We start from the raw sequence: 115343 nt of genomic DNA, 5'->3' as shown, positions 1-115343 counted from the left end.
ATTTTTTCATAAGAGGGTAACCCCCTCTTTTTTTTATTTGCCTTATTATGTACTTTATTGCTTGAAAAGATCGAGCGCCTCTGTTCTACGATTGGCCCCTAGGTATAGTCACGATGCAGATAAGACACAGACACCGTTTGAATAGAAAAATTTTTTCTGTAAAAACTGCTTAATATCGCCATACTTGCGAAAACTACAAACAAGGTCATTTGACAATTTCAGCATAACCATATAAAATATACTTAATTAAAGATATTTAAATTCATAATAATTAAATTAAAAATAAGAAGGTGTAAACATGAGCGAGAATCTTTCATTAAAAGCATTTGTTGTTCTAATGAAGGCTTCCAAGTCTCTACAAGAGGTGATTAAACACGATATTAGCAATCATGGAATGCGTACCTCTGACTTTGAAATTCTTGAAGCACTTTATCATAAAGGCAGACTTACCGTAAAAGAAGTATCCGATGCCGTTCTCATAAACACAGGTTCCATTACCTATGTCATTGATAAATTAGAGAAAAAAGGATTAATAGAAAGAAGTCATTGTAAAGACGACCGAAGAGTAGTCTATATCCATATAACAGATGAGGGAAAAAAACTAATGGACGAAGTATTTCCACAGCATCAGCAAGTGATAGAAAGCTTATTCGAGGGCATCTCTGATGAAGACAAAGAGACACTTATTAGCGTATTAAAACAAGTGGGACAAAAAGCAGTCCAATGAAAGGCGGATGATGAACGATGAAAAAAACGGCAGGAATTCACCATATCACAGCAATCGTAGGACACCCTCAAGAAAATGTTGATTTTTATGCTAGTGTTCTTGGCTTACGATTAGTTAAAAAGACAATAAACTTTGATGATCCAGGCACTTATCATCTCTATTTCGGAAACGATGGCGGTCGACCAGGATCCATTATTACATTCTTCCCTTGGGCAGATGCATACCAAGGAAAGATAGGTGATGGCCAAGTAGGTGTAACTTCTTACGCTATTCCTACCGGCTCCATGGATTTCTGGGAACAGAGACTGGCTAAATTTAACATCATATACACTAAATCCAACCGCTTTGGAGAAACCTATTTAACATTTGATGATGTTCACGGTTTAAAACTTGAATTAGTAGAGCGTGGAGATGGTGAGATTAATAATTGGACTATTGGTGATATAACTCCTGACGTTGCAATTAAAGGTTTTGCTGGAGCCACATTATTATCATCCCAACCAGAAGATACAGCACGTTTACTTGTTGATGTCATGGGGCTTGAAAAAGTCGGGGAGGAAAATGAGCTTATTCGATTCCAATCTCATGGAACCATCGGAAATATCATTGACCTAAAAAAGACTACGACTGGTAAAGGGCAGATGGGAGTTGGCACGGTTCACCATATCGCCTGGAGAGCAACAGATGATGCAGATCAATTAGATTGGAAAAAGCATGTAGAAAGTAATGGTTACGGGGTAACACCAGTACGAGATCGGAATTACTTTAATGCCATTTATTTCAGAGAACATGGGGAAATTTTATTCGAAATCGCAACAGACCCACCAGGCTTTGCACATGATGAATCGTATGAAACGATGGGGACAGCGTTAAAACTCCCTTCCCAATATGAAATGTATCGGGAAAAACTAAATGATCATTTGATTCCAATTCAAGTTCGAAATTTAGATAACTAATTTTTTGGGGGGATTGTGTTGCTTTCCTTTTATCCAGAAAGCCAATCAGAACGCGAGAATTATAAGTTACTAATTGGATCCATCATTCCAAGACCTATTGCATTTGTCACAACAAAAGCAGTAGATGGGACACTAAATGGAGCGCCATTTAGTTATTTTAATATAGTATCCTCTAATCCACCAATGGTTTCATTAGCTATTCAGCGTAAGAATGGCAATATGAAGGATACAGCTCGAAATATAACGGAAAATGGGGAGTTTGTTATTCACATCGTCGACGAACAAAATGTTGATAACATCAATAAAACCGCCGCCACTCTTCCATCGAATAAGAGTGAAATTACTATAGCCGGCCTTACCCCTATCCCAAGTGAAAGAATCTCTGTACCCGGTGTACAGGAGGCGAAAGTAAGATTCGAATGTAAGCTAGAGCAAATCATCGCATTAGATGCAGCAGATGGCGAAAAGGGTTCCGACCTAATCCTTGGTAAAATCATAACGTATTATATTGACGAGGAAATTTATGAAGATGGGAAAATTAACCCTGTAAAGTTAGCAGCGATTAGTCGATTAGCAGGGTCAAACTATGCTAAAGTCGGGGAGATTTTTTCCATCGAAAGACCAAAATAAAAAGGAGCTTTTCATATGAAGCATATTTTCCAAAAGGGAACAAATTCCGATAAACCAACTTTACTATTACTGCACGGAACTGGCGGGACTGAACAAGATCTTCTGCCACTTGCAGAAATGATTGATAAAGAAGCAAATATCCTGAGTGTTCGTGGTAACGTACTAGAGAATGGTATGCCCCGTTTCTTCAAACGATTAGCAGAAGGTGTCTTTGATGAAGAGGACCTAATTTTTCGTACGAAAGAACTAAATGAATTCTTGGGTGAAGCTGCTGAAAAATATGGCTTTGCTCGTAACAATATAATTGCTATCGGCTATTCTAACGGGGCAAATATTGCTGCAAGTCTCATGTTCCACTTTCAAGATGCACTACGTGGTGCGAGCCTTCACCACCCAATGGTACCAAGAAGAGGAATGACATTACCAGATTTAGCTAGTAAAAAGGTGTTTATTTCTGCAGGTACGAATGATCCTATTTGTCCGGCCCAAGAATCAGAAGATCTTAAATCATTATTAGAAAATGCTGGTGCAGATGTTACATTACATTGGGAAGACAAAGGTCACCAATTGACCGTCAGTGAGGTAAGAGCATCGACAGATTGGTATCATAATTTATAAGAAAAAAATGAGATCTACGCTTTTAGTAGATCTCATTTTCTTATCCACAGGTTATTCACTAATGCATAAGTGAATTGTGTTAGACGCTGGGTCTTTCACCCTATAGTAATCTTCTATAAGAACAACCTCTGCCCCGATGTTCCGCAGACTGTCGATTCTCTTCTGTCTTGTTTCTTCATCTGGTAGCATTAAGGTAAAGTAATGTAGCCCAACACTATTATCGCTAGGTGCTGATGCTCCCACACCATTCCACACATTTAATCCGATATGATGATGGTAACCACCAGTAGAAGCAAATAATGCTCCCGGGTATCTTGTCACGATATCAAATCCAAGCCCGTTCACATAGAAGTTTTCTGTAGCCTCCAAGTCAGCAACATGTAAATGGATGTGCCCCATTACAGAATCCTCCGGTATTCCAGCCCACTCCTTATCACTCTCCGCCAACAGACTCTCCGCATCTAAAGCAACCGTACCCATGTCCACTGTCCCATCATTCCAGTTCCAGGAAACAGAAGGTCTATCACTAGCTACCTCAATACCATTACCATCAGGGTCATCAAAGTATAGCGCCTCACTTACATAGTGATCAGAAGCCCCAAGTCTGATATAGTTCCCCTCTGTTTGTACTAAATGTTTAAGAAAGTTGGCTAAATCCTTCCTTCTTGGTAATAATATGGCAAAGTGATATAGTCCTGTTGTACGAGCTTGCTTTTCCCTTACCTCTTCTGGTTGTTCCAAGATAAGAATAGGACGAACACCATCTGGGGATAAGATTACCTTACTTTCCGTTTTCTGCATGATTTGAAATCCAAAGACACGCTGATAGAAGTCCAAAGACTTTTGCAGGTCACTAACATATATGTTTACTTCCCCAACGAATGTGGTTGGCTTTTGAAAGTATTTTCGTTCCATCATCTCAACCTCCTTATATTACTTTTTAGAATAAGGTTACTTTATGTAAGTATAATATCTATTTCTGCCGGTTGTCAATAAAACCATGTCATCGCTATTATTAGTTCTACTACTGGAACACTTCCATACTATAGAAAAAGTAAAATTAACTTTCTATTTTTGCGGAGTTGTACTATACTAGATAAGTTGCTTGAAAGACGTGGTTCGAAACCATCCCACGTAAAAAAACTAAGGGAGAGATTAATATGAAGGCAAGAACATTAGTTGTAAATGCTCTGATTGCAGCATTGTACATTGCTGTTTCAGCGCTAATCGTTCCATTCGGATTTACAAATGTACAGTTTCGTATTTCCGAGGTGTTCAATCATCTTATTGTTTTCAATAAGAAATATTTCTTCGGGATTGTGATAGGGGTACTTTTATACAACCTATTATTCTCACCTCTAGGTTGGTATGATTTAGTATTTGGTGTTGCCCATTCTGCCATATCACTTGGAATCATCATCCTATTAGGGAAATATGTGAAAAACACCTTAGCGTTATTAATAGCGAATACATTGGTATTTACATTTAATATGTTTATTATTGCATTTGAACTTAATTTGGCATTGGAGTTACCATTCCTATTTACATGGTTAACGACCGCAGTAGGAGAGTTCGCAGTACTAGCTATCGGTATACCAATTATTTATGCACTTAATAAGCGAATTAATTTCAACAAGCTTATATAATATAGAGAAAGACCTTCACAATCCCGGACTGTGAAGGTCTTTCTTATTTAATCTTATCTTGTAATGCTCGCATTTCTTTGTCTAATTGTTGCATTAAAACTTCCATACCTTCTTTTTTGGACATACCTTCTGGAAGCTGAATCGGTTCCCCGTAGATTAATCTCGGTTTAATTCTTTTGAACAAATCTTTAAAATTATTTGGTCCGACATAAGCAGCAGGTACAATTGGTACATCAGAATGAGCAGCGATAGTCACTGCACCACGTTTCAAAGGTACATCCTCACTAGATCGTGTACCGCTCGGGAAAATCCCAACAACTTTCCCTTCCTTTAATAGCTTACGTGGCGTTTTAATGGCACTCGGACCCGGATTCTCACGATCGACTGGGAATGCGTGTAAGTTCTCCATTAACCACTTTGTAAATTTCGTTTGAAAAAGCTCTTTCTTTGCCATATAATGAATTTCTGTTGGCAATGTCGCGATACCAAGCCATAAAATATCGACAAATCCAGTATGTGTACATGCAATAACATAACTACCCGACTTCGGGAGATTTTCTTTTTGATAAACTTTTATTCTTCCAAAAAGGCTCAGAAAACCCTTTAAAACATTAGCAGCGAATTTATACATTTCTTCATCCTCTATTCTAAATCAACTTACTTTTATTATATTTTACCACAAACTCATATTACCTGATACTAATTTTATCAAATTTAAATGGTGAATTTCCAACTTTACAAGTCTTTAATAAATGTAATCAATCGTCCGGCTTCTTTAAAGCCAAGGCTCATATGAAATGGATAACTATCTTGATTATCAACTTCCATATCAGAGCCAACTTGCGTACAACCATGTCTTTTGAACCATTTCTTCCCCTCATTAAAAAGCTTGGTTGATATTCCCTTTCTTCTGTACTCTCCTTTCACATAGACTCCCTCTATATAACCTGTAGAGCTGGTTTCCGAACCTTGAACATAATCAGTACGTATGGACAAATGCATAAACGCAACAGGTTGCTCATCCTCTACATACAATAGAAATCTATGATTAGGATTTTCTAACATTTGCTTTAATTCATTTTCAAGTGCCTCTGAATTATTTCCGTTATATAGCTCTGACGCTAGTTTGGATAGGTCTTTCAGATGTTCCGTTGTAGCCTCTTTAATAATCCCCATGCTTTTTTACCCCCTCTATTAATCATATTATTTAAGCTAAGAGTAACTTTTTATCGTTAGTTAATCAATCCTCTATGTTTTATTTGTAATATCTATCAAAAACTGGATTATTTTATTGCATACTTGGTAAGCATAATTAATGTGAATAAAGTACATATGAAAGAGGCGATAGAATGGATAAATCCAATGAAACACCAAAAACGAATATTGAGCACGATGACACACTGACTACCCGACAAGGACATCCTGTCACCAATAATCAAAACATTCGTACTGTTGGTAATCGTGGACCAGCTACATTAGAAAACTATGACTTTATCGAGAAGATTAGTCACTTTGACCGTGAAAAAGTTCCAGAAAGAATCGTACACGCTCGCGGGGCTGGTGCTCATGGGTATTTTGAAACATATGGAACAGTTGGTGATGAGCCTGTGTCTAAGTACACACGTGCAAAGGTGTTCCAAGGAAAAGGAAAACGCACACCGGTATTTGCTCGTTTTTCCACAGTTGTTGGTGGGAATGACTCTCCTGAAACAGCACGTGACCCAAGAGGATTTGCCATTAAATTCTACACAGAGGATGGGAACTGGGATTTAGTTGGAAATAATCTAAAAATCTTTTTCATCCGTGATGCGATGAAATTCCCTGATATGATTCACGCCTTCCGTGCTGATCCGGTAACAAACATGCAGGATCCACGAAGATTTTTCGACTTTTGCGCTAATTCTCCTGAAACCTTCCATATGGTGACCTTTGTCTATTCACCTTGGGGTATCCCAGCTAATTACCGGATGATGCAAGGGTCTGGCGTTAACACGTATAAATGGGTCAACAGCGAGGGAAAAGCTGTATTGGTTAAATACCACTGGGAACCAAAGCAAGGCATCAAAAATTTAACCGTAAAGGAAGCAGCGGAAATTCAGGCCAAGAGCGTTAACCACGCTACCCAGGATTTGTATGAAGCGATCGAACGTGGCGATTACCCAGAATGGGAACTATTTGTTCAAATCATGGAGGATGGCCCACATCCAGAGCTAGACTTTGATCCATTGGATGACACAAAGCTTTGGCCAGAAGACCAATTCCCTTGGCTACCGGTTGGGAAAATGGTCTTAAATAAGAACCCAGAGAACTATTTTATGGAGGTAGAACAGGCTGCTTTCGGTACCGGGGTACTCGTAGATGGTCTGGACTTCTCTGATGACAAGATGCTTCAAGGTAGAACCTTCTCCTACTCAGATACCCAGCGCTATCGTGTTGGAGCAAATTATTTACAACTACCAATTAACGCAGCTAAAAAACGTGTAGCGACAAACCAAGAGGGTGGCCAGCTTCGTTACCACAATGATAAGGCACCAGGTCAAAACCCACATGTTAACTATGAACCGTCCATCTTAGGTGGGTTAAAGGAAGCCGAGCAGGTTGGAACCGAGCACACCCCACATGTAGAAGGAAATCTTGTAAGAGAATCTATCGAAAGACAAGATAATACTAAACAGGCTGGTGAAACATACCGCCGTTTCGAACAATGGGAAAAAGATGAGTTAATCAATAATCTAGTGAATGATTTAGCTATTTGTGATAACCGAATCCAAGATAAGATGATTGCTTTAGCAGAAGAGGCTGATGAAGAATATGGACGTCGCCTTCGTGAAGGAATCGCTGCTAAAACAAAAGAAATGGGCGATATGAAAATGGAAGCCGGCGAGGAATTCCGTCCTTTAGGTAAAGCAAGCGCTCCAGAAGCAGTAGATGATGCCATGAAGAAATCCCACGATGCTGATCCATATTAATCTTTTGAGGTACTAGTTTAGCTAGTGCCTCTTTTTTGTTTGGGAGGTTAGGGAGGCATCCTTTACTCGGTTTGGGCGCATCCTACTTTCACTCGGGCTTATCTTCCCAAGCTTTGGGACCATCTTCCTTCCATTGGGAGCATCATCCATCACTTCGGGCTTATCTTCCCTCACTTTTGGCACATCTACCTTTCCCTCAGGATCATCCTTTCCCATTTTGGGCGCATCTCCCCACAATCCAAACAGTCCCCCTCTCCCCAAACAAAAAAGACAAGGATCTAATGCCCTTGCCTTAAGAAATATTAATGATGATGTCCTTTTTTAGGATTAGTGATTACTAATTCTTCCTGTGGAACATAGAAATACTGAATCCATACACCATCTAACCACTCATTACCTTTTTCCAAAATGATATCAATATCTTTATCCGTTTTCACTACTTCATCATTTTCTGAAGGTGTGTCTAATCGAATATCGTAATGAGCATGATCACCATGTAGATGGGTTACGAGCACTCGAATCATTTTTCCTTGTGCTTCTTCTGTTTCAAGCATTTTCTTCAAATACTTTGCTGCATTACGATTTATTTTACATTGCATAATATGTGTCCCCTTTTATTTAATGTTTACTACTATATTGTTTCAGTTTTCTCGAAAAAAGACAAATTAAACATCTTGGTGATAAATCAACATATTCATAAAAGTAGTTTTCATGTATACTGGAAATAAACAGTTTTTTTAGAGGAGGGGAATAATTTGCCGGTACCTGCAAATCATTCTAAGCCAGTTCGAACAACAGCAAAGGAAAGCGCGTACAAGCAAATCCTTCATTGGATAATTGATGGAACTTTATATCCTGGGGAAAAGTTAAATGATACAGAGCTAGCAGAAGCACTCGGCGTTAGTAGAACACCGATACGGGAGTCTTTACAATTACTTGAATCACAAGGATTGGTTAAAATGTATCCCGGTAAAGCTACTCAAGTTACCGAGGTAGAGAAAGAGTCCATTAAAGATTTACTACCTCCTTTAGCCGTATTACAAGCTTTATCAACAGAGCTTGCCATCGATCATATATCAGATAAAACGATATCTTCTTTAAAGAATATTAATCAAGAATTTGCCAATGCTCTCTATCAAAAAGACTACCACGCCGCGTTAAACATTGACGAGCACTTTCATCAACTAATTGTTGATACTGCCAATAACACTTACATAAGTGGGATAGTAGAGAATCTACAAGCACATGTGCGAAGATTGTTCTTCCATAACTCCATTATACTTTCCGAAAGCTCCATTGAGGTTCATGACACTATCATTCATCATATAGAGAATGGGGATAAAGAGAAAGCCTCTGCCTTAATGAAACAAAACTGGCTCGATATTTCAAAGGATTTCAATTTATCCAATACAATTAATCAACAATAAAGAAAGTCGGTCTCCTAAGTAAGGAAACCGACTTTCTTTTATAGATTTACAGCTACTTTTCTCATTCTTGTAATGATTCCTGTTATGAGAATGACTATGATAGCAGGGACAAGCCATCCTAGTCCTTCATCATAAAAAGGTAACCATTTTTCATAGAAAGATACAACCGGTTCTAATAGGCTAAAGCCATCTATTCCAAGAGATTCCTGTAGTACTTTCCAACCATCAAAAATACTGATTAAAAATGTTATGGAAATGGTAGACATGTATACGATTCTTGAATGATTAAATAATGGTGATAAAAATACCAAGATCATCAAAACAATGGCAAGTGGATATAACAACATCAACACTGGTACAGAGTACGTAATAATATTCGTTAAACCAAAATTAGCAATGGTAAAAGTTATAACCGTAAAGAACATCACAAGAGTTTTATAACTAACCCTTGGTATCAATCGTTGAAAATATTCTGCACACGCCGTCATTAGACCGATATTGGTAGTTAAACAAGCTAAAATAATCACTACACCAAGTAAAACCGTCCCCACTGTACCAAAATAATATTTTGCAGTACTACTCAGGATCAATCCCCCAGTGTCCAATAGCCCGAATTCCTCTACACCGACAGCGCCCAGATATGCAATACCAACATAGATTAAGCCTAAAAGTATAATCGCCACAAAGCCCGTTTTAAAGGTTGCGGATACAATTTCTTTCCTAGATGATACGCCTAAAGCCTTTATCGCATTTATTACGATAATCCCGAATACTAACGAGGCAAGTGCGTCCATCGTATTATATCCCTCTAGGAAACCTGTGACAAAGGCATTGCTTTGATAGGACTCTAATGGTGCTTGTGCATTCCCCATTGGATTGACAATAACCATTATTAAAAGGATTGCCAGTAGCACTACTATTCCTGGCGCTAATAACTTTCCAACCCGATCTACAATCTTCGCTGGATTTAATGAAAACCAAAGGGATATAGCAAAGAAAAGGACCGTAAATAGGAACAGGGCAAGCGAAGATTTGTTCTCCAAATGAGGTGCTATTGCTATATCAAAGGCCACTGCTCCCGTTCTAGGTGCGGCAAAGAAAGGACCGATTGTTAAATATAATACGGTTGTAAACAATACACCATAAATAGGACTGACCCTACTTGCAAGGTCCTGTAGGTCTTTACTCCCTGAAAATCCCATCGCAATAATTCCCAATAAAGGCAACCCCACACCTGTAAGGAGAAACCCTACGGCAGCTGGCCACATATTCGTTCCTGCTGCTTGTCCAAGTTGAGCAGGAAAGATTAAATTGCCCGCTCCAAAAAATAGAGCAAACAGCATGACTCCTATTATTATATATGAAGAATTCGGTAACTTATCCTTCAATTCTCTCTCTCCTCGTTATAAAATCATAATTATCAGACTATATTTTTTTTACTGTGCTTCATTTTGCACGAGAATTCATCATACTATCTTTCCGGACAATATGCAATATATTGCAATAATTTTTTAGACAATTTTAAAATAATAGTTACTTCCCAAATAAAAAAGCTAAACAAAGAAAGGCTTTTACCTTCCCCTGTTCAGCCTAGTAATCCTTTGGTACTTCTGTCAACCTTCTTAGCCGGTACGCATTCATAGCTGTCTCTCCTAAGTGATCTAAGAGGTTATAATTTGCATACGCCCCAACAATAGCTCCGAAGCCCGGAATTAACTGTAACATTTTTACTAAATCAATATAATCCCGATATTCTTGCTGAAATACTCTCCAATCCATATCCACTAACTTTTCTTTCTGTTCGTCCCAATGATCAATCACAAAAAAGGTTTCCTTCTTTTTATCATCACTTGAAAAAGCTAACTGAAACACATGTAATAGAAAAAGTCTTTCTTCATATTCTTTCGTATCAAAACCATAAATGGATGCTGCTTCAAATAGAAATTTTATCTTGATTGATAACAATAATGGGAAGTCAGCAAGACCTAAGAAAATACCACCTGCTCCAGTCCCAGCACCTTCTACGGTCGCTGTTTTCCGATACTTCGACAACTTCTCTTTTAAAAGTTCATCTCTTTCATATAAAGTCATGCCACTTTTAGGCTTCTTCGTCGTCATATCTGATCCAACTAAGGTGGCCTTCACCATATTTTTAATTGCTTCCGTCATAACTAGATGTGCTTTTTCTGGAATCAATCCATTGATTTTATTTTGGGCTTTCTTCCCCATTCGGTTTACAAAACTCGGTGACTTCAGTAGCTTCATCCGCCATTTTTGTAAATCATGATAAACCTTGCTTTCATATTCTTTCATAATCTATATATAGCACACCCATCTATAGGTTCTCGATTTCATCTTATTACTATCATACCTTACTAACTTACGAAAAACGATACTAATTTATTCAAGAAACTACACGAGTTGGCCTGTTTAGCTTGGATAGTAAACCATGCTTCGGTGAGCCTATAAAGCTACATAAGAATACGATTCCTGTTGCAAATGCCATCGATGCCGAGATAGAAGTATCTATCCAGGCAGCGATATAATAGCCACCGACTGCAGAAACTACGCCAAATAGTGCACTAATCACTAACATCATCGACAATTTATCTGTCCATAAATAGGCTGATGCGGCAGGTGTAATAAGCATTGCAACAACCATAATAGCCCCAACAGCATCAAAAGAGGCAACTGTAGTAATCGATACAAGGCTCATAAAGAGATAGTGTAAAAACACTACCGGTATTCCTAAGCTAGCAGCCAGTGCTGGATCGAAGGAGGTAATCTTCCATTCTTTATAAAAGAAAATTATACAAATCAAAACAATTATCAGCACTAGTGCTAAAATAGCGGTGGCTTCCGGGACCTGACCAACTATAGGAAGTGTCATCGTATTCCAGGGGATAAAGGTTATTTCTCCCATTAATGCATGCTGAACATCTAGGTGAGCATTGCCAACAGATGTCGAAATCAAAATGACACCGATAGCAAATAAAGTTGTAAAAACAATCCCAATTGAAGCATGCTGTTCAATATTTAATTGATTCAACCATTGCACGAATAAAGCTGTTAGTAGTCCTGCAATAATCGCACCAATTAACATATGGGGACCATTTAACTCCCTTGTCATCATAAATGCTACAACAATTCCCAATAAAACCGTATGACTGATAGCATCTGCCATCATCGCCATCTTTCTTAAAATAAGAAATACACCAATAAGACTACATGAAAGCCCTACAAGAGCAGCAGTCAGGATAATCCATGCTGTATAGGTCATACTAGTTCACCCCTTTTGTATCCAGTTTAGTTGGATTGTGCCGGGGCTTCATTTTCTTACGCTCAGCATGTAACTCGAGACGTAGGACTAATATACCTTTTTCTTTACCAAATACTAATGAAACTATAAAAAATATAGCTGCAAAAATAACGATAAACGGACCAGTTGGCCACCCACTACCGATAGCACTTATATACGTTCCAAGTACACCAGAGAGCCCACCAAAACAGGCAGACAAGACTAACATCTTTCGAAAGGAATTCGTCCAATACCTAGCACTGACAGAAGGGATAATTAATAATGCCGCAATAAGAATAACACCAACAGCTTGAATGCCTACAACAATCGTAGTTACTAATACTAGCGTATACATTACATGCATCCCTGTAATCGATAATCCGATTCCTTTAGCAAATTGCGGATCAAATAAATAAAGCTTCCATTCTTTGAATGCCACAAAAACGATTGCTATAACCACTATTGCTAATGCTAACACGGTAAACACATCGGATTTCACCATGGAAGCTGCCTGCCCAAAGATAAAGCTATCTAACCCACTTTGATTTCCTCCAACCGAACGGTTTACCACCGTAAGAAGCATAATTCCCAACCCGAAAAAAATGGATAACACCATCCCCATCGCTGTGTCTTCTGTTATTCTTGTTGTAGACTGGATCCATTGAATAAAGAAAGCACCAATCAGTGCACTGATTGCAGCACCAATAATTAGAACGATTACATTTTTCTCACCAATTAAGAGAAAGGCAATAATGACTCCAGGTAAAGAAGCATGACCAAGTGCATCACTCATCAGACTCTGTTTTTTCCAGTAGGCTAAACATCCAACCAACCCAGCTGCTATCCCTAGAATCATCGTACTAGCCAAAACCCATTGAAAGTTACTACTACTAAGGATGGACCACATGAGACCCCTCCTCTAATGTCCAACGCATATTCCCACCATAGGTTCGTGCGATATTTTCCTTCGTAAACACCGTTGATGTTTTCCCGTACTCCAGCACTCTTCGATTTAGAAATAGTACATGGTCAAAATAATCTGCCACAGTTTGTAAATCATGGTGCACAACCATTACCGTCTTTCCTTTTCCTTTCAACTCCTTTAAGATCGCCATTATCGCTTGTTCCGTTGCCGCATCTACTCCAGCAAGTGGCTCATCCATAAAGTAAAAATCAGCATCTTGTACGAGGGCACGAGCAAGGAAAACACGCTGCTGTTGCCCTCCTGATAATTGACTAATTTGTCGTTCAGCATAATCGATCATTCCCATTTTGTCTAACGCTTCATATGCGAGTTTTTTATGGGAACGGGATGGCAATTTTAGCCATCCGATTTTCCCATACAGTCCCATTAACACTACATCTAATGCATTCGTTGGGAAATCCCAATCCACCGAACCACGCTGCGGTACATAGCCAATCGCCTGCTGAGCTTTCTTAAATGGTTGACCAAAGAAATCTACCGTTCCCGATAAAGTAGGATGTAAATTTAATAGGGATTTAATTAAAGTAGACTTCCCTGCACCATTCGGGCCAACAATTCCTGTTAATGAGCCTTGCTCTACTGTGAAACTCACATTCTCTAGAACGGTATTTTTACGATAGGATGCAGATAAATCTTTTACTGTAAGTACTGTCTTAACCATCTAATTTCCATCCCCCATTAATGCTTCGAAAATAGTTTCTACATTATGTCGATACATTCCTAAGTATGTCCCTTCTACCGTTCCTGCTTCCCCCATTGCATCTGAAAAGAGCTCACCACCTTGTGCAACAATAACTCCTTCACCCTTTGCCCCTTCGATTACAGCAGTTATCGAGCTGTCATTAATACTACTTTCGATGAAGACAGCTGGCACATTGTATTCCTTTATAATTTGAATGGTTTCTTGAATATCTGATACACCAATCTCATCATCCGTACTTAAACCTTGTAGACCAACAACCTCTAAGTTATGCATTCTTCCAAAGTAACCAAACGCATCATGAGCTGTTACTAAGTATCTTTTGTTTGATGGAATCTCGGAAAGCTTCATAGCCTCATCTTTTACTTCGTCCATCTCAGCAAAGTATGCTTGCTTACTCGCTTCAAAATCATCCGCAAAATCTGGAGCATACTCCTTTAATTCTTCAACAGCAGCTTCTAGTCCTTGCTTCCAAAGATCAAGATCAAACCAAACATGTGGATCGACTGCACCTGTTTCATCTTCAAGTAGCTGATTCTCTGGTAGTACTTCCCCTATCGCAAGCACAGGCTTTGACGCTGATATTTCATCAAAAATATCCACCATATTTGCCTCTAGATTCAGTCCGTTATAAAATACCACATCTGCATTCGTAATCTTCGTGATATCACCATGTGTTGCGTTATACAAATGCGGGTCTACCGATGGCCCCATTAAACTCTCTACTTCAACATGCTCCCCACCAATAACGGATAACGGTTCTGCTATTTGAGCAATCGTCGTGACAATCTTAATTTTCCCATCAGGATTTGCAGAAGTTTTGTCATCTGCCGAACAAGCTCCTAAAACAAAGCTAATGCTAAGTACAAACCAAAACCACCTTTTCATAAAAATCCCCATTTTTACCTCTCCCTTTTATTTTTCCCTAAGGAAACTTTATTAGTTACTAACAATATAATAAGTATAGTTTGTATAAGTCAAGTGTTTTTTATATAAACTTAAATTTTTCCTAAGGGAAACTTTTTAGGTGTTATTAGGATAGTATGTAAAAGGAGTTAATTTGTTCATTTAAACTATAACTCTAGTACTCGATTGCAGATTAAAACCCTCTATTGTTTAAATCATACTGAATCACTACTTGATTTGATTGAACTCATTTCCATCATAAGTTACCGTTTAAAGCCCAATACAAAAACACCACAGTGACGTTCACTGTGGTAAGCTTTTACTTTGGAAAAGCAGCCAAGGTAATAATCACCTTGGCTGCTGCTTAAATTATATTTGAATAGTAGCCTTACGCTTTTGAAAATCAACGTCCTTGTAATAAGCGTTCTTAACTAGGAGATTTGGTCCTAAGCACTTTACAGCTGGACAATGGCAGTTTAAACTTTTAGCAGTCTTGGAGCCCATCCACTTGTCATAGGCACTTACAAGTGTTGTATCTTGTATATTTCCTAAGGATGGCTCTTCATCACCAAAATCCGTAACGATAATATCCCCGGTGAAAATATTAACATTTAGGCGCGACCTCCCGTCCGGATCATTCCGAACGGTTACATTCTTCTCTTGATATAACCGTTTGATTAAGGCCAATTCATCCTGTGAGGAACTACATGCATAAAAAGGTAACGTACCAAATAGCATCCAAATGTCATGATTTCGATGATCTAGTAACCTTGTAATCCCATTGCGTATCTCATCAAGTGTTAAGGTTTCTAGCTTACTAGCAAAATCTACTGGGTACATTGGGTGAACCTCATGGCGTGTACATCCCATTTCAATAATATGATCATGTATCTTCTCTAAGTATGGGTAGGTACGCTTATTTAACATCGTTTCCGCTGAGACCATTACACCTTGTTTAGATAGAGCTTGTGCATTTTCTACCATTCTTGCAAAGTACTTTTTCCGATTTTCTGCTGTAGGCTTCCGCTCCATATGTGCAAAGCCTACTTCAGCAAATTCATCCTCGGTTCCCCAATTGTGGGAAATATGTAAAACATCTAAATATGGGATGATCTCTTCATAGCGTTCATATGGTAATGTTAAATTAGAATTAATCTGTGTTCGTACGCCACGCTCATGAGCATATTTCAGTAGCGGAACAACATAGCTCCGGACTGACTTTTTATTCATCATCGGTTCGCCACCAGTAATACTCATTGTTCTTAGGTGAGGAATCTCCTCTAATCGTTGAATTAATAAATCAATTGGGAGGGCGTCTGGGTCCTTATTCTGAAGCATATATCCAACTGCACAATGTGCACAACGCATATTGCACATATAAGTAGTAGTAAATTCTATATTCGATAGTGTCATTTTTCCATGTTCTTCTACATCATAATAAGCTTCCCACGGATCATACTTTGGTGTAATCTGTTTTTGCTTTGTGTCATTCATAAAGAAACTCCTCTCGGTTATTCCTGCTAGTTCATTCCATTTATCCTTTTATGACGACTATTATTCTATCACTTTCTGCGAAAAAGTACGAAGCCCTGTAGCAAATCAATTTCGCAACAGGGCTTTTTACTATTTAACCTTGTATATCTCGTTTACGATATCCAATAAAGCCTATAATCATGATTCCAACAGCTATAACGATTAATAGAATACTAGATACCCAATCCATCTCCTCAATAGGTAATTGTGGAATATATCCAAATGGAGATAGCTTCCCTACCCATTCAGAAAACTGAAATAGATTCCCTAGATATAGTACAAAAAAGGAATAAAATACATACAACCAAATTAGACTCGTTCTTCTTGGTAACCAACCAATTAGGAATACTGCCACACTAATCATTACTAGAATGGCTGGATAGTAGACGATTGCTGCCCCGTAGATCGTACCAAAGTCTAAACCACCTTCAACTACTGCATCTCCAGCAATCCATAACCCTATGCCAGCAAGAGATAACATGACAAAACCATTAACGATAGATATGATGAGATAGCTCGCCATAAGTTTCGTACGGGAAACAGCGCGACTTAGTACATGGTCAATTCGCTGCTTTTTCTCTTCTCCATATAGTTTATTCATCGACATAACAGCAGGAACTGTAGCTAGAATAGCCATGACCATCATTAACATTGGGATAAATTGCTCTGTTAAAGTATATCCTTCCGCCGCCACTAGCATATTCTGCATTTCTTCGCTCCCAGCAAAGAATGCCTCTAAATCACCTAATACAGAACCATAAGAGGCTCCCATTACGAACATCCCAATTGCCCAAGCAATCAAACCTGTTCGTTGTAGCCGTAGTCCTAATCCAAGCGGAGATTGTAAAAATACACTAGCTTCTTTTCTACCTGGCTTTGAAGGTAAGAATCCTGCTCCCATATCTCGGATAGCGTTCAGATAGTTTGCGATTACTATTAATATAATCGAGATGCCTAGCATGATTAGGACCGGCAACCAATTATTCGAGGAATAAACATCAGCCTGTGTTACCCAGCCAAGCGGAGATAACCAACTTAGCACTTCATTACTTACATCCCCGATGGCACGAATTAAATAGGCAATGATTAATACGGCAATGGATAATCCAATCGTTCCTCTAGAACCTTCTGATATTTGTGCAAACACCGCTGTTAAACCAGTAAAGAAAATTCCAGTTGCACCTAACACCGCCCCGTATAATAGTGACCCTTCCAAATCTATACTCGCTATATTTAACGCGTATAATCCAAAGCCTACACATAACGCAAGAATAATATTTATGACAACATATACCATCATCGTTGCATTTAATTGAGACAATCTTCCAACAGGTAACGAACGTATTAACTCTACTCGCCCGTCCTCTTCATCTGCCCGTGTATGTCTGGATACAAGCAGTATACTCATTAACCCGACAACAATTGCAGTAAAGATTAACATTTGATGGGCCGTCATGACACCGATTGTGTAGTTTTCAAAGTCAGCTGAACCTACCATAGCAACCATAGCCGGATTTTTCATTGTTTCTGCCATCATATCTCGTTCTGCCTGTGATGGGTATAAGTCTGTAAAAGCTGCTGGAATTAATAATGTAAAAAAAACTATCCCGATAAACCATAATGGAAGGCGCACCCGATCCCTTCTTAAAATAAATCGAGCTATTCGACCTGATTTACGAAAAGTAGTTGATGTCATTTATGATCTCCCCCCTACTCCTTTTTCCCCTTGTGTTTCATAATGACGCATAAATAAATCCTCTAATGTAGGAGGTGTGCTTTCTAGCTTTACAATTCCAAATTGACTTATATGTTTTATGACTAATTCCAATTGTTCCGAATCTACCTGGAACGATACAGCATAATCCGTTCCTTCTAGTTCGTGTATACCAGGTATGTCATGAAGATTAATAATTGGCTTTTTCGTTTCGACTCTCAAGTTCGTTCTTGTTAAATGGCGTAATTCATCTAGTGTACCAGTTTCAATTATTTCCCCCTGCCTAATAATCCCTACTCGATCACACAGCTTCTCCACTTCTGATAGAATATGACTCGATAACAATACGCTTTTTCCATTTTGCTTAGCCTCTAGTACACATTGTTGAAAAATCTGTTCCATCAATGGATCCAGCCCTGAAGTAGGTTCGTCTAATATATACAAATCCGCATCAGAAGCAAACGCTGCAACTAAAGCTACCTTTTGTCGATTTCCTTTCGAGTATGTCCGACATTTTTTTGTTGGGTCTAAATCGAATCGCTTAATTAATTCCTCCCGTTTTTGTTTATCAATCCCACCACGAAGAGAACCAAATAAGTCAATTACTTCTCCCCCGGTAAGATTTGGCCATAGATTTACATCTCCCGGGACATACGCTAGACTTTTATGAATCTCTACAGCATCAGACCATACATTTTTACCAAATATCGTTGCCTTACCATTAGTTGCCTTTAATATTCCTAGTAGAATACGAATGGTTGTTGATTTACCCGCCCCATTAGGACCGATAAACCCAAAGACCTCTCCCTCATTTAACTCCATATTGACACCATTTAAAGCAGTAAATTTGCCAAACCTCTTCGTCAAATTCGTTATTTCCAAAACTGCCATGTTTCTTCCTCCCTTTTCCACCCCATAAAAATGGAAACATTAATTTTGAAATATTTTATCCTTATGAGTTCATAATATAAAAAATGATTCATTATTGCAATGATTTTTGAACTATTTTTATTGTTATGTTTCAAAATTTCTATTAAACTAATAGTGAGGTGAGATATATTGGATGGATTTAAACGAAGAAGTGAATTGAAAAGGACTAATATTCTACAATCAGCACTAGATCTTTTTATGAAATTTGGAATAAGTAAAGTATCCGTAGCTGAAATCGCAAAGAATGCAAATGTATCACAAGTGACCATATATAATTACTTCGGTAGTAAGGATAAATTAGTAGATGAAGTAGTTGTTTATTATATTGAAGAAATTTGGAGTGAATTCCAGAAAATTATAGATAGTGATATCCACATCTCGGAGAAAATTAAGCAAATCATCTTTAACAAGACAACATCCGCGAGTTCTATAAACGAGGAGATTTATAACTATATTATAAAGGACTTTTCTTCTGGTACAGGAAGTTATATCGAAGAATTTTATACGAATAAAGCACTCCCAGAATTAATTAATTTATTTGATGAGGGAAAGGAACAGGGGTATATCGATTCCACCATCTCGAATGAAGCCATATTAATCTATATCCAAATGTTCCGGGAATATTTACAGCAAAAACATGTTTATGAACAGGTTCTCCCATATACGGAGGAATTAACGAAAATGTTCTTTTATGGGATTGTTGGTTATAAGGAAAAGTAATGCCTATTCGTCAAAAGGGGTAGAGACTATCCATGTCTCTACCCCCCAATAATTATTTACTTACCGTAATACTACCATTCACTGTTTTTAGTTTAATTTTATGCTCGCCTTCGCCAAATACAGAATTCTTAGAGTTATCGCCTAATATGTCTACCTTTCCATTTACAACACTAACCTCAAACGCCGCGTTGGTAGGTTCTTGCATTGTTTGAATTTCAATCTTCCCATTCACTGTTTCCAGGTCAATTGAACGGTCTAAATCATTGGTAATAAGTGTCGTTCGACCATTAACAGCATTACTAGTTATTTCACCATCAACATACGTTAAGTCCACCCTACCATTTTCAGACGAAACATAGGTAGTAGTAGTGGTTAAGTCCTCCAATTCAATTCGGCCATTAACAGTTTGCACATTGGCATGTTCTACTTCCAGACTTTCTACATTAACTCTTCCGTTTATTACATCAACTTTTAGTTCATCATATTGCTTTTCAGGTAAATAGATGACTAAACTTGGACCCTGGAAGCTAAAGTCAAACGATATAAATTGAAGAATTCGTTTTTCCTTTACTTCTACTGCAAGCGTGTCGCCATCTTCTTCTACAGTAAACTTATACTTGCTTTTACTAGTAGCTGGTGATGTAAATTCTACTGTAATTTCCTCCTCCGATGTGGGTAGGACTTCGACTCTTGCATTGTCTGTTTTAACATTCAGTTTCGTGATACCTTGATTATCAATGACTTCTGTTTCTATTACATCTTCAGAAGATGCACCTGCCGTTTTATACGTTAGGAGACTACCAATGACGCCGACGACGAATAGACAAGAAGCAATGATTATCAATAACTTTTGCTTAGGCATTTCCTATTCCTCCTTTAACCATACGAACATTAAATTGTAAATAGCGTATAAAACCTTTACTTAACCATCTTGTCACATAATACATCCCAATAATCACAAAGATTCCGATTCCAGCAAACGTAATTGATATGAATAATTGATAGAGTTCAAATATTTCTGGGTAAATAGCCACATTAACTAAATACAAAACTGGACTTACTATTCCGGATAATCCAACTGCCCAACCAGATAATACAATTCCTGCTAAGGCGATAAATGGCCCTAGTACGATAACTAAGTTAAAAAAACCAAGTCCAATTACTGCCCATACGGCACGAAGTACATTTCCCGTAGTTGCCGTTTCCTGGACCTGTTCCAAATGGAAAGAAGCTGTTATTTCCTTGGCTATTTGCTGTGGGGTTCCAAGCCCTTTCGCAATTTCTTCTTCTGATTTTCCTTCACTAACTCCAACTTCAAAATGTTCCCTAAAGTCTTGTATAATATCTTCTCGTTCAGAAGAAGGTAGACGCTTTAAAGCACCCTCCAACTGTGTTAAAAACTGTTCCTTATTCATTTCGAACACCTTCCTTGATTAATTGATTCACACCATCGGTGAACTTCTGCCAATCCGCTAATAGTTCTTGCAAGTAAATTCTACCCTCTTCTGTTAGCGCATAATATTTTCTAGATGGTCCCTCTGTAGATTCTTTTAAATACGTAGTAAAATATCCTTCCTTCGTTAATCTTCTTAATAATGGATAAACAGACCCTTCTGAAATGGCAATCTGATCGGAGATTTTCTGAACCAATTCATAACCATATCGATCTTGTTTATCTAATAAGACGAGCACACATAGCTCTAATACACCTTTTTTAAACTGTACGTTCAATACTTCCACCTCTGCTCTACTACTATACATTGTATAGTACCAATTTATGATTAATTCCTTTAGCTATAATTTAACACATACTACTGTTCAATACAAGGTACTATTTAAATAAAATACTTAACAAGGTAAAATTATGGTTATCAATGAAATACAGGGATGAACGAAGACAGCTTGGTGATCCCTGCTGTCTTCGTTCATCCCTGTGATAGTTTGCTTCGAAAATTCAAGAAGACTTCTTCATATTAAGTTGGTGTGGGGACATCTTAGCGGTGTGTTTGTAGAACCGATACAAAATAAAAGCAATTATTGGGATTAACATAAGATATACAATTAATGCTACTAGCAAGGCCGACTGTAATTCTTCTATAGACGTAAGGGGCAAGCTAGGTAAAAAGGTTGTAAAACTAGAAACTAGATTCGTTAACGAATGTAAAATGATTGGAACGATTAACCTCTTCGTTCTTAAATAAACCAAACTATAAAATATTCCACTAGCAAAATAACCTAGAAATAGCATAATATCAAAATGAACACATGCAAATAACAAGGAGCTCATAATTATCGCTTTCCCAAGCCCTATTTTATCCCTCCATTTATTTAATAGATATCCTCTAAATAACAATTCTTCAAAAATAGGTACGAATGTAAAACTAATGATCAACATCAGAATACTATTAACGTCAGCACTTACATGGGTATGCTCTGAAAGTAACGACAACACTTCTGTATATATTTTCGGGTAAACTAATGAAGCCAGTGGTACACCTACACTTTGTGAGAGCCAGGAAAATAGAATCAATAGAAATTTTATACTTATCAATAAGATCCACGGTACATGTTGAACGGATGGCTCTCCAATCACTTCAGCATCTACACCATTCATGCGTAAAGAGCGTATCATAATAAAAGGAGCAAAAATATAAAACGTTGCGATCCATACAACATTCAGGTCCATTCCGAGTATATTTTGCATGATATTATGTAGAATGTGGCATATTAAACCTAAGACGAATAATTGCACTAGAACATTCCATATCTCTAGTTCACCAAACTTTTCCCCCATAATACAAGGCACATCTCCTTCTATTTTATCCATTACTATATCTCGTAATTTAAGCTTGAGAATGTATATGCACTAAATCTCTGTGCTTAATGTCCATAAATTTACACGATATACCTCCTAATGCTATAACATTTATACTAACATTAAACACAAAGATTTTTAACTATTCCAAATTCAACTCAGAAACGAAATTGGTTATTCCTTAACTAAAACAGGAGGCTACCACTGTTAGCCTCCTGTTTTTATCATGTACTTTTTACCCAAACTAATTCCGATCTCGCTCTTCTAAAACAACTACTACCGCCTTCTGTAATAATTAATTCTCCTATTAAACATATAAAACATATATAAATATAGCACGATTACAACCCCATCGATTCCGATTAGTAAATACTGTAACCAAAAGTCGTTCCAAGTTACAACTATTCCTATTTGAGATACAAGGAAAAGGAAGAAAATGAGTAAATAAAAGCCAATCATTCTTTTATAAGAATCTTGTATGGACTCATTATCAGAGTACAATTTTCGGATAGAAGGATTGGAAGCATCTGTACGGAAATAGTGAAAGACTCCCATCGATCCAATGACATATTCCCACCCTGCATCTTCATATAGATTGAAATAATCCATCTGAGCATTTTGGCGAAAATCGATTTGATACACATACGATTTGCTTGAGTCTTCCTCAAATTCATACCATAGTAATTTATGATGTTGAAAATGTAGTCCCTTTTGAGACATTTCCGTCAACCACTGCTCTTCCTTTTCAATGTTAAATGATAATGATATCCTGAGTTTTCTCATTGTCATCCTACTCTACCTCCAGTTCTGTCATGATATCTTTTGCATTTTCCACTAACGATTTCAACCTTTTATACTCTAAACGTAAGACTTCTTTACCTAAACTAGTTAACTGGTAATACTTCCTTCGGTCATCATCTTGCACAACTGCTTTCTCAATAACTTGTTGTTTTTCCAATTTACTGAGCGCCCCATACAATGTTCCTGGACCCATTGTCACTTCATCCTTACTAACCGCTTCTACATCCTGCATAATTCCGTATCCATGTCGGACTTCCCGTAAAGATAATAGAATATAGTAGGTAGCCTGTGACAAAGGGAGAAAAGTTTCTGCTTTTTTCGTCATTATTTCACCACCATTATATATCACCTATCGATGTATCGTTATGCGATATATCATATGTCGATATAATAACATGATTACTTTCTTTTGACAATACATGAATTATTTTTTAACAACATACAACCGGGAGAGTGACTTCATCATAATTTAGTAATAAAAGATTAATTATGATGATTTCCGAGAAAGATAAATTGAAGCAATTATGATTTTTCATTATACTAGTGGCAGTGAAAGGGGTATGTACCATGGAACAAACAAAATTAGAATCGAAAGTAATATCCGTACTTAAGGATAAAATACAAACAATACCAACAACAGAAGGCGCTATCTATTTAGTTGGGCCCATTCGCCTTCCTGTTAATCTATATGGAGAAACCGTTGAATTCAAATGGTATAGCTGGTTAAATTCAACGGAAGCAACTGATGATTATCAGACCATTATCGATAATCTATCCTCACAAAATTTAGCAGACTATCAACAATCTAGTGTCTTGGTTTATGGTGATTTTGAAAATGATGACGATGCATTAATCCGAATGCATTCCATTTGTCATACTGGTGATATCTTTGGAAGTAAACGTTGTGATTGTGGCTTCCAACTGAAAGAATCCATGCACAAAATTACGGAGCATGGTACTGGAGCTATTTTCTACCTTGCTAACCATGAGGGTCGGGGTATTGGTTTATTTTCTAAAGCAATGGCCTATATTTTACAGGAGAATGGTCTTGATACCGTTCAAGCCAATGAAGCACTTGGATTTGTGAATGACTCTAGAAATTATGACGATGCTATTCGTGTCTTGAAGCAATTACGTACAAAGCCTGTAACATTAATTACGAATAATCCATTAAAGCTTGAAGCAATGAAGAAAGCCGGATTAACCTTAACAGGGCGCGTGCCACTGTGGGGCGATGTGTCTGAATATAACGAACGCTACCTTAAAACAAAGGTAGAGAAATCTGGTCACCTGCAAGAGGAAGGAACCTGTTCCAATGAGTAATCATGAGTTCTATATGGGACTTGCCATACAAAACGCTAAGGCTATGAAAGGACAGACGGATCCAAATCCGCTTGTAGGATCTGTTATTGTCAATGACAATCGGATAGTTGGTGTCGGCACACACCTAAAAGCAGGGGAACCGCATGCAGAGATCCATGCATTACGTATGGCAGGTGAGAAAGCCAAGGGTGGGACAATATATGTAACATTAGAACCATGCTCCCACCACGGAAGAACCGGACCGTGCGCGGAAGCTATTGTTCAAGCAGGAATCAAGAAGGCTGTCATTGCAACATTAGATCCGAATCCAATTGTGGCAGGAAACGGTGTGAAACTACTACAAGATGCCGGCATCGAGGTCATCATTGGCGTTTTAGAACAAGAATCTATACAAATGAATGAAGTTTTTAATAAATTTATTGTGGAGAAAAAACCATTTGTCACGCTTAAGGCGGGGGCTTCATTAGATGGTAAAGTTGCAACCCATACGTTTAGTAGTAAATGGATTACTTCAGAAGAAGCACGACGAGATGTACATCAGCTACGGAGTGAAAATATGGCTATTCTCGTTGGAATAAATACTGTATTAACAGATAATCCATCGTTAACAGCTCGGATTCCTAATGGACGTAATCCGGTTCGAGTTATAATGGATTCCACCTTAAAGATTCCAATGGATGTTAACGTTATAACCGATAACCAAGCAGAAACATGGATTTTCACTAGTAAAAACCATGATGAAACAAAAAAGCTTCGGCTTGAGGAGCGCGGCATTCGTGTATTTGTAACATCAGGTGAAACATCTGTTAATCCAAAAGAGGTAGTTGAGATTCTTGGCGAACATCTTGTCTCCTCCCTATTCTTAGAGGGCGGCGGAAATATCCATGCTTCTTTCTTAGAGCATCAATTAGTTGATAAAGTTGTACTTTATTTCGCTCCAAAATTAGTTGGTGGGAAAGAAGCACCCACATTTCTAGAGGGAACTGGAATAGTAGACATGCAAGATGCCATAGATTTAACGAATACAGACATCGAAAAGATTGGCAAAGACTTTAAGTTTACGGGTTACCCAGTTTATAAAAATTGAGGGATTATATGAGATTTGGTTTTGATATCGATGACACATTAATAAATTTGCGTGAGCATGCCTTTCATATCTATCGGAAGAAACTAAAAAGGCATGTTCCAATCGAAGAATTCCATGCTTTAAAGCGTGTGGAAATCCACGAACCTTTTGGATTAACAGACGAAGAGGGAAGCACTATGTGGAATAGTTTACTTGAAGATATTTATTACACGGACTGTCCACCATACCAAGGTGCCGTGGAAGTATTAAATAAACTAATAGATTCTGGACATGAAATCTTTTATATTACTGCTAGACCAAAAGAACACGGTGAGCGGACAAAAAACTGGATGAAGCAGCAAGGTTTCCCAGTAAACGATGAACATTTTTTCTATGGTATGCAAGATCATGAGAAAATCCATATTATTAAAGAGCTAAAGCTAGATTATTATATAGACGATAAACCGGCCATTTTAGATACGCTATCAAAAGAACCGATTGAGCTGTTCTTAAAGGATCAGTCTTATAATCGAGCTGCGACATATAACCGAATTTTAGATTGGGAAGAGTTTTTGGGGAAAATAAATAACCACACCGAAGTAAAAAAGTAATTTAAAACCTACAGTAACAATAGACTACTCTCTTGCACCGGAAATAGACGTTACTTCCCACCAGCTACTGGATAGCAAGGCTACTACTATCCTTAACCCTAGGATGCCCCTGTGTGCGATACGCAAGGAACAGGGGATTCCTAGGGATTACAGTACTTGTCCTATTTCGGAATTTACGTATATTTTCGGCGCTAATAGTTGCTGCTTAATTTATGAAATAAACTTCTACCGCTATTCTAGATTATTTGCATAATGACCTAACCGCTTCACTAAATCAATAGCAATTTTCTTCTCTTCAACAGTTAACCCACCCATAATATCACGTATAGCTTTTGCATGATGTGGGAAAATCTCATCCATTAATTCCTTACCCGATTCGGAAATAACAGCAAATGTAACCCTTCTATCAGTTGGGCATGCTTTACGAGTTAAGTAGTTTTTTTCTTCTAATTTATCCACAACATAAGTAATACTGCTGCTTGCCAGTAAAACCTTCTGACCAATTTTCTGTATTGGTTGTTCTCCTTTATGATATAACAATTCTAAAACAGCAAATTCCGTTAGATTCAATCCATACCCCTTCACATTTTGGGTAATCTGTTTCTCAATTGCTTGAATTGCTCTAGACAGTACGACAAAAAGTTTAAGTGAGGCGACTTGGTTTTCGTCGAAATGATTCGTATTATCCATGAATATCAATCCTTTAAGTAATAGTTATTAAGTTTAATTTAGTATATCGCAAAATTCCAAGATTTTCTATTAATAATGGGCAGTATTTACTAAAATTGCCATTTATGGAGGGTTGTAAATATCATGGCTTACTAACATTGAAGTATATCGAAGGAGCCTATATAGATGAAGCTCCCGCATTGCTTTTCTAATAGTGTCTGGTATCATCTTTATATTACCTCTACACACTATACTTCCGTTCAATCTATCACTTTCTTATTCCCTTTTTGAAAATGAATGATACTTTTAATAGGAGTCATTACTTCTCCATCCCAAAACAATCCGCTACCATTTGGCATGGCATAAATATCTCGTTTTTCCGACAAATGGATTAATTCCTCATCCGTTCTATCCCGATAATGAACCTCTACACTAAAATCCACTAGATCTAACCCTTTTATAACCAAGGTTTCTGGATAATCCTCATCTTTGGTAATAATACAGTCCTTACAGAAAGCTAAAGCCCCTGCGCTCACACCTATCAACAACCCCGAATGTCCCTTAATAGATGAAACTAATTCTTTATCTATCAACCTTTCCATCAATTTTTCCGGCCTACCACCAGTAAAGTATAGCACTTCATGTTCCTTGATTTTTGATTGCATCTCTTGACTCGTTAGTCCTCGGTTGAGAATGTCGAGATGACTAACTCCAATAGACTCAAAAGTTTTTTTGGCAGAATTATACCAACTATTCAGTCTTTTTTCTTCTGTAGCGAAAGGAATGATTAAAAGTTTACTATCCTTCTTTACGTGATGGCTTAAAAATTTTATTACATCATTAAGCTCTCCCGTTAATGGATTTCCTCCTCCAATAAAACAGAGTTTCATAAGCGTCCCCCTTACTTATCCCAAGTAGTCTTCCAATTTCTAGCTATATCTTAACATAGGTGAGCATCCATTCTTCCTACTACTCTCCAAACCAAAAAGCATACCAACAATTAGTTGATATGCCACGTTTTCCTCATTCTATAAATCTTTTTTCATTAGTCGCATCGAGTTCAATACGACAATAAGTGTCGCTCCCATATCCGCAAAAATAGCGATCCATAATGTTAGCCATCCTGGAATAACTAATAGCAAAGCTAACACTTTTAGCGCTAGAGCGAAGATGATATTTTGCTTGATAATTGTTAAGGTTTTACGGCTTAGAGAAATCATATATGGTAATTTCTCCAAGTCATCAGCCATTAATGCTATGTCTGCCGTTTCTAAGGCTACATCGGTTCCTGCGCCTCCCATGGCAATTCCAACATTAGCAGAAGCAAGTGCCGGCGCATCATTAATTCCATCACCAACCATGGCCACACGACCATACCTATCCTTTAATCGACTTATAACGGTTAATTTATCCTCAGGTAATAATTCCGTTTTTACTTCTGTTAACCCGAGGCTTGAACCTATTGCCTCTCCGGTTAATCGGTTGTCTCCAGTTAGCATAATGGTCCGCTTCATACCTAACTGATGGAGCTTCTGAATAATGGATCTACTTACTGAACGGATTTGATCAGCTACTCCGATAATCCCTATTACTTCTTGAGCCGTACCTAATAGTACTACCGTTTTCCCTTCCGCTTGTAGCTGGCTAGTTCTCTCCAGTAGCTCAGCATGTATGGGCAGCATCTCTGAAAACAGTGCTGGGTTACCAATGAAGTATTCTGTCCCTTGTACCGTGGCTTTAGCTCCTTTACCTGTATAGGATAGAAAATTCTCCGCTTTATAATCTACAGCTTGAAGACGGATTGCCTTTCTTTTAATAGCTGATGCAAGTGGATGCTGTGAATATTCTTCAATAGCTGCAGCAATACGGATTAAGTCGGCTTCATCTTTATCTGCAAGTGGGATAATGTCTGTTACTTCCGGCTTTCCTTTCGTTAAGGTACCGGTCTTATCAAAGGCTACCACATCGATATGGCCCGCTTCCTCCAGATGAATGCCACCCTTAATTAGAACACCATTTCTTGCAGCATTACCGATAGCGGTCACAATTGCAACAGGTGTCGATACAACTAATGCACATGGGCAACCAACTACTAACACCGCTAGACCACTGTAGATCCAATTAGACCATTCCCCACCGAAAAATAGAGGTGGGATAACTACGACAAGGAAAGAAAGAAACAGAATCGCAGGTGTATAATATTTGGCAAATTTATCTACAAACTGTTGGGAGGGTGCTCGTTCGGCTTGTGCTTCCTCCACTAGATGAATGATTTTAGCTATCGTCGTATCTGCTACCCTTTTGGTAACCCGAACCTCTAATGAACCTTCTTCATTTATCGTTCCCGCATATACCTCATCACCGCTCGCCTTATGAACTGGGATTGATTCACCAGTTATCGCTGCTTGATTGACAGAGGATTGCCCTTTTACAACTTCCCCGTCCATAGCAATTTTCTGTCCAGGCTTAATGATTAAAATATCACCAATTTGTACATCTTCTACATCGATTTCCATTGTTTGCGAGCCATGACGAATAGTAGCCTTCTTTGGTGCGATATTCATGAGTGATTTGATTGATTGCCGCGCCTTATTCATAGAGTAACTTTCAAGTGCTTCACTTAACGCAAACAAGAACACCACGACAGCACCTTCTGCCCATTCTCCAATAATCGCTGCTCCAATAATGGCAATTGTCATTAATGTCTTCATATCAAATTCAAACTTCATTAAATTATTCAATCCGACCTTAAATAAGGAAAGTCCTCCTACCAATATTGCAGTAAGAAAGGCTCCTATTGTAATAGGGTGGCTTTCACCCATCTTAAAGTAGAATACGTACCCTACTATGGTGAAAAGCAACGATATAAAAGTAGTTATAGTCTCACCTTTTTTCCATCTTTCTGGTTCATTACTCCATTCCGGTTGTACCTTAATACCATCAAAAGCACCTGCTGCTTCCAACTGATCAACGGATGCTACACCATGTACGGTTAACTTAGCAGCACCAAAGTTCAACTGAACATCCTCTACTGTTTTAATATTACGTATGTTTTCTTCAAATTTTGCAGCACAGTTCGTACAAGACAAGCCTTGTAATCGATAGACTTGTTTATTTTCCTCCAAGTCCAGCACCTTCTCTCGAATGTTCCATAGCAATCGATACTAACTGATGAACATGCTCATCCTTTAGTGAATAGAATACTAACTTCCCTTCTTTACGATACTTAGCGAGCCCCATATTACGGAGCAGTCGTAAATGATGGGATGCCGTTGCTGTCGTAGAACCGATAATATTCGCAACATCACAAACACACAGTTCATCTTCAATTGTTAACGCATAGGCGATTTTTAACCGTGTTAAATCTGATAATGCCTTAAATATCATTTCTACCCCACTAACTTCCTCTATCTGTGGTTTTATTCGATTCACTTTTTCTTCTTCAAAACAAAATACCTCACAAGTATCGTGGTTAACCTTTTTCACAGTACTTTCTGCCATTTCATCGCCTCATTCAAATAATTGTTTGATTATAATATCATATTATGCTATAGATTAATGTAATGTCAACAATCAAACGAATATTTGAATGATGAATTTCGGGAGGGGTTTGTATGTACCATACGATCGTCATTGGGGCCGGACAAGCGGGATTAGCTATTGGGTATTACCTTGCAAAACAAACAGATAATTTCCTGATACTAGAAAAGGGGAATCAGGTGGGACAAGCGTGGAAGGCACGCTATGATTCGCTAATACTATTTACGTCTAAGCAGTTTAGCTCCTTACCTGGACTACCTATTGAAGGAGATCCTAATTCACTACCAACTAAAGACGAGGTTGCGGATTATTTGCAGTATTATGCACGTAATTTTTCATTACCGATTAAATTCAATACGGAGGTAACTCAAGTAGTACGACTAGGAAATGCATATTCCGTCTATACAAAAGAGCAAAACTACATTGCCAAGAATGTTGTGATAGCAACCGGGCCTTTTCATAGCCCAGCTATTCCTGCCTTCGCAGCTAATTTGTCACCAGATGTTCTACAATTACATTCAACAGAATATAAAAACCCCAATCAGTTAATGGCAGGAAGTGTCCTTGTAGTTGGGGTAGGGAATAGCGGTTCCCAAATTGCCGTAGAAGTTTCACAAACAAGAAAAACATTTTTATCAACTAGTCAAAAGCTTAACTATATGCCTCTTTCTATTGGGAATAAAAGTATCTTTTGGTGGTTTAGTAGATTTGGTATTCTCAACGCTAGCGTTAACTCGTTTCTAGGGAGACAAATTCGATCAAAAGGAGATCCTATTTTTGGCTATGAATTAAGAAAAGCTATTCAAGATGATAAAGTCACTCTAGTAAATCGGACTATAGATGCGAATAAAAACTCGATTTCCTTCTCAGGGCAAGGTCAACTTGAAATTCATAATGTGATTTGGGCTACTGGTTTTAAATCAGATTATCAGATTATCCAAGGTATACCTGGTGTTCTAGATCAAAATGGGACACCTATCCATAATAGGGGTATTACGAGTAGTGAAGGTTTATTTTTCCTAGGCTTGCCATGGCAGTCAAGGAGGGGATCTGCGTTACTTCAAGGGGTAGGCTACGATGCTGAGTACTTGATACGTTATTTAAGATAGTTTGTGAAAGAAACAATACTTAGTACAATCAGGGCAACGTCTTCGCGAGAGAATTACTACTAGGAAAAGGAGGGACATCCCAGGTAGCGCTGGGTGTCCTAGCCTCTTCCTATTTGGAAAGTACTCTACATTCAATTATATACTTTCAACACCTCTATCTGAAATCCCTCATAGTGATAATTTTGTTTCCGGTACATCTCTCTTGGAGTGTCCTCCCCATCTGCAATTAGAATAACTATTCTATCGCGGAAAAGATCCATAACAAATCGTTGAATACTACTACCAATTCCTTTCCGCTGATACGAATCTTGCACAAATAGATTGTCCATTTCTGCCGTAAGATCCTGAAGAATAACGTCCACCGCACCAACGGGGATATCCTTATCGTACGCAATAATTTGAACTACTCTATCACTTTGAAAATTAGCATGATGAAGTATCTTCTTTGCTTCAGCATAGCTTTCACCAAACTGTACATCCTGCTCATACTGTAATGTTAAATAGTCCTTATAAGTACTAGAATTAACCTCTTCCACCTGAATATCTGGATTAATAGACAACTCAGGAAAATCTTGAGGCTTTATGCTGTACAACTCATTAGTCCCGACTGTATAGTGCTGTTCTTGTAAATATTGATAAAGTTCATCCGTCAGCTTCTGATCTGGAGGAAATTCAAATTTTACATGATCTTGAGCCTTTTTCAGATGAAATTCTCGTAGATAAGCTTCCGCCTCTTTAAACTCATCTATCGTAGGCATTCGTTTAAATCCGATAAAATTACTATCATATCGAATCAGTATTTCTGAATAGTGATAATGCTTATAAAGCTCGTTCTCTGCTATAACATGACCTACGATGTCAATGTTATCAAATGTTATCTTCATATAATCACCCTCCTGTCTAGCCTGAGCATATCATGATGTCGTTCTCATCCGGGTCACAAACTGTAAAAAAGGACAAATCATCAAATCTTATAATTTCAGATGCTATGTCATAATTTAGTTGTGTCACATATTCATATGCTTGGTTTATATCCTCTGTATGGAAATTAAATAGAGGGTATCCTAATCCTCCGGCACCCTTTTTCATATTTTCAGGGCCAGCATCTAATGTAATACCTACTTCTTGATTTACCGGTGGTTGTAAACTGGTCTTGATACGGTAGATAAGTCGTACGGTTGGCCAATCAGTTTATTATACCACTTTACAGAACGCTTCAAATCACGCTCATGTATAAAGATGGTGTTTACTTTGTTTTGAATTGGGCTCTTCTTATTCTCACACTCCTTCTTACCATATTCGACAGTAACATACAAAACCCTTCCTTATTCTTCATTATTCCATCGGTATACTAAAAATCGCTCATTCGGATTATTTTCATAGGGCAGTCCTATTTCTTGCTCCAATTGAAACACGGTCTGATTCTCCAAATAGAAGATATATTCCTTTGAAGGATAGTACAAGATAATATCCACTTGCCTTGGGAATGCCTCTACGGATAGAAGAATCCGGTTAATGACACGCTGGAAAATGTGAATAGAAAATGGATTAAAGAAGTAGAATCGATTATCCGCTTCGCTAATTTCATAGTCTTCGGCAAGGCAATGTTTAAACGATATATTATCTGTAGATTTCCTCGCCTTTTTTCTATAGCTTTCTAGATTTTCGATTGCTCTATGATAAAAAGCCTCATTCATTTCTATTCCAGTTACCTTGGCATGGTAATGGTGATGGATAAAGAAATTCATCCGCCCTAAACCACATCCAAAGTCTACAAATTGATCGGAACTCTTCACCTCATATTGGCCAAACAACACCTCTAATGCTTGATACGGGGTAGGTTCATACGGATAGTAGTGATTGATATGATTAGTGGCTACACGTTTACCAGTTGTATGTATGTTAAGGAGCTTATCGTAGTAGTATTCTTTCATTATCATTCTCCTTGTTGGTTTATATGGTAATCTTACGCAAGTTTGACTAGTGCTGCAAGGGTCCGAAAGATACCTTATAGCCATAGTTGACATATTCTTCAGGATCTGAGAGGGGTACTTCAGGATTTGAAGGGGGTGTTTCAGGATTTCAGCTACTAGCTTCAGGATTTAACAAATCTCCATATTTCATGTATCTAGTGTTAAAGCCACAACCACTGCTGGATAGACCATTCTGACACACAAGAAAAAGCAGACACATGTTTGAAGTGCCTGCTTTTTCTTGTTAAGCTACATCATAGCCTTGTTCTTCTACTGCCTCTTGCATTGCTTCTAAGGTTACTTTTGACTCATCGTAAGTCACAGTAACTTTGCCAGTAGCTAAATCCACCTCTACATTAGATACACCATCTAATTCGTTCAGTGCACCTTCTACTGACATTTTGCAATGCCCGCAAGTCATTCCTCTTACATCTAGTGTTAAAGATTGCATCCTATATATCTCCTTTCAACTATGAAAAGTAAGTATTGGGGACAGGACTATCTACCGTCCCCAAATATTATTTATATTTTTACTCGTTTTAAGCGAAGTGAATTGGTTACCACACTTACCGAGCTAAATGCCATGGCAGCTCCTGCTATCCAAGGAGCAAGTAACCCAAGTGCTGCTATTGGAATACCCGCACTATTATAAGCAAATGCCCAGAATAAGTTTTGACGAATATTTTTTATCGTTGCTTTGCTAATTTTAATAGCTTTTGGTATTAATAGTAATTCTCCACCTAAGATGGTTACATCGGCAGCTTCAATAGCAACTTCTGTACCAGTACCAATTGCAATACCAATATCAGCTACTGCAAGAGCCGGAGCATCATTTACGCCATCTCCAACCATCGCAACCTTTTTCCCTTGTAATTGAATCTCTTTTACTCGGTTAGCCTTTTCCTCTGGTAATACTTGGGCAATGACACGGTCGATTCCCACTTGTTCAGCAATAGCTTTAGCAGTGCGTTCATTATCACCGGTAAGCATAATCACTTCAAGTCCCTGCTCTTTTAGCTCTTTTATAGCATCTTTAGCAGTGTCCTTCACCGTATCGGCTACCGCTAAAATCCCTTTTAACTCGCCATTTACTGTAATTAACATCGCTGTATTGCCCTTCATTTCATAATCCACTAACTCAGCTTCTATCGCACCAGTAACGGTAATATTGTGGTCATTCATTAATTTTCTAGTGCCTACTAATACGTTCTTGTCATGAATTCTAGCTTCTATACCATGTCCAGGTATCGCGTTAAAATACTCCGTCTCAACGAAAGGTACATTTCTTTCAGTAGCAAAGGCTACAATCGCTTCTGCCAAAGGATGCTCAGACCCTTTTTCAGCACTAGCTACAAGCGATAACGTTTCCTCATCAGCTGTAAAATAGGTTACCTCAGGCTTCCCCTTCGTAATTGTACCGGTTTTATCTAGTACAATTGCATTAAGCTGATGGGTACGCTCTAGGTGCTCCCCACCTTTAAAAAGGATTCCACTTTCAGCAGCTCTACCAGAACCAACCATAATCGAGGTTGGAGTTGCGAGACCTAACGCACATGGACAGGCAATTACTAATACTGCAATTGCCGTTACTAACGCTGTTTCTAATTCACCTGGAGTAACAAACAAAATCCATACGCCAAAGGTTACGAACGCAATTCCCACTACTATCGGTACAAAGTAACCTGAAATGACATCTGCTAATCGTTGAATTGGGGCTTTTGAGCCTTGGGCATCCTCTACCACTTTAATGATGGATGCAAGAGCGGTATCCTTCCCAACTTTCTTCGCTTCCATTTCAATCGTTCCATTTTTATTAATAGTAGAACCAATGACACTTGCATCGATATCTTTTTCAATCGGTATAGATTCTCCGGTAATCATGGATTCATCAACCGATGTTCTACCTTTCACAACAATACCATCCACGGGTATTTTCTCACCGGGTTTTACTACGAGACGATCGCCAACCACAACATCCTCCATAGGAATCATCATTTCCGCGCCATCACGCACTACTCTTGCTTGTTTTGCTTGTAAGTTTAGTAGCTTAGAAATAGCAACGGTCGTCCGACTTTTTGCGCTTGTTTCTAAATATTTTCCAAATAAAATTAAGGTAATTAAAATGGCACTAGTCTCAAAATATAAATGTGGCATATGTCCTGGATGACGAAGCGTATTAAATGCCTCATAAAGACTATAAAAATATGCTGCACTAGTACCAAGCGCGACAAGCACGTCCATATTGGCACCACCATTACGCAGATTCTTATATGCTCCAACATAGAACTGCCAACCGATAATGAACTGTACTGGTGTCGCAAGTGTGAACTGGAACCACGGATTCATAAAGATATCTGGAATGGAAACTCCAGCTAAATGAACGAGCATGGTTAATAATAATGGTGCAGATAGGATTGCAGAAATGATTAATTTCGTTTTCATTTTTTGCAGTTGTTTTTCTTTCTCAGTTTGTTTATCTTCTTTATCTGCCTTCACCTTCGCATCGTACCCTAGCTTTTTAATTCTTCCAATCAAATCTAATTCTTTAACAAGTGCAGGATTAAATTCAATGGAGGCACTTTCGGTTGCTAGGTTTACGGTAGCTTGTTTAACTCCCTCTTCTTTATTTAACACCTTTTCAATCCTAGTTGAACAAGCAGCACAGGTCATCCCGAAGACATCAAGCTCTAACCTTTCAAGCTGAACACCGTAACCAAGTTTTTCAATCTTGGTTGTAATGTCCTCTACTGTGACTGCATCTGGATTATAATGCACACTGGCCTTTTCTGTTGTTAAATTAACTTGGGCTTTCACGCCATCCATTTTATTCAGAACCTTTTCAATTCGATTAGAACACGCTGCACAGGTCATCCCAGTGACACCAACCGTAATTTGTCTGGACTCACTCATATCGGATACCCCCCTCATTTAGAAAGTCGTTTTAACACTTCCATTAATTCATCAATTGATGCTTCCCCTTCACCAGACTTCACGGCATGGCTTACACAATGCTTTACATGTCGTTCGGCAACTTGGAATCCAACCTTTTTCAAAGCTGCATTTATCGCACTTATTTGTACTAAAATATCGACACAGTAACGGTCTTCTTCAACCATTTTCTGAATACCCCGAACCTGTCCTTCAATTCGCTTTAAACGATTAACTACCCCTTGCTTCTCTGCATCTGTTCTAGGGGTAATTGGGTGATCATGTAAAAATTGATCCATTCGAACACCTTCTTTCCTTCGCTTTAATTATACTATACCCCCCTACAGTATAATTGTCAACAACTTTACTTTTTCCTTGCATTCATTATAAGGATACCCCCAAAGAGTTTCTTATACTCGTTACTTTCCTTTCTTAAACAAGTACCCTTCCCTCTAAAAATACCCCTACTAGGTAATAAATTCCTACAAAAAAACCACGCTAATTAGCGCGGCAATTCCAGTTGACTATTTCTTACAAATCGCTATTCCAAGAGGAAATCCCCTCTCCTCCGCTGCAAATGCAGGCTGAATCAATGCTCCCTTTTGGTAATAATATTCCGTAGATTGGTATTCCTTAAATAACCCCTTAAACTCGTCTACTGTTAATTGATGTACATGATACTCCTGCCCACTCGGTATCCCTCTACCTTCTCCAAATGGGGTGGACAACATCAACGTGCCACCAGGCTTTAACATCGTATAGATATTAGTCATAAACTGTTCTTCTTCTCGAATATGTTCTATGGTCTCAAAGCTTACGATGCAATCAAATTGTCCTAACTCGTCTGGTAACCTTGGGTCCACTACATTCCCTATTCTAAACTTCGTTAGTGGATGATAATATGTACCCCTTGCATACTTCACTGTTTCTTGATCAATATCGACTCCGATTACTTCCTGCACTCTATTCTTACACATCTTGGCCATAATATGACTTCCATATCCAGAACCACTTGCGAAGTCTAACACTCGACCATATACATATTCCGTAGCAAAGTGATATCTTGCAATATGCTCAATTAATAAACCATTTAATACTTTCATTTTCTCCGGGATAACTCGTTCTCCTGTATCCTTCAACATTCTGTTCACCGCTTGTCCATTAGTATTATCAATATTTTACCGCAAAAAACAAGGAATCAACAATAAGAAGGTATTTTATACCATTTTTTGTAAATGCTATAAGCAAATATAGAAGAAGGAGTGATTAGATGATTGAACTTCAATCAGAAATAGAAGGGAAAACTGCCTATTTCGGACAAGCTCGTATCATAGCAAAGCAGTTCGGGCTAAGCCTGTGTGGTAGTTGGGAATATGATGGGGCGTTCCTCGATGCAACACTTCACCGCGAAGGAGGAGAAACCATCTATTTAAGAATGCCATTTCATGTTTTAGAAGGGGAATTGGATCGTGATGGAGCCTTTATTGAATTCGGCAAACCATTCGTTATTAAGCATATTGTACATATTGGGCTTGACAGGAACGAGAATTCATTACTTGCTGCTACTGGTATTAATCAATTCCAGGAGCCTCTTGATAAGGATGGGCAAATACGTAACAAAACGAAGTGGGAGGATATTGGCGAAACAATCGCTAATCAATTCGCCAGTGCTATCGCTAGCCGTGGTAAATCGATTTCTTAATAAACAAACAACCAATCAAATTAGGCGATTGGTTGTTTGTTTTCTTATATCAAGAATTCCGGCTCAGTAAAGTGCGCCATATTAACAAAAGGTGTTTTTACATCAAGTTTTCCTTTTACTTTTCTTACCATCATTTTATCGCCAGCTAACCACTTTTTAAAATCAAATAGAATCGGGTGCTGGTCTCCACCTAATGAGAACCATGCTTTTAATTCATGGGGAAAGTACGCTGCCGTATGTAACGTACCTGCCCATGCACCATATTTAGTAGAAAAAACTCCCTTATCTGTATCATTCATCATTTGAAAAGCTTGATATGGGTTGATCAGATTCTCCCCTTGATTCATTATGGCACGTTGCCTTGCTACCGATTCATCCATTCGGTATCGGTTCTCCCCTGAAAGCAATTCAAAATGATTCGTACAAGCATTCCCATGGTGCACATCAACTCTTCTCGGGGATGCCTCAATTACATAAGTTTTACCCTTTTGGTCTAATAGGACGTAACTGAATGAATGCCGATGGGGAATTGCTTTTAGCACATCTACCGCTTCTTCCACCGTTGCGCATGCCTCCAGAATGATCCTACCAACCATATTACAAATAAAACCACTTCCAGATTTCTTACGGTTAACAAAATTATATCCCATAGCAAGCCCTTTTTCGTTTATTCCATCAATCCGACCAGTTATTTGCATAGATGGTCCAACCATGGAATACCCTTGGTCTGTAGGTTGGTAGAACACATATCGTCCTTCATAAGAAGCAGGATGATTATCATAATTCCTTATCAAATAGTCCTTCCCAGTGAAAATAGAGCATCCGCTTCTCCCATATTCTAAATAATACCCACCAAACTCACGAATTGCATCATGCATATTCCATTTCAATGCATCTGCTAATCCTTCTATTTCATCCCAAATTCCTGGGGCCAAACGCTTTATCGCAGTTTGTACCTCTTTTTCATCTATCGAAAAGTGATATTTCCTTTTTGAACCCCACTGCTTTTCTCTATTCTCAAGTATAGGAGAATCCTTTAGCAATTCTCCTTGATAATAACCAAAATCATAATGGCTTCCTCGAAACTGAATAACATCGCTATATACAGGTAACATAAGATCCCCTCATTTTCAGTCGTATTCCCAGTCTAAATTATTTTCAAGTTGAACGAAAAAAATATGCTCTTGGAATAAAACTTATCCTATAAGAGAGGATATTACTAAGAGGTGGTGGTCATGGCAAACGAAACTGGAAAACGTAAATTCAATCTGCCAACCGAAGCAAACGTAGATGGGAAAATAAGTGCGCAAAATGGACTGAGACAGAATTATCCATTTGATTCTTTAAATAAAATGGTCGGAGACTCTGTTAAAGAACATAAATCTCTCGAAGCTGGTAACGAAATAATTGCAAAGAAGGAAATTGGGCAGACCTTTCATAACTCTTAATTTTTTTGTAGGGCAATATCATTAGCAATGTTGCCCTATTTACTTGGAAAAGAGTAGGAATCTATTATAATAATTGCGTTATCAGGAGCTATTACCAGTACCTTTCTCAAGTAACCCGTATTTTCTCTTAAATCGAAATAGTACCTTCACCCATCTAGTGCTGAGAATAGCTATTAATAAGGTATTCGATATAGCATGGGCTAAATCGTGGGAAAAGCTAGATATATAGATACCCATAATAAACTCTAAGGAGAAATTTTGAAGATTGTTAATAACGATCCATAAATTCATTAACCAACCAAAGAGAAAGCCCCAAAGGAATCCGAATATAGATTGAATCCAAACTTTACCCATCCAACCTAAATCCCTCAACACTCCTGCGCTGAAGCCCATGATTCCCCAAGAAAACATTTGCCATGGAGTCCAGGGACCCTGCCCTAAAAACAGATTAGAGACAATAGCCGCAACCGCCCCCACCAAAAAACCCGATTCAGCCCCGAAGACTAAACCTGCTGTAATAATCACAAATGAAGTTGGTTGGACGCTTGGTAATCCTGCGAAAGGTACACGGGAAATAGCCGCTATAGCTGATAACATGGCCAATATAACGATCTCTCTAGTCCTGACCTGTCTCATTTCAAAACGATTAAAGAAAAAAAATAAAACAATTACAATAATAATCAAACTAAAAATTAAGTAATGTTGACGCGAAAAAATCATATTTGAAATAACAAATATGATAAACAACAGAAATACCTTTAAGAGGTGCGAAGTTTGCTTTCTTTCCATATAGATATAGCCTCCTCCAATGTTAATACCTCTGGAACTGAAGTATTCTGCGTTACGCGGTTCATGGTTGTTGTATAAAAGTAATTGCCTTTAAAGAGTTCTTCTGGCACCGCATCGATTGTAATGTTACCATTAAACATCATAGCGCTCTTCGTAGTATGATGAACGGCGAATTCAATATCATGTGTCACCATGACTATAGTCAACCCTTCCTGATGTATTCGTTTTAGGGTGGATGCTAATTGCCTTTTTGAAATTGGGTCTAAGCCTTTAGTCGGTTCATCAATCAATAGAATATCTGGATTTTTCAGCAACATACAAGCAAGTGCAGCCTTCTGAATTTCTCCTCCCGAACAGTCATTAGGGTGCCTATCCCTTAAGTACTCAATCCCAAATAGTTGTAATTGTTCTTCTATACGTTCGGCTGCTTGGGCAGGATCAAGTAACTGAACAGACTGACGCATCTCTTGTTCAATAGAATCATGAATAAAGTAAGTCAACGGATTCTGAGGTAAATAGGCAATTTTGCTATATATCGCTTTTTTTACTTTCTTCGTCATTCGCTTTCCAAAGACTTTTACCTTTCCACGTTGCGGTTCTAAGAGTCCTAAACATATCCTCAATAACGTAGTCTTACCTGAACCGTTTCCCCCAACAACTCCATAAAATTCACCTTGATTAATCTTTAATGCAAGATTCTGTAGTGCCATTGGCGAATCCTTATCATACTGGTAGTATATATCGTTTAATTCAATAATTGGCTTTAAGTCATGCATAACCAATTGATTTCGAAATTGATTATCGTGGTTAGAAAACTCTATATCCTTTGATGAAATCCATGTCTTACAATCCTTTACATTTAACGGAATACTTCCTACCTCAACTAAACTTTCGGTTTCTAAATAAAACCGTGAAACTGCTGGAAGATAGGAAAGAAAATGTTTATCTTTATCCTGGAATACTGAATATATCACTTCTCTACTTGAACCATTATAGCTAATATTACCGCCATCCAACATGATAACCCGGTCAGCCAAGTCAAACAATTCTTCCAGTCGATGCTCCACCAATAAAATTGTCATGCCCAGTTCCGAATTTACTCTTTCTAATATTCGTAATAAGTCTTTTGCCATAATTGGGTCTAGCTGTGAGATCGGTTCATCCAAAAGTAGGACTTTCGGTTTCAAAAGTAATACAGAAAGGAGATTTAAAATTTGTTTTTGCCCTCCAGATAATTCGGAAGTTTTTTTATGTAAAAGATGCTCATATCCAAATGTATACACTATTTCTGCTACTCGTTTTCGCATTTCTAAATTAGAGTAACCTAAGTTTTCTAGGCCAAATACCATTTCCTGTAATACATCGTCCATTACAATTTGATTCTCTGGGTTTTGAAATATAAACCCAATCTCCTCAACCGATACTCTGTCATCCCAATCATGGATTGTTCTCCCCGCATATAATATTTCTCCAGAAACATCACCATATGGAGCGAGTTCCTTTTTTAATAAACGAAGAAGTGTAGATTTTCCACACCCCGTTGGGCCACATATGACAACAAATTCGCCCTCTTGAATAGTAACTGTTAAACGGTTAAGGACCAACTCACTCGTGTCAGGGTATTGAAATGATAAATCTTTTATATTGAAAATTTCCATTTGAGTTTTTCTCTCCCTTCCACAATCAACGGAAATGAAACAAGAATTATCAAACATAGTAACAAAATCCAATCGATAGTAAATAAATGTGAAGGACCTAGCTCAGGATAAATGATTAGTTTTCCATACCCTAAAGAACCTCCACTAATACAGATTGCCAATAATAGAAATAGTACAATCAGCCAATACCAATCTCGTTTTAGCATCCTGTAAGGAATATAAGAAGTTTTTTCCCCCAAGCCATATCCTCTAGCTTTCATGGAATCCGCTGTTTGAACCGCCTCTTCTAACGACCATGTTAATAAAAGTTGGATCCTCAACATCCCTATTTTGATTCGCTCTTTCAAACTTCCACTTGTCATATTTAAACCTCGAGTTTGGTGCACCTCACTAATTTCCTCTAACCTCCTCTTTAATAATGGAACGAACCGAATAGAGACCGTTATTAAAAAAGCAGTCCGAGGGAGAATCCTTGAGAAGATATATAAAAAGCGATTTCCATTTAAAATGATATTAAAAGAAACAAACATTACTAAGATATTCACAATAAATAATGCCAGCGTTATACCATAAATAGCTGCTTCAATGGTTACTTGTTTCCCACGAAAGTAAAACAAGATATTAGTCCCACGTGAAACTAAAAAGGGATTTAGTATGATAATCATTAGGCTCATCAGAATCAGAACAGGAATCCATCTTCGTAGTGCTTTTCCATGATCATGGGAAAGATTAACAAAGACTAGTAATAGGCATATAACTATTAGGAATATTGGGTGGTTAAAATACATGATTAAGAAACCAACAAATAGGTAATAGCAAAACTGGACATAAGGATGGTAACTGCGAAACCCATTTCCCACTATATCAACACTTCCATTTCCACTTATAATAGTTGTACATTACATACCTGTGAAGAAAGTCGACCTGTTTATACCACTCAAACAGGTCGACTTTTATACTCATCTTCGGAATGGTTTCAGGTCTGCACCTAAATCTTCACCTAAATTGGTCGTATATAACCATTCGACACGATCACCAGGAAGTAACGGAACAACCCCAGCTCCACGATCAGGAAAAACCCCATTTACCCGATACATCCAACCGCTTCCTGATCCTCGGTCAAACTCGTAAACATTATCAATGCCTTCCACGTAAGCAGTAGCTCCTTGTCCCCCACGATAATCCATTTGAATGCTTTTTTCTCTTGTTATTCTAATTAGTGCTTGTAATACTGTATCCCCATCCATTACTTCCATTTCTGTAGGTGGTAATGGGACTTCCGTTTCAGAGATTACAATAGAATAAACGATTGTATCTATTGGTGGTGGATTCGATTTTGAACTATCTTCTGTTTTTTCTTTCTCATCATTAGATTTGCTTTCACGATTCGAATTACTCTGTTTCCCAGATTTACTTTTATGTTCATTAGTTGTAGAGTTTTTCTGCTGACTTTTTTCATCAGACGAAGACTTAGATTCACTGACTTTTGTATTTCCACCTGATACGGTAGGCTTATTATCTTCATTGAACTGTTTATTCTTTGTATCTTCATTCTCTTTATCTAGTATTTCTACTTTCGAGTTATCATCCACTTCCCCGTTAGTTTCATCAGGTATTATGTTATCTGCTGACTTTATTTCCACTTGCTCGGGTGCTTCTAACTGGCTTTGTTCTTCTTGTTCTAATACTTTATCCTGGCTTGCCTCTTCTTTTGTCTGAAGCATTTGAAGCGTTGAATCACATCCTGCAAGAGTTAGGCCAGTAAGCATTAAAAACGTAATTAAAAGGCGGTTTAACCAGTTTGGCATTACATCATCCTCCTCAATGATATCTCATTGGTTGTCTATTTAAGTAAAATAGAACTAATCCTCCTATAATCATTAGAAGCATACCTACTAGCATATAGTTATAGAAATTACTAGCTGTGTTTGGAAGTTCTTTTCCCTTTGGAGTTTGTGTATTATCTGACTTTTTCTCTTTATGTAGCATATCCTGCTTATTATCTGTGTCATCCTTATTATTGGATGGTGGATTCTTCGAAAATTCTCCCTCGTTATTCAAATCATCTCGCGGGGGTACATTATCATCTGTTTTTTCTTCTTTATCCTCTGGTAATTCTTTCTCATCGGTCCCTTCTTCCTGTTCACCCGGTGGATCATCCACATTATCAATTACATCACTAAAGTGGTACAGACTTCCTTCTCCCCTCAGGAATAGTTTGTATGCAACCAATGCTTGCATTGCCTGTTCTGTACTCATAGGATCTGAATAGTCATAGTCCATAGTGTGTTTAAAACCACCATCAGTATTTTGGAATTCGAATAGATGGGTGATTAAATTATTTCCATTCTTTGTAAATGGCTCACTTGTAGGATCAATACCATAAGCAGTTAAACCAATAATAACCTGGGCTGCGGCTTCACTAGTAATCCCACCTACAAAATCCCCACCATCGAAGCCTCCATCTTCCGTTTGGACATTTGATAGCCATTGAACCGCTCTATCAAGGGTGCTCGATACTGCCGGTTGGTCTTTATAGGGACTTAAACCTATTAACGCCATTCCTGTTATATCTACACTCGGGGTACTAAAGTCACTATTTAATGACCAACTACCATCTTCATTTTGGGTACGTATTAATTCTTCTATTAGTCTCTGCCTCGTCCACTTTGCATCCTCAGGGACAGAAAACCCTTGAGTATCTAAAGCAATTAAGGCAAATATAGGGCCATTATTGCCTTGGAAGGTCATCGTATCATAACCACCACGGCGCTCAGGGCTATTATATATCAATTCGATTAAGTCTAAGCCTTCTATATCACGGGGGTCTATGCCAACAGCCACCGCAGCCATCACTAGTCTTTCAATATCTGTAATCTTAATACGACCATTCTCTAAACCTCTGATTACTTGGTCCTGAATATTTTGATAAAAAATAGTAAGGTAATCACTTGGAATCTCTTTTCCAGCTTTAGCCAGCCCAATTGCTTCCCATTCACTATTTACACCATTTTGGATGATATGGTTACTAGCTTTTTCTATAGCATCCTGGATTACCACTAGAGCGCTATCTAGTTCACCTCTATCACCCTTATCCGCCTCCACTAAATGTGGAGCAACTTGTTTATCATCATATGTAATGGTCAAGGATAACGAAGAGGTATAGCCTTGCTTATCTCTAACCTCAATAGTTATTATGTTTTGACCTTTTAGTAATGTAGCAGAGTAGTGATTACCTTCCTCCGCTACAATTACTGTATCATTCACTTTTACAGTGGGGATTAGAGCTGTTCCAAAATAACTAACCGCCTCTACAGCAAAGGACAGTTTGCTATCGTAAACCGTAGAACCATCCTTTAGGTTGTCTATATGAATAGTAGGATCCAAATGATCACGGAATGGGTGTAGATCAGCACCTATATCATTTCCTAAATCTGTTGTATAAAGCCATTCAACAACATCACCTGGAACTAGCGGAATAACTCCTGCACCTCGGTTTGGAAAGACACCATTTACTCGATACATCCAGCCACTACCGGGACCTCGGTCAAACTCATAAATGTCATCTATACCTTCTACATAGGCCGTCGCCCCTGTCCCACGGTACGATAATGTAATATCATTTTCCTCTGTAGCATTAATTAAAGCATCTAAAACCATATCCCCTTCTTCAATTTTTATTTCTGAGAACGGTAAAGGTACTTCCTCTTCTGAAACAACAATGGTAAGTTGTACGCTATTCTGTGCTTCATTATGAGGTTTGATGTCTTTTTGATCACTTGCAGCTTGTACATAGGATGCATTGATGAATAATGGGCTTAATAACATGATTAATATAATTAAATAGTTTACTAGTTTATGATGTTTGACCATCCAAAAATCCCCTTTTTATTTATTAGCTTTCACAATGTCCAATAAAAAAACATCTCTACCTAGAAGAGATGTTTTGTAAACGCTACCAAAATACAATAAAGTATATTGTTCGTCACATGCCTCCCTATCCTCGTAGGTTGTGTGATATAAAAAAACAGGCAGGTCTCCTGACTCATGTTCATCATCTTCTATCTCCTTCCCATCAAAATGACAGTGGATTGTGATAAAAGACTCCCAATTACAGTGGCGGGACCGTGCCGGATTCTAACCGAACTTCCCTTTTAATGATTCGATCTAAAAAAATTGTCAAATCAACCTGTTTTTTCTATTAAATTACTTTCAATTTAATCTATCTCCTTGATTCCGTCAAGCTTTTATTGAATATTCTTACTCATACACCAATTTAGTTCGATCCATATTCCTTCCTAAAGAACAAGTCTTTAAATGGTACTAATCCAATAATACTTAGTGAAATTCCCATCAAGTTTTCATGGTATAAAGCCTTTTGGTATGTTGAATATAAAGGCATAACAATATGATTTTCTATTAGTTTGTTTTCTAATTGGTTCATTATCTGAATCCTTCTGTTCGATGACACTTCCTGAACCAACTCTTTATAAATGCCCTGCGTAATTCTACTATTCTCTCTGTCTAATAGATTATGTAAAATACTCATTTCTGAATGAAATAAATTTAATAACGCAACCTCTTCAACATCTTCCGCAACATATTCCGATAATACTATGTCTGCCTCTTTAGCCTCTTCATAGAAATTAGAGTATGGAACGACTCGCAATTCCAAATGAATCCCTTGTTTGTTACATTCACTCTTTATCCATTTAATATCCTCTTCGTTTGGTTTAAGATTATAGGTCATTAATATTAAAGTATCCATATAATCTATATCCAATGACATATTATATAGCTTATCGTTATTTGGACGATTCTGATGAAAAACTCTTACCGGTTCATATCTTGGATAGCCTAGAGCCTCTATCATTCTCTTTTTATTTAAAAGTACCCCCAGCTTTTCTCGTAACAAATGATTGGACCTTATCTTATCCTTCCGCATATTCCACATGAGATACTTGATGGATAAATGCCCCCTTTCCACATTCTTATACCCCCTATCTGTATTTGTATTCCAAGTAAATGGGATATAGAAAAGTGGCTCTTCCTCAATCTCTTTTATATTCATGAACTTCTCAACTGATGGCATAACATGAATAAATATTTCATCAATATGAGCCCTCTCTTTAAAATAGCTTTGATGTACCGAAAGTGAGAGAAGATTCGTATTGTGAGACTTCACCTTGTACGGACCTGTTCCAATTGGTTCTCGAGAGAATTCTTCTACCGTTTGTTCCGCAAACCCCATTGGAACAATAGATGCTTTTGGTGAACATAACATAAATGGCCAATTTACAATCGGTATAGCAAAGTGAAATTGAATGGCATGTGAACCAATACTATTCATCTTTTCTAAATATGCGACTATCCATTTTGCTGGCGTATCCTTAAGTCTTTCGAAGGTGAATTTTACATCCTCAGCATCTAACATCTTACCATTATGGAACGAAATTCCTTTTCTAAGGTAAAATGTCCATACCTTCCCGCTCTCATCCCGTTCCCAATAATAGGCAATACTCGGTTCTACTTTGTCCGTATCTTTATTAAACGTAACTAAGGTATCAAATAGTTGTTGTACCATATGTCTTTCCGTTTGTCGCTCTACTTGTGATGGATCTAAAGAATGAAATGACCGAAAATACGGAATATGTAAACACTCCTCACCCTCTTGTTGAGTTATATCTTTCCTCATGCCAAACAATTCCTTTAGTATAGTATCCAACACGTGTTGATGATTACGTAGTATATCATGCCGTTCTAAATATGTGATTAAGCCATTAAAACCTGTATCCCTTGAGGATGCTTCCATATACGTCAGCATATCTGTAATAGATTTCGTAAAGGTAATAACGGTTGGGTTTCCTCTTCCTTTCCCACGCACTCGAGTAATCCATTCTTTCTCTTCCATACGATTTAAAATATGAATAACATTTCGCTCGGTACATTGGAGGATATTGCTTATCTCATTTCTGGTCAGCTTAATAGGTTTATTTGCATTTCTGTTCGAACATTGAACAAATAAATGGATGTAATAATAGAGTAATTGCATTAGACCCTCCACTAAAAGGTGAAATATATACTAACAACTTACACTTTTTCTTCCCCTTTAATCAACTACAATGAAAGGTATATTCAAAACATGGGAGGGAGCAGGAGTATGACTAATACCCAAAAAGGGCATCTATTTAATTTACTATCGGTTTTAACAATGGCAATTGGCCCACTAATTTCTAAATTTGGATTGGCACATATGAGCCCTGCAAAGGCGTCTTTTATCAATGTGGTAACGATTATTGTGGCAAGTGTATTATTTGGTATCATTACGAAACAGCATGTGATGTTTTATTTTGAAAAGGAAATTATCATGTTAGCATTATTCAATTCATTAGGTGTTATATTTCTTTTTTTAAGCATGAATTTGCTTTCACCAGTGGAGGTTGGTTTTTTAGGCAGGTTTTATACTGTATTCGCTATCCTTCTATCTATATTTTTATTACAGGAAAAAATCTCCTTGCGGGAATCTATCTTTATGACCCTAGCAATTCTCGGGGGCTTTCTTTTTGTCGATAAAGGAGATAACACAACTAACCTACCTGGTGTTATCTTTGCGCTTCTTTATACTTTTTTCTTTGCGTTAACCAATATTTATATTAAGAAATCGATGTCAAAGGAAAAGAGCTCCAATTCTATTCTTTTCACCAATAATTGTATAACATTGGTCTTTGTCATGATTTATGTGACTTTTTCAGGAGAGCTTACTACGAACTGGGGGAATGTTAAAGGGGTTAGCTTTATTATATTATCCTCTTTCCTAACGGGTTTTCTGGGGACTATTTTATTATATCAAGCACTCAAATATTTACGATTTTCAATTGCTAACGTAATGAGAGCATTCAGTCCTGTATTACTTGCTATTATCTCTTTTCCATTCTTCCCGATTGAAATAACGATTTGGAAGATTGTTGGGGTTATTCTATTAATAGGATCAATCTTCATGTTAACGATAAAGAAAATTACTAATAAAACTACTAAGCCACTAAAAAATGGTGACTAACCATCCAGTCACCATTTAGTTTAGCTTGGTAAGTTAATTTGCTATTTTGGAGGATTTGCCACCTTTTTTAATTTTAACTACTTAAGGGGTGGGCTCTCCTTTTTAGCTGTATATCCAGGGTAAATGGACAGGGCTTTTCTCCATAAATTATTCCAGTTCATAAATACTCAATAGCTTTTGCGCAACAACTTTTATATCACGCTCTAAAGCCATGTTATAGCCCTTCTCTGTTAAATCTGGTAGTTGCCCTTCCAGAATTTGAGTTATTAATTCCTCAAACTCATCTATGCTTTTTCCCTTATAAACCGTTTCCCGGTCCTTAAACATATTTTTATATATCGGAATGTCCCGAACTAAGATTGGAATTTTAGCTGCCAACGCTTCTAATAATACGATGCCTTCTGTCTCCTCATGGGTAAGGAACAGAAATAAATCACTACCACAATAGGCGTCCCGTACTTCTTCTCTTGTCACATAGCCAGGAAAGTGTAAGTTTGGTAGCTGCATTTTTATGGCTTCTTTTATCGTATTTGGAATCAGGTTTAAATTCGTATAACCAAACCAATAAAACTGATAGTTAGGCATTCTTTCTGCTAGCTTAACAAAATCTAATATTCCTTTACGTTCAATATAATGACCAACAGAAATGACGACCTTATCCGTATCTGGTATTTGATATTTATCGCGGAATCTCCTACGCGCTTCGTCATTTCTCTTGAAAAAGTCGGTGTCTATTCCGTTTGACAGACTAACAATCGGGCGTTTTAATCCATAACCCTCTAGTAGCTCTTTCGAATACTCTGTTGGCGTAATTATCAAATCTCCGCTGTTATAACAATAGGTAATCCATTTCTTAAACAATGGAGCTATAAGATTTGATCCACGAAAAGAATTACGAAAGTCCTCCATAGTCGAGTGTGCATAGTAAATCACTTTTTTCCCTTTTCGTTTTGCCCGTTTACTTTTCAGTAAGGAATCAGGAAATATGGTATTCAGATGTATAATGGAATACTCTTCCTTACTATTCATCGTGAATGGGACACCTGCTAGCTTCAATGCTTGCTGCTGGTGACGAACTGCTTGTCCTACGCCACTTTTCTCTACTAGCTTAAGTGACCCTGCATATAGTAATACCTTATTCTGTTTCATTTGCATGGTGTAAAAGTTTCCCTTCAATTCTGTTAAATTAATATCGATAGTTTTCGCATTATAAAATCTAACCCAAACGTATACATCGCTATTGCAAAAGGTTTCCCTAATAAGATAATGATGGTAAAATGTCGTAACTTCATCTTGGTTGTCCCCGCCAAATAACATAAGAAATCATCAGGAGCTAACGGGAGAAAAATAGCAATGGCGAAATACTTGGTGAAATTTTTATGCTCGGTCACGTTCGAATACTTTTCTTGCATTTTTTTGCTAAACAACACTTTAATAACGCTCTGTCCATATTGCTTAGCTATTAAGAAAGCGATAATAGATCCTAAGCAAATACTAACATAGTTATAAACAAATCCCATTGTCGTCCCAAAGAGGAGTACCCCTGCAAGTAAGCCTAATCCTCCTGGGATTACTGGGATAATAACTTGAATTGCCTGAAATATAATAAATACTAACGGAGCCCATATTCCAAATTGACTCACAAAGTCCACTAAAGCATGCTCCGAGTAAAAAATATCTGTCTTCAATCCATAGATTAAGAAAGCGATTGCTGCTATCGTAAAGATGATTGTAAGTATGTTAATCAATTTCCGCATTCTAGGTTTTTCCATTTTCGTACCTCAGCTTATTCTACTTTATTGATACTGACACTTCTTCAGCGTGTAAATAGTTTTGTATAGTATGTTCATATAGTCTCTCTAATGTCTCAGCAAAATTCACCGAGGAATATTTTCGAATCGCACCTTCCTTAGCATGTAAGCTTAATTTCCTGTATAAATCTTTGTCACGTAACATAGAATTCAAGACCTCTTGAAATTGTGCAAATGAATCATATTGCCATCCATTCTTGCCATCTTCAATCACATCTTCTAAACATGCATCTCTCCTACATAATGCTGGAAGACCATTCGCTAATGCCTCAATATAGGTTAATCCTTGTGTTTCCGAATTTGAAGCACTGACAAATACATCCCCTAATTGGTAATAAGATGCAACTTTCTCTGGGGGAATCATTCCTACAAAAATGACCTTGTCTGTTATACCTAGCTTAGATGCGATATTCTCTAGTTCACTTCGGTATGGACCGTCCCCTACAATCAATAGGGTTAAATTATCATTTCTCATATTTGACACAAAGGTTAATATTTCCTCTAGGTTCTTCTCTTTTGCTAATCTACCAACGGAGAGTAACACTTTATTCTCTATCGGTATGTTATGTTTTTCACGTAATCGCTTCTTCTCATCACCTGACAGTTGAAGATTGAACCTTTTCAAATCAATTCCTGTTGGCACTACTTCAATAGGTTGATGTACACCATAACCAGTGAGGATAGAATACACTTTTTTCGTTGGTGCGATAACATACGATGCTTGATTTAGGACTCTTTTCGAGAATAACGCCACCATTCGTTTCCCCCACTTCTGATTAGGCGAAAAGTAGTGGGTATAATCCTCATAGACCGTATGGTAAGTGTGAACAATCGGAATTCTACATTTCTTCGCTATATGTTTTGCGATACGAAACGTACTAAATTCACATTGAGAATGGATAACATCCGGTTTCCATGCCTCCAATTCTTCAATGTATCGATTAACCTTGGAAAAAGTAACCCTTACACCTGGATATATTTTTCCTGCACTAATCGAACGAATATATGTAACATGATCTCTTCTATAAGATCGGTTTCGATCTGATAACGTAAGAATTCTTACTTCATGACCTAATCTATTTAACTCTTTCTCTAAATTAACTATTGACGTAACTACACCATTAATGGTAGGTGCGTACCATTCGGTTGTAATTAATATTTTCATAGTTATCTCCTCTTATTCCCCTATAACTCTTACTTATTTCAGTATACAAGAGTAAACTTGTATGTTTTTTTGAAAAAGTTAGATTTAACATAAATTTTACAGTATCTATATCCATATTTGAACAGATATTTATACACTTTTCTCATCAAAATAAATGATACCCCGGATTATGAGATACCATTTATTTCCTATATTAATACCATACCATAAATTCTTTTCTAATGAACCCATTTTTTTATATCAATATGCAGTTTAAAAGATGGATATAATAAAAAAAACCAAAGATTACAATTCCTAAAAAAGTAATCCTTGGCCTAAATTTCCTTCAATTATCCTTCTAATACCTTTAGTAACGTTTCTTTAAACCCTTCTCTATTTACTACTTCACAAACCCTAACATTTGCCTCTTTACCACTTCGGTTATTAATATCGACCATACTATAGCCCCTCGTGATATTACCAGCTGTCTCTATGTCCACATAATATTCCCCATACTTCGTCATCAGCTCTTCATGCGCAGCAATTGCCACTAATAAGGTATCTGGATGGGTTGTTCCGTTGATTTTATGTACCTCTCGATTAAACTTCAATACAACACGATTAATATCGATAAAGAACTTAGAAAGGTCCGTATTCAGTGTTGCAATTTCTGCATGGTCCTCATCCCCCATAACCGAATACTTTGTACACATATCCCAGCCTACCATTGTAATCGGTACACCAGAATGAAGTACAATCCTAGCCGCTTCTGGGTCCACATAAAAATTATACTCCGCAGCCGCGGTAATATTTCCAAGCGAATTATTTGTTCCGCCCATGATATAGATATGTGGAATATCCTTCACTATAGTTGGATCCTTTTTCATCGCCATCGCAATATTAGTGAGTGGTGCAATGGCTAGTAAGGCTATTTCCCCTGGATTTGCCTTGACAGTTTCAATGATAAAGTCGACGGCATGTTTTTCTTCTGGGCGTTGGGTCGCTTTAGGGAAAAATGAATCTCCCATCCCATCACTACCATGTACATCTTCCACCGTCACATGTCCTTCCTGACTTCCTAAAATTGGTCCTTCATACCCTTTAAAAACAGGAACATGATAATCCGGCTGGAAAACTTGGATCGTGTACAATGCGTTTTCTACCTCTTGATCAAAATCCACATTTCCTCCCGTTATCGTAACCCCTTCCACCTTAAAGTGATGGAGTGCTGTTAAAATAGCAATCGTATCGTCACCTGCTGTATCGGTATCAATAATAACTTTCCTCATCTGTCTCCCTCCTATGCCTGTTTTGCTAAATCTGTGATGTAATCAAAAAATGCATCCCGATCTGCCTCATACACTAATTCAACAGCTCGTCCATTTTCTGATAGCTCTGTTTTACCTTGACTTGGACCATCTGCGTGTACGATACTTTTTACTTCTTTTCTTTTCACTAATACTTCTTTACCAATCGTTGCGGTTGTTAATACATCCCATAGGAAGTAGGTCGAATTCGTCTGGAAATGAACTAGTGGTGGTACGGCTGCATAGCATTGTCCAAGGAAATCTACCCCTAGATGTTTTCTCTCTCTTGCCCAACGGTTTCTGACATCTAATGTTAAAGGAACCATATTGGTACTTTCTAACGCAACCAGATCAATATGGATATTAGAATCCCATACTACCTTCACTGCCTCCGGGTCCCAGAATGCATTCCATTCCGCTGTCCCATCATGCTCTGGCTCTTCAACGTTACCCATTTCAAGGAAGGTTCCACCCATCCAGGCTAGTCTTTCAATTTTTCCTTCAATATCAGGTGCTTCTTCCAACGCGCGAGCTAAATCAGTTAATGGTCCTACAAATACTAGTGTTACTTTTTCTGTACTGTTACGTAATGATTCAATTAAATGCTTATGTGCTGGCAACTTTGATTCTTTCGTTTTCACTGGTAAATACTCATTTAAAATTGGTAAGGCATCTACTACAAAGGCATGCATGCGCCATTCCTTTGGAAAAGGATTCTTACCACGTGAGTTAGAGGCCGCTACCTCAATTTGTTTTCCTTTCCCGAAACGGTCTATTATCTTTCTACTTGCTGAAACAGCAGGTTCTAGGTAACAATCAGCGGGAATTACGCCAACTCCAATTAAATCCACATCTTCCATTTGTAATAATAGGAATAGAGAGACTAAATCGTCTACTCCACCATCATGGTTTAAGTATACTTTTCTTTTCATAGAAGCACTTCCTTTTTTTATGTCATTACTATTATTATAAGCTAGTTCTATTTTTAAGTGTTAGTGTATATATTACTTATCAAAAAATGAAGGGAAAAGGAGTTATTACATATATAATTACTTTATAGCCTGCTCCGGGAAATATACTGTTTACCAAGAAAGCTTGTTACGGTTGCACCTAGGAGCAGGTACACTCAAGCTTCCCTCTCCCACCAAGAGTAGTCTACATATATTTCCGGAGCAGGTGAACATACTTCAGGTACCATGCTTATTTTCAGTCCAGTTCTTCTTCTCCTAATGCAATAGCCTTTGTTTGATGAACGGTTCCGCGTGGATGATGTGGTGGAGCATAAATGGAATATAATTTTAATGGGACATTACCAGTATTGATGACATTATGCCAAGTTCCAGCAGGTATTATGATAGCAGAATCATCTCTTACTTTTTTCTCTATTGTTACGTTATCTCTTCGATTCCCCATTCGAACTACACCCTTTCCTTGTTCAACACGTAGGAATTGATCGGTATTTGGATGAACCTCTAACCCTATATCCTCTCCTACCCCTAAACTCATTAAGGTAACTTGAAGGTGTTCGCCTGTCCAAAGTGCTGTTCGATAGTTTTTATTTTGCGTTGTAGCCGCGTTAATGTCCACGACATAAGGGTTCGGACCATAGTCTCTTAGCGAAACTCTTGCTTTTAATTTTTGGGATTGCCAACCTCCCCATCTTTCATCGGGCAAGTAGCCATTCGTCTGCATTCTGACATCATAATTTGGCGGTACATAATAGGGTACATAATATGGATATGGGATATAGTACATTTTCTCCCATCCTTTCATAGAATTTCTAAATTATTCTATGCGAGAAACTAGGTAAGTGTACATAAGGCATTTATATGAGGACTTTATAATAAATACTGATTTCATTCGCCATTCCTATTTAACCGTTGCAAAATGGACGGAATCTCTCCCAAATCCTCCATTACAAATTCAGCGTCCTCACAAGTCCATGCTTCATCTTTCTTCCATACACCTACCATTCCGACATTTTTTGCACCTATTACATCATATTCTGGATGATCACCTACGTATATTGCTTCATGAGGCGATACATTCAATTCGGCTAATGCTTTTTGAAAGATAGCAGGATTGGGCTTCTTTATTCCTTCCCATTCTGAAACAAGGATACAGTCCACATAGCGTTCAATTCCTAGCGACTTAATATTATCCATTTGAAATTTTCCTATACCGTTTGTAATGATCCCAAGTTTTACGGATTCATTTTTTAGCATCTCTAGCATGCTTAATAAATTCGGGAAAGGAACGCAACTTTTGTGAAATTCTTCTTTGTAGTCTTCCAGTAATGCCTGCCAAGAGATATCATCAATCTTAAATTCCTGTGTAAGTTGCTGGTATACTTTATCCTTCCAAACATAACCCTTACAGTCTAACTCTATAAACCTTGTACAATATGTTTCCTTTGCGATACTGCTTATAGGTCCAATTAGCCGTTCATATTGATTGCCTATAAAATGTTTTACCGAAGCATCTCGATTAAGTAGCGTCCCATCTAAATCCAGTAACACTGCTTTTATCATTGCTTCGGCCCCTTAACTTCCCAAGTCTCATAGTGAACGGATTGTAGTCCAAGATGGTTTGTTTCAAGCCACTCGAATGCCTTCCATACTAGTGGGGATGCATTGTCCTGTGAAATTTCTTCCCTACCTACCCAAACAGCTCCTAGAGAATCCTGCCCCTCAAAGCTTTCCGGGATTGAAATCTCCCCACTTATTTTCCTCACTAGATAATAAACAGCTATATGATGAACATCGGTAAACTCCTTCCACTCCCACGGAAGGAAGAAATCAATTACACCAACGCTCCGCTCTATCGCTATATCTATACCTGTTTCCTCTTTAAATTCTCGTACCATCGCCTCGGTCAAACGCTCCCCTTCCTCCAAGCTTCCTCCGGGCAGATCATAGCGATATTTATATGGTCCACCATTTTTGTTTATGACCAAGAGCTTATTATCTTCTACATATATTCCATACACACCAAACGCCCGGTGGTATCTTTTTTCTGCAAACATTTAACTCCTCCTCGTAACCTTTTTATTAACCTGTCTATAATTTAATAAGAATAGGATTGAAGTCATCTAATCGGCTTGAAAGCTGTGAAATACTAATAGAATCAAGGTCAAAGCTAACCATTATAAAGGCAATCGCTTAGTGTATGTAGACATACAACTTCCTCCAGTTGTGTATATGTTAATCGAAAATTGAATCAAATAGCAAATTAATGATGAATATTTCGAACACTCCAGGACTAAAGGTGTTCTCTTTCTTTCCTCTGTTATCTTTTTCTCTGCTTCCTCCTCTTTAAGGTAACTGATGGGATGCTCTATACTACTTTAGAATATTTTCCAAAGACAAGTCCAAGTTATTCCAACTATTTAAAGAGTATCTAACTCATAATGGGGAAAAATAGCTCAAAAAGGATGTGATCTCCCTGAATACGTTCATTTACTTTCTAGTTGGACTTGGAAACTTTATTTTATTTCTCTGGGGAATTTCCCTTGCAAGAAAATATGGATTTTTAACTTTCGCCAATGTCATACTTCTTGTTTTACTTGGATTAGTATATGATAACGTCATGATTGCATTGGGGAAATATATTGGAGAAGGACATACTTTGGAAAGCTTAAACCTTCTACGTTATTGGCTACATACCTTCATCACTCCTACCCTTATTTTATTTGCTTGGAATACATATTATCGAACTGGATTACCTACAGCGAAGAAAACCGGGTGGAAGGTCTTAGCGGCAATTTTGACAATCGGATTAATTTTATATGAATCGTTGACCACTTTAGTGGGACTTGAGCTTAGACCAAATTGGAAAAATGGGGTGCTAACGTATGAAGGTTCGGGTAGTGCCTTAATGGTCATTATTATTACAATAGTTATCGGTGTTGTCGGCTTTATTTTATGGAAGAAATTTCACTTTCCATGGCTTTTTATTGGTACGCTTAGTATGGTATTAGGTGGTATTTTAGCTGGGTGGTTACATAGTTTCCCCATAATGAATATACTCGAACTACTATTTATGGCATCTATACTAATGACCAAGCAATTTCAGGACCGGAATCAATTAGCGGAAAACGATTCAGCTGCTAACAAACAAAGAGGCAAACCCTAAAAGCAGAGCGCTTTGGATTTGCCCCTTTCGCTATTTACCGTTTGTCTTCTTAAAACAAACATGTCATACGGTTAATGATTTGTTAAGATAGATTGATTAGGATTGAATATATAATTTAACCTCATACTCCTCCACTTGAAAGCTTCTCATCATTGGTTTATGTTCAAAGTGAACCGCCTTTATAATAAGATTACGTTCTACTAATGGAGCAAATTTCACCAATACTTCTTGTAGCCATGAATCTGTTTGAATATAGAGAACTACACGCAGATCAACAGGGAGATTTAATTCCTTACGATAAGATTGAACTGCCCGAATAAATTCTCTAACCAATCCTTCTTCTTTTAATTCCTTCGTTACGGTTGTTTCTAAAAGAATGATAAAATTAGTTCCTTCACCTAAGGCATATCCGTCTTTAGCGGTTTTCTCTAGTAGAATGTCTTCCTTTGTAAGGTTGACCGGTTCGCCTGATTGTAAAGTTAGCTGCAATTCTCCTCCCTCCACAAACCTTGCCTTTAGTTGATCATCTAGTTTTTCAAGTATATTTTTCACTTCACCTAATGACTTCCCTAGCTTTGGCCCTGCGACAGCAAAATTTAATTTAAGATGAAGCTGTAACAAATCACGAAAATCCTTCCTAAACTCTAGCCCTTTCACATTTACTTCCTCTTTTATAATTGGGGAATAATGGTGTAAATTAGATAATATAGCGTCTGTTGGAATGACAGCCAAATTTGCTAGTGGTTGTTTAGTTTTGATTCCTGTTATATTGCGAGCAGACCTAGTTAATTCGATAATTTCCAATACCGCATTCATATCATTCTCCAATTGTATATCAATTAGGGATTCTTCTGGCTTAGGATAATCGGATACATGCACACTATCATTCACTAAATTCGTATAAATATCTTCTGAAACAAACGGTGTATAAGGTGCCATAAGCTGTGATAATTTCGTTAATACCTCATACAATGTGCTAAATGCAGACCGTTTATCATCTGTCATTCCGCTACTCCAAAAGCGCTGTCTAGAACGCCGTACATACCAATTACTCAATTCATCAATAAATACTGTAATAGACCTTGCACCCCTAGTAATATCATACGCATCTAAGCTCTGAACTACTTCTTTAACCACCGTGTTCAATCGGGATACGATCCATCTATCCAACGTTGTCTGGACACCACCTACATCACGACTTGGGTCAAATTGATCGATTTCCGCATACATCGTATAAAAGGTATAGACATTTAACAATGTATCGATCACTTTTGATTTCGCTTGGCTTACCGTTTTTTTAGAAAATCGCTTATTATTCCAAGGAGAACTATCTGCAAGCAGGGCCCACCGTAACGCATCCGCTCCAAATTCCTGTATTAATTCTGTTGGGTTTAATGCATTCCCCTTACTCTTAGACATCTTTTGTCCGTCTTCATCTAAAATATGCCCTAAGGAAAGAACACGTTTATAAGGGGACTGTCCTGTATACAATGTAGAAACTGCTAATAAGCTATAAAACCAGCCTCTCGTTTGATCCACTCCCTCTATTACGACATCAGCAGGAAATTGCTTGTTAAACATATCTTTTTTTTCAAACGGATAATGATACTGGGCAAATGGCATGGAACCACTATCAAACCATACATCAATGACTTCACTTGTTCGTTCCATCCTTCTGCCGCAGGAGCAGGCTAATTGTACTTTATCAACATAGGGCTTATGCAATTCTAAGTCAGCAGGCACTTCTGCTGCTGAAAGCTTTCTTAATTCCTTAATAGAGCTTGGTGCCTTCTCTTTCCCACAAGTCTTGCAGACCCATACATTTAACGGTGTTCCCCAATACCTATTTCTTCCTATATTCCAATCCACCATATTGTTTAAGAAGTTCCCGAACCTTCCATCCTTCATATGAGAGGGAAACCACTCTACTTCTTGATTATTGGCTTGCATTGCTTCCTTGACTGCTGTTGTCTTGATAAACCAGCCTTCCATTGCGTAGTAAAGCAGTGGACTGTCACATCGCCAGCAGTGGGGATAACTATGTTCATATTTCTGCTTAGCAAATAATCGGTTTTTCTGGGAAAGCATCTTGATAATATCGACATCACAATCTTTGACAAATTTCCCAGCAAGTAAGGAAACCATTTCCTTATAGCGTCCTTTTGAATCTACTACATTCACATAATCAAAATTATTATCATGAATTACCTTATAATCATCTTCTCCATGGGCAGGATTTAGATGGACAATGCCCGTTCCACTTGAATCTGTAACAAAATCAGCCCCAAGAACTTTATGTCCATTTTTTACGGCGACATAATCAAATGGAGGCTCATAGGAAAGGCCAATTAAGTCTTTACCAGCAACTACTTCCAGAATCTCATAATCCTCCTGAAGCACAGTAGTTACCAAGCTTTCTGCCAGAATATATATTTCCGTCCCCTGTTTTACTCTTACATAATTCATTTTCGGATTAACTGCCAGTGCAACATTACCCGGCAATGTCCACGGAGTCGTTGTCCATCCTAGAAAATATTCATTTGTTTTATCCATTAAGCGAAATTTTGCTGTAACGGATAAATCAGAGACATCCTTATATCCTTGTGCAACTTCATGGGAGCTAAGAGAAGTCTCACAATGGGGACAATACGGAACAACCCGATGCCCTTTATATAAGTAACCTTTTTCATGAATGGTGGACAAAATATTCCAAACGGATTCGATATAGTCATTCGTTAACGTAACATACGGATCATCCATATCCACCCAATAACCTAGGGCTTTTGTGAATTGTTTCCACTCGTTTTCATAGGTAAAGACACTTTCTTTACATTTCTGAATGAAGTTTTCGACACCGTATTCCTCAATTTGATCCTTTCCGCGAATGTTTAACAGCTTTTCTACCTCTAATTCCACTGGTAAACCATGGGTATCCCACCCCGCTTTTCTCAAGACCTGATACCCAGACATCGTCTTGTACCTAGCTACAAAGTCTTTGATCGTTCTTCCAAGCGCATGCCCTGCATGTGGCAAGCCATTCGCAGTCGGCGGCCCTTCATAAAAAACGTAGGTTTCTCTACCCTCCCGGTTAGCTATAGACCGCTGAAACGTACCATCCTCCTCCCATTTTTTACGAACCCTTCCTTCTCTTTCCATACTGGTCTCCTTCAACATCATCACCCCTTTTATATAAAAAAACTCGCCCCCATCTAGTACATAGGGGCGAGTTTATATCTACAATTATCTAATTTTTAACCAAATAAAAAAACCATAGTAGTGGTTTTTATTAGATTCTGACACTACGTACTATCATACGCGTCCTGGATATCGGTAGAATGCCGTCAAAGTTTAATTGCTTTCAACTTTGCTTCTCGGAGAGGATTTTCATTATGGTCTTAACGTTGACTTTCAGCACATGGTCAACTCTCTGTAGATAAGATTTACATAACTACTCTTTCTCGTCATCGAATTTACTATTAAATTATGTTTAATAATAACGAACCTTACCATGAAAGTCAATTTGATTTATTAAGCTGGTATACTAACCTTTTAAAGGATTTAATGTACGAAATCTACAAAATAAAAAAATCCATTTTGTTAAGGTTAAAATGGATTTTTTACTTTACGTACTGCTATATCCCTTTACAAACACTTTAGTGATATTGGAACTGTTTACTGTAAAGACTATGCTCGATTATCACTTAGGCTTTTATGGTTTGGATGGATTGACCCTAAGAATGGTGCCACAAGGATCTGAAATCCAGTAACCTTTTGAATTCTCATGGATTTCAATCTCATCTCTTCTATTGGTATGGTTCAGATCTAAATATAATTCCGATTCTTGTATATTACTTGTCCGAATTTCTAACCATACATCCTGTTGAGCATAATTATCCATACAATCCAACCACAATGTACAATCCCCAAACTGAAAAGCGTGAGATCCTGATGACAACCCTAAATAAGGTAGCTTCAGGACATCCTTATAAAACTGTACAGTTTCATCATACTTAAACTTAGGAACCTTTAAAGCAATATTACTTCCACCCTTAAACTCTAGCGGTTTCTTTTCCAATTTAGCGACCTCCTTTCTAATTCATCTATAACACAATGATAACCTTTCAAACCAATCATTAAATCTTTTAGATTGCTTTTTTAGAAAAAGATTGAAACTAGTCTAAAAAAACTACCCCGCTATAAACGTATGCTATTTTAGCATTACGAACTATCCTTTCTTGGTGGTCCTCGAAGAAACTAGCACATTTACAGCAGACAAATGATTGGGAGTTTTTTGAAAATATTGTACAATAATTGTAATGAACTCTGTACATTATGAGAATGAAAATTTGCATTTTTCATTACTCGTCATGACTCCTTCCATTCCAGGACTACCTGTACTGCTTCTCCTAGTCTTTGGGCTGTTTCAATATGGAAGCTTTTGATGGGAAGAAAGAAAATATTATAAACAGGAGACAGAGGAGGACCTATCTTGAGTGTTTATGTTGCATATATCATTCTTTTTTTACTTGGAGCTACTCCGTTTTTTGAAGTAGTTGGTGTCATACCAATTGGCGTTGCAGCAGGGCTTCCAGCACTTCCAGTTACCATCGTAGCATTTGCTGGGAATATTCTTACCATCTGGCTTTTAATCATTATGATGGACCGTGTAAAATTATGGCTACAAAAGCGTAGAGAAAGAAAGGGAAAAAACATACCAGAGAAGAGACAGAAACGAGCAGCAAACGTTTGGAAGAAATACGGTCTTCCTGGTCTTGCATTACTATCCCCAATCTTAATTGGCAGCCATCTTGGTGCAATTTTAGCGATGAGCTTTGGTGGAACACGTAGGAATATTACTGTTTGGATGACCTTTAGTATAGTGGGTTGGACCATTGCTATGGGAATTGCCTCCCACTATGGCATTGATTATTTATTTCAGAGGACAGGACGAGAAGGCTTCCTAACTGATATAATTCATTTAGATTAAAAACATCCACTTGATAAAACGACAGAAGTGAGAGCTGATCAGTAGCCCTCGCTTATGTCGTTTTCATGATTCTACTATTCTTTTTTTGCTTTCGCTTGTTCAAATGCTTCTTTTACTTCCTTTAATAAGTCTTCATCTTTTAACAACCGATATCCTGTATTTGCCAGGGCCTTTGCACCTTTAATAAGTGCTGCATCACCTTCTGGGGACTTCGCAGCTTCCCTAAACTCATTCGTATGTCCAATAAGGTCGTCTGGCCCAATTTTAATATAAGGGTGGGCAGTTGGCACTTCATAACTGATATTCCCAGCATCTGTTGAGCCTTTCCCTTTTCCTCTAACTGTCCAAACCTTCTCCCCCACAGCTTCAAGCTCTTCTTTTAAGACACTATCTAGCATGGGATTGGGCACGAAGTCCTTCACCTCATTTTGGAAACGTTCAATTTTCACCGTCGCACCAGTAGCAAGTGCTGCACCTTCTGCAATTGCCCGTACTTTATTCGATACCTCTTCTGTTTTCTTCCACGATTCCGCACGGATAAAGAATCTCGCTGATGCATAATCCGGGATTATATTAGGTGCATCTCCACCATGGGTTATAATTCCGTGAATTCGCACATCTGAAGGAAGCTGCTGACGTAATGCATTAATACCAACAAACAGCTGAATAACAGAATCTAATGCATTAATTCCTTTTTCAGGAGACCCTGATGCATGGGCAGCTTTTCCATAAAAGTGAAAATCTAATGGATCAACAGCGAGTGATTCTCCTGTTAAGGATGTTTTTCCTGCTGGATGGATCATTAGTGCAGCATCGATCCCGTTTAAATAACCATGCTTTACAAAGCTACCTTTCGCACTACCGTTAGGTCCGCCTTCTTCAGCCGGGGTTCCGAGCACAACGACACGACCGCCTGTTTCATCTAACGTTTTCGAAAGCGCGATTGCTGCTGCTACACTAGTTGTTCCAATAATATTATGACCACAAGCATGCCCTAAGCCTGGAAGCGCATCATACTCAGCAAGAAAGGCAATAGCTGGACCAGGTGTTCCACTATCCTTCACTGCATAAAAAGAAGTTTCATGCCCTGCAACTGCCGTTTCTACCGCAAATCCCGCATTGCTCAAAATATCTACATGTTTTTTACTTGCAAAAAACTCCTGATTCCCTATTTCTGGGTTTGCATGTATAGCCTGACTTGTTTCAATATATAGCTCCTTGTTAGATTCAATGGATGATTGGATTAATTCAACTCCGGTTAACGTTTTACTCAATATCATCTACTCCCTCTGTTTGTCTTTTCCCGCTTTCTTCCTCTTTTAGGTCACTGAGGGGCCTCCTCTGTTACCTTTTTACGCTTTCCTTCTTCATTTAGGTCACTGAGGGACCCCCTCTGTTACCTTTTCTCGCTTTTCTTCCTCTTTTAGGTCACTGAGGGGCCTCCTCTGTTACCTTTTTACGATTTCCTTCTCATTTAGGTCACTGAGGGGCTCCCTCTATTACCTTCTCCCAATTTCCTCCTCCATTTAGGTTACAGAGATGCTCCTTATAGTCCTTTAAATTGTTCTAACAACTCCGCTTTTTCTATATCAACTACAATGGAACCACCATTTGTATCCGCTTCGATCGCCTTCACTACATCCTCTTCGTGGTATAGCTCCACTATCTTCTGAAACGTTTCATTATCCTGATCAGCTGAACGTGCGGCGAAAATGTTCACGTATGGTAATGCATTGGGATCATTCGCGTCTTCTAAGTAAATTGGATCTTCCACTGGGTCAAATCCGGCTTGCCCTGCAACCCCATTATTGATAACAGATGCTGCCACATCTGGTAATACACGTGGGGTTTGTTGCGCGACGATCGGTAGAATTTCTAAGTTTTTAGGATTATCGACAATCTTACTTGGGTCACCAAATAGTCCGAAGTCATCTGCTAACGTAATTAATCCTGCTGATTCTAATAATTTCAGTGCACGTGCTTGGTTGGAAGGATCATCTGGTATAGCAATTTTATCGCCTTCTTTAATTTCACTTACATCTTCCAGCTTTTCGGAATATAATCCCATCGGTGCAATCATCGTAGCTCCAATCGGAACTAAATCAAGATCATTCTCTTCATTAAATTGGGATAAAAATGCAATATGCTGGAATGAATTGAGATCAATATCACCGTTTGCTAACGCTTGATTCGGCAATGTGTAGTCAGAGAACTCCACTAATTCAATTTCAATACCTTCTGCTTTCGCCTTCTCTTTTAGAATTGGCCATACCTCGCCATCTGTTCCTGTTACACCAATTTTAACTACTACTTCATCTCCATTACCTGAAGTAGTATCACTTCCACAAGCAACTAATGTACTCACTGCAATTAATACGATTAACATACTAAACCATTTTTTCATCATTCCATCTCCTTTTGTATTTTTACTATGAAGTAATCTATCGTCTCATAATCTTTCTTGATACTGTATTTCCAATCCACTGTGCGATTTGTACTAGAATAATCAGTATAATAACGGTCACTAGCATGACACTGCCATCAAATCGTTGGTATCCATAGGTCATTGCTACATGACCTAAACCGCCTCCGCCAACAGTTCCTGCCATTGCTGAGAAGTCGATCAAACTTACGGTTACAAAGGTTAACCCTAAAATAAGTGGTCCTAACGCCTCTGGGATTAGTACGGTGAAAATAATTCGTAAAGGACTTGCTCCCATTGCCTTCGCTGCTTCAATTACTCCGGAGTCAATACTCACTAAGTTGTTCTCTACTACCCTTGCAATTCCAAATGCTGAAGCAATCGTCATTGGGAAAATTGCTGCCCATGTCCCAATCGTTGTCCCAACTACTGCTCTAGTTAATGGACTAATTGCCACTAAGAAGATGATGAACGGAATAGGGCGAATAATATTAATCAAGACATTCAGTAAATTAAACATAATCTTATTTTCCAAAATATTACCAGTTCTTGTTACAAATAAAAGTAAACCTATCGTTATACCCAGAATGGAACCTAGAATAAGTGTCATAATAACCATTAAAACTGTTTCCCCAGTAGCCTCCAGTATTCGCGGCCAAAATGTACTCCAATCAACCTTCATTTACATTCACCTCCTCTACTGTTACATCTTGCTGAAGTGCTAAAAGAACAGAAGATATATTTTCTTCCTGTCCCTCAAACGAGACAAGCAAGTTTCCGTATAATTTCTCCTGAAGCTCTCGGACAGAGCCGTATACAATATTGACATCCACATCAAATTTTCTAGTTACTCGAGATAAGACTGGATCACTGGCAACCTCGCCCTTAAAGATAACGCGATATAAATGTTTTCCACCTTTTCTTCTCCATTCCCTTAATAATGAAGTTGATGGTCTGTCTTGCTGTACGGATTGGATGAAGCGCTGTGTCGTAAGATGCTGTGGATTGGTAAATACATTAAAGACTGAATCCGTTTCAATCACTTCACCATTCTCCATCACCGCAACTTTGTCACAAATCTCCTGTATAACATGCATTTCATGGGTAATCAGCAAAATCGTAATCCCTAATTCTTTATTTACTTTTTTGAGAAGACGAAGAATTTCACTTGTTGTATCTGGATCTAGGGCAGATGTTGCCTCGTCACAAATTAATATATCTGGAGAGGTAGCTAGTGCTCTCGCAATCCCGACTCGTTGCTTCTGCCCACCAGATAACTGCTCTGGATAATCTTTTGCCTTATCGGTAAGACCAACAAAGCTAAGTAGCTCGCTAACTCTTTTATCGATTTCTTTTTTAGACCAACCAGCAAGCTTCAGTGGATATGCCACATTTCCTGCTACTGTTCTAGAAGCGAATAGGTTAAAGTTTTGAAAAATCATGCCAATTCTACTTCGAAGCTTTCTGACATCCTTTTGGGAGAGCGATCCGATATTGATGCCTTGCACTTCAATTTCACCATTTGTCGGCGTCTCCAATAAATTCACTAGTCGTAACAAGGTACTCTTCCCTGCACCACTAAAGCCAATAATTCCGAATATCTCTCCCTGTTGAATTGAAAGAGATACATTTTTAACGGCATTTACTTCACGATTGCCAATTTTAAAGGTTTTTGATATATTCCGAAATTCAATCATATACTCACGCCACTCCTTTATTCATTCACAACGAAAAAGACCTTCCTCTTTTCTTATCCATAGAAAAAAGGAAGGTCTCAAAATATAAACTGAAACGACTTCCTTCTCATCTTTCAAATGTACGTACATTTGCAGGAAGTGGCACAGTGTTAATTTACATTAACCCGCTGCCGAGACTTCATAGGGCCTGATCCCTCGGTCTCTCTGGATAAGAAGAAAATTCAATATTTATGTAGTTGTAAGTTATGATAAATACTATAGTACCTAATGAATTAGATGTCAATCTTTTTTTTAAAATAATTCATAGAATCTCTCGTCCCTGTCCTACCATGTAAACGTGGCAGCACTATTCGGGTCCATTGTGTAAGTGAAAGACTCGGTTTGGTAATTGACTTGAAATGTTTCAGAATGATCACTTGTATTGGCTACGATTAGAACCATTGAATCATCAGGATTTCGAAACCCCACTGTTTCTAGTTTACCTTGATAATGCGTAGTACTTACTCGGACTGCACCGGGGTTTACAAATTTACTAGCATGACCAAGGGCATAATATTCGACGTTTTTTGACACCTCATTTGCCTCTTTATTTACTGTCACAACACCGCGACAATCACTACATCCCCCATTCGTTGGTCCGCCATTAGGATCAAGTGCAATATTCCATAGTAGTACTGCCTCTGCCCAATTCCGAGGTCCACCAATAATGAGATTCGACATATACCAATTTAGGTTATCGCCAAAATCTGCGCTCCAATCACCACCACTACACTCTGTCAAATAGATATGCTTGTCCGGATATGCTTCATGCACCTTCGACATACTTTCAGGGTCCCCCTCATAGCAATGAAACGCGATGCCACTCGTGTATGCATTAGCCTCTTCATCATGAAGAACCTTGTTCGAATAATCAAAAGCATTCTCCCAGTTATGATCGTACGCCAAAATTTTGGTGTTAATATCGTGTTGTGAAAATGTAGGGTGTAAATATTGCTTAATAAACATCGCTTGCTCCTCAGCATTCATACTCATAGTGGGGTAGGATTCTGAGGTATGCTCTGGTTCATTTTGAATCGTAATAGCATCAATTGGAATCTGGTTGTTTTCATAGGCTTGAATGTATTTTACAAAATAGTTCGCGTATGCTTCATAAACACGCTCATCTTCATAATTCAAATAGGATCCGTTTAACTGATTACTATATTTCATCCATGCAGGTGCAGTCCAAGGCGTACCTATTATCTTAACCTGATTATGAATCGTACGAATATCTTGTATCAGACTGATAACATCCGCATCGTTGTCTATAGAAAAATGCTCTAATTCATAATCCGTTCCTGACTCCATATCATTATAGGTGTAGCTTAGCGGGTTACCGTCCCTATCAACTGAAAAATCAGAAGCTCCTATGGCATGACGAATAAAGTTTAAGTGAATACCCTCACTAGAAAATAAGTCATACAGGAGTGCTTCTCTTTGCTCAGAACTTAATTCATGATTGATCAAGTAAGCAGAAGACCCAGTAACCGCTGCACCAAAACCTTCCATTGTCTGAAACGGAACATTGGGATCAACTTGAATTATAGGTACTTCTGTTTCCTTGATATCTTCCAACACTAATGGTTCTTGCTGTGTGAGTAAGTTCCTTTGATCTGATGTGGTTAAATATATATCAACGCTATTTGCCGAAGGAGCATTTAGCATAACGATTAAAATGATTAATACTAAGATACCGGTTAATAGAATTGGTATCTCTACCTTTTTATTACGCATTATAACCCCTCCTATCTTAAAGAATGATAGCTAGAAGAAAAGATTCCCTTTTAAAAGCCGATTGTCTCCCTTGTTTTCCTTATTCTCCTTAGCATATAAAGAAAAGCTGGGGTATGAGATACCCCAACTTCTTATATTACTTAATCGTAATCGTTGTTTTTAATTGTATATCCTCTGAAGAGCTACCTACATAAATTGGAACTTCTCCTTTAGGTGTTACCCATTCACCCTTGTCTTCATCCCAATAAGAGAAGGCTTTCGGATCAAGCTCAATTTTCACTCGTTCTTGTTTACCAGGTTTTAACTCTACCTTTTTAAAACCTGCTAATTGTTTAGTTGGAGTTTCCACATTCGTTGGTAATGCTCCAGCGTAAACTTGAACAACTTCTGCTCCAGCTACATCACCAGTATTACGTAAATTAAGGTCAACGGATAATGTTAAGTCTTTATCCTTTCCTTTTCTTTGCGCCTTCGCTTTTACATTACGATAATCAAATGTCGTATAGGATAACCCATGGCCAAATGCATATGCTGGTTTAATACCTTCTTTTTCATAGCCTTTGTATCCAACAAATATACCCTCGGAGTAATCCGATTCCCCATTCACCCCTGGGAATTGGTTTCCATTTGATACAGGGGTACGATCTTCATTAACAGGGAAGGTGATTGGTAGTTTACCAGATGGGTTCACCTCACCAAATAATACATTTGCAATAGCATTCCCTTGCTCTTGACCTGGGAACCATGCTTGAACAATAGCAGGTACTTCGTCATCCCATGTATCCATTTGTACGGCTCTACCACTCATTTGTACGACTACAGTATTTGGATTTGCTTTCGCAACTTCCTTAATTAATTGTGCTTGGTTATTAGGTAAGTCAAGACTAGAATTATCCACGTAACCTTCACTATCATACGTACGAGTTACCACTACAGCAACATCGGATTTTTTCGCTAATTCTACTGCTTCTTGTATCTTCTCGTCGACTACATTAGTTGGTGCTTCCCAACCAAAGCGAATCATGCCACCAAAGTCTTGCTGTCCACCAGAATCACCCGTGCTGTATTCAATTCGGACATCAGGCTTTTCCCCTTTAACAAAGGAAAGTGTCTTTTTAGATGTTGTTAATTTCTTGCTTTCATTATCAATGACTAACGTATCATTGATATATAATTTACCTGTACCTAGGCTTGAAAGAGAAAGTGTATAGTCTCCTGTTTCAGGTACGATGAACTGACCTGTCCAGCGTGCAGACATTTCACTGTTAAAATCACCTGGAGTAGTTTCTAGTTTCGGTGATTGTGCATTAAACCCTTCATAATTATAGAATCCAAGATTTAAGTTTACTTGATTATCTGTACGAACTAAAGAAGGCTCCCCTTCAAAGTTAATATTATTCCAGTATTCTGCAGTCAACCCATTTTGATCACCATCAATCGGGCTTAATAAAGAAGATGGTACTGCAGAAGGTCCTGGTAATATATCACCAGCACTGATAGGATCACTACCTGGCGCATACAATACTTCCACATCTTCTCCTACTTTATTTTTGATTCCTTCTAATGGACTCACTGTATAAGTAGGGTTTACCATAGAGCTTCCTCCACCAGCTGCTGAAGCATTATCAGCGTCTGGGCCGATTACTGCAATGGAATCTAAAGCATCTTCGTCTAATGGTAAAGCATTATTTTCATTTTTCATTAGTACCATACTCTGTTCTGCTAACTCTCGAGCTATTTGTCCATGTTCTTCAACCGGAAGCGGATTATTTCCAGCAGGCTGATCAAATAACCCTTTACTAAACATTTCGGTTAGAATACGGGTAGCCATATCATCAATTCTTGCTTCACTAACTTTTCCTTCTTCAACAGCTGTAATTAGCTGACTGCCCCAGTATCCATTTGGTTCACCAGGTGTCTCTAGGTCTAATCCAGCATTAGCAGATTCAACCGTTGTGTGGTTGGCACCATAATCACTCATCACAAAGCCGTTAAAGTTTAATTGATCCTTCAACAGCGTTGTCAGTACTGCTTCACTTTCACAAGCATTGACACCATTGACCTGATTAAATGAACACATGACAGAACTTAAATCAGCATGTTCAATAACTTCTGCAAATGGACGAGCATACAACTCATGAAGTGTTCGTTCACTTGCAATGGAATTAATCGTAAAACGCTCTGTCTCTTGGTTATTCAATAACCAATGTTTCGCTGTTGCCATAACAGGGTAGCTTTGAACGCCATTCACATATGGAATGGCTAATTTAGATTGTAATAACGGATCCTCACCTAACGATTCAAAATTACGTTCTCCCCATGGGAAACGGGCAATATCAAGGCCTGGTCCTAATAAAATATTATGTGTCGTGTTAAATGCTTCATTTCCTAAAAGCTCTCCATACTCTTTTGCAGCATTGATATCCCAAGTCGCTGCTAAAGCAATTGGCGCTGGTAAGGCAGTTGATTTTTTATCTTGAATATCCGGATTCGCAATACGAACGCCTGCAGGGCCATCTGCCATTTTTAGAGCCGGAATACCTAATTCCTGCATTTCTTCATTGTAAAAACCATAGTAATTATTGAGATTTCCTGTAATAAATTGAACCTTTTGTTCTAACGTCATATGCTCGAGCAACAATGCTGTACGTTCATTCGCAGTAAGCGACTTATTCATCCAAGGCTGAAATGTTTCAGCCATAGCCGTACCAAAAGGTGTTATGAAAAGCCCAACTAGTAATAGCGTAATCATCAAATGGATTTTTATAGATTTTGTTGACATCCTGTTCGCTCCTTTTCTAAGCTGTATTTCTTACGTTGCCTAACCTTAATCCACCTTCCATGTAGTTTTTTGCCTCTTTTACTCTAACCGCATGCGAAACTTGCCGTCAATGCGCGATTATTGGCGAATAAAACAGGGTCATATGACTCACTACCCCGCTACGACACTCGTAAAGAAAACGCTAACCAAAAAGGCGAAAGCGTTTGTAATTATTTTCTAAAATCCTACAAAACTATCATGTATTTCTCTATTATTACAGGATTGCAATCCATTTGGACTATCTATTGTAATCTACTGTTCATTCGTAACCATCCCGTTACAAAACTGCCATTTAGGGTAGTCAATTTATCCTAATTATATATATAGCTGTAATATAAATGATTAAATTTTGAGTTGTAATTAGGCTTATCCTATTATCGGCTTTAATTTTCCTTCCACCGCAATCTAAATGAGGAACATTTGCTCTCAGAAAACTGGTATAAAAAAGAGCGAAATCCCATTCGATTCCGCTCCAAATATAAGCTAGCCTTATCCTCTAGGAAAGCCCTTATTTAAGTACGTACAACAGTAATCCGAATATGCCATTACACTAAACCTTACACCCTTAACGAACCCCAAAATCCCCTTGATCCATAGTACGAGTCCGCCCCGTTGTGATACACAAATACATGACCAAAACGAAAATCACAAAATAACGCACCACCAAGTTTTCTAATATCAGCAGGAGTTTGCACCCAGCTCGATGTTTTCTGATCAAATCGATCCAGTTTCTGTAATTCTCTATATTGATCTTCTGTTAAAATCTCAATCCCCATAGCAGTCGCTACATCTACAGCACTATTTTCTGGTTTATGTTTTTTCCTTGCCTCCAGTGCCTCCCGGTCGTAACAGAGACTCCTCCGACCTTTAGGACTCTCCGCAGAACAATCATAGAAAATATACTCATCCTTTTTGACATCATACCCTACAACATCTGGCTCACCGCCTGTTCTTTCCATTTCATGAAGTGACCAGAGTTTTTCAGGATTTGCCTCTAGCTTTTCCCGGATTTCAGCCCACTCCATACCTTCATGGCGATTCATATATTTGATAAATCTACCTTCTAGTATTCTTAGCAAGCCTTCCTGCTGTTCGGGAGTTAACTCTCTCTTACCGCTAGCTACATTTTCTTCTGCCATTTTGCTTTCCTCCTTGTCCTAGAATATATTTAACGTTAATTAGGTCCTTATTTTAATTTATTATACCCGCTGGGAGATCTTGGTACAATGCGTATTATTAAAACGTTCATGATGTCACTTCATAATGCTTACGTTTACTAGGGGCTAAACAAATAATGAACAATATGACAGTTAGAATAAACATAGATATAGCACCCGAAATAACTACTAGCTTTATCGATAAGACTTGAGCTCCTACCGCAAATATCGACGTAAGCACAATGACCAACAGAGCTTCTAAAAATCCATATATGCTACTAATTCGGCCGATAATCTCTACTGGAATATTATTCTGGTAGAAAGTATAAAAACCTGTGTTAGCAAAGGCAAGGGAAAATGCTAATACAAAGAAACCAACCGATGCCATTGTGAAGTTACTAGAGAAAGCAAAGATAAGATAACCCACTGACACCACGACAGAACCAAGACCGATAATGAAGCGAATAGATAATTTCTTTGCGAATACCGCATTACACAATGCACCGATCAAAATCCCAGCTCCTGCCGTACTGACAAGAAAGCCATACGCTCCCTCCGATAGTGAAATCACTTCCCTTGCGAATGCTACTTCTAGTGAATCAACTGCCGTCTGCAAGACCACGAATGCAGTAAAAAGAAAATATACGATCATTACATACAGGTAACGCCTACTAAACCGGATGACTACTATGAAATCCTTCTTTATGACATGTAATGATAATTTTTGATTAGATACATGGTCCAAAGGCTTGTTCTTCTCCACATTGGGCATCCACAACGTAACGAGAGCAGAGAAGAAAAAAGATAATCCATTAATGAAAATGGCATATAGTGGTGTTCCCAGTATAAACAACATCCCCGTAATGGCTGGTCCAAGGATAAAGGCCCCAGAGTCTAACAAGCTTCTTAACGAATTAAATCGTTGTCTTTGTTCTCTAGGAATTAATCTTGTTATATAACTGATAGAGGTCGGGTCATATAAAGAACTAACCATATTGATTAGAAACACAAACAAATAGATTACCCACAATGTATTCGTTGAAAATGCTAAACAAGTAATAAGCACCCCTTGAATTAAATCCAACCAGATCATGAAATGCTTTTTATTAACCCGGTCCACTACACTCCCACCCCAAAGGTTCGTAAACAACGTCGCTAATGGGTTAATGATATAAAGTGCTGCTACAGCAAGAGGGGAACCTGTCATATTAAATACGATGACATTTAGGGCAATAAAATATATCCATGATCCAATACTAGAAATTCCAATGCCAAATAAAAGAATAGCAGGATACTTCCAATAATCTACTATTTTTCTACGCTCCATACCGAAACCTCCCCTAATCATTACTTAAACAAATAAAAAAATCCCACCCCCAAGACTTTTAGCCTTGGGGACGAGATTTTGAATCATTTCCTGTTCGCGGTGCCACCCCAGTTTGTTAATATGTCGCCATATTAACCTCTTTAAGTACGGCAATTTACTAATTGCTTATACTCTAGCTCTATAACAGGAGCTCCTGTCACGCCATCATCTTATGATTCCAACGTGCTGCTCAGAGTCTTGCTTCAATGAAATAAATCATACTCCTTTTCAGCATCCGGAGCTCTCTGTTATGAATTACATTTCATTTACTCTTCTCTTCATCGCATTTGTTATTTAATTTTTACTATTCTATCACTTCAGAAATCCGAATGCAATATGATTATGAAGATTCTATTTAGGAAGTTATTTAGATAAAAAATATTTCGTAGCTATTTAACATAAAAAGACCCCATATGGTAAGTTAACACATAGAGGTCTTTTGATTTAAAAGACATTGTAACAAAAATAATTTGAGACTCTGGTAAAAAGTTTAGGTCCAGAAAAATCATGCTAGTAAATAAAAACACCGAAGTAAATTTCAATTACCTTATTACATTGTTCACCTTTTAACTACTACTCGACTACTTGATATCCATACCCCTCTAAAAGTTTTTCAACAGATTCTAAGGAGTATGTGTCATCATATTTATTCGAATATTCCCTTAATTCTGTAACATTCGCCTTATTATTCTCATCCAAGATAATATCAGTAAACCCATAAACTACTGTATACGTATCTACTAATTCTCCCTCTGAACCATATTCTTCAATAGTATATATATTGACTAATGTACCATCACTAGAAGAATTTCCCCAAAAAGAAATTGACTCTTCTTCCTTGTAGAATTGTCTATAGTATGTATTTCCCTCTATAATTTCATATTTGTAAAAACCCCAATCTTGATATTCCCTATTTATCCCTTCACTAATAAATCGTTCTACATCATCTAAATTGGCAATATCCGAAGGTTTCTCTGCTACCACATCTAAACCGGATGCTTCGAATTTTGCCTCTCCTTTACCTGTAAGGACATAGCCAAGAGTTGCTAAAGAATCTCTAGAATCTTCTGTTAAACTAACGACAACCGTATCACCATTTGTTATTTCACCATCTTGGGATGATTCGAAAGTTAACCCCCTTAAGTCATCACTGAAAGTGGTATCAATCATGAGTGACCCTCTTCCACTAACACCGTTGAAGTTAACAACAACATGCTTCTCAATTTCTTCATCACTTAATTCTTTAGGCTCTTCAAGACCTGAGACAGTTACCTTAATCTCACTTTTTGTTTTTAGTTTATCCGTTTTAGAATCATCTACCGATAGTTTAACAACAACTTGCTCACCATTAGATAAATCCTTGTCCTTATCTAACTCAATACTGTACGCAGATAACATATCATCTATCTCATTTAACTTCTCAAAATCAAGATCAAAAATATTATCTGATACTTCAAATGTATCCATTATTAATTTATCCTGATCTATCTCGTAAGTGGCGGTTCCCATTGTATCATACCCACTAAAATTAACCTTTACATAATCTGATAATTCCGCTTTAGAACCGCAAGCCGCTAGGAACATAATTATCCCAAAAACGAGGACAATTTTCATAAAGTTGTTCTTCAATTTTCTTCCTCCTAAGTATAATCAATAAATAGTTATAAAGACCTAAACGCACGGAATAGTATACCACAGAAATACGACAATTTTCTCACTTTTTTTAATAAAATTCATCATGATTTTCACTATATTTATTAGAACATAACATACTAAAAACAAAAATCCCTGGCATAGTCCCTTACAACTAAACCAAGGATTAAATGAAGTTCACTACTACTATCAAGTACTAGTGTGCAACACATCCAAAAACAAGATGGTATTCTCATACTTTATTGGACAATGAAGCTTTAACACGTGGAAAGAATAGCGATATAGAAAGTCCAGAACCAGGCTCTGATTTCGCATCTAGCTGAATAGCTAAATCATTAGCCATCTTATGCACTAAATAAAGTCCCATACCTGTCGATTCTCTTGCATACGTGCCTTTTCTTCCAGTAAAGCCTTTATCAAAAATAAATGGCAAATCCTCTTGAAACACACCAGGTCCATTATCCGTAATATGTAAAATAGTTTGATCGCCTACCTTATCATAAACCGTTTCGAATTTTAACATGGGGCTTTCTTGATCTGGTAACATATATTTCGCACTATTAGCAATTACTTGTTCAAGTATAAATGCTAAACCCTTTCTGTCGGATAAGACTTCCATCTCTTCCCCTATGAACTGTATGTGAAAACCGGCTTCATCTAATAACGATTGCTGATCTTCCATTGTCCGTTTACAAAACGCGATTATGTTTATAGGCTCAAATATGTAATCTTTATGAGCTGATCTCAGTCTTGCAAAGTACAAGATTCGTTCTACATCCCCTTGCATTTGATCTCGAACATGAACCATACGCTGTCTGACTAGAGGAGACATGCCGTCTCGGCGGTTATCTAACACCAACGTCATTAATGAAAGAGGTTTTTTAATTTCGTGCACCCAGCCTTCTATATAGCTTTCATAATCAGCTAACTCGGTCACTTGCTCATCTAATTTCATCTGATTTACTCTCATGACGCTTCCCATTCTACGAATAAACGACCTATGGGTCTTAGGAGACACTCGACATAGTATTTCTTCATTCGTTTCATTTGCCTCTACTAAAAAATTCTCAAATGCCGCTTCAATTTCCCGTTGCTTTTTTACTATAAAAAATAACGATATGACGACCATTGCTAATGTAAACATAATCATGAGCCCTACTAATACCGTAAAGGTTTCTGGGTAAGCTAACCAGGCTAAAAAGATAAAGAATACATTTGTAACTAGTAAAATGAGAAACCAAAGCTTATAAGCTTGAAAACAATCATAGATTTGTTTTAGCCATTTCATGCTCCTTACCCCCTAAGTCGGTACCCTTGACCTCTTATGGTTTCGATTTGGTCATCTAGGTCTAACTTTCGCAATGTTTTCCGCAATCGAGTGATATTGACTTGAAGTGCATTTTCGTCTATATATTGGTTGGTTCCCCATAGATGTTCACTCAATGTTGACTTAGATACCATCTCGGATTTATGTTGCACTAGCGCTTTTAATATCTTCCCCTCATTAGCTGATAATAACAGCGATTGATCTCCCTTATATAAGGTAAATGTATTAGGGTCTAGAGTAAAATTACTACCCTCTAGTAAATCAGGTTGTCCCTCAAACCTTCTTAATAGATTTTGAATGCGTGCTAACAATCTATCTCGATTACATGGTTTGGTCAGATAATCATCTGCTCCTAGTTGCAGGCCATGTAATTCATCTTGCAGCTTATCTCTAGATGTCAAAATTAATATGGGCCTAATACCTTTTGATTTAAGACTTCTACATATATCAAACCCAGACAGGCCCGGTAAATTGATATCTAATAAAACTAAGTCTGGGGGATTGGCTACTATAGGAGTAACAACATCCTGGAAGTCTGAAATAGCGATTACGTTATACCCCGCTTTTAGCAAAATATCCGTTAGCTCTTCTCTCATAAAAGAATCATCTTCTACAATTGTAATTGTCGCCATTTCAGCACCCCCTATTGTGAAATTACTAATCCATATTCGACTTCCATCGTAATTTATCTATCTCATGACCCGCTGACCGAGCAACTGCTGCTCCATATATAATAACAATGACGATTACTACACTTGCAAAGAGAAGGAGCATCGGATATAGCATAGCACTTTCTTCGATATACAGATAATGGAAGGATAACATTGCCTTGATTCCAACCGCTGCACTGATACACGCAAGAGACATAGGCAATAAAAAGGTGTACAGTACTTGCCTATACATCGCTTCTTTCATTTGTCCCCGCTTTGCACCTAGCATGGAAAGTGTAACGTAACGTTGACCAGTCTGCCTTATTTGTGTTAAGAATTGTAATGCTAATACGGTACAAGCAATAATCAGAAATAAGAAGCCCAAGTATAATTCGGTGTAGCTTCCTGAAACAACATAAAAGAGTTTTCGTCCATAATTTTCCAAATAACTTTCAAATTCAAAGCCTGATGTTTTTAATATATCCCTAGCTTCCATCATTGGTTTCATTAAACCTTGTTCTTCTTGCAACTTCTGTGGGATAAGAAAGTTCCAATAGGACCTGTAAGTTTCTGTATTCACTAATTGCTCGAACATTTGATTGGGGACAATAAACGCTGAATGAATTTCTACCGAACGATCTGCTACTAAGCCTCTCATAGGGACAGAAGTTCGAATGGAAATTGGTTGGTCACCAATGCTTACTAAAGTCTGCCCTTCTATGGAGGCTTTTTCTAGAATAGTGTCCAATACAGACATATTTCCCAAATCATCCATATACAAAAGATCAGGATTGAAGTATAGAGCCATTTCATCAGCATGAAGGTTCAATGGCTCTTCTCCTATAGCTTGTAACAGCCGATTATAAGATGATTCTGGAATTAGATAAGGGGTTGTTGCATCGATCTCTAAGATACCTAGCAGATTAAGTGCCTCCGGGTTTTCTCGACTAATCGTATACCCTTGCATTTCCCCCGATAAAAATTGCTCCTTTTCCTCGCTTGGCAGAGACATAATAAGTTGTTCTTTTAATTTAGACCAATCCACCAATGTCTTCTGCTGACCATTCTCCGTGTGCACATCTTGATTATCAAGCTTAGCAATTTCTAGCAAATTTAAGTGCTCTACATAAGGCGACATGGCATCAGAATGAAGGAATTCCTCTACCTTATGATGATCCCCATTAACAGTAAAATCATATAACGAGGAGCTTCTAACAGAAGTACTATCAAACCCTATAATAGTGGAAGCACCATTTGCTAATAAAATGATAGACAGTGTGATGAGGATTGACGTTACCGCAACAGAATCCGATCGATTAGCCACATTTTCTTGAAACTGCCTTAATGTAAATGTGCGCAACCCTTTCGTAGACTTTCGTTCAGATAAGCTTGCCATTAACCCTAAGAGCCTGCCAAATCCCCTCATAAAAAATACCGTTCCTACACATCCGAGAATCAGTGCCACAAGCAACAGTAGACCCCCGAGCTCCTCAAAACGATAGAGTACAATCCAATACGCAATTCCTAAGCATACAGACCCTACCAATATATGAAGAATATTACCTTTAACACGCCCCATATCTTGTTTCTTTTCCATTTGTCCCTTAAGCAATTGTTGAACCTCTTGATTAAATAACCTTCCACCAAGAATGAACAATGCTATGAACTGGATGAATAGAAAACCTATAATGGTAAAGAACACTGCACTTAAGGAAAAGCTCATTTGATGGCCAATAATGCCCTGACCAACTAATTTAGAAACCGTCAAGCTAATTATTTCGGCCAAAAATCCGCCTACTAATATCCCCCCAATAAGTGCTAATACAGAAGTAATAAATCCTTCTGCTAAAAGCTGAAGAACAAGGCGCTCCTTCCTCATTCCCAATAAGAGGTAAACGCCAAATTCTTTACTTCTTCGATTTAATTGATAGCGATTAGCAAATAAAATTAAGAAGAATAATAAAAACAAAGCAAAGCCATAGACAATCGGCATTAACTGTAACAGTTTATCAATTGCCTCACTTTCAAATTCCCTTAAAAATATAATAACATCTTGTCTACCAAGGGAAAGAATAATATAAAACGAAGCTATTGCGGTTACGAGTGTGGCAAAGTAAATTAAATTCTCCTTACGACTTCGTTTTGCATTACGAAAAATCAACCTAGAGAACATTTGCACTTCCCCCTCCAAGCTGAGCCATTACCTTTAGTATCCTATCATAAAATTCTTCTCGAGATTCATCTTGTTTACGACGCAGTTCATGAAAGAGCACACCATCTTGAATGAACAGAATTCTGGAGCAAAAGCTAGCTGCATTTGGATCGTGACTAACCATTAAAATCGTTCTTTCCTTGTTTTTATTTATCCCTTCTAACTTATTCATTAATGTTCTCGCAGAGCGTGTGTCTAAAGCCCCTGTTGGTTCATCCGCCAGAACGATATCCGGATCAGCTATCAAGCACCGAGCTGCAGCTACCCGTTGCTTCTGTCCCCCGGACATTTGGGATGGGAATTTATCCAGTATATCTGTAATTTCTAAAAAGCTCGCTAGCTCATTTAACTTTGCACGTGCTTTTCCAAAGTCCACCCCATGTATAGATAGTGGTAAGAGGATATTTTCTTTTCCAGTTAGATTATCTAGTAACTCGAAGTCTTGAAATAGATATCCAATCCGACTACCACGATACTCGGCTAAATCCTTACTATCAAAAGCACTAATATTTTCCCCATTTAAAAGGACACGTCCTGAGGTTGGTTTTATAATCGTTGCAATACAGTTTAACAATGTAGTTTTCCCAGAACCGCTTGGACCCATGATTCCTAAAAATTCCCCTGGAAGAATATCAAAGCTGACACCATTCAAAGCTTTAGTTATATTGTTTTTCTTCCCGTAGCGCTTTTGTAAGTCTTGAACCTCTAATAATTTCCCCTGTTTAACCATATATAACTCTCCCTTTTTATTATCCTTTTCTGAAATATAATAGACTGAATCGAGTTATACACATTATATCCAGTACAAAAGCTCAAAAACACTTACAAATGGTGTAAGGAAATTAAAAACTAGTAACAATATACCACTTTCTGCATGACTATATTTCTATTATAGTTCCTTCGTTTATCTCCTACCTTTTCTACCATACGAAAGTCCTTACATATATTTAGAACATTTGACGAATATCTTACTGTTCCTTTCCATGTTAGTATAGTTATAGACAGCTAGATTCGTATAACTCAAACGATTTAATCCAAAGTTTGAGGGGGTGTTTGTTTAAAGGCGAACTTTCATAAGCTCTGTTCTGTTCAGAACCGTTTGAAGCGTCTTGATTCATTTCAACACTATTTCTAGCAAAGCTTCTATTATTCAAAGTCATAAGACCTAAGCAGATTAAAAGACGGAATCAAACCGGACAAGTGTTAATTGAAAAAGAGCCTTATCAATTGAATAGAAAATATGGATTAAAAGCTTTGTAATGTTCCATTAGCCTTTCGGGATGCAACTACCAATTTAAATCTTAGGAGGTATGTAATGTGAAAAACGCTTTTAAACAGTTTATTAGTATTGTTGGTTTTGCTTTCATGATTACACTTGCCATGACCTTTATCAGTACAGATGAGGCTTCTGCCTATAACTGGACCCGTACATTACAAGAAGGTTCCAGCGGATCCGATGTAAGAGAATTACAAATAAGAGTAGCTGGCTGGGCTGCCGATTCCCCTACCCAAACATATATTGCTGTCGATGGTCAATTTGGTCCTGCGACAAGAGCTGCCGTCATGCGTTTCCAAAGAGCCTATGGATTAACTGCTGATGGTATTGTTGGACCTGCTACCCAAGCAAAGTTAAACGATTTAGAAGGTCCGAATGGAACGAAACACTTTAATTATAGTGAGTTTTATTCCAAGGACGGCAGTGTCTTTAACGGTGGAAGAGTATCCTCCACTACGGTTAGAGAAAATGTTCGCAGAATGATGTATAAACTAGAAGCAGTTCGCGTTAAAATAGGAAACCGTCCGATTATAATTAACTCCGGCTTCAGAAGTATTTCCCACAACAATAGCATTCCTGGTTCTTCATCAAACAGCCAGCACACATACGGAATTGCGGCTGATATTCGCGCTTCAGGTGTCTCCCTAACCACTCTTAGAAATGCAGCTAGGTCATCCGGATTTAGTGGCGTTTACAATGGAAGTTCCTACACCCACGTAGATAGTAGAATAGAATATCCATACGGTGCACAGTATTGGTACTGGAATTAATTGACGTATCTTCTATCAAGAAGCTACCTCATCAATTAGATAAACTGTGATTTTATCCAAATATAGATTAAAAGGCAGTTAAAACATGTAGTGTAGTAACTGCCTTTTTACCGTCCACTCGTAGGTTCCAAAAGCATGGATAAATATTCATAATCACTCTAAATCTAGAATATTCATTTTGTCTATTTGTTTTTTCTTTATAATTTTTCCTCTATGAGTAAAGTATATAACTATTAGTATTGCTGTCAGAATATTAGATACTAAGAATGTTATAATGACTTCGATGATGGAAGGATTTAGTAAATTAAAACTAATAATCATGGAAAAAAATAGGCTAATGATTGGTAATATTAAACCAGGCCATTTATTCACCTGCTTAGATAGGGAGATTTGAAGTGCTATTATCCCAACTATAATTAATAATCCAATCAGTAAAAGAACCAACTCTTCCATTTCATTCACACTCCAGTTCTTATTTTTTTATATTCATTTATTAATATTTTTGCCGTATCAAAATCTAGTTTTTCATTTATTGCTAACCTCTTAATGAGTGAAACATATGGATCATTTGAAGTGTCTTCAGCTACTTGGATTTTTTGAATTAATCGATCTAACCTTAATCTTACTGTAGGATACGTTACTCCATAAGAACTTGCAACTTCTTTAAGTGAGCCTGAAGATAATATAAACCTCTTTATAAAACTAATATCTTCATCATCTAAGGATGCTAGCCAATCTGGGATTACATCTATTGACATTAACTATACACCTCCATTACAAATGCTAAATCGAACTTAATGATTGACTTTAATATAATTAAATGTAATCTTTAACTTTATTAAAGTCAATCATTTATTAATTCTACATTATCAATATAGTTGATTTCTTTCATAGTGATATTTTGGAGTATATTATCTATTAGATATTTGACTTATAGACAGACAAAAAAGAGGCCATAACCCGTCACACTGCTAGATTGGTCTCTTTCATTCTAATATAATGCTCTGATAGCTTTATAAGATAACGAAGTATGATAGGAGGAGTAATCATGATAATAATGCTTTAATACTGTGGAAGTTTTACACATTCTTTCCCTTGGTAACTTTCCAACAAACGGTAATAATTAGAAACCGCATTTGATTAAAGTGTTGAACTTCATCAAATACGGTTTATAGATAGCGGGACTATCTATTTTTATTAATAAGATCTATATATTGGGAATCGCCATATCCTATAGTTGGGAACAGACTAAGTAACCTATTGACTAATTCTGATGTTGGTAGGTCTTTATTTTGGGAAATATACTTTACTACTGCATTATTCTCTTTTAGCATATCTAAATATATATCTCTTGCCTGGAACATTACTGGAAGTAGTTCTATTGATGGTCTTTTATGATTGATCAGCACTTCCTTATATACAGAAAAATAGTTACCTAATGTAAGCTCTGTTTGGCTTACTTTAAATTCATCCTCTCTGAAGCTATTTAAGAAAACTCTCCCGTCATATTGGGACTGCTCCAGATAGGCAAGTATGGTCAGCAGGTTCATTTGACAAAACATATCCTCACCAAACCATAGAACGATATACTTATATTCTTTATGAAAGAGATTATCTAATGGCTCTATTACTTTTTGGATATAATCCTCTACTGAAACACGATGTCCTAATGCTCGCGTTTTGATAAACTCCTTATCGAAAACTTGTTCAGTAGTCGTATTTACACACATTGCTTCATTGAATGGAACATAATCGGAATCACCCATTAGTTTTTCATTGTTAAACTCTTCATACATCACCTGACCATTCAATATATTAAGTACATCCTGGTCAAACAACTCCTTATTCCCATTTTGTAACTTTTCAACCTCTATTTTTCTAGAAACATTCATTCTATACCATTCCTCTTTGTTATTAATAGTGAGCTTGAAAAACGATTGAACAGGTAGCTGGCGAAGTTGATATTCCCTTGGATTGATACCAAAAACAGATTTAAACGCTCTACTATAAGCTTCTTGTGATGAATAATCGTAATCAAAGGCGATATCAATTATCCTTTTGTTATTGGCCAAATCCTTCGTTGATAAATACAATCTTCTAAGAAGAACATAGCGCCTAATACTGATACCTGTTACTTGGTGAAATTTAAAAGAACAATAATAAGGGGAATATCCCATATAATGAGCAAGCTCGTCTAATGAGAATTTATTTGTTAAATTATCTTCAATCCAATCAATCATAAGTTGTATATGTTCATTCATTTATCTCACTCCTATTAACATTATAAGAATGATCCATTTCTTTCTTTTGACATTTCTTGTGCTATATTTATAAAAATATCCGAGGTAATATGTATGTTAAGACTAACACAATAGTATAAAGAGAAACCGTAATTATAGATAAAAAAGGACGCCTACTCATTAAAGAAAAGCGTCCATAGAATCTATATCATATTTACCTAAAATCGTTTTGCTTAAATGGATAGATCAACTGATAATAACTCAGACCGTTGCTGTTCATGCTTATCGAGCATAATCTGTTCTGGCTTAATGCCATGCTCACGCAATACTTCAATATTCTGCACGATGAACTCGTCACTGCCGACAACATAGAAAAGTCCATCCCTGTCTTCAGCAAGATTTTTCACTTCTTCATAGTAGTCTTTACGATTATCGACGAACTGTGCTGTGAACTTCTTGTCAGGTGCTGATTTAAAGATATTGGTGAATAAGAAATCTTTTGATGAATCGATGTTCAAGGAATGAATTTGATTAACATTGTCAGCACGTTCCAAATAATCAAGTACAAGCGGTCTGAAGGTTGCTAGTCCGACACCTGATGACAACAGGTAAACATTTTTGCCTTCTCTTTTAAGTGGTACATTCGAATGAGTTTTAAATATTGCCACCTTATCGCCGACTTTATGATTTCTTAAAACTGCTTTAAATTCAGAGCACTGCTCTCTTATACGTGTTGTGATCCCGATTGTATTTTCATTTGGTAAAGTGGAGATTGACATATGACGGATCAGGCCGCGGTTTGGTTTATCTCCGGCATTAAAGCCTTCCAATGCGAAGTGGGTATGGGAACCTTCCTCCCATGTAAATTCTTCCGGACAGTCAAGCAAGTACGTTCTGACCTCGGGCGTTTCATCAATAATCTTATTAATAGTAGTCCAGTATATTTTCATTATATATTCTCCTTAGTCCATTATCTGTATCGTTACTACTTAATATATCATAATTGATAACAATTATCAATTAGATGGATTAGATATCTCAGATAATTCATGCAAATGGAATTTAGTAACGACTGAGAGAAATTTCTTGTGGCGCAATAAGATGACGTCAATTACGTGATTTTTAGCGAATCCTTCTTCCGTAAAACATCTGTTTTTTTATTTATGCAAAATATTATATATGTTCAACATAATTATGCACTTAACTGCTCTTCCTCAACATAATTGTAAGATAAAAAACCTTTGCTAACCGTAGTAGCAAAGGATAGAATAATTAATTGTTTTATTTTTCAAAGTATAGAACTGTTATCAAGACATTTAACAAAGGAATTAATTAATCTATTTAAAAGCTCTCCTCTAACCACTTTGTTGCCTCTTCCACAGAGCCAATGTATGTTGTTTTCACATCAGCTGGGATGGGTGTATTTCCAAATATTTGATAAACTGATCCGTTAGAAAAAATGGTAATACTCCTCTGAAGTCAATTCACTCGTTCGTTCCGTAACTAACTCATTCTGCTTTTACATGATTTAACTTCCTAATCAGCTTAAAAATCAAATAAGTTGAGAAAAACAAGACAATCCCCGTGATGTTAAACTCTAAATATACTTTTACTAAATCCACAAAAGAATTTAGAGAATAAAAACCGCTAAGTAGTAGAGTTGGAAAAACCGTAATCAACATTGCACCATAATGGGCAAGTATTTGTTTTGAAAACTTCCAATGATTGATTTCATATATTACACTGGTCAGACCTAAGAAAAAAACAACTACACCATAGAGAAAGAAAGCATTTGATTCTTCAACCGACCCTTGTAACCTATTCCATAAAGAAATTATTAGCAATAAAACAAATGGAATCACACCTCTAATCAATCCCTTTAATAATAAGTTCAACGGTATCCTTACCTCCTACCAACAATATTAAGCGGTTACAATAAAGTTATACGTCTATCACAAGATAAAGTTTCAAAAGAGTTAAATAAATAGCACCATTCAAAGATTTGCAATCAGTTTAATGATCACCTTTTTCACCCTAGGGCCTAGCACTCAATATTCAGAATCCTATATGTATTTTAACATTATTATCGATCTGTTTAACAACCGTGTTAAAATAATAAGAGGTTGTGATGAAATCCACTAATAATAACGAAGCAAGAGAATGAGATTAGGAAGATTGAAAGGAAAGTAATCCTCAGATAAGGAGGTTTAAAGGTGAACTTATTACTCTGGATAACTATTGGTTTCATTTTAAGCGGATTTGTTGCTCTAACTTCTATGAAAAAAGGTATGGAAAGAAAACTCGCTTTTATACAAGCAAATATGGAAGATGAGGAAAGTTCAACAAAAGCTAAATCAATAATTTGGTGGATAGTGAGTACCACAGCTTGGGGAATCATGAGTATGATCCTTATTGTTTGGTGTTTTCTCATTACTTTGGATAACTGTTGGGTTAAAATGTACTTAAACAAACAGGGGCGTTAATTTAAGCGTACTAAAGAGACAAAAAAGTTGCAGAAAGAAGTGTGAACCGTGAGAAAGGTTGAAGTGTGTTCATATAGTGAAAAATGGCCTGCCATGTTTTTAGAAGAAGTGGAAAAACTGAAACTCATTTATGGAGATGAAATTATAGCTATTCATCATATTGGTAGTACATCTGTTCCGGGGCTAAAGGCAAAACCAATAATAGACATAATGCCTGTTGTAAGAGACATTAACAACGTTGACAAATACAATCAGGAGATGCAAGAGATTGGATATAAGCCTAAAGGTGAGAACGGAATACCCGGAAGAAGATACTTCCAAAAAGGCGGAGACAAACGCTCCCATCATGTACATATTTATCAGGTTGGAAGTTATGAAATAAAACGACACCTGGCTTTTCGAGACTACTTGCAAAGGCATCCAGATGTAAAGAACCGTTACGGTGAGTTAAAAGACAGATTAGCACAACAGTTTCCCTATGATATTCAATCATATATAAACGGTAAGGAACGCCTTGCTAGAGAAATAGAAATAAAGGCATTGGACTGGTATAAAAATAACAGGAATAACTTTGCTAATACTGATAATAACGGATAAGTCTTGTTGAACTAACAGGGGATTTAGTAGCACAAAGTCAAACGCTTTTTCACGTTTTTATTGTAAAAAAGTTCTCAAAAACGGCCTAATTGCTAATCTTTCAGTGCTTAGCTCAAAAAACACCCCCTTAGATGAAATTATCCAAAGGGGTAAAGCTTCGCTACTTTATATAAATACTACAAGATTGTTCACGGACATATTAGTTTGTAACTAATTGATCATAACTTTTTCATTATAAGAGAGTGGAAACCATCTAATTAGTTTTTTATAATAATTTTTATGGTGTTTCCAGAAGGGTCTTTGATCAACATTTCTTTGTTGTCATCATTATACTTAAATCCTAATCGATCTAAATTTCCTTTTGCTCGATTATACTCTTCTTCCGTAAAATGAAGGGTAAGATACTTTAAGCCTAATGCATTTTCTGGAGGTGCAGGTAAACCCTTCCCTGACCAAATATTCATTCCTATATGATGGTGGTATGCATCTTTGGATACAAAAAGCATATGAGTATCCTTAGCCACAATATCAAGTCCAAGTGCTTCCACATAAAATGTTTCGGACTCCTCTATATCTGATACCTGTAAATGCACATGACCTATTCTTGTTCCGTTAGGTAATCCACTCCATGTACTTCCCTTTATTTCAGAGAATAAATCCTCAACATCTAATTGCGCTGTCCCCCCGACATAACCACCCTTACCGTCTCTTTCCCACTGATTAGAATCTCTATCGACATATATTTCTATCCCGTTATGGTCAGGATCTGCTAGGTAGACCGCTTCGCTATATTGATGGTCTGAAGCACCCTGTACTGGATACCCAGCTTCCAATAGGTGTACTAAGGATAAAGCCAAATCCTCTCTAGTAGGAACGACGATTGCGAAGTGGTATAGACCAGTAGATCTATATGGACGCTCAACAAACGATTCCTCCTCTTTTAATACAAGCTGCGGGACACTTCCATCTGTTGTCAGTATTGCTGTTTTTTCTTCCCTCTCTAGCACTTGAAACCCTATTAATTCCTGATAGAATGATATTGAACGGTCTATGTCAGAGACTTGTAGCTCTACATAACCAATTCTAGGTTCCATAACCCCTGTATAAGTTTCCAAACTCATCTCTTCGTCGCGCCCTTCTTTTTTAACAAATAAAAAAAGTGCTACTACAATAGATAAAATAATAATTACCGAAATAATCTTCATATTTTTCATTTTTATCTCCTGATAGGTCTGAGCCCTTTTATTATTTGTTTTTTGCCTTTGAAATATAATAATCTAAAGAATATAGCTTACTTCCGTTTAATAAGAAATATGCAGATATTGCCAGTAAAGCAAGATCGTACGCGTAACCTCCAATAAAGCCTGTAGCTAATTGTACTTTCACAATTGCTCCTAAAAGCACTAAGACAAAAAGTCCACCTACGACACGTGTGCCCAAACCAATGAGCATCGCAATCCCACCAATCAACTCAATGCTTGCTACTATATAAGCTAAGAATCCAGGCAATCCAATGCTATCAAACCATCCAGCAATGCTTCCAATACCATCTTGAAATTTACTTACACCATGTCCAATAAAAATAACTCCTAAAACCACTCGTAGTAACAGCGCACCAATATCTTGTTTATTTATCATTTTAGTTCCTCCTAAAGTAATATATTTTCAATATCTTATTTACTAACAAGTTAATGTTGTATCCCTACATGCCACCTCTTTCTTAAAACGTTCTATACAGTAAGATTTACCCTTATTAAACGTAAATCGAAATCTAATACTAAACAAATATTCATATTAGGAAACATTAGCGCAAAAATACTACCTCTGTTTACTTATAAGAATATTTGTTTTCAATATGTTAACAAGGGACTTGTAGTCTGTCAATGATTTTGCTACTATTAGTTTCATAAAGGAAAACTTATGGGGGTGATTAGGATGGATATAGGGACTAAAATACGTAATATTAGAAAAAGGAAAAAAATTACTATCGCGCAAATGTGTGAAGGCACAGGGCTTTCAAAAGGATTTATTAGCAACATTGAAAATAACAATACATCACCTTCTATAAATACACTTAATAACATTGCTGAGTTTCTGAAGGTGCCTCTACCTTATTTATTGCTAGAAAAGAAACAGCACATGCGTGTCGTTCGAAAAAGTGAGAGAAGAACCTCATCATTAAATCATTTAAACATAGAGTATATAACCTCAAAAGGACCATTACGAATGATGATTGTTGAATCTCCACCTGGATTTGCCATAGGAGAAGAAGAACCCCACGCACACGAAGGAGAGGAGGTTCATTTAGTACTAGAAGGAAGGGTACTTGCTGAACAAGGAGAAGATTCTATTATCGCAGAACAAGGCGATTCCTTTAGCTGGAATGCAAGTGTTCCTCATATGGTAAAAAATATTGGAGACACAAAATCTGTGATTCTAATCGCCATTTATTCAGATACGAATTTAGATTATTTGTTATAAGACTTCGTGGCCAAATAAGTACAAATAAGGTGGATAGGCTAGCAAATATCTTGCTAACCTATTTTTCACTTTAGTACTCCCCTACTTTTGACTCCTACCTTTAACTCTTATTCGTTAAGACGATTTTGAAATCTAAGCTTAACTCGTTCTAGTTCATATATTTTTTCTCTGTTAGTTTTTTGCTTCTCTAATAATTCTAAGAAGGCGTCAATATCGTGATGATCAAGGTAAGCCGTCATTCCCTCAAAGGAAAACCTAATTTTTTTAATACTGAATCGTATTTAGGTGTTCAATCTATTCAGTTGAATACTATCTGTCCCCATTTTGTAATCTAAAAACAGTTAAGAAACCAAAAGAAAAGACATTAACTTTGTGATTCCGCTTTTTAATCACATTTGTTAATGTCTTCCCTATGAGAAATTTCTTCTCTGAAGCATCGAAAGTTACATTTCTCCAACAACAGTAAATCTTTCGTTAATGTGCTTAGGATTTTCAATTTCATCTAAAACCGCAATTGCGTAATCCTGATAGCTTATATAGCTTTCACCTTTTGAATTAAATAGAAGTTGGTCATTTCCTGATTGATAGGATCCAGTTCTTTTTCCGTCAGCATCGAATTCCGCTGAGGGACTTATAAATGTCCATGTAATATCGGATGTTTCCTGTAATTCTTGCAAGTTTCGCGCTTGTCCTTTAGCTGTTGGCTTAAACAAGTCTGGAAATTCAGCTGTTTCCATGACCCTAACGGTTTTATTTTCATCGACGAACAGACTTCCAGCTCCACCTACAATAATTGCTCTAGTATCTGTTCCCTTTAATGCTTCGATTAAAGCATGACCTGCATCAACGTGTGCTTGCTCTTCACCGATTGGAGCACCAAAAGCATTTACAACTACTTCAAAATTTTTAATGTCATCTTGTGTAAGATCTAGTATATCTTTTTCAATCACAGCTACATTCGTGTCTTTGAGTTTTGACTTATCCCTTACGATAGCCGTAACTTCATGTCCCCGACTAACTGCTTCCTTCAAAATTAGGTTACCTGCTTTTCCACTTGCACCAATGATTCCAATTTTCATTTTATAGACCTCCTGCATTGATAAATTTAGTTGTAACCAATTCGATTACCTGTAATCATTGTAGTTACATATTGATTGGATGTCAACAATAAAAAAATATTTTTTATTATGATTAATCTTTTAAGATATAATATACTTGTATTCGAACGAATTACATGATGAACTAATTAATTTTAATAAGAGTAAGGAAAGAAGGAAGGTGACCGAAGATGTCCATCAGCAGCAGATTTTCCGTGGGAATTCATATATTAACTCTAATTGAAATAGATAAAGATGGAGTAAGTTCATCTGAATATATAGCTAGAAGTGTTAACACGAACCCAGCCGTAATTAGAAAGATTATGGGGATGCTTAAAAAAGCAGGATTAATAAAAGTACAACCTGGTATTGCAGGGGCAGAACTCGCAAGGGATTTATCCGATATTACATTGCTAGATGTTTATAAAGCCGTTAATGTTGTCAAGGACAACGAGTTGTTTAGCATTCACGAAAATCCAAATCCTGATTGTAGCGTCGGAAGGAATATTCAAAATATAATTGAACCACACTTCATAAGTGCTCAAACTGCATTGGAGAAGACTCTAGAAAATGTAACCATTGAAAATGTAGTAAATGATGTTAAAGATAACGAGAAATTAAATAGTAAACATTAAATGTAAGGAAACAATACAAGACATTCTACTTTTCAAGAATGTCTTTTTTGTATTACCAAGCCTTTAAGAACTCTACTTGAGTTAACCTACTCCTTTAATACAGTAAGCGATAATCACCTTAAACTAACGCACCGATTGCTAATGAAGTTTACTATTTTCCTCTTACTATGTTTGAATAGCCTTAATAGCGATATCATAAATAAGGTTATATACTCTTTTCACATTTATTGGAACTTCATTAATAGACATTAAAATATTCTATACTAAGTTACCTTTATTAACCTACCTCGTAATTTAAAACCGTATTATTTATATTATCTTGTTAAACTAAAGTTTGTGAGAGAAATACTAATTTTTTCAATGGGCCTTTGGTGGTTATCTATTCTATAGAATACCAGATGGAACAAACATGAAAGTCATACTAGGAAAGACGGAAAAAGGTTGGGAAATAGTAAATATGGAAAAAAGAAAAAGTAAATTAGAACTGTAATTATATATATATGTTCCCAAAAAGGGATTTAAATGTCCCTATTAAGCCAGTACGGGATTTAAAATCTATACTCAACTCTTGCATCCGTTTGTTTAATAAAGTCATCATAACTATTGTGAAAATACCTCTATTTTATCGGTAAACAATACAGGTGGATCTGATTCTCCAACAGAACTATAATAGCCAACAATTCGTTTGCCTATTTCTAAATCTAATTCTTCATATTCTTTTTGGTTAAGGTGGTAGAACACACCATCATTTTCTTGTGCAAGATCAATTAGTTCCTCTCTTGTTTTACTCGAAATATCAATGTCTTCCACACTTGGCAAAGATAATACGATGTACATTATTTCACCAAAAGTATTCTTCTCAATGTCAACAATGATACCTTCGTGTCTTTCTCCAGAGGTATCATTCTCTTGCTGACTACAAGCTCCCAAAGTCACAACAAGTAAAATTAATATTAATACCCTTTTCAAAAAAGCACCCCCAAATAATTTCTACAATTAAACTCTTTGAACAAATAAATACCTCTTCTTCAAGGATTCTGCCCCTTTAGTAAAACATAATATAAGCGTTAATCCTTCTTAAATTAACGCAGCCTTTACTTTAAAGTACACTTTTTCACATACTTACTCTAAATCGGATATTATTTGATACAATATCCTTTTACTTTCTTCATCCTTTTTTCTATATGGTCGACCAATTTCTTTATAGATTTTCTTTTCTTCCAATAACTGTTTTGGATGCAGGACTTTTGCTTTTATTCCGTGTAATTGAAAATAATGCGGCAAAAGGGAATCATCTCGCCATACCCATTCTGGTAAACCATTCATAATAAGGTTGCCATTCACGTCGTATGTCAAGTATCCAAAAGTAACAACTACATTATCCTTAAGAAAATCAGATTGTCTATTACGAAACTCCTCTCCGACAGGTACTTGTTCATAACCAGCCTGTAGAAGTACAGCCTCTAATCGCTCTCTATTTGTTATCCATGTTTGTATATCAATATCACTATGTGGTCGGGTAACCTTACCAAGCATGAAATCAATTGCCCAACCTCCACGTAACCAAAATTCAGCATCGAGATTCTCAAAAATTGTACTAATTTCATCCAATACCTTTAATTGTGCTTTAGTCTGTACATCGAAAATTTCTTGTTTCATCGATTATTCAATCCCCCATTTGTTCTATTACCTTGTTTCCACTAACCTGTCCCTTTAGTAAAAAAGACCGCCACTGCGACGATCTCATTATTGTATTAAAGCTCCCGTTAGTTGAATAAGGTCATTTAGTGATTTAAAGGTATGTCTATATACTTTTCATAAATTTGCGGTTCAATTTCTCGATAGATCCTAATAAAGTCTACTTTAAACATAGGATATGGAGTAATTTTTTCTCCCGCCAATCTTGCCATATCTTGAAGTTCTTCCGTTGACATACCATAATATGTTTTTCCTAAAGACATATGCGGTATAAAATCGTCCATCTCAAAGTACCGCTTGATTAACTCAGGACTTGGAGCGATAGTTTGAACCAATTTTTTATGCAAAGCGGTAAGTTCGTCTGATTCAATACTTAAATAAAGAATATTATCAAAGAAAAACTTTGGTTTTCCAATTGTTATATGAAAAGGTTCGATTATCTCACAAAGCTTTTTAACCTTAGAAATCCACTTTTCGTCAGGAGTCAATCCACCTTGAGCCTTTAATGTAATATGGGGCTCTACCGCTTTATTAATCCAATGGGTTGTCCAGTTGCCTCGAAATGTTGCTACCTTCTCTTTATAGGAATCTGGTGGAACAATTCCGATAAAATATTGCAAAATAACCCCTCCTAAACGTATTCTAACAATTTTATTGCCTCTTCAACTAAACTGCCCTATTAGTTCTAGTACTTAATATTCAGAATACTATATGTATTTTAACATAAATGTCCAATTTTTAGTTTCATCAACAATTAACTCCCATAAATTTTAAGATAATAAATCACAACAAAGTAACCATATAAAAAACCCTCTGTTCCTATTTTAGAACAGAGGGTTAAAAAATGTTGCTATCCACTTTATTGAAATTTACCAACTTTATTGTAAATTTACCAACTATAATGTTACTGGACATCTACAACAAGTGTTACATGAAATAATAGTTCTATACTAGAATTCTTTACTAGCGTATAATACAGTTCCTAATCCAGAGCGATATCATAATAAAGTTATACACTCTTTTTACAGTTATTGGAACTCCATTAAATAGACATTAAAAAAATGTTCTATACTAAGTTACCTTTATTAACCAAACCTGTAATTTAAAACCGTATTATTTTTATTATCTTGTTAAACTAAAGCACCCTTTAGTTTAATATCACTTTGTAAAGTAATTCCTGTCCTTATTGATTTTTAATGATTTGACTTAACTGAAATATACCTGTTTTAATTTCATCTAGGGAAGCAAACCCGAAAGATAATCGTACAAACTGCCCTAACCGTTCTGCATAAATACTGCCAGGATTAAGAAGAATACCTTTGGATAATGCTTTATCAAATAATCTTTTCACCTTAAAAGTAGGTTTTATCTTAATCCAAATGAAGAAGCCACCTGTTGGGACTTCCCATGTTGCATGGTATCTTAAATGCTTGTTCAAAGATTCTAAAGCCGTTCTTCTCCGAACTTTAAGCTGTTCTCTTACATTTTCAAGATGTTGATCATATAACCCACTGGATAACCACTCCGTTGCCACGAGCTGAGACAATGTGCTTGATCCATAATCCGATTGCATTTTTAAATCAGCTAATCGGTTAATAACGGATTCAGATCCAACTACCCATCCAATTCGTAAACCAGGACTTAATGTTTTCGACAAACTACCAAGATATAACACATTCCCATAATGATCCATTGCTTTTAATGGTTCTGGTGGCGTGGTATCCATCCATAAATCACGATATACATCATCTTCAATAACAGGAAGCTGTTCTCTTTCACAGTATTCAATGAGTTCCTTCCTTCTTTTCTTCTGCATTAACGTGCCTGTTGGATTATGAAAGGTAGGAATGGTATATAAAATACTTTTTCCTTTTTCTTTTGTCTGATAGATTGAATCTACCTTAATTCCTTCCTTATCCATTGGTAATCCTTCTAGCTCCATCCCCACAGACTGAAAAACAGTCAATGAGTAAAGGTAAGATGGCACTTCTAAAAATATAGTTGATCCTCTTTGTAGAAGTCCTATTGAAATAAGATGTAAAGCCTGAAGTGCACCTGATACCACAAGAATGGATGACGGAGATACGTCTATTCCTCTTATTTTTAGGTAATCACTAATTGCTCGGCGTAACTTTATATTTCCCTTTGGTTCTTCATATCCAAAGGGGGTCAATTGATTTGAAACCTTTTGTACAACGGATCGCATTTCTTCTAAAGGGAACATCTCTGGTGATAATTCTCCTTTACTTAATTGAATCAGATTATTATTAGATTCAGCTTCATTGATCTTCTGTACCGTTGAAACACTCGGTTTATGAATACCTAAAGTGACGTTCTCATTCCAATTGGTTGAGGATTGGTTTCCCATCAAAGTCCAAGTGTTATTGGTAACAACAGTCCCTTTTCCCGTTATTCCTTCGATCAGTCCGTCTGCCATTAGTTCTTCTAATGCTGTTATGACTGTACTTCGATTAACATCAAACATTTTTGCTAGATGACGTTGACTTGGGATCCGACTACCTATTGCCCACTCACCCTTGGAAATTTTGTCTTTTATAAAATCAACAATCAATTGGTATTTTGGCTTTTTCATATGTACCCCTTTTCAACAACCAAGTTCAAAGTGGTTGGTTTTTTTCTATTCAACCTGTTGAATACATTTTACCAAAGTCATACTAAAATGAGAACTATCAAAACCAACTGGTTGGATTAAGACATAGAATGAGGTGTATTTATGATAAAATCTTTAGATTTAAAGCTTACTTCTGCTCATTTGATTACAATTATTTTGTGGGCATCAGCATTCCCTGGGATAAGAGCTGCACTGACTGCTTATTCACCCGAGCATCTATCCCTCTTACGATTACTAATTGGATCATTAATATTGATTCTTCTTGCGGTTATTCAAGGAATTCGTTTACCAGAACTAAAAGATGTACCAATAATTTTATTACTTGGTTTTTTAGGATTTTCGGTCTATCAGACAGCACTAAATTATGGGGAACAAACGATTAGTGCTGGAGTTGCTAGTTTATTAGTTTCAACAACACCTTTATTCACAGCTTTGTTGTCTTTGCTCTTTTTCCATGAGAAGTATGGATTCTGGCGGTGGATAGGTTCATTAATTGGATTTTCTGGCGTGGCATTTATTTCTTTAGGTGGAATAACTGAAAGTTTTACTTTAAATATCGGAATTATCCTAGTTTTAGTTGCATCCCTTTCAGAAAGTATTTACTTTGTTTTTCAGAATGCTTATCTAAAAAGATATGGTTTTGTTCCTTTTACAATGTACACGATTTGGTCAGGTACTATTTTCATGATGATATTTTCACCAGGTCTTGGAGAGGCAATTGTTAATGCTCCCATAGATATAACACTAGTGGTTATTTATCTGGGAATTTTCCCAACGGTTATTCCTTACTTTACTTTAGCGTATATTACCTCACGAACAGGAGCATCAGAAGCAACAAGTTCTCTCTATTTAACCCCAGTTGTCGCTTTTCTTATAGCATGGATCTGGCTTGGTGAACTTCCTACTACTTATGCAATAATTGGAGGAATTATAACGTTGATTGGAGTCTATTTGTCGAACATAAGAAAACAGAGTAATCAACCGACCTCTACGAAATCAGTAGATCATGTAATATGAAGCGAAAGACAGAAAAAAATGCTTGAGTTTCACAAAACTAAACACTTTTTTCTATTAATGTTTCTTCAACTAACGCATCCTTTAGTTCAAGAAGAATTTATAATAATGGAAGAATGTCAGACAAATCGATAAATTCTAGTTCAGTTTCTGCTTCTGCTTTTGAACGATAAACGGTAATTTTATCATAGGGTTTCATGTTGTCTTGCCATGTTCCTATATTACTCAGAAAATCTTCTACGTTTTCAGAAATTATAAAGCACTCTAAATCCCTATTGATATAACAAATTGGTGCATCACTTTCCGAATCACACTGTTGATAAACAATTCCAACAAATCCTCCTTTACTATCTATTGCCATAATATCTACATGTGGAACCGTAAAAAACTCTAAATGTGGAATATCATCGTCAAAGATAACTTGAATATCATAATCGTTAGCGTATGTTTGATACTCTTCATTTCTATCATGAACACCCATTGAATTAATGGTTGTTCCTGCTGATATAATCTCAGTATCTTCTAAATTAACACCTATGGCTCCAGAGAATGCTGTTCTATCTAGATAAATTTTTCGCATATAAACCCCCGTTTAATCTTATTTTAAAGTAAATACTCATTACTTTTGTTATTTCTTATTCAACTAAACTGCCTCGTAGTTGAAGTACTTATTCTTCTAAATGTTATATGTATTTTAACATAAAGATCCAATTCTTAACTCAAAGAAAAAACCTCTGTCCAATTTAAGGGCAGAGGGTGAAAAGATATAAAGTTTGAAGTTTAACTTTTACCTTTGTCTATAGTTCTTTTTTGAAGTTTAGCACTTTTTTATCAAGTACTGAACTTTATTTTCATACTACACTAATGTAACTGTACAAAAAAACCCTCTGTTCCTATTTTAGAACAGAGGGTTAAAAAATGTTGCTAACCACTTTATTGAAATTTACCAACTTTATTGTAAATTTACTAACTATAATGTAAATGTACGAACTATAATGTAAATTTACCAACTATAATGTTACTGGACATTCACAACAAGATTTCCAACTAAAATCCTTCCTACTCCACCGTAACACTCTTAGCCAAGTTACGTGGCTTATCAACATCAGCTCCACGGTGTAGGGCTGCATAATAAGCAATAATTTGTAATGGAATTACTGTTGCAAGTGGTGTTAATAATTCATGTACAGTCGGGATGACAAATGCATCATCATCTTGCTCAAGACCCTTCATGCTAATGATAAGGGCGTTTGCACCACGTGCCACAACTTCTTGAACATTTCCGCGAATAGAATAATTAACATTCTCCTGTGTTGAAACCGCAATAACTGGTGTACCTTTTTCAATTAATGCAATAGTTCCGTGTTTTAATTCTCCACCTGCAAAACCTTCTGCTTGGATATAGGAAATTTCTTTTAGCTTTAATGATCCCTCTAAGGAAACAAAATAATCCAAGCTACGACCAATGAAGAATGCATTACGAGTTGTTTCTAAATAATCTTTAGTTAACTGTTCAAGCTCTTCTTTTTGTGCAGTTAATACGTCCATCGCATTGGCAACAATGGCAAGCTCTTGCATTAGGTCAAAGTCTAATGTAATACCTTTAGCATGTGCCGTATCTACAGCTAAGATTGCTAATACCGCAATCTGCGCAGTGTATGCTTTTGTAGATGCAACCGCAATCTCAGGACCTGCATGTAGGTGTAATGTGTAATCCGCTTCACGAGAAAGGGTGGATCCTGGCACATTGGTAATCGTTAGTGCTGGATATCCCATTTCTTTAATTTTAACTAGTACCGTACGGCTATCTGCTGTTTCTCCACTTTGAGAAATGAAGATAAATAATGGTTTTTCTGATAGCAATGGCATGTTATATGAAAACTCACTAGAGACATGTACCTCTACTGGAATCTTCGCGATTTTTTCAATTAAGCTTTTGCCCACAAGTCCAGCATGGTAGCTAGTTCCAGCCGCAATGATATAAATGCGATCACAAGCCTTCATTGCTGCACGGATGTCTTCATCCAATTTAAGCTCATTATCTTCGTTTTGGTATTCTTTGATAATTTTGCGCATAACAATTGGCTGTTCATCAATTTCTTTAAGCATAAAGTGTGGGTACGTACCTTTTTCGATATCGCTCGCATCAATTAATGCTGTATAAGGATTACGTTCTAAAACCGTTCCATCAAGCTGTTGGATAGATACAGATTCACGTTTTACAATAACGATCTCTTTATCATGAATTTCAAGATATTGATCTGTTACCTTTAATGTAGCCATAGCATCACTTGCTACCACATTAAACCCTTCACCTAATCCAACTAATAAAGGACTTTTATTTTTAGAAACATAAAGTGTATCACGATCTTCATTGTCGATCATCGCAATTGCATAAGAACCCTTTAATAGCTCCATTGCTTGGCGGAAGCTTTCTAACGTACTTTGAGTTGTTTCATAAAACTTCTCAATTAATTGGACAATAACTTCCGTATCTGTTTCACTCTTAAATGTAACATCTTGCAGATATTCACGCTTTAAATCCAAATAGTTCTCAATAACACCGTTATGCACAAGCGTAAATCTTCCATTGGTGCTTTGATGTGGGTGAGCATTGTTTACACTTGGTTCTCCATGTGTCGCCCAGCGTGTATGACCAATCCCCATTGTTGCGTGAATAGACTCATCTACTGATTCTCTTAGAGCAGCGATACGGCCTTTTACTTTGAATAGGTTTAAACCACTTTCATTTAAAACCGCAATACCCGCAGAATCATATCCGCGATACTCTAATTTTTCAAGTCCATTTAATAATACTTCTTTAGAATCCTGTTGTCCGATATATCCTACAATTCCACACATTAGTAGTTGTTCCTCCTCGTAGGGGCAACAAACGACCATGAAAGGATTTCATTTAAAATTCTTTGGGGCGTTTTATTGCCCCTTTCTCGTGTTTTTTAGTCTGTTTTTTTATAACACTCTACCCTTTTCCTTTGTGCAATAGGTCGCCCTATTGTTTTTCGAAAAAAGCATAACGACTGGAGTGTGCAACCGGAAGGCACCCGCCGATAAATCTCGATAACCTTCATCCTCGTCAACTATTTTCTTTTTCCCGTTCAGAAAATAGTCCAGGCGCTTTATTATTATTTACCTCTACCCTCCTAACTATTTCGTTATTAGTCACCCTATTCTTGGCAAAAATTCACCAAAGATAAGATACCAACTTATTTTACAAGATATTACTATCATTGGTCAATCATAAACATTGAAAAAGGTGACATGTAAATAGTATATGTCACAAAAAGTTAATTGTTAACAAGTAAAGGACACATGGATTATCATCTCCCATGTGTCCTTTATTTCCCTAACCTTGATGCTTTTCAAGAAAATCAAGCATTACATTATATACTTTTATTTCATTTTCTTTCTTAGAGAATCCGTGCCCCTCATCTTCTAAAACAAGGTATTCGACTTCTCTACCTAATCCTCTTAGCTTCTCTACAATCTGATCTGATTCTTCCTTCACAACACGAGGGTCTTTCGCACCTTGAATAACAAGCATTGGCTTCACCATGGACTCGAGATAGGTGATTGGAGAATCTTTAACAAAACGTTCCTTATCACGTTCTGGATCTCCTAACCAACGCTCCATCATTGGTTTCCAATGTGGAGGGACCGAGTTGACGAAAGTAAACAAGTCAGACGGACCAAAGATGTCTACTACCGCTTTGAAATACTCTGGGTGGCGACCATGTAATAGTAACGCCATATAGCCACCATAGCTTCCTCCAACAAGGAACAACTTATCACGATCTGTTATATTATTTTCAAATAGCCATTCAATTCCCGCTACACAATCTAATCGCGGACCATGTCCCCAATCTTGTTCCACCAGCTTGACAAAGGAAGAACCATAGCCAGTGCTACCTCGGAAGTTAGGGGCAAATATCGTATATCCACGATTTAATGCACTTTGGAACATAGCACGGAACATTTTACGTTCTGATGCTTGTGGACCACCATGTGGCCAAAAAATAGTATGCCCATTATCATTTTCTGGGTTGGCCCGGAACAATAATGCCTCTATTTCCATTCCATCAAATGATTTATAAGTGACGACCTCAGGCTCTACCATGTCTTCCTGACTCACACCGAGTACACGATTATTAGTTAAGGCTTCCCAATTAGTACCATCGGTTGATTTGTAAATGTTAAATGGAATTGTTGCAGTACGACCAAGCACATATAAATTGCCAGCTTTTGTAACAAATAATTTTTCCACGACATCAAATGGAGTCGATAGCTTCTCTAATTTATTTGCACCTAAATCATAACGGTATAAAATATCTTCTACGCCCTTTTCCGTTACAACGTAAAGGTAGTTATTTTCCTTATCATATTCGATATGATCAATGCTCTCATTGTCAATTTGAAGGACTTTGTCAAACGTTTTAGAATCCAGGTTAAATTTGGCTACATAACTATATTCTTCTTCAAAGTTCGTCGTGAAATAGATATCTTTATCCCCAACAAACACCGGGCCAGTTGCTACATGAACCTTTTCCGGATCTGGTGTTAAATGTACGATTTGATCGCCTTCTTTCACAAACAGTTGAATATATGTGTTTGCAAATAGACGCATATAAACGAAAACATCTTCCTTCTCTGATACGCCTGCCAAATAAGTAGAACCATCTTCCCCTTCATGTAGCAACGTATCTGTATTGTCTTCTAAGTTACGAACACGCGTATTTAAGAAGTTCGGATTTCCTTCAGATGTTACATAATAAAGCCGTTTTCCATCATCGCTTAAATGAGCAAAATAGTATTTTTCATTCGGTTCACCCGTAATTAATTCCTGCGGCATACCACCTTCACTAGGGACAGCGTAAATTTGGTAGTTCTCATCTCCATCATAATCATAACCAGTTAAGACATAACGTCCTTCTGGATCAACCTTAATGAAATTAGCTGTTTGATCCTTCTGAGCAAACAAATACGGATATGTATCTGGAAGATTCATTGCCCATAGATTCATTTTCCCATTTAAGTTTGTGTTAAATATAAGCCGTGTCTCATCTTTACTAATTGCAAAATTATTAATAACATACGTACGCAAAAACTGTTCTACGGTTGGCTTCGGAAAGTTTATCATATTTCTCCCCCTCAATATAAAAACTGTAAATTTAAATTCCTAAGAATAGTATAACGCATTTCTAACAATCTGACAGTTGATTGGGCTGTAATTTTTCCCATGCGGACGGAATTTTTTATTACATGCAAAAAAACTACCCTCAACCTGAGAGTAGTTTTTTCCATTACTATTTAATACCAAGTAAATTTTCAATTACTTGAGCGATTTGATCTGTATATGTTTCACATTCTTCTTTTGTTGGTGCTTCCACCATGACACGAACTAGTGGTTCCGTTCCAGATGGTCTAACCAGAACTCGACCATTATTTCCTAAGGCTTCTTCAACCTTTTCAATCTCTTGTTTGATTGTAGGATCGTTCAATGCTTTTTCTTTATCGGTTACTCTTACATTTTTCAATACTTGTGGGTAAATAGTCATTTCACTTGCTAATTCAGATAAAGGTTTACCCGTTTCTTTCATGACGTTAACAAGTTGAATAGCTGATAATAAGCCATCCCCAGTTGTACTATAATCTAGGAAAATAATATGTCCAGATTGCTCACCACCAAGGTTGTATCCGCCTTTTCTCATTTCTTCCATCACATAGCGGTCTCCTACAGCGGTCTTCTCACTGCTCATACCATGTTCTTCTAATGCTTTATAGAAGCCGATATTACTCATCACGGTAGACACAATGGTATTATGGCGGAGGAAGCCTTTCTCCTTCATATATTTACCACAAATGAACATAATCTGGTCACCGTCAACTATATTACCTTTCTCATCAACTGCAATTAAACGGTCACCATCGCCATCAAACGCTAGCCCAATATCCGCACCCTTTTCCTTTACAAATGCTTGTAAAGTCTCTGGATGTGTAGAACCTACACCAGCATTAATATTTAATCCATCAGGAGAAGCACCAATTGTATAAATATCTGCTTCTAAATCTGCGAATAAATGTGTTGCTAAACTAGAAGTAGCACCGTGCGCACAATCTAATGCAATTTGTAAGCCTACAAAATCATTATCAATGGATTCTTTTAAGAAAGAAAGATATTTATGTCCCGCTTCAAAATAATCTGCAACTACACCAACATCTGCACCAACAGGACGTGGTAGAGTATCTTCTTCATCCAATAGTTTCTCAATTTCCTCTTCTTGCTCATCTAATAGCTTAAATCCATCTGGTCCGAAGAATTTAATGCCATTATCCTCTACTGGATTATGCGAAGCAGAGATCATAATACCTGCTTGAGCACTTGTTGCCTTCGTTAAATATGCAACACCTGGCGTTGAGATGACGCCTAAACGCATTACCTCTGCACCAATCGATAATAATCCAGCGACTAAAGCGCCCTCTAGCATGGTTCCTGATATACGTGTGTCTCGGCCAATTAAAACTCTTGGTTTTGTTGTTTCCTTGGTTAATACATAACCACCAAATCTTCCTAATTTAAATGCTAGTTCAGGTGTTAATTCCTTATTAGCAACACCTCTTACACCATCAGTTCCAAAATATTTACCCATTTTTTTGTACCTCTCCTTTACATCCTTACTTCCTGGACGTTATTTAAGTACGATACGAGATTAATCGCTTCTATACTAAACTTCCTCTATTTCAATGACGACCTCTTTCACTTCTGTTTCCACAGTAACATTTTCCGGACCTTCTATTTCTAATGGTACGGTATTTCTTCCCGTTTCTAGACCACTTGCATCGATAGTTATTCGAAAGTCTTCCGCACTTAAGTCTCTAACATCTTGTTCATTTCCTGTCACAGTTATACTTAGCTGCGATTCATTCGGCTCAATTAATCTATGGTTATACCCATCTGCAAGATTGTTCACCTCAATCGGAACCTCATCTATTGTTTTGGTTTGCTCTAATTGTATCTCTATCTCTATTTCATTTACATCAGAGGGTAACACACGATCTGGTAGAGCTAGTCCAACCTTAATGGTTCCTGATTTGGTTAATTCAGAAAGATCAATTGGTTCTGTCTTGATTTCATCTAGATTATCTAATATATCAGTAACTGCAAACACTTCAACTTCTTCCACTTTAGGTTCCATAGATACCATGGAATAACCCTCTTGTAGTTCTCCTGTTGTTGCGACACTTACTGGTACACTTTTACTCGGATTCTCAATTTCAGCAGAGATCACAACCGTTGCCGGATCAACTCTAACGGCAAGTTCATTTCCTTGGCTATCGTAGACATTGACTGGTACTTCCCGATTGTTAATTGATTCTGTTAAACCGGCAACATCCACATACACTTTGACAATGGCAATTCGTTCAATAATTTCCTTTGAGCTTGTCACCTTGACTGTGTTCGTGTTTAATTCATATGCTCCTATCTGGTAACCTTCAGGGAGTTTATCTTCATTAATAAAATCGACACTAACATTAAATTCATTGGATGCTCGTTTTTCAATGAATACAGTAATGGTTTTCGGTTCAATATAGACAGATAATTGATTTGGCACATTATCATATTCAATTTCTACTTCATGCTCTCCCTCAGTCAAATCTCTAAGGTCAACGAAAAGCTCTATGTTACGTTGTCTCACAATTGGAGTTAACGCACTGGCAGGACCTTCTAATGAGACGGTTACACTTTCTGGAACACCACTAACAACATATTGTTCACTATCTATCAGGATGTCTAATGGAACCCCCGTTAAAGTTTCTGTTTGTGATGATCCACCGAAGAGATTGGGGATAAGACTTTCATTGGATGTATCAGCCTCTTCAATAGAAACAAAAACGTATAACAATATCGCGAAGCCTAAAGAAATACCTCGGATAAACCATTTGCTTCTGAACCAATTATCCACGCTTTTTCCCCCTTATCTTCCAAGTCTTTCTCTCGGAAGCACGATGGCTAGGAGTTAAATTTTCGAGTAAGAAATCTCTTAATCCATCTTGGTTTAACTCTCTGCGAAGCTCTCCATTTTTCGTACCAGATATACCACCAGTTTCTTCTGATACAACGATGGTTAGCGCATCAGTTACTTCACTAATACCCATTGCAGCCCTATGTCTGGTACCTAACTCCTTTGAAATAAAAGGACTTTCAGATAACGGGAGGTAACAAGCCGCTGCAACTATTTCATCATCTTTGATAATGACTGCACCATCATGAAGCGGAGTATTCGGTGTAAAAATATTTGTTAATAGTTGATGCGTTAATTTCCCATTAATCGGTATCCCTGTTTCAATATATTCTCCGATACCCGTCTCGCGTTCTATAGTAATCAATGCTCCTATGCGGCGTTTGGCCATATAATTACAAGCATGAACAATATCGGTGACCATTTTTTCAAACTTTTCTTCTTCGGATTTCATACTTCTGGAGAAAAGATTACCTCTCCCAATTTGCTCTAGAGCTCTTCTAAGCTCCGGCTGGAATAAAATAATAATCACAATAAAACCCCAAGAAATTATCTGGTCAGTTGCCCACATTAATGTTTGTAATTCAAATAGCATACTGAGCAAACGAACAACAAAAACAACGACAATACCTTTTAATAATTGAATTGCCTTTGTTCCTCGTATTAACATGATTAGTTTATATAGAACATACCAGACGAGACCTATATCTACGCCTATTCTTAGTAGGTCTAATATACCAAAATCCCCATTAGGCATGTCTACACTTCCTTTTATACATCGAATTCTCTTCCCGTCTTCATTAACTGAATCTATTGTGTAGTCAGATAACAACTGATATTAACGCCCATATGTAACAGTTTCTGCGAAAATACCGTTTCCATTATACCATATTTTATATCGCGATACGTTTTTTAGCTAGTCTCATTTTCCATAATTCGGCTAGTAGCTATACCTTTGTTTTTCCCTAAGAACGTATTGAACTACCCCCACTTAACCTCCTTTCAGGATGTTTGAAGTGGGGGATTCTTGGGAACAGAGCGTACTTGTTCGTGGTATTTCTTAACTAACAGCGGTTTCTCTTCTTTACCAAGCTATCCCCGTAGTCCCTACGGTTTTATAGATGGTTTAAGCCGAAGCTACGATTCGTAATCCTTCAGCTAGAATATTTTTAATCGCATTGACATCTCGATCATGATGCATGTGACAAGCTGGACAAGTCCATTCCCTTACCTCAAGCGACTTCTTGCCAGCGTGATGTCCACAAGCAGAACATAGTTGACTGGATGGAAACCATCTACTTATTTTCACGATCGTTTTGTCGTACCATTTCGCTTTGTATGTTAGTTTTGATACAAAGCTCGACCATGATACATCTGAAATGGATTTTGCTAGTTTATGATTGCGCAACATTCCTTCCGTGTTCAAGTCTTCGATACAGATGACATCGTGGTTTTTGATGATGGCTGTACTGAACTTGTTCAGAAAGTCGGCACGTTGATTCATCACTTTTTCATACAACCTTGCAACGTTGCGTTTTTGTTTTTGATAGTTTTTAGCATCAAGTAAGTCGATTCCATTGTTTTTCGCATGCAAAGCACGTCTGGATAGTTTGCGTTGTTCTCGTTTTAATTTCTTTTCCATTTTAGCGGTGAACCGATGATTATCCACCTTTTGTCCATCAGAAAGAATCGCAAAGTCCGCGATGCCTAAGTCGATTCCGATAGCTGATGCTGTATTTGCTAATGGTTGTACGTCTGTTTCTGCAAGAATAGAGATGAAATATTTTCCGCTTGGATTACGTCTTACCGTAGCATGGAGAATACGACCTTCTACTTCACGACTTTTTGCAAAGCGAACGATCCCTAATTTAGGTAGTTTGATTTTGTTCCCTTCCATGGAGATATTTCCGTTGGTCTGCTTCGTTGTGTAGGATTGAACAGGATGCTTTTTGGACTTAAATCGTGGGGCTTTGTTTTGCCTTTTGAAGAATCTGGAGAAGGCATCGGAGAGGTTTTGGAGTAGAGATTGGAGGGCAATGCTGCCTACTTCTTTTAACCAGCTTGCTTCTTTTTTCAACTGAGGTAATTGAGCAGAACAAGCGTTATACGTCAGTCCTTTTCCTGTTAGTTTGTAGGTGTTGTTCCATTTTGCTAAAAAATGATTAAAGACAAAACGAGAACTGCCGATGGTTTTCGTAATCTGTCTTTTCTGTTCTTTCGTTGGATAGATACGGAATTTATAGGCTTTTTTGACGAGCATTGCTTTCACCTCTTTCTGTATCACGATACCACTATTATACCATATGTTGCATGGTGGATAGGTCATTTCAGGGAGAAAAGAATGAATGTAAGCACTTGAATAGTCGAACAATCGAGATGGCGATTCATCTCCCACCTACTCACTTCTCATTCCTTGAGGTGGGAATCTTCTCGCCTATTGATGATAAAAAAACCCGGTTCTACAAACCAGGTTTTTACTATTCCATTGAAAATATACCTTTAAAGACGTTTTGCGTATGGTACCATACCCATTCAAAAATGCGATTCACTTCTTTTAACTCACCATTAACCCCTGCTGCATTAGCCATTAGACCATTTTGATCTAGTCCATTATCTTCGACTAACTTACCATTGATTAAGGTGACATTCCCATTCACCGTTCCATCAATTTTCAAGTTACCATTTTGAACAACTAAGTCACCTTCTACCGTGACTCCCTCCGGTACAATAACCATATGTCCTTCAATTATAAGATTTTCCGGGTTAGAAACCATAAGCTGTGAATCTTGCTCCCATGCAGATATTAATCCAGTAAACATAAAGACAAAAAAGATAGCTGCCGCGGTTAATACTGGATGCATCTTAAACCAGCGCATGTATCTCACATGTTTCTTCTCCACAGGTAGCTGCTGCATTACCCTATTAGCAAAGCCCTCAGGCGCGCTCATTTTATCAGTACTTTGAATTAATGTAATAGTTCTTTTTAATTCATGGAGATGCTTTTGACACGCCATACAGCCCTCTAGATGATTGATTAGCTGGGCTTCTTCTTCCCTCGAGATATCACCATCTAAGTGCTTATGCATTAAATCTAATGCTTCTTTATTACAATCCAACTGGATTCACTCCTTTTACACATGACGAAGCTTTTTACGTAAGGCTTCCCGCCCCCGATGAATTCTAGTTTTTACTGTCCCAATCGGGATGTCTAATATTTCACTAATCTCTTGAAGTGAGAAGTCCTCTAAATAGCGTAGCATTATTATACTACGATACTTGGCTGGGAGCTCAGCAATTTGCTTTTGGATATAATTCTGAAGTTCGAGCCCCTCTAATTGATCCTCTGGAAGCTTTTCATCTGCAGCTAATTGCGAGTACATATCCAACCCATCAGTGCCTTTTACTTCCGCATCAAGATAATAATCGGGTTTTCGTTTTCGTAAACGATCAATGGTTAGGTTTGTTGCAATTCTGTATAACCATGTTGAGAATTTTCTACGTTCATCATAGGAGTGGATATTTATATATGCACGGATAAAAGCTTCCTGAGCAATATCCTCTGCCTCATGTGCGTTTCCTAGCATTCGATAGCAATGTTGATAAATCTTATCCTGATAAAATAAGATAACATCTTCAAAAGCAGCTTGATCCCCTTTTTTGACCTGTTTAATTTTATCTTTAATTAACAATTCCATTCCATGTACCTCCGCCTGATGCGGTATTAAACCTTACGTATCAAAACTAAAAAGGTTTCACTTTTTTTATAAAATTTTCCGCTTTTTATCCTTTTTTTTATCGTGTGCGTACAATCTATTTATCCTTGCACACATTACATTAAATCATGGATAGCAAGAACAAATAACAATAGTAAACTTTTTCCATACCATTATAACGCATAATCGCTAAAAAATATGGATTTTTCTTAATTTACTATTGCAAAACGGTAAATTATTCGGGTAATATAGTTTAATGTATAGTAATAGGGGGAAAAAACATGGATAAACTTTTATTACAAGAAATTGAGCAATGCCGTAAAGAGATGATTACACTGAGTAATAAATATAAACTAACCTCAGAAGTAGTCGTAGAAACGAGTAGAAAATTGGATAATCTATTGAATCAGTATCAATTAAGAGATGTATCTAATAAATAAAAAGACATCAATTTAATTTAAATTAATGCCTTTTTAGTTGATAGATTATTTCAGTTTTTCACCAAATAATGAACCCATTAATCCAACAGCTAATGTAGCTGTTTTATTTTTTTCATCAATTATTGGATTTACCTCCACTACCTCTAAAGAAGTAATCAAATCAGATTCAGCAAGCATTTCCATTGCTAAATGACTTTCGCGATATGTCATACCACCTAACACAGGAGTTCCAACACCTGGCGCTTCCGTCGGATCTAATCCATCAAGATCTAAGCTTAGATGAACACCATCCGTACGATCTTTAAAATATTCTATTGTCTCATCCATCACTCGAGACATTCCCATTCGATCGATTTCATGCATGGTATATACTTTAATACCCATTTCACGGATTAGTTCTCTTTCTCCAGGGTCTAATGATCTTGCGCCAATTATTACGATATTTTCTGGCTTCACCTTAGGAGCGTATTGATATAGATTGGTAAGTCTTTCATGTCCAAGTCCTAGACTGACAGCAAGTGGCATACCGTGAATATTTCCAGATGGAGATGTTTCACTCGTATTCAAATCCCCGTGAGCATCATACCAAATTACCCCTAAATTCTCATAATGTTTGGAAATTCCAGCTAAGCTTCCAATAGCTATACTATGGTCTCCTCCTAACACTAGGGGGAACCTACCTTTATTTATTTCTGCATCCACCATTTCCGCTAATGTTTCATTTGCCTCTATGACTTGCTCTAAATTTTTTAGTTTCGTTCCATCCTCATATTTATCCGGACGATTTATCGGTATATCCCCTAAATCGTGAATATCATAGTTTAAATCTTGTAAGCGCTCAATTGCGCCAGCATAACGAAGTGCACTTGGTCCCATATCTACTCCACGACGACTTTGTCCTAAATCCATTGGGACACCAATTAAAGATATTTTATTTTTCATAATAAAAAGCCACCTCCATATAATATTATTTTACCTTAGATTATAAAAACGACTCAACTCGACAATTTTTCGAATATTTATTCATACTCCATCCACGAAAGAAAGCATCGCCACATTAGGGCGATGCCTTCTCTATAGGGGTAGCTCCATTAAAATACGGTTGAAGTTCTAACGGAATAATTCCTGCTTCTTCCCAAACATGGGTTAAATGATTAGCGCTCTCTATAGATGGCATAAAAGCAATTCCACAGTCACCGCCTCCGGCTCCGGATTGCTTTGCAGCTCCTCCAAGTTCTTCAGCTAGATTACATAATTGTGTTATCATAGATGTTTCTAGTTCTGTTTGCGCCTCTTTTCCTACCGTTACTAATGCAGCTCTGTTTTGCTTGATACCTTGCAATAGTTGTGGAAGGTTCTCCGTTTGAACTCCTTTTAGGAAGTGTTCAACTGCTTCCTCACTATCTCGTAAAAAATCCTGATATTTATTAAAATTACGTTCTTTCAATTGTAATATTTGATTTACTAAATTTCCTGTTGATGCTGGACTACCGGTCCAACCAACACGGATATGGATATGTTCCAGCAACGTTATCGGTTTAATAGATAAGTATTTCCAATCCATTTCTAGTAGTTCTAATAAAGTATGCGATTCTTCGTATTTCTCTCTTAACCAATCTGCTTGGAAGGAGGAATACTGAATAATCCCACCATATGCACTAGCAGCCACATCCGCTCCAGAGCCATTACCTTGTGCTGCAATATGCGATATTGCGGCAAGTTTAAATATCAGTAATGGTTCTGGTTTTTTTTTCATATGATACTGCAAGATAGCTGTTATGACCCCAACCACTACAGCAGCACTAGAACCAAGACCGAATTTTTCACCTGTGCTTTTATCATCTAATTCGCTCTTTACCCGAAGCGAAAAATTCTCGATAGTAGTTCCACGCTCTGCTAAATACTTACAGGCGATCGTCATTGCCTCTTGGACAAAATCAACACGTTTATCCTCAGAGTCAATTTTCACCTGGTCATTAGTAAATACCCAATTCAAGTTAGTTAGTTGAAGTTTTTCTAGTGTTAGTTGATTCCTTTCACTAGGCTTTATATCGACATATACAAAGCGGTTAACAGCCATGGCAATTAGCTTGTGATAAGGCTCGAGCACCGCAAACTCTCCAGCAATCATTAATTTTCCAGGGACTTGAATCGTTATTGTTGAATTAGACAAGTTCCTCATCCTCTAGATACTTTATTCCTTGCCCGACTCGACTTAATCTTACATCTGTTACACCTGAAATATTGCGAAGCGTTTCGAGCACCTTCTCCTCATCCTGTGGTAGGTATAACACTTTTACATTAGGCCCCGCATCGATGGTAAAGTATGCTGGAACTCCTGTACTGCGTAATTCCTGTACAGTCTGCATAACAGACATCGTCGTGTCTAACCAGTATGTGAAGGGAGGATTTGCTCCAAGTGTTGTAGCATGCATCTTCAGACAGTTCGCCTCCGCAACTTCCCCAACCTTATGAAAGTCTCTCTCCAGAATTCCTTGTTTTATTGCTTCTAAATCAGATGGAATACTTTCAACCCATCCTTTAAAAAAGGGTGACGTTTCAACCGTCCGCTTCATCCCTGACCTGCTGGATACTTTTTTCATTTTTGCATTGAGAACCACCGCAGCAACTCTAATGTCCCAATGGTCTTTCGGAGCTACTGGCACTGCAAAGGAATCAGATCCGTCTTCCATCTCCCCTTTTTGCCATTCGGCAAATCCACCAAAGATAGAACGACATGCAGAACCAGAGCCTTGGCGGGTTAAGCGAGATAGTTCCGATTCAGTCAGGCTCAACCCAATTGCTTTCGTCGCGGCAGCTGCAAGTGCAGCAAAGCCTGATGCAGAAGAAGCAAAACCCGCTGCAGTGGGAACCGCATTTATCGATTTTACTTCTGCATATAGTTGCTTCCCAGCTATATCTCGAACTTTATTAAGAAAGTTCGTTACTCGGTTGTATTGCTCACCTACTACCACCTCATCATTTAAGGTAAAGGTATCCTTTGTTAGTTCCGGCTTATACGAAACAGTAGTTGTCGTATAAAATCCATCCAACGTTACGGATAAACTATTATTAGTAGGTAAAATTAATGCTTCATCACGCTTTCCCCAATATTTGATTAATGCAATATTGGTATGCGCTTTTGCAGTTGCTTTCATGACTGTTCCCCTTTTCAAAGCCATTTCTTATTAATCTTGCTTTCTTAAGACAAATGGCCAAACAGCTTGCGCACCAAATTCTTTTAGCTTATCTGCTAGTTGCCTTGAATGTAACTCATTCTTGGCAAGCGCAATCACACAGCCACCATTGCCAGCACCAGTTAATTTTGCACCTAGCGCTCCTTCTTTACGAGCAAAGTTAATTAATCGATCTAGTCCCTCATCACTAACGCCTAGCGCAACTAATTCCTTTTGCGCCTCATTTAACATTTGGCCTAATAAATTCTTACCGGCCTTTTCTAATGCGTGTTTAGCTAAATGAGTTAATTCCCCGATTCGTTCAATTTTGGCCTGAATCTTCTTAGGAGCTTTCTTTAAAAGATGAGCAACCGATTCCACGGCTGAGCGTGTGTCACCAATACGACCTGAATCCGCTACAATAAAATGAAAATCCTCTCCAGGACTTATATAGCTTACTGGATTTTCCTTTTCGAACCATACCGGAGATTCCGAGGTTATCGTTAATGTATCAATCCCACTCGGAGAACCATGAGCAAACTTCTCTGCAATATTAGCAAAATGTAATAATTCTCTTTCTGTATACGTCACATTTGCATAAGAAAATAACGATCGAATAATAGCGATTGCGACCGATGCGCTAGATCCTAATCCTTTTCCAGGTGGTATAGAGGATTTTATTTTAATGACTAGATCCTTTTTAGGAAGTCCTAAATATTTTAAGGTTTCATGAATGCTGTTTACAATTCCTTCTAATGTAAGTGGCGCAGAATCCATCGGCCCATTATAAAAGGTACTGTCGAACTTAATTGGCCCTTTATGAAATTCAATTACAGATTCTACTCCTACTAACGGAAATGGTATTGCGATTGCTGGTTGTCCGTGTACAACTGCATGCTCACCAATTAAGATTAGTTTGCTATTCGCAATTCCAATTCCACTTTTTTCTGTTGTTATTAGTTTATTTGTGATTGTTAGTTTTTCTGTACTCATTTTGAATATTGTTCCACCAATTCTTTAGCTTTACCTACACGGATTTCCTTTAACTTAACTAATTGTTCAGCTATAATATCAATCATCTCCCCAGTAGCGCCAGCAGCTATCGCAACAGATCGAGAATGCAGGGCCATATGACCTTTTTGAATTCCATCTGTTACTAGAGCTTTTAAAGCACCGAGATTTTGTGCTAAACCTACTGCAACAATAATTTGTGCAAGCTCGGAAGCAGATTCTATATTTAACACTTTATGCGCTAATTGTGAAATCGGATGTACACGAATCGCTCCACCTACTGTGCCAATAGACATTGGTAATTCTAATTCTCCTACCAAATTACCCTCCTGATCAACTGACCATTTCGTCATGGAACGATAACTTCCAAAACGTGATGCATAGGCATGAGCTCCCGCTTCAACCGCACGCCAATCATTACCAGTTGCAATGACAACTGGATCAATACCATTCATAATCCCTTTATTATGTGTTACTGCCCGATATGGGTCAGAGTCTGCGAATTCAAATGCATGCACTACACCATCACGCACTTCTTCACCAGAGTATTCGCCTGTAGCTAATAATTTAGGGGGGATAACACATGTTGCTTTTGCGATACAGCGATCAGCAAGATTAGATAAAATACGTAAGTATACTTTACCTGCCGTAAGCTCTTCGACTGTCGGAGCCAACGATTCAACCATAGTGTTAATAATATTCGCGCCCATTGCGTCACATGTATCAATATATAAATGTAATACAAGCATTGTTCCGTAGCTGGAATCAGGCGAATCATTTAGAATACGTACATCTAAATCCCTTGCTCCCCCACCTCTAGCTACAATACTAGGATAAGCAGCATTAGCTGCCTCCATTAATTCATTTTTAGCTTCTAACAATACATTCTTTGCAGCATCGAAATCTGGACAACCAACTACTTGGATTTGTCCAATCATGACTCTATCTGAAGCTTCTGTTTTAAAACCACCTGCATCTCTTACAATTTTAGCAATGTGACTTGCAGAAGCGACAATTGATGGTTCCTCAACAACCATTGGTATTATATAGTCTTTCCCGTTAATTAAGAAGTTCAATCCTAAACCTAACGGAAGTGGGAATGTCCCTATAACATTCTCAATCATTTTATCTGCAGTATCGATTGGTAATGCCTCCTGTGATGTTAAGACGCTTAAGTCATCTTCAGATAGCTCAAGTGCCTCCTGCAACAGCTCTCTTCGTTCTTCAACTGTTCTTTTATAAAATCCAGGAATCCTAGAAGATCTCATACCAACCATCCTTTAATAGTATCTATTTATTTAGTAAGAACTTGTTTCATTCTTTATTTTAGATAAAGAATTACTCTATCTATTATGTTAAAAAACAGTATAAAATGCAAATAAAAAAAAGGTTACGAAAGAATCGTAACCTAGCATGATTTCACGTATTTATATGATGAGCCATGAAGGATTCGAACCTTCGACCCTCTGATTAAAAGTCAGATGCTCTACCGACTGAGCTAATGGCTCACATTATCAAGTGGTTCTAAGTTAGTTTGAGCCTTTTTAAAGTCGACCCCTGCATCTTCTAGCTTATTCAAGATGTGTATGCTTCGGGGTTACTCGTTGCTTATTCGGTGGGAGTATTGCTCGTTGCTCTACCGACTGAGCTAATGGCCCACATTATCAATTGGTTCTAAGTTAGTTTGAGCCTTTTTATATAATCGGCGGCTTCTTTGTGTTCCATAAATAAAATAGTCCCAGAAAATAAAAAAAGCTGGGCTACCAGGATTCGAACCTGGGAATCACGGGACCAAAACCCGTTGCCTTACCGCTTGGCTATAGCCCAATAATCTAAATGGTGGAGGGGGGCAGATTCGAACTGCCGAACCCGAAGGAGCGGATTTACAGTCCGCCGCGTTTAGCCACTTCGCTACCCCTCCATATAGTTAACATATTAATATGTTTTTATACAAAAAAATGGTGCCGGCCAGAGGACTTGAACCCCCAACCTACTGATTACAAGTCAGTTGCTCTACCAATTGAGCTAGGCCGGCATGGTATTAACTCACCTATTCATTTTGTCACGTTTGCCTGATGACCCCTGTATCTCCCAGCATATTCATGGATGTGTATGCTTCCGGGTTACTCGTAGCTGATTCGGTAGAAGTATTGCTCGTTGCTCTACCAATTGAGCTAGGCCGGCATGGTGAAGAACTATCTAGGTTTAAATGGTGGAGGATGCAGGGCTCGAACCTGCGACCCCCTGCTTGTAAGGCAGGTGCTCTCCCAGCTGAGCTAATCCTCCACATGGTGACCCGTACGGGATTCGAACCCGTGTTACCGCCGTGAAAGGG

112 protein-coding genes, 5 tRNA genes, 3 riboswitches and 1 other annotated feature (1 of these 121 running past the window's edge) are annotated in these 115343 nt (G+C 37.5%); of the genes, 25 read left to right on the top strand and 92 right to left on the bottom strand.

Going from position 1 to position 115343, the window contains the following annotated elements:
- The 5 genes from KGF86_RS14370 to KGF86_RS14350 form a co-directional block, all read left to right on the top strand.
- Window positions 1-12 carry the 3' end of an aldo/keto reductase gene (locus KGF86_RS14370; protein ID WP_186869523.1) on the top strand. The gene continues 921 nt to the left of window position 1, outside the view, so the window shows 12 of its 933 coding nt (coding positions 922-933); its start codon lies beyond the left edge, outside the window; its stop codon occupies window positions 10-12.
- A 286-nt stretch (window positions 13-298) separates the two neighbouring features.
- Window positions 299-727, top strand: coding sequence for a MarR family winged helix-turn-helix transcriptional regulator (locus KGF86_RS14365; protein ID WP_211742294.1), 429 nt, complete (start codon window positions 299-301; stop codon window positions 725-727).
- Window positions 728-744: 17 nt separating this feature from the next.
- The gene (locus KGF86_RS14360) at window positions 745-1683 is read left to right on the top strand and encodes a ring-cleaving dioxygenase (protein WP_186869521.1); all 939 of its coding nucleotides are present in this window, start codon (window positions 745-747) and stop codon (window positions 1681-1683) included.
- Between the two features lie 18 nt (window positions 1684-1701).
- The gene (locus tag KGF86_RS14355) at window positions 1702-2313 is read left to right on the top strand and encodes a flavin reductase family protein (protein WP_211742293.1); all 612 of its coding nucleotides are present in this window, start codon (window positions 1702-1704) and stop codon (window positions 2311-2313) included.
- A 15-nt stretch (window positions 2314-2328) separates the two neighbouring features.
- A complete protein-coding gene (locus tag KGF86_RS14350; protein ID WP_186869519.1) occupies window positions 2329-2931 on the top strand; it encodes an alpha/beta hydrolase in 603 nt (200 codons plus the stop codon).
- A gap of 51 nt (window positions 2932-2982) precedes the next feature.
- Here KGF86_RS14350 and KGF86_RS14345 read toward each other — a convergent pair whose 3' ends face one another.
- The gene (locus KGF86_RS14345) at window positions 2983-3846 is read right to left on the bottom strand and encodes a VOC family protein (protein WP_211742292.1); all 864 of its coding nucleotides are present in this window, start codon (window positions 3844-3846) and stop codon (window positions 2983-2985) included.
- Window positions 3847-4039: 193 nt separating this feature from the next.
- Window positions 4040-4084, top strand: a riboswitch (PreQ1 riboswitch).
- A 7-nt stretch (window positions 4085-4091) separates the two neighbouring features.
- Between KGF86_RS14345 and KGF86_RS14340 the strand changes: the two genes are divergently transcribed.
- Window positions 4092-4577, top strand: a complete 486-nt coding sequence (locus KGF86_RS14340; RefSeq protein WP_211742291.1) for a QueT transporter family protein — start codon at window positions 4092-4094, stop codon at window positions 4575-4577.
- A gap of 43 nt (window positions 4578-4620) precedes the next feature.
- Here KGF86_RS14340 and KGF86_RS14335 read toward each other — a convergent pair whose 3' ends face one another.
- On the bottom strand, window positions 4621-5208 hold the full coding sequence (locus tag KGF86_RS14335; RefSeq protein WP_211742290.1) for a lysophospholipid acyltransferase family protein: 588 nt from the start codon (window positions 5206-5208) through the stop codon (window positions 4621-4623).
- Between the two features lie 104 nt (window positions 5209-5312).
- Window positions 5313-5753 (bottom strand): aminoglycoside 6'-N-acetyltransferase, encoded by a 441-nt coding sequence (gene aac(6'), locus KGF86_RS14330; protein WP_211742289.1) that lies wholly within the window; start codon window positions 5751-5753, stop codon window positions 5313-5315.
- A 173-nt stretch (window positions 5754-5926) separates the two neighbouring features.
- On the opposite strand from aac(6'), the gene KGF86_RS14325 reads away from it, so the two are divergent.
- A complete protein-coding gene (locus KGF86_RS14325; protein ID WP_211742288.1) occupies window positions 5927-7546 on the top strand; it encodes a catalase in 1620 nt (539 codons plus the stop codon).
- A gap of 21 nt (window positions 7547-7567) precedes the next feature.
- Here the strand turns inward: KGF86_RS14325 and KGF86_RS14320 are convergent, their stop codons facing one another.
- Together KGF86_RS14320 and KGF86_RS14315 are read right to left on the bottom strand one after the other, a co-directional pair.
- Window positions 7568-7762 carry a hypothetical protein gene (locus tag KGF86_RS14320; protein ID WP_211742287.1) on the bottom strand — a complete coding sequence of 65 codons (195 nt, stop codon included), beginning with the start codon at window positions 7760-7762 and terminating at the stop codon, window positions 7568-7570.
- Window positions 7763-7848: 86 nt separating this feature from the next.
- Window positions 7849-8145, bottom strand: coding sequence for an iron-sulfur cluster assembly accessory protein (locus KGF86_RS14315; protein ID WP_211742286.1), 297 nt, complete (start codon window positions 8143-8145; stop codon window positions 7849-7851).
- Between the two features lie 156 nt (window positions 8146-8301).
- Between KGF86_RS14315 and KGF86_RS14310 the strand changes: the two genes are divergently transcribed.
- Window positions 8302-8973, top strand: coding sequence for a GntR family transcriptional regulator (locus tag KGF86_RS14310; protein ID WP_186869511.1), 672 nt, complete (start codon window positions 8302-8304; stop codon window positions 8971-8973).
- 38 nt (window positions 8974-9011) lie between these two features.
- Here KGF86_RS14310 and brnQ read toward each other — a convergent pair whose 3' ends face one another.
- The 9 genes from brnQ to KGF86_RS14265 form a co-directional block, all read right to left on the bottom strand.
- Window positions 9012-10361, bottom strand: coding sequence for a branched-chain amino acid transport system II carrier protein (gene brnQ / locus KGF86_RS14305; protein WP_186869510.1), 1350 nt, complete (start codon window positions 10359-10361; stop codon window positions 9012-9014).
- 202 nt (window positions 10362-10563) lie between these two features.
- On the bottom strand, window positions 10564-11286 hold the full coding sequence (locus tag KGF86_RS14300; protein ID WP_186869509.1) for an EcsC family protein: 723 nt from the start codon (window positions 11284-11286) through the stop codon (window positions 10564-10566).
- Between the two features lie 91 nt (window positions 11287-11377).
- Window positions 11378-12253, bottom strand: coding sequence for a metal ABC transporter permease (locus KGF86_RS14295; RefSeq protein ID WP_186869508.1), 876 nt, complete (start codon window positions 12251-12253; stop codon window positions 11378-11380).
- A gap of 1 nt (window position 12254) precedes the next feature.
- Entirely contained in the window at window positions 12255-13178 is a 924-nt protein-coding gene (locus tag KGF86_RS14290; RefSeq protein WP_186869507.1) for a metal ABC transporter permease, read from the bottom strand.
- Window positions 13162-13917, bottom strand: coding sequence for a metal ABC transporter ATP-binding protein (locus KGF86_RS14285; protein WP_186869506.1), 756 nt, complete (start codon window positions 13915-13917; stop codon window positions 13162-13164). Before KGF86_RS14285 ends, KGF86_RS14290 begins: the two co-directional genes overlap by 17 nt.
- Window positions 13918-14844 (bottom strand): metal ABC transporter solute-binding protein, Zn/Mn family, encoded by a 927-nt coding sequence (locus KGF86_RS14280; protein ID WP_246521591.1) that lies wholly within the window; start codon window positions 14842-14844, stop codon window positions 13918-13920.
- A 387-nt stretch (window positions 14845-15231) separates the two neighbouring features.
- On the bottom strand, window positions 15232-16356 hold the full coding sequence (gene yfkAB, locus KGF86_RS14275; protein WP_186869504.1) for a radical SAM/CxCxxxxC motif protein YfkAB: 1125 nt from the start codon (window positions 16354-16356) through the stop codon (window positions 15232-15234).
- A gap of 133 nt (window positions 16357-16489) precedes the next feature.
- Window positions 16490-18091 carry an ABC transporter permease gene (locus tag KGF86_RS14270; RefSeq protein ID WP_211742284.1) on the bottom strand — a complete coding sequence of 534 codons (1602 nt, stop codon included), beginning with the start codon at window positions 18089-18091 and terminating at the stop codon, window positions 16490-16492.
- On the bottom strand, window positions 18092-19000 hold the full coding sequence (locus tag KGF86_RS14265; RefSeq protein WP_211742283.1) for an ABC transporter ATP-binding protein: 909 nt from the start codon (window positions 18998-19000) through the stop codon (window positions 18092-18094). It lies immediately after the preceding gene.
- Between the two features lie 168 nt (window positions 19001-19168).
- Here KGF86_RS14265 and KGF86_RS14260 point away from each other — a divergent pair, with 168 nt between their 5' ends.
- Window positions 19169-19759: a TetR/AcrR family transcriptional regulator gene (locus tag KGF86_RS14260; RefSeq protein WP_186869501.1), complete on the top strand. Its 591-nt coding sequence runs from the start codon at window positions 19169-19171 to the stop codon at window positions 19757-19759.
- Window positions 19760-19811: 52 nt separating this feature from the next.
- On the opposite strand, the gene KGF86_RS14255 is transcribed toward KGF86_RS14260, so the two are convergent.
- From KGF86_RS14255 to KGF86_RS14230, 6 genes are all read right to left on the bottom strand, one after another.
- On the bottom strand, window positions 19812-20621 hold the full coding sequence (locus KGF86_RS14255) for a DUF4097 family beta strand repeat-containing protein (protein WP_186869500.1): 810 nt from the start codon (window positions 20619-20621) through the stop codon (window positions 19812-19814).
- Window positions 20614-21174, bottom strand: a complete 561-nt coding sequence (locus KGF86_RS14250; protein WP_186869499.1) for an HAAS signaling domain-containing protein — start codon at window positions 21172-21174, stop codon at window positions 20614-20616. The genes KGF86_RS14255 and KGF86_RS14250 overlap by 8 nt, the downstream gene beginning before the upstream one ends.
- Window positions 21167-21490: a PadR family transcriptional regulator gene (locus KGF86_RS14245; RefSeq protein WP_186869498.1), complete on the bottom strand. Its 324-nt coding sequence runs from the start codon at window positions 21488-21490 to the stop codon at window positions 21167-21169. Before KGF86_RS14245 ends, KGF86_RS14250 begins: the two co-directional genes overlap by 8 nt.
- Before the next feature lie 223 nt (window positions 21491-21713).
- A complete protein-coding gene (locus KGF86_RS14240) occupies window positions 21714-22586 on the bottom strand; it encodes a CPBP family intramembrane glutamic endopeptidase (RefSeq protein ID WP_186869497.1) in 873 nt (290 codons plus the stop codon).
- Window positions 22587-22850: 264 nt separating this feature from the next.
- Window positions 22851-23363, bottom strand: a complete 513-nt coding sequence (locus KGF86_RS14235; protein WP_186869496.1) for a DUF2812 domain-containing protein — start codon at window positions 23361-23363, stop codon at window positions 22851-22853.
- Between the two features lies 1 nt (window position 23364).
- Window positions 23365-23700, bottom strand: coding sequence for a PadR family transcriptional regulator (locus KGF86_RS14230; protein WP_186869495.1), 336 nt, complete (start codon window positions 23698-23700; stop codon window positions 23365-23367).
- Between the two features lie 242 nt (window positions 23701-23942).
- Here KGF86_RS14230 and KGF86_RS14225 point away from each other — a divergent pair, with 242 nt between their 5' ends.
- The 3 genes from KGF86_RS14225 to KGF86_RS14215 are packed head-to-tail and all read left to right on the top strand — an operon-like array spanning window position 23943 to window position 26375.
- Entirely contained in the window at window positions 23943-24698 is a 756-nt protein-coding gene (locus tag KGF86_RS14225) for a GTP cyclohydrolase II (protein WP_211742282.1), read from the top strand.
- Window positions 24691-25785 (top strand): bifunctional diaminohydroxyphosphoribosylaminopyrimidine deaminase/5-amino-6-(5-phosphoribosylamino)uracil reductase RibD, encoded by a 1095-nt coding sequence (gene ribD, locus KGF86_RS14220; protein WP_211742281.1) that lies wholly within the window; start codon window positions 24691-24693, stop codon window positions 25783-25785. The genes KGF86_RS14225 and ribD overlap by 8 nt, the downstream gene beginning before the upstream one ends.
- Window positions 25786-25793: 8 nt before the next feature.
- Window positions 25794-26375, top strand: a complete 582-nt coding sequence (locus tag KGF86_RS14215; protein ID WP_211742280.1) for a 5' nucleotidase, NT5C type — start codon at window positions 25794-25796, stop codon at window positions 26373-26375.
- A 231-nt stretch (window positions 26376-26606) separates the two neighbouring features.
- On the opposite strand, the gene KGF86_RS14210 is transcribed toward KGF86_RS14215, so the two are convergent.
- The 4 genes from KGF86_RS14210 to KGF86_RS14195 all read right to left on the bottom strand — a co-directional run bounded on the left by KGF86_RS14210 (window position 26607) and on the right by KGF86_RS14195 (window position 30545).
- Window positions 26607-27065 carry a MarR family winged helix-turn-helix transcriptional regulator gene (locus KGF86_RS14210; RefSeq protein ID WP_211742279.1) on the bottom strand — a complete coding sequence of 153 codons (459 nt, stop codon included), beginning with the start codon at window positions 27063-27065 and terminating at the stop codon, window positions 26607-26609.
- 239 nt (window positions 27066-27304) lie between these two features.
- Complete coding sequence (locus KGF86_RS14205) at window positions 27305-27934, bottom strand: Type 1 glutamine amidotransferase-like domain-containing protein (RefSeq protein WP_211742278.1); 630 nt, start codon at window positions 27932-27934, stop codon at window positions 27305-27307.
- 138 nt (window positions 27935-28072) lie between these two features.
- Window positions 28073-30169 carry a heavy metal translocating P-type ATPase gene (locus tag KGF86_RS14200; protein ID WP_211742277.1) on the bottom strand — a complete coding sequence of 699 codons (2097 nt, stop codon included), beginning with the start codon at window positions 30167-30169 and terminating at the stop codon, window positions 28073-28075.
- The gene (locus KGF86_RS14195) at window positions 30156-30545 is read right to left on the bottom strand and encodes an ArsR/SmtB family transcription factor (protein ID WP_211742276.1); all 390 of its coding nucleotides are present in this window, start codon (window positions 30543-30545) and stop codon (window positions 30156-30158) included. The genes KGF86_RS14200 and KGF86_RS14195 overlap by 14 nt, the downstream gene beginning before the upstream one ends.
- 113 nt (window positions 30546-30658) lie before the next feature.
- On the opposite strand from KGF86_RS14195, the gene KGF86_RS14190 reads away from it, so the two are divergent.
- Window positions 30659-31693, top strand: a complete 1035-nt coding sequence (locus KGF86_RS14190) for a flavin-containing monooxygenase (protein WP_211742275.1) — start codon at window positions 30659-30661, stop codon at window positions 31691-31693.
- A gap of 131 nt (window positions 31694-31824) precedes the next feature.
- Here the strand turns inward: KGF86_RS14190 and KGF86_RS14185 are convergent, their stop codons facing one another.
- The 7 genes from KGF86_RS14185 to KGF86_RS14155 all read right to left on the bottom strand — a co-directional run bounded on the left by KGF86_RS14185 (window position 31825) and on the right by KGF86_RS14155 (window position 37736).
- Entirely contained in the window at window positions 31825-32577 is a 753-nt protein-coding gene (locus KGF86_RS14185) for a GNAT family N-acetyltransferase (RefSeq protein WP_211742274.1), read from the bottom strand.
- A gap of 246 nt (window positions 32578-32823) precedes the next feature.
- On the bottom strand, window positions 32824-33009 hold the full coding sequence (locus KGF86_RS19390) for a hypothetical protein (RefSeq protein WP_246521590.1): 186 nt from the start codon (window positions 33007-33009) through the stop codon (window positions 32824-32826).
- Between the two features lie 9 nt (window positions 33010-33018).
- Complete coding sequence (locus KGF86_RS14175; protein WP_211742273.1) at window positions 33019-33627, bottom strand: class I SAM-dependent methyltransferase; 609 nt, start codon at window positions 33625-33627, stop codon at window positions 33019-33021.
- A gap of 283 nt (window positions 33628-33910) precedes the next feature.
- Window positions 33911-34117, bottom strand: a complete 207-nt coding sequence (copZ, locus tag KGF86_RS14170; protein WP_186869483.1) for a copper chaperone CopZ — start codon at window positions 34115-34117, stop codon at window positions 33911-33913.
- 71 nt (window positions 34118-34188) lie between these two features.
- Window positions 34189-36576 (bottom strand): heavy metal translocating P-type ATPase, encoded by a 2388-nt coding sequence (locus tag KGF86_RS14165; protein ID WP_211742272.1) that lies wholly within the window; start codon window positions 36574-36576, stop codon window positions 34189-34191.
- Between the two features lie 14 nt (window positions 36577-36590).
- Window positions 36591-36893: a metal-sensing transcriptional repressor gene (locus KGF86_RS14160; RefSeq protein WP_186869481.1), complete on the bottom strand. Its 303-nt coding sequence runs from the start codon at window positions 36891-36893 to the stop codon at window positions 36591-36593.
- Window positions 36894-37118: 225 nt separating this feature from the next.
- Window positions 37119-37736: a class I SAM-dependent methyltransferase gene (locus KGF86_RS14155; RefSeq protein ID WP_211742271.1), complete on the bottom strand. Its 618-nt coding sequence runs from the start codon at window positions 37734-37736 to the stop codon at window positions 37119-37121.
- Between the two features lie 128 nt (window positions 37737-37864).
- Between KGF86_RS14155 and KGF86_RS14150 the strand changes: the two genes are divergently transcribed.
- A complete protein-coding gene (locus KGF86_RS14150) occupies window positions 37865-38296 on the top strand; it encodes a YugN family protein (protein WP_186869479.1) in 432 nt (143 codons plus the stop codon).
- Window positions 38297-38340: 44 nt separating this feature from the next.
- On the opposite strand, the gene KGF86_RS14145 is transcribed toward KGF86_RS14150, so the two are convergent.
- Window positions 38341-39411 (bottom strand): C45 family autoproteolytic acyltransferase/hydrolase, encoded by a 1071-nt coding sequence (locus KGF86_RS14145; protein ID WP_186869478.1) that lies wholly within the window; start codon window positions 39409-39411, stop codon window positions 38341-38343.
- Window positions 39412-39531: 120 nt separating this feature from the next.
- Between KGF86_RS14145 and KGF86_RS14140 the strand changes: the two genes are divergently transcribed.
- On the top strand, window positions 39532-39744 hold the full coding sequence (locus KGF86_RS14140) for a hypothetical protein (protein WP_186869477.1): 213 nt from the start codon (window positions 39532-39534) through the stop codon (window positions 39742-39744).
- Window positions 39745-39825: 81 nt separating this feature from the next.
- On the opposite strand, the gene KGF86_RS14135 is transcribed toward KGF86_RS14140, so the two are convergent.
- The 6 genes from KGF86_RS14135 to KGF86_RS14110 form a co-directional block, all read right to left on the bottom strand.
- On the bottom strand, window positions 39826-40533 hold the full coding sequence (locus KGF86_RS14135) for an ECF transporter S component (protein ID WP_246521588.1): 708 nt from the start codon (window positions 40531-40533) through the stop codon (window positions 39826-39828).
- A complete protein-coding gene (locus KGF86_RS14130) occupies window positions 40503-42191 on the bottom strand; it encodes an ABC transporter ATP-binding protein (RefSeq protein WP_211742270.1) in 1689 nt (562 codons plus the stop codon). The genes KGF86_RS14135 and KGF86_RS14130 overlap by 31 nt, the downstream gene beginning before the upstream one ends.
- Complete coding sequence (locus KGF86_RS14125; RefSeq protein WP_343221463.1) at window positions 42173-43051, bottom strand: energy-coupling factor transporter transmembrane component T; 879 nt, start codon at window positions 43049-43051, stop codon at window positions 42173-42175. The genes KGF86_RS14130 and KGF86_RS14125 overlap by 19 nt, the downstream gene beginning before the upstream one ends.
- A gap of 99 nt (window positions 43052-43150) precedes the next feature.
- Entirely contained in the window at window positions 43151-43999 is an 849-nt protein-coding gene (locus KGF86_RS14120; RefSeq protein ID WP_186869474.1) for a DUF4430 domain-containing protein, read from the bottom strand.
- Window positions 44000-44012: 13 nt separating this feature from the next.
- Window positions 44013-46064 carry a DUF4430 domain-containing protein gene (locus KGF86_RS14115; protein WP_211742268.1) on the bottom strand — a complete coding sequence of 684 codons (2052 nt, stop codon included), beginning with the start codon at window positions 46062-46064 and terminating at the stop codon, window positions 44013-44015.
- Between the two features lie 140 nt (window positions 46065-46204).
- Window positions 46205-46399: riboswitch (cobalamin riboswitch) on the bottom strand.
- 68 nt (window positions 46400-46467) lie between these two features.
- Complete coding sequence (locus tag KGF86_RS14110) at window positions 46468-48243, bottom strand: ABC transporter substrate-binding protein (RefSeq protein WP_211742267.1); 1776 nt, start codon at window positions 48241-48243, stop codon at window positions 46468-46470.
- A gap of 108 nt (window positions 48244-48351) precedes the next feature.
- Between KGF86_RS14110 and KGF86_RS14105 the strand changes: the two genes are divergently transcribed.
- The gene (locus KGF86_RS14105) at window positions 48352-49248 is read left to right on the top strand and encodes a DMT family transporter (RefSeq protein ID WP_186869471.1); all 897 of its coding nucleotides are present in this window, start codon (window positions 48352-48354) and stop codon (window positions 49246-49248) included.
- Between the two features lie 147 nt (window positions 49249-49395).
- Here the strand turns inward: KGF86_RS14105 and KGF86_RS14100 are convergent, their stop codons facing one another.
- From KGF86_RS14100 to KGF86_RS14065, 8 genes are all read right to left on the bottom strand, one after another.
- A complete protein-coding gene (locus KGF86_RS14100) occupies window positions 49396-50397 on the bottom strand; it encodes an LTA glycolipid anchor biosynthesis glycosyltransferase, IagA/BgsA family (protein ID WP_186869470.1) in 1002 nt (333 codons plus the stop codon).
- 32 nt (window positions 50398-50429) lie between these two features.
- The gene (locus KGF86_RS14095; RefSeq protein ID WP_211742266.1) at window positions 50430-51020 is read right to left on the bottom strand and encodes a TVP38/TMEM64 family protein; all 591 of its coding nucleotides are present in this window, start codon (window positions 51018-51020) and stop codon (window positions 50430-50432) included.
- Between the two features lie 19 nt (window positions 51021-51039).
- A complete protein-coding gene (locus tag KGF86_RS14090; protein ID WP_211742265.1) occupies window positions 51040-52224 on the bottom strand; it encodes a glycosyltransferase family 4 protein in 1185 nt (394 codons plus the stop codon).
- Window positions 52225-52553: 329 nt separating this feature from the next.
- Window positions 52554-53492, bottom strand: a complete 939-nt coding sequence (locus KGF86_RS14085; RefSeq protein WP_186869467.1) for a nucleoside hydrolase — start codon at window positions 53490-53492, stop codon at window positions 52554-52556.
- Between the two features lie 11 nt (window positions 53493-53503).
- On the bottom strand, window positions 53504-54442 hold the full coding sequence (locus tag KGF86_RS14080; RefSeq protein WP_186869466.1) for a nucleoside hydrolase: 939 nt from the start codon (window positions 54440-54442) through the stop codon (window positions 53504-53506).
- Window positions 54443-54716: 274 nt separating this feature from the next.
- Complete coding sequence (locus KGF86_RS14075; RefSeq protein ID WP_211742264.1) at window positions 54717-55265, bottom strand: cupin domain-containing protein; 549 nt, start codon at window positions 55263-55265, stop codon at window positions 54717-54719.
- 101 nt (window positions 55266-55366) lie between these two features.
- Window positions 55367-56041: an HAD family hydrolase gene (locus tag KGF86_RS14070; protein ID WP_211742263.1), complete on the bottom strand. Its 675-nt coding sequence runs from the start codon at window positions 56039-56041 to the stop codon at window positions 55367-55369.
- Entirely contained in the window at window positions 56038-56535 is a 498-nt protein-coding gene (locus tag KGF86_RS14065; protein ID WP_186869463.1) for an NUDIX hydrolase, read from the bottom strand. The genes KGF86_RS14070 and KGF86_RS14065 overlap by 4 nt, the downstream gene beginning before the upstream one ends.
- 410 nt (window positions 56536-56945) lie before the next feature.
- Between KGF86_RS14065 and KGF86_RS14060 the strand changes: the two genes are divergently transcribed.
- Entirely contained in the window at window positions 56946-57644 is a 699-nt protein-coding gene (locus KGF86_RS14060) for a hypothetical protein (protein ID WP_211742262.1), read from the top strand.
- A gap of 96 nt (window positions 57645-57740) precedes the next feature.
- Here the strand turns inward: KGF86_RS14060 and ileS are convergent, their stop codons facing one another.
- Both ileS and KGF86_RS14050 read right to left on the bottom strand, forming a co-directional pair.
- Entirely contained in the window at window positions 57741-60815 is a 3075-nt protein-coding gene (gene ileS / locus KGF86_RS14055; RefSeq protein ID WP_425516495.1) for an isoleucine--tRNA ligase, read from the bottom strand.
- Between the two features lie 538 nt (window positions 60816-61353).
- The gene (locus KGF86_RS14050) at window positions 61354-61719 is read right to left on the bottom strand and encodes a hypothetical protein (RefSeq protein WP_186869461.1); all 366 of its coding nucleotides are present in this window, start codon (window positions 61717-61719) and stop codon (window positions 61354-61356) included.
- 414 nt (window positions 61720-62133) lie between these two features.
- Between KGF86_RS14050 and KGF86_RS14045 the strand changes: the two genes are divergently transcribed.
- On the top strand, window positions 62134-62631 hold the full coding sequence (locus tag KGF86_RS14045) for a small multi-drug export protein (protein WP_211742261.1): 498 nt from the start codon (window positions 62134-62136) through the stop codon (window positions 62629-62631).
- A 74-nt stretch (window positions 62632-62705) separates the two neighbouring features.
- On the opposite strand, the gene KGF86_RS14040 is transcribed toward KGF86_RS14045, so the two are convergent.
- From KGF86_RS14040 to KGF86_RS13980, 13 genes are all read right to left on the bottom strand, one after another.
- Window positions 62706-63911 carry a M20 family metallopeptidase gene (locus KGF86_RS14040; RefSeq protein WP_211742260.1) on the bottom strand — a complete coding sequence of 402 codons (1206 nt, stop codon included), beginning with the start codon at window positions 63909-63911 and terminating at the stop codon, window positions 62706-62708.
- 266 nt (window positions 63912-64177) lie between these two features.
- Entirely contained in the window at window positions 64178-65035 is an 858-nt protein-coding gene (locus KGF86_RS14035) for a MetQ/NlpA family ABC transporter substrate-binding protein (RefSeq protein ID WP_186869458.1), read from the bottom strand.
- Between the two features lie 37 nt (window positions 65036-65072).
- Entirely contained in the window at window positions 65073-65735 is a 663-nt protein-coding gene (locus KGF86_RS14030; protein ID WP_186869457.1) for a methionine ABC transporter permease, read from the bottom strand.
- Entirely contained in the window at window positions 65725-66750 is a 1026-nt protein-coding gene (locus tag KGF86_RS14025; protein ID WP_186869456.1) for a methionine ABC transporter ATP-binding protein, read from the bottom strand. Before KGF86_RS14025 ends, KGF86_RS14030 begins: the two co-directional genes overlap by 11 nt.
- 103 nt (window positions 66751-66853) lie before the next feature.
- Window positions 66854-66965, bottom strand: a riboswitch (SAM riboswitch).
- A gap of 109 nt (window positions 66966-67074) precedes the next feature.
- Window positions 67075-68523: a glycoside hydrolase family 30 protein gene (locus tag KGF86_RS14020; protein WP_186869455.1), complete on the bottom strand. Its 1449-nt coding sequence runs from the start codon at window positions 68521-68523 to the stop codon at window positions 67075-67077.
- Between the two features lie 136 nt (window positions 68524-68659).
- Complete coding sequence (locus tag KGF86_RS14015) at window positions 68660-71305, bottom strand: glycoside hydrolase family 3 protein (RefSeq protein WP_211742259.1); 2646 nt, start codon at window positions 71303-71305, stop codon at window positions 68660-68662.
- Between the two features lie 596 nt (window positions 71306-71901).
- Window positions 71902-72483 carry a DUF4256 domain-containing protein gene (locus KGF86_RS14010; protein WP_211742258.1) on the bottom strand — a complete coding sequence of 194 codons (582 nt, stop codon included), beginning with the start codon at window positions 72481-72483 and terminating at the stop codon, window positions 71902-71904.
- 106 nt (window positions 72484-72589) lie between these two features.
- Window positions 72590-73828 (bottom strand): MFS transporter, encoded by a 1239-nt coding sequence (locus KGF86_RS14005; RefSeq protein ID WP_186869452.1) that lies wholly within the window; start codon window positions 73826-73828, stop codon window positions 72590-72592.
- A 63-nt stretch (window positions 73829-73891) separates the two neighbouring features.
- Window positions 73892-74158: a binding site (T-box leader), on the bottom strand.
- Window positions 74159-74440: 282 nt separating this feature from the next.
- Complete coding sequence (locus KGF86_RS14000; protein ID WP_186869451.1) at window positions 74441-75496, bottom strand: hypothetical protein; 1056 nt, start codon at window positions 75494-75496, stop codon at window positions 74441-74443.
- 256 nt (window positions 75497-75752) lie between these two features.
- Window positions 75753-76808, bottom strand: coding sequence for a sensor histidine kinase (locus KGF86_RS13995; RefSeq protein ID WP_186869450.1), 1056 nt, complete (start codon window positions 76806-76808; stop codon window positions 75753-75755).
- A 5-nt stretch (window positions 76809-76813) separates the two neighbouring features.
- Complete coding sequence (locus KGF86_RS13990; protein ID WP_186869449.1) at window positions 76814-77479, bottom strand: response regulator transcription factor; 666 nt, start codon at window positions 77477-77479, stop codon at window positions 76814-76816.
- A 25-nt stretch (window positions 77480-77504) separates the two neighbouring features.
- Complete coding sequence (locus KGF86_RS13985; RefSeq protein ID WP_186869448.1) at window positions 77505-79670, bottom strand: ABC transporter permease; 2166 nt, start codon at window positions 79668-79670, stop codon at window positions 77505-77507.
- Window positions 79660-80439: an ABC transporter ATP-binding protein gene (locus KGF86_RS13980; RefSeq protein ID WP_186869447.1), complete on the bottom strand. Its 780-nt coding sequence runs from the start codon at window positions 80437-80439 to the stop codon at window positions 79660-79662. Before KGF86_RS13980 ends, KGF86_RS13985 begins: the two co-directional genes overlap by 11 nt.
- Before the next feature lie 587 nt (window positions 80440-81026).
- On the opposite strand from KGF86_RS13980, the gene KGF86_RS19515 reads away from it, so the two are divergent.
- The gene (locus tag KGF86_RS19515; protein WP_343221462.1) at window positions 81027-81755 is read left to right on the top strand and encodes a D-Ala-D-Ala carboxypeptidase family metallohydrolase; all 729 of its coding nucleotides are present in this window, start codon (window positions 81027-81029) and stop codon (window positions 81753-81755) included.
- 153 nt (window positions 81756-81908) lie between these two features.
- Here KGF86_RS19515 and KGF86_RS13970 read toward each other — a convergent pair whose 3' ends face one another.
- The 5 genes from KGF86_RS13970 to KGF86_RS13950 form a co-directional block, all read right to left on the bottom strand.
- A complete protein-coding gene (locus KGF86_RS13970) occupies window positions 81909-82208 on the bottom strand; it encodes a hypothetical protein (RefSeq protein WP_211742257.1) in 300 nt (99 codons plus the stop codon).
- A 5-nt stretch (window positions 82209-82213) separates the two neighbouring features.
- A complete protein-coding gene (locus tag KGF86_RS13965; RefSeq protein WP_186869446.1) occupies window positions 82214-82513 on the bottom strand; it encodes a DUF2089 family protein in 300 nt (99 codons plus the stop codon).
- 426 nt (window positions 82514-82939) lie between these two features.
- Entirely contained in the window at window positions 82940-84016 is a 1077-nt protein-coding gene (locus KGF86_RS13960; RefSeq protein ID WP_211742256.1) for a helix-turn-helix transcriptional regulator, read from the bottom strand.
- Between the two features lie 212 nt (window positions 84017-84228).
- Window positions 84229-84945 (bottom strand): dihydropteridine reductase, encoded by a 717-nt coding sequence (locus tag KGF86_RS13955; RefSeq protein WP_211742255.1) that lies wholly within the window; start codon window positions 84943-84945, stop codon window positions 84229-84231.
- A gap of 558 nt (window positions 84946-85503) precedes the next feature.
- Window positions 85504-85890, bottom strand: coding sequence for a DUF3021 family protein (locus KGF86_RS13950; RefSeq protein ID WP_211742254.1), 387 nt, complete (start codon window positions 85888-85890; stop codon window positions 85504-85506).
- 318 nt (window positions 85891-86208) lie between these two features.
- Here KGF86_RS13950 and KGF86_RS13945 point away from each other — a divergent pair, with 318 nt between their 5' ends.
- Together KGF86_RS13945 and KGF86_RS13940 are read left to right on the top strand one after the other, a co-directional pair.
- Window positions 86209-86478 (top strand): hypothetical protein, encoded by a 270-nt coding sequence (locus tag KGF86_RS13945; protein ID WP_211742253.1) that lies wholly within the window; start codon window positions 86209-86211, stop codon window positions 86476-86478.
- Window positions 86479-86526: 48 nt separating this feature from the next.
- Window positions 86527-87075, top strand: coding sequence for a GrpB family protein (locus tag KGF86_RS13940; RefSeq protein WP_211742252.1), 549 nt, complete (start codon window positions 86527-86529; stop codon window positions 87073-87075).
- A 257-nt stretch (window positions 87076-87332) separates the two neighbouring features.
- Here KGF86_RS13940 and KGF86_RS13935 read toward each other — a convergent pair whose 3' ends face one another.
- Together KGF86_RS13935 and KGF86_RS13930 are read right to left on the bottom strand one after the other, a co-directional pair.
- On the bottom strand, window positions 87333-88289 hold the full coding sequence (locus KGF86_RS13935; protein ID WP_211742251.1) for a VOC family protein: 957 nt from the start codon (window positions 88287-88289) through the stop codon (window positions 87333-87335).
- A gap of 31 nt (window positions 88290-88320) precedes the next feature.
- Window positions 88321-88713, bottom strand: a complete 393-nt coding sequence (locus tag KGF86_RS13930) for a DoxX family protein (protein WP_222619010.1) — start codon at window positions 88711-88713, stop codon at window positions 88321-88323.
- A 297-nt stretch (window positions 88714-89010) separates the two neighbouring features.
- Between KGF86_RS13930 and KGF86_RS13925 the strand changes: the two genes are divergently transcribed.
- On the top strand, window positions 89011-89556 hold the full coding sequence (locus KGF86_RS13925; RefSeq protein WP_211742250.1) for a helix-turn-helix domain-containing protein: 546 nt from the start codon (window positions 89011-89013) through the stop codon (window positions 89554-89556).
- A 443-nt stretch (window positions 89557-89999) separates the two neighbouring features.
- Here the strand turns inward: KGF86_RS13925 and KGF86_RS13920 are convergent, their stop codons facing one another.
- On the bottom strand, window positions 90000-90635 hold the full coding sequence (locus tag KGF86_RS13920) for an NAD(P)-dependent oxidoreductase (RefSeq protein ID WP_211742249.1): 636 nt from the start codon (window positions 90633-90635) through the stop codon (window positions 90000-90002).
- Between the two features lie 209 nt (window positions 90636-90844).
- On the opposite strand from KGF86_RS13920, the gene KGF86_RS13915 reads away from it, so the two are divergent.
- Entirely contained in the window at window positions 90845-91288 is a 444-nt protein-coding gene (locus tag KGF86_RS13915; RefSeq protein WP_211742248.1) for an Rrf2 family transcriptional regulator, read from the top strand.
- A gap of 600 nt (window positions 91289-91888) precedes the next feature.
- Here the strand turns inward: KGF86_RS13915 and KGF86_RS13910 are convergent.
- The 4 genes from KGF86_RS13910 to pdxR all read right to left on the bottom strand — a co-directional run bounded on the left by KGF86_RS13910 (window position 91889) and on the right by pdxR (window position 95579).
- A complete protein-coding gene (locus KGF86_RS13910; protein ID WP_186869434.1) occupies window positions 91889-92257 on the bottom strand; it encodes a hypothetical protein in 369 nt (122 codons plus the stop codon).
- A 153-nt stretch (window positions 92258-92410) separates the two neighbouring features.
- Window positions 92411-92947, bottom strand: coding sequence for a nucleotidyltransferase domain-containing protein (locus KGF86_RS13905; protein ID WP_211742247.1), 537 nt, complete (start codon window positions 92945-92947; stop codon window positions 92411-92413).
- A gap of 125 nt (window positions 92948-93072) precedes the next feature.
- Window positions 93073-93606: a 2'-5' RNA ligase family protein gene (locus KGF86_RS13900; RefSeq protein WP_211742246.1), complete on the bottom strand. Its 534-nt coding sequence runs from the start codon at window positions 93604-93606 to the stop codon at window positions 93073-93075.
- A 563-nt stretch (window positions 93607-94169) separates the two neighbouring features.
- Entirely contained in the window at window positions 94170-95579 is a 1410-nt protein-coding gene (gene pdxR / locus KGF86_RS13895) for a MocR-like pyridoxine biosynthesis transcription factor PdxR (RefSeq protein WP_186869432.1), read from the bottom strand.
- Between the two features lie 141 nt (window positions 95580-95720).
- On the opposite strand from pdxR, the gene KGF86_RS13890 reads away from it, so the two are divergent.
- Window positions 95721-96635, top strand: coding sequence for a DMT family transporter (locus KGF86_RS13890; protein ID WP_186869431.1), 915 nt, complete (start codon window positions 95721-95723; stop codon window positions 96633-96635).
- 97 nt (window positions 96636-96732) lie between these two features.
- On the opposite strand, the gene KGF86_RS13885 is transcribed toward KGF86_RS13890, so the two are convergent.
- The 9 genes from KGF86_RS13885 to sigW form a co-directional block, all read right to left on the bottom strand.
- Window positions 96733-97212, bottom strand: a complete 480-nt coding sequence (locus KGF86_RS13885; protein WP_186869430.1) for a hypothetical protein — start codon at window positions 97210-97212, stop codon at window positions 96733-96735.
- Window positions 97213-97691: 479 nt separating this feature from the next.
- A complete protein-coding gene (gene glmS / locus KGF86_RS13880) occupies window positions 97692-99494 on the bottom strand; it encodes a glutamine--fructose-6-phosphate transaminase (isomerizing) (RefSeq protein WP_211742245.1) in 1803 nt (600 codons plus the stop codon).
- Between the two features lie 502 nt (window positions 99495-99996).
- Complete coding sequence (locus KGF86_RS13875) at window positions 99997-101787, bottom strand: alpha/beta hydrolase family protein (RefSeq protein ID WP_211742244.1); 1791 nt, start codon at window positions 101785-101787, stop codon at window positions 99997-99999.
- A gap of 166 nt (window positions 101788-101953) precedes the next feature.
- On the bottom strand, window positions 101954-103297 hold the full coding sequence (glmM, locus tag KGF86_RS13870) for a phosphoglucosamine mutase (RefSeq protein WP_211742243.1): 1344 nt from the start codon (window positions 103295-103297) through the stop codon (window positions 101954-101956).
- Window positions 103298-103372: 75 nt separating this feature from the next.
- On the bottom strand, window positions 103373-104611 hold the full coding sequence (locus KGF86_RS13865) for a CdaR family protein (RefSeq protein WP_186869426.1): 1239 nt from the start codon (window positions 104609-104611) through the stop codon (window positions 103373-103375).
- On the bottom strand, window positions 104604-105425 hold the full coding sequence (gene cdaA, locus KGF86_RS13860; protein WP_211742242.1) for a diadenylate cyclase CdaA: 822 nt from the start codon (window positions 105423-105425) through the stop codon (window positions 104604-104606). Before cdaA ends, KGF86_RS13865 begins: the two co-directional genes overlap by 8 nt.
- A gap of 369 nt (window positions 105426-105794) precedes the next feature.
- The gene (gene tnpB, locus KGF86_RS13855) at window positions 105795-106928 is read right to left on the bottom strand and encodes an IS200/IS605 family element RNA-guided endonuclease TnpB (protein WP_211742241.1); all 1134 of its coding nucleotides are present in this window, start codon (window positions 106926-106928) and stop codon (window positions 105795-105797) included.
- A 217-nt stretch (window positions 106929-107145) separates the two neighbouring features.
- Complete coding sequence (locus KGF86_RS13850) at window positions 107146-107784, bottom strand: zf-HC2 domain-containing protein (protein WP_186869424.1); 639 nt, start codon at window positions 107782-107784, stop codon at window positions 107146-107148.
- 15 nt (window positions 107785-107799) lie between these two features.
- The gene (sigW, locus tag KGF86_RS13845) at window positions 107800-108363 is read right to left on the bottom strand and encodes an RNA polymerase sigma factor SigW (protein WP_186869423.1); all 564 of its coding nucleotides are present in this window, start codon (window positions 108361-108363) and stop codon (window positions 107800-107802) included.
- A gap of 299 nt (window positions 108364-108662) precedes the next feature.
- On the opposite strand from sigW, the gene KGF86_RS13840 reads away from it, so the two are divergent.
- A complete protein-coding gene (locus tag KGF86_RS13840) occupies window positions 108663-108821 on the top strand; it encodes an aspartyl-phosphate phosphatase Spo0E family protein (protein WP_186869422.1) in 159 nt (52 codons plus the stop codon).
- A gap of 45 nt (window positions 108822-108866) precedes the next feature.
- Here KGF86_RS13840 and rocF read toward each other — a convergent pair whose 3' ends face one another.
- From rocF to KGF86_RS13790, 10 genes are all read right to left on the bottom strand, one after another.
- Window positions 108867-109763 (bottom strand): arginase, encoded by an 897-nt coding sequence (gene rocF / locus KGF86_RS13835; protein ID WP_186869421.1) that lies wholly within the window; start codon window positions 109761-109763, stop codon window positions 108867-108869.
- 115 nt (window positions 109764-109878) lie between these two features.
- On the bottom strand, window positions 109879-110994 hold the full coding sequence (locus KGF86_RS13830) for a phosphomevalonate kinase (protein WP_211742240.1): 1116 nt from the start codon (window positions 110992-110994) through the stop codon (window positions 109879-109881).
- Complete coding sequence (mvaD, locus tag KGF86_RS13825) at window positions 110987-111979, bottom strand: diphosphomevalonate decarboxylase (RefSeq protein ID WP_211742239.1); 993 nt, start codon at window positions 111977-111979, stop codon at window positions 110987-110989. The genes KGF86_RS13830 and mvaD overlap by 8 nt, the downstream gene beginning before the upstream one ends.
- Window positions 111980-112009: 30 nt before the next feature.
- On the bottom strand, window positions 112010-112990 hold the full coding sequence (gene mvk / locus KGF86_RS13820) for a mevalonate kinase (RefSeq protein WP_186869418.1): 981 nt from the start codon (window positions 112988-112990) through the stop codon (window positions 112010-112012).
- Complete coding sequence (locus KGF86_RS13815; RefSeq protein WP_211742238.1) at window positions 112987-114276, bottom strand: hydroxymethylglutaryl-CoA reductase, degradative; 1290 nt, start codon at window positions 114274-114276, stop codon at window positions 112987-112989. The genes mvk and KGF86_RS13815 overlap by 4 nt, the downstream gene beginning before the upstream one ends.
- Window positions 114277-114443: 167 nt before the next feature.
- Window positions 114444-114516, bottom strand: a tRNA-Lys gene (locus KGF86_RS13810).
- A gap of 247 nt (window positions 114517-114763) precedes the next feature.
- Window positions 114764-114835: transfer RNA gene (locus tag KGF86_RS13805), tRNA-Gln, on the bottom strand.
- Between the two features lie 10 nt (window positions 114836-114845).
- Window positions 114846-114929, bottom strand: a tRNA-Tyr gene (locus KGF86_RS13800).
- 38 nt (window positions 114930-114967) lie between these two features.
- Window positions 114968-115043, bottom strand: a tRNA-Thr gene (locus KGF86_RS13795).
- A 175-nt stretch (window positions 115044-115218) separates the two neighbouring features.
- Window positions 115219-115294: transfer RNA gene (locus tag KGF86_RS13790), tRNA-Val, on the bottom strand.
- Window positions 115295-115343: the final 49 nt, after the last annotated feature.

It is taken from the genome of Ornithinibacillus massiliensis, assembly GCF_018310345.1.
In the GTDB taxonomy this organism is placed as follows: Bacteria; Bacillota; Bacilli; order Bacillales; family Amphibacillaceae; genus Ornithinibacillus; species Ornithinibacillus massiliensis.
Note: the sequence above shows the minus strand (reverse complement) of the source record. Positions and strands in the feature narration are given on the sequence as shown.

Excerpts from the sequence above, each read along its gene's own strand:
- KGF86_RS14320 (WP_211742287.1), bottom strand. The coding sequence starts at position 7,762 with ATGGGAAAGGATGATCCTGAGGGAAAGGTAGATGTGCCAAAAGTGAGG.
- KGF86_RS14030 (WP_186869457.1), bottom strand. The coding sequence starts at position 65,735 with ATGAAGGTTGATTGGAGTACATTTTGGCCGCGAATACTGGAGGCTACT.
- KGF86_RS13990 (WP_186869449.1), bottom strand. The coding sequence starts at position 77,479 with ATGGCGACAATTACAATTGTAGAAGATGATTCTTTTATGAGAGAAGAG.
- sigW (WP_186869423.1), bottom strand. The coding sequence starts at position 108,363 with ATGGAATTGTTAATTAAAGATAAAATTAAACAGGTCAAAAAAGGGGAT.
- ribD (WP_211742281.1), top strand. The coding sequence starts at position 24,691 with ATGAGTAATCATGAGTTCTATATGGGACTTGCCATACAAAACGCTAAG.
- KGF86_RS14120 (WP_186869474.1), bottom strand. The coding sequence starts at position 43,999 with ATGCCAAACTGGTTAAACCGCCTTTTAATTACGTTTTTAATGCTTACT.
- KGF86_RS13960 (WP_211742256.1), bottom strand. The coding sequence starts at position 84,016 with ATGAATGAACATATACAACTTATGATTGATTGGATTGAAGATAATTTA.
- KGF86_RS14080 (WP_186869466.1), bottom strand. The coding sequence starts at position 54,442 with ATGAAAAGAAAAGTATACTTAAACCATGATGGTGGAGTAGACGATTTA.
- rocF (WP_186869421.1), bottom strand. The coding sequence starts at position 109,763 with ATGAAAAATAAAATATCTTTAATTGGTGTCCCAATGGATTTAGGACAA.
- KGF86_RS14280 (WP_246521591.1), bottom strand. The coding sequence starts at position 14,844 with ATGAAAAGGTGGTTTTGGTTTGTACTTAGCATTAGCTTTGTTTTAGGA.
- KGF86_RS13815 (WP_211742238.1), bottom strand. The coding sequence starts at position 114,276 with ATGAGATCTTCTAGGATTCCTGGATTTTATAAAAGAACAGTTGAAGAA.
- KGF86_RS14140 (WP_186869477.1), top strand. The coding sequence starts at position 39,532 with ATGGCAAACGAAACTGGAAAACGTAAATTCAATCTGCCAACCGAAGCA.
- KGF86_RS13965 (WP_186869446.1), bottom strand. The coding sequence starts at position 82,513 with ATGTCAATAGATGTAATCCCAGATTGGCTAGCATCCTTAGATGATGAA.
- KGF86_RS13935 (WP_211742251.1), bottom strand. The coding sequence starts at position 88,289 with ATGAAAAATATGAAGATTATTTCGGTAATTATTATTTTATCTATTGTA.
- KGF86_RS14205 (WP_211742278.1), bottom strand. The coding sequence starts at position 27,934 with ATGAAACTCTGTTTTATTGGAGGAGGAAATCCATTAACGGGAGAGCTT.
- KGF86_RS14345 (WP_211742292.1), bottom strand. The coding sequence starts at position 3,846 with ATGGAACGAAAATACTTTCAAAAGCCAACCACATTCGTTGGGGAAGTA.
- KGF86_RS14155 (WP_211742271.1), bottom strand. The coding sequence starts at position 37,736 with ATGTTGAAGGATACAGGAGAACGAGTTATCCCGGAGAAAATGAAAGTA.
- KGF86_RS14075 (WP_211742264.1), bottom strand. The coding sequence starts at position 55,265 with ATGTACTATATCCCATATCCATATTATGTACCCTATTATGTACCGCCA.
- KGF86_RS14020 (WP_186869455.1), bottom strand. The coding sequence starts at position 68,523 with ATGCGTAATAAAAAGGTAGAGATACCAATTCTATTAACCGGTATCTTA.
- KGF86_RS14230 (WP_186869495.1), bottom strand. The coding sequence starts at position 23,700 with ATGACGAAAAAAGCAGAAACTTTTCTCCCTTTGTCACAGGCTACCTAC.
- KGF86_RS14285 (WP_186869506.1), bottom strand. The coding sequence starts at position 13,917 with ATGGTTAAGACAGTACTTACAGTAAAAGATTTATCTGCATCCTATCGT.
- KGF86_RS14250 (WP_186869499.1), bottom strand. The coding sequence starts at position 21,174 with ATGAATAAGGAACAGTTTTTAACACAGTTGGAGGGTGCTTTAAAGCGT.
- KGF86_RS13955 (WP_211742255.1), bottom strand. The coding sequence starts at position 84,945 with ATGAAAATATACTGGACTACTATTAATAAGATTATTGATGAAACGCCC.
- KGF86_RS14025 (WP_186869456.1), bottom strand. The coding sequence starts at position 66,750 with ATGATTGAATTTCGGAATATATCAAAAACCTTTAAAATTGGCAATCGT.
- KGF86_RS13875 (WP_211742244.1), bottom strand. The coding sequence starts at position 101,787 with ATGATAAACTTTCCGAAGCCAACCGTAGAACAGTTTTTGCGTACGTAT.
- KGF86_RS13920 (WP_211742249.1), bottom strand. The coding sequence starts at position 90,635 with ATGAAAATTGGAATCATTGGTGCAAGTGGAAAAGCAGGTAACCTAATT.
- KGF86_RS14150 (WP_186869479.1), top strand. The coding sequence starts at position 37,865 with ATGATTGAACTTCAATCAGAAATAGAAGGGAAAACTGCCTATTTCGGA.
- KGF86_RS14165 (WP_211742272.1), bottom strand. The coding sequence starts at position 36,576 with ATGAGTGAGTCCAGACAAATTACGGTTGGTGTCACTGGGATGACCTGT.
- pdxR (WP_186869432.1), bottom strand. The coding sequence starts at position 95,579 with ATGAAAAAGCCAAAATACCAATTGATTGTTGATTTTATAAAAGACAAA.
- KGF86_RS14005 (WP_186869452.1), bottom strand. The coding sequence starts at position 73,828 with ATGGAGCGTAGAAAAATAGTAGATTATTGGAAGTATCCTGCTATTCTT.
- KGF86_RS14135 (WP_246521588.1), bottom strand. The coding sequence starts at position 40,533 with ATGGAAAGAAAGCAAACTTCGCACCTCTTAAAGGTATTTCTGTTGTTT.
- KGF86_RS13980 (WP_186869447.1), bottom strand. The coding sequence starts at position 80,439 with ATGGTTAAACAGGGGAAATTATTAGAGGTTCAAGACTTACAAAAGCGC.
- KGF86_RS14360 (WP_186869521.1), top strand. The coding sequence starts at position 745 with ATGAAAAAAACGGCAGGAATTCACCATATCACAGCAATCGTAGGACAC.
- KGF86_RS14240 (WP_186869497.1), bottom strand. The coding sequence starts at position 22,586 with ATGGATAAAATAGAAGGAGATGTGCCTTGTATTATGGGGGAAAAGTTT.
- mvaD (WP_211742239.1), bottom strand. The coding sequence starts at position 111,979 with ATGAAAGCAACTGCAAAAGCGCATACCAATATTGCATTAATCAAATAT.
- KGF86_RS14015 (WP_211742259.1), bottom strand. The coding sequence starts at position 71,305 with ATGTCAACAAAATCTATAAAAATCCATTTGATGATTACGCTATTACTA.
- KGF86_RS14340 (WP_211742291.1), top strand. The coding sequence starts at position 4,092 with ATGAAGGCAAGAACATTAGTTGTAAATGCTCTGATTGCAGCATTGTAC.
- KGF86_RS14365 (WP_211742294.1), top strand. The coding sequence starts at position 299 with ATGAGCGAGAATCTTTCATTAAAAGCATTTGTTGTTCTAATGAAGGCT.
- KGF86_RS14295 (WP_186869508.1), bottom strand. The coding sequence starts at position 12,253 with ATGACCTATACAGCATGGATTATCCTGACTGCTGCTCTTGTAGGGCTT.
- KGF86_RS14090 (WP_211742265.1), bottom strand. The coding sequence starts at position 52,224 with ATGAAAATATTAATTACAACCGAATGGTACGCACCTACCATTAATGGT.
- KGF86_RS14210 (WP_211742279.1), bottom strand. The coding sequence starts at position 27,065 with ATGGATAATACGAATCATTTCGACGAAAACCAAGTCGCCTCACTTAAA.
- mvk (WP_186869418.1), bottom strand. The coding sequence starts at position 112,990 with ATGAGTACAGAAAAACTAACAATCACAAATAAACTAATAACAACAGAA.
- KGF86_RS14335 (WP_211742290.1), bottom strand. The coding sequence starts at position 5,208 with ATGTATAAATTCGCTGCTAATGTTTTAAAGGGTTTTCTGAGCCTTTTT.
- KGF86_RS14325 (WP_211742288.1), top strand. The coding sequence starts at position 5,927 with ATGGATAAATCCAATGAAACACCAAAAACGAATATTGAGCACGATGAC.
- KGF86_RS14065 (WP_186869463.1), bottom strand. The coding sequence starts at position 56,535 with ATGTTTGCAGAAAAAAGATACCACCGGGCGTTTGGTGTGTATGGAATA.
- KGF86_RS14290 (WP_186869507.1), bottom strand. The coding sequence starts at position 13,178 with ATGTGGTCCATCCTTAGTAGTAGTAACTTTCAATGGGTTTTGGCTAGT.
- KGF86_RS14195 (WP_211742276.1), bottom strand. The coding sequence starts at position 30,545 with ATGGCAGAAAGTACTGTGAAAAAGGTTAACCACGATACTTGTGAGGTA.
- KGF86_RS14175 (WP_211742273.1), bottom strand. The coding sequence starts at position 33,627 with ATGAAAGAATACTACTACGATAAGCTCCTTAACATACATACAACTGGT.
- KGF86_RS14035 (WP_186869458.1), bottom strand. The coding sequence starts at position 65,035 with ATGAAAAAATGGTTTAGTATGTTAATCGTATTAATTGCAGTGAGTACA.
- KGF86_RS14255 (WP_186869500.1), bottom strand. The coding sequence starts at position 20,621 with ATGCCTAAGCAAAAGTTATTGATAATCATTGCTTCTTGTCTATTCGTC.
- KGF86_RS13985 (WP_186869448.1), bottom strand. The coding sequence starts at position 79,670 with ATGTTCTCTAGGTTGATTTTTCGTAATGCAAAACGAAGTCGTAAGGAG.
- KGF86_RS14265 (WP_211742283.1), bottom strand. The coding sequence starts at position 19,000 with ATGGCAGTTTTGGAAATAACGAATTTGACGAAGAGGTTTGGCAAATTT.
- KGF86_RS13840 (WP_186869422.1), top strand. The coding sequence starts at position 108,663 with ATGGATAAACTTTTATTACAAGAAATTGAGCAATGCCGTAAAGAGATG.
- yfkAB (WP_186869504.1), bottom strand. The coding sequence starts at position 16,356 with ATGAATGACACAAAGCAAAAACAGATTACACCAAAGTATGATCCGTGG.
- KGF86_RS13885 (WP_186869430.1), bottom strand. The coding sequence starts at position 97,212 with ATGCGAAAAATTTATCTAGATAGAACAGCATTCTCTGGAGCCATAGGT.
- cdaA (WP_211742242.1), bottom strand. The coding sequence starts at position 105,425 with ATGCCTAATGGGGATTTTGGTATATTAGACCTACTAAGAATAGGCGTA.
- KGF86_RS14215 (WP_211742280.1), top strand. The coding sequence starts at position 25,794 with ATGAGATTTGGTTTTGATATCGATGACACATTAATAAATTTGCGTGAG.
- KGF86_RS13905 (WP_211742247.1), bottom strand. The coding sequence starts at position 92,947 with ATGAAACAAGAAATTTTCGATGTACAGACTAAAGCACAATTAAAGGTA.
- KGF86_RS14095 (WP_211742266.1), bottom strand. The coding sequence starts at position 51,020 with ATGGAAAAACCTAGAATGCGGAAATTGATTAACATACTTACAATCATC.
- KGF86_RS14315 (WP_211742286.1), bottom strand. The coding sequence starts at position 8,145 with ATGCAATGTAAAATAAATCGTAATGCAGCAAAGTATTTGAAGAAAATG.
- KGF86_RS14110 (WP_211742267.1), bottom strand. The coding sequence starts at position 48,243 with ATGCAATTACTCTATTATTACATCCATTTATTTGTTCAATGTTCGAAC.
- KGF86_RS13915 (WP_211742248.1), top strand. The coding sequence starts at position 90,845 with ATGTCCATCAGCAGCAGATTTTCCGTGGGAATTCATATATTAACTCTA.
- KGF86_RS14270 (WP_211742284.1), bottom strand. The coding sequence starts at position 18,091 with ATGACATCAACTACTTTTCGTAAATCAGGTCGAATAGCTCGATTTATT.
- KGF86_RS14100 (WP_186869470.1), bottom strand. The coding sequence starts at position 50,397 with ATGAAACAGAATAAGGTATTACTATATGCAGGGTCACTTAAGCTAGTA.
- KGF86_RS14235 (WP_186869496.1), bottom strand. The coding sequence starts at position 23,363 with ATGACAATGAGAAAACTCAGGATATCATTATCATTTAACATTGAAAAG.
- KGF86_RS14225 (WP_211742282.1), top strand. The coding sequence starts at position 23,943 with ATGGAACAAACAAAATTAGAATCGAAAGTAATATCCGTACTTAAGGAT.
- KGF86_RS13890 (WP_186869431.1), top strand. The coding sequence starts at position 95,721 with ATGATAAAATCTTTAGATTTAAAGCTTACTTCTGCTCATTTGATTACA.
- KGF86_RS14105 (WP_186869471.1), top strand. The coding sequence starts at position 48,352 with ATGACTAATACCCAAAAAGGGCATCTATTTAATTTACTATCGGTTTTA.
- KGF86_RS13930 (WP_222619010.1), bottom strand. The coding sequence starts at position 88,713 with ATGATAAATAAACAAGATATTGGTGCGCTGTTACTACGAGTGGTTTTA.
- tnpB (WP_211742241.1), bottom strand. The coding sequence starts at position 106,928 with ATGCTCGTCAAAAAAGCCTATAAATTCCGTATCTATCCAACGAAAGAA.
- KGF86_RS14115 (WP_211742268.1), bottom strand. The coding sequence starts at position 46,064 with ATGGTCAAACATCATAAACTAGTAAACTATTTAATTATATTAATCATG.
- KGF86_RS13970 (WP_211742257.1), bottom strand. The coding sequence starts at position 82,208 with ATGGAAGAGTTGGTTCTTTTACTGATTGGATTATTAATTATAGTTGGG.
- copZ (WP_186869483.1), bottom strand. The coding sequence starts at position 34,117 with ATGCAATCTTTAACACTAGATGTAAGAGGAATGACTTGCGGGCATTGC.
- KGF86_RS14350 (WP_186869519.1), top strand. The coding sequence starts at position 2,329 with ATGAAGCATATTTTCCAAAAGGGAACAAATTCCGATAAACCAACTTTA.
- KGF86_RS14185 (WP_211742274.1), bottom strand. The coding sequence starts at position 32,577 with ATGAAGATAACATTTGATAACATTGACATCGTAGGTCATGTTATAGCA.
- KGF86_RS14300 (WP_186869509.1), bottom strand. The coding sequence starts at position 11,286 with ATGAAAGAATATGAAAGCAAGGTTTATCATGATTTACAAAAATGGCGG.
- KGF86_RS14160 (WP_186869481.1), bottom strand. The coding sequence starts at position 36,893 with ATGGATCAATTTTTACATGATCACCCAATTACCCCTAGAACAGATGCA.
- glmS (WP_211742245.1), bottom strand. The coding sequence starts at position 99,494 with ATGTGTGGAATTGTAGGATATATCGGACAACAGGATTCTAAAGAAGTA.
- KGF86_RS14190 (WP_211742275.1), top strand. The coding sequence starts at position 30,659 with ATGTACCATACGATCGTCATTGGGGCCGGACAAGCGGGATTAGCTATT.
- KGF86_RS14040 (WP_211742260.1), bottom strand. The coding sequence starts at position 63,911 with ATGATATTGAGTAAAACGTTAACCGGAGTTGAATTAATCCAATCATCC.
- KGF86_RS13995 (WP_186869450.1), bottom strand. The coding sequence starts at position 76,808 with ATGAAATGGCTAAAACAAATCTATGATTGTTTTCAAGCTTATAAGCTT.
- KGF86_RS14010 (WP_211742258.1), bottom strand. The coding sequence starts at position 72,483 with ATGGCAGAAGAAAATGTAGCTAGCGGTAAGAGAGAGTTAACTCCCGAA.
- KGF86_RS14145 (WP_186869478.1), bottom strand. The coding sequence starts at position 39,411 with ATGTTACCTGTATATAGCGATGTTATTCAGTTTCGAGGAAGCCATTAT.
- KGF86_RS13925 (WP_211742250.1), top strand. The coding sequence starts at position 89,011 with ATGGATATAGGGACTAAAATACGTAATATTAGAAAAAGGAAAAAAATT.
- glmM (WP_211742243.1), bottom strand. The coding sequence starts at position 103,297 with ATGGGTAAATATTTTGGAACTGATGGTGTAAGAGGTGTTGCTAATAAG.
- KGF86_RS14085 (WP_186869467.1), bottom strand. The coding sequence starts at position 53,492 with ATGAGGAAAGTTATTATTGATACCGATACAGCAGGTGACGATACGATT.
- KGF86_RS14070 (WP_211742263.1), bottom strand. The coding sequence starts at position 56,041 with ATGATAAAAGCAGTGTTACTGGATTTAGATGGGACGCTACTTAATCGA.
- KGF86_RS14130 (WP_211742270.1), bottom strand. The coding sequence starts at position 42,191 with ATGGAAATTTTCAATATAAAAGATTTATCATTTCAATACCCTGACACG.